General features: G+C 72.6%; 115 protein-coding genes and 1 pseudogene (2 of these 116 only partly in view). 65 read left to right on the top strand and 51 right to left on the bottom strand.

The genetic code is table 11. The features are described from left to right. Positions 1-799 carry the 5' portion of an alpha/beta fold hydrolase gene (locus QQZ14_RS11705; RefSeq protein ID WP_284534477.1) on the bottom strand. The gene continues 95 nt to the left of window position 1, outside the view, so the window shows 799 of its 894 coding nt (coding positions 1-799); it begins with the start codon at positions 797-799; its stop codon lies beyond the left edge, outside the window. 183 nt (positions 800-982) lie between these two features. Between QQZ14_RS11705 and QQZ14_RS11700 the strand changes: the two genes are divergently transcribed. Beyond that, positions 983-1819, top strand: a complete 837-nt coding sequence (locus tag QQZ14_RS11700) for an esterase/lipase family protein (RefSeq protein WP_284534476.1) — start codon at positions 983-985, stop codon at positions 1817-1819. Here QQZ14_RS11700 and glpX read toward each other — a convergent pair. The 6 genes from glpX to QQZ14_RS11670 form a co-directional block, all read right to left on the bottom strand. Then, entirely contained in the window at positions 1784-2800 is a 1017-nt protein-coding gene (gene glpX, locus QQZ14_RS11695) for a class II fructose-bisphosphatase (RefSeq protein ID WP_284534475.1), read from the bottom strand. The genes QQZ14_RS11700 and glpX overlap by 36 nt on opposite strands. A 20-nt stretch (positions 2801-2820) precedes the next feature. After that, on the bottom strand, positions 2821-3861 hold the full coding sequence (locus QQZ14_RS11690) for a sulfate/molybdate ABC transporter ATP-binding protein (protein ID WP_284534474.1): 1041 nt from the start codon (positions 3859-3861) through the stop codon (positions 2821-2823). Then, positions 3858-4637 carry an ABC transporter permease gene (locus QQZ14_RS11685; protein WP_284534473.1) on the bottom strand — a complete coding sequence of 260 codons (780 nt, stop codon included), beginning with the start codon at positions 4635-4637 and terminating at the stop codon, positions 3858-3860. The genes QQZ14_RS11690 and QQZ14_RS11685 overlap by 4 nt, the downstream gene beginning before the upstream one ends. Further along, on the bottom strand, positions 4634-5395 hold the full coding sequence (modA, locus tag QQZ14_RS11680; RefSeq protein WP_284534472.1) for a molybdate ABC transporter substrate-binding protein: 762 nt from the start codon (positions 5393-5395) through the stop codon (positions 4634-4636). The genes QQZ14_RS11685 and modA overlap by 4 nt, the downstream gene beginning before the upstream one ends. Next, positions 5392-5787 carry a TOBE domain-containing protein gene (locus QQZ14_RS11675; protein WP_284534471.1) on the bottom strand — a complete coding sequence of 132 codons (396 nt, stop codon included), beginning with the start codon at positions 5785-5787 and terminating at the stop codon, positions 5392-5394. Before QQZ14_RS11675 ends, modA begins: the two co-directional genes overlap by 4 nt. Before the next feature lie 146 nt (positions 5788-5933). Next, a complete protein-coding gene (locus QQZ14_RS11670) occupies positions 5934-7169 on the bottom strand; it encodes an SLC13 family permease (RefSeq protein WP_284534470.1) in 1236 nt (411 codons plus the stop codon). 42 nt (positions 7170-7211) lie between these two features. On the opposite strand from QQZ14_RS11670, the gene QQZ14_RS11665 reads away from it, so the two are divergent. After that, on the top strand, positions 7212-7778 hold the full coding sequence (locus QQZ14_RS11665; protein ID WP_284534469.1) for a DUF4245 family protein: 567 nt from the start codon (positions 7212-7214) through the stop codon (positions 7776-7778). Positions 7779-7784: 6 nt separating this feature from the next. On the opposite strand, the gene QQZ14_RS11660 is transcribed toward QQZ14_RS11665, so the two are convergent. Then, positions 7785-8003: an exodeoxyribonuclease VII small subunit gene (locus QQZ14_RS11660; RefSeq protein ID WP_284534468.1), complete on the bottom strand. Its 219-nt coding sequence runs from the start codon at positions 8001-8003 to the stop codon at positions 7785-7787. Further along, positions 7996-9246, bottom strand: coding sequence for an exodeoxyribonuclease VII large subunit (gene xseA, locus QQZ14_RS11655; RefSeq protein WP_284534467.1), 1251 nt, complete (start codon positions 9244-9246; stop codon positions 7996-7998). The genes QQZ14_RS11660 and xseA overlap by 8 nt, the downstream gene beginning before the upstream one ends. A 46-nt stretch (positions 9247-9292) precedes the next feature. On the opposite strand from xseA, the gene QQZ14_RS11650 reads away from it, so the two are divergent. Next, positions 9293-10294, top strand: a complete 1002-nt coding sequence (locus QQZ14_RS11650) for a 4-hydroxy-3-methylbut-2-enyl diphosphate reductase (RefSeq protein ID WP_284534466.1) — start codon at positions 9293-9295, stop codon at positions 10292-10294. Positions 10295-10304: 10 nt separating this feature from the next. Beyond that, entirely contained in the window at positions 10305-10931 is a 627-nt protein-coding gene (locus tag QQZ14_RS11645; protein WP_284534465.1) for an L-threonylcarbamoyladenylate synthase, read from the top strand. Here QQZ14_RS11645 and QQZ14_RS11640 read toward each other — a convergent pair. The 3 genes from QQZ14_RS11640 to QQZ14_RS11630 form a co-directional block, all read right to left on the bottom strand. Then, the gene (locus QQZ14_RS11640; protein WP_284534464.1) at positions 10874-11335 is read right to left on the bottom strand and encodes a DUF6542 domain-containing protein; all 462 of its coding nucleotides are present in this window, start codon (positions 11333-11335) and stop codon (positions 10874-10876) included. The genes QQZ14_RS11645 and QQZ14_RS11640 overlap by 58 nt on opposite strands. Beyond that, entirely contained in the window at positions 11332-12393 is a 1062-nt protein-coding gene (locus QQZ14_RS11635) for a DNA recombination protein RmuC (RefSeq protein WP_284534463.1), read from the bottom strand. The genes QQZ14_RS11640 and QQZ14_RS11635 overlap by 4 nt, the downstream gene beginning before the upstream one ends. Before the next feature lie 120 nt (positions 12394-12513). Beyond that, positions 12514-13290: an exodeoxyribonuclease III gene (locus tag QQZ14_RS11630; protein WP_284534462.1), complete on the bottom strand. Its 777-nt coding sequence runs from the start codon at positions 13288-13290 to the stop codon at positions 12514-12516. A 23-nt stretch (positions 13291-13313) separates the two neighbouring features. Between QQZ14_RS11630 and QQZ14_RS11625 the strand changes: the two genes are divergently transcribed. Together QQZ14_RS11625 and ychF are read left to right on the top strand one after the other, a co-directional pair. Further along, entirely contained in the window at positions 13314-14372 is a 1059-nt protein-coding gene (locus QQZ14_RS11625) for a WD40/YVTN/BNR-like repeat-containing protein (RefSeq protein ID WP_284534461.1), read from the top strand. Positions 14373-14442: 70 nt separating this feature from the next. Then, positions 14443-15519, top strand: coding sequence for a redox-regulated ATPase YchF (ychF, locus tag QQZ14_RS11620; protein WP_284534460.1), 1077 nt, complete (start codon positions 14443-14445; stop codon positions 15517-15519). Positions 15520-16035: 516 nt separating this feature from the next. Here the strand turns inward: ychF and QQZ14_RS11615 are convergent. Further along, positions 16036-17289, bottom strand: a complete 1254-nt coding sequence (locus QQZ14_RS11615; RefSeq protein ID WP_284534459.1) for an amidohydrolase — start codon at positions 17287-17289, stop codon at positions 16036-16038. 104 nt (positions 17290-17393) lie between these two features. Here QQZ14_RS11615 and QQZ14_RS11610 point away from each other — a divergent pair, with 104 nt between their 5' ends. The 4 genes from QQZ14_RS11610 (at position 17394) to QQZ14_RS11595 (ending at position 19663) form a co-directional block, all read left to right on the top strand. Beyond that, positions 17394-17726, top strand: coding sequence for a DUF3024 domain-containing protein (locus QQZ14_RS11610; RefSeq protein WP_284534458.1), 333 nt, complete (start codon positions 17394-17396; stop codon positions 17724-17726). 128 nt (positions 17727-17854) lie between these two features. Next, positions 17855-18316, top strand: coding sequence for a helix-turn-helix domain-containing protein (locus QQZ14_RS11605; RefSeq protein WP_284534457.1), 462 nt, complete (start codon positions 17855-17857; stop codon positions 18314-18316). Positions 18317-18335: 19 nt separating this feature from the next. Continuing rightward, complete coding sequence (locus QQZ14_RS11600) at positions 18336-19031, top strand: nucleotidyl transferase AbiEii/AbiGii toxin family protein (RefSeq protein ID WP_284534456.1); 696 nt, start codon at positions 18336-18338, stop codon at positions 19029-19031. Between the two features lie 212 nt (positions 19032-19243). Beyond that, complete coding sequence (locus QQZ14_RS11595) at positions 19244-19663, top strand: nuclear transport factor 2 family protein (RefSeq protein WP_284534455.1); 420 nt, start codon at positions 19244-19246, stop codon at positions 19661-19663. 74 nt (positions 19664-19737) lie between these two features. Here the strand turns inward: QQZ14_RS11595 and QQZ14_RS11590 are convergent, their stop codons facing one another. Beyond that, positions 19738-20148 (bottom strand): hypothetical protein, encoded by a 411-nt coding sequence (locus QQZ14_RS11590; RefSeq protein WP_284534453.1) that lies wholly within the window; start codon positions 20146-20148, stop codon positions 19738-19740. A gap of 90 nt (positions 20149-20238) precedes the next feature. Next, complete coding sequence (locus QQZ14_RS11585; RefSeq protein WP_284534452.1) at positions 20239-21003, bottom strand: maleylpyruvate isomerase family mycothiol-dependent enzyme; 765 nt, start codon at positions 21001-21003, stop codon at positions 20239-20241. Between the two features lie 109 nt (positions 21004-21112). Between QQZ14_RS11585 and QQZ14_RS11580 the strand changes: the two genes are divergently transcribed. The 3 genes from QQZ14_RS11580 to arr are packed head-to-tail and all read left to right on the top strand — an operon-like array spanning position 21113 to position 22989. Continuing rightward, positions 21113-21676 (top strand): TetR/AcrR family transcriptional regulator, encoded by a 564-nt coding sequence (locus tag QQZ14_RS11580; protein WP_284534451.1) that lies wholly within the window; start codon positions 21113-21115, stop codon positions 21674-21676. 55 nt (positions 21677-21731) lie between these two features. Beyond that, on the top strand, positions 21732-22553 hold the full coding sequence (locus QQZ14_RS11575; RefSeq protein WP_284534450.1) for an isocitrate lyase/PEP mutase family protein: 822 nt from the start codon (positions 21732-21734) through the stop codon (positions 22551-22553). A 19-nt stretch (positions 22554-22572) separates the two neighbouring features. Next, complete coding sequence (arr, locus tag QQZ14_RS11570; RefSeq protein WP_446740488.1) at positions 22573-22989, top strand: NAD(+)--rifampin ADP-ribosyltransferase; 417 nt, start codon at positions 22573-22575, stop codon at positions 22987-22989. Here arr and QQZ14_RS11565 read toward each other — a convergent pair. From QQZ14_RS11565 to QQZ14_RS11555, 3 genes are read right to left on the bottom strand one after another with little or no spacing between them, the layout of a single operon-like run. After that, positions 22982-23959, bottom strand: a complete 978-nt coding sequence (locus QQZ14_RS11565; protein ID WP_284534448.1) for a sterol desaturase family protein — start codon at positions 23957-23959, stop codon at positions 22982-22984. The genes arr and QQZ14_RS11565 overlap by 8 nt on opposite strands. A 29-nt stretch (positions 23960-23988) precedes the next feature. Continuing rightward, positions 23989-24741, bottom strand: coding sequence for an LLM class flavin-dependent oxidoreductase (locus QQZ14_RS11560; RefSeq protein ID WP_284534447.1), 753 nt, complete (start codon positions 24739-24741; stop codon positions 23989-23991). A 45-nt stretch (positions 24742-24786) separates the two neighbouring features. Further along, positions 24787-27324, bottom strand: a complete 2538-nt coding sequence (locus QQZ14_RS11555; protein WP_284534446.1) for a hybrid sensor histidine kinase/response regulator — start codon at positions 27322-27324, stop codon at positions 24787-24789. Positions 27325-27434: 110 nt separating this feature from the next. Between QQZ14_RS11555 and QQZ14_RS11550 the strand changes: the two genes are divergently transcribed. Continuing rightward, on the top strand, positions 27435-28418 hold the full coding sequence (locus tag QQZ14_RS11550) for an alpha/beta hydrolase (RefSeq protein ID WP_284534445.1): 984 nt from the start codon (positions 27435-27437) through the stop codon (positions 28416-28418). A gap of 164 nt (positions 28419-28582) precedes the next feature. On the opposite strand, the gene QQZ14_RS11545 is transcribed toward QQZ14_RS11550, so the two are convergent. From QQZ14_RS11545 to QQZ14_RS11530, 4 genes are all read right to left on the bottom strand, one after another. Next, positions 28583-29305 (bottom strand): FliA/WhiG family RNA polymerase sigma factor, encoded by a 723-nt coding sequence (locus tag QQZ14_RS11545; RefSeq protein ID WP_284534444.1) that lies wholly within the window; start codon positions 29303-29305, stop codon positions 28583-28585. A 25-nt stretch (positions 29306-29330) separates the two neighbouring features. Continuing rightward, on the bottom strand, positions 29331-31352 hold the full coding sequence (locus QQZ14_RS11540) for a peptidoglycan DD-metalloendopeptidase family protein (RefSeq protein WP_284534443.1): 2022 nt from the start codon (positions 31350-31352) through the stop codon (positions 29331-29333). A gap of 39 nt (positions 31353-31391) precedes the next feature. After that, positions 31392-31628, bottom strand: coding sequence for a hypothetical protein (locus QQZ14_RS11535; RefSeq protein WP_284534442.1), 237 nt, complete (start codon positions 31626-31628; stop codon positions 31392-31394). 61 nt (positions 31629-31689) lie between these two features. After that, positions 31690-32139, bottom strand: a complete 450-nt coding sequence (locus tag QQZ14_RS11530) for a prepilin-type N-terminal cleavage/methylation domain-containing protein (RefSeq protein ID WP_284534441.1) — start codon at positions 32137-32139, stop codon at positions 31690-31692. 241 nt (positions 32140-32380) lie between these two features. Between QQZ14_RS11530 and QQZ14_RS11525 the strand changes: the two genes are divergently transcribed. The 6 genes from QQZ14_RS11525 (at position 32381) to QQZ14_RS11500 (ending at position 39266) form a co-directional block, all read left to right on the top strand. After that, positions 32381-32887, top strand: coding sequence for a GspH/FimT family pseudopilin (locus QQZ14_RS11525; protein ID WP_284534440.1), 507 nt, complete (start codon positions 32381-32383; stop codon positions 32885-32887). Further along, complete coding sequence (locus QQZ14_RS11520) at positions 32880-34598, top strand: type IV pilus modification PilV family protein (RefSeq protein WP_284534439.1); 1719 nt, start codon at positions 32880-32882, stop codon at positions 34596-34598. The genes QQZ14_RS11525 and QQZ14_RS11520 overlap by 8 nt, the downstream gene beginning before the upstream one ends. Further along, positions 34595-35284: a PulJ/GspJ family protein gene (locus QQZ14_RS11515; protein ID WP_284534437.1), complete on the top strand. Its 690-nt coding sequence runs from the start codon at positions 34595-34597 to the stop codon at positions 35282-35284. Before QQZ14_RS11520 ends, QQZ14_RS11515 begins: the two co-directional genes overlap by 4 nt. Continuing rightward, positions 35274-36725: a hypothetical protein gene (locus QQZ14_RS11510; protein ID WP_284534436.1), complete on the top strand. Its 1452-nt coding sequence runs from the start codon at positions 35274-35276 to the stop codon at positions 36723-36725. Before QQZ14_RS11515 ends, QQZ14_RS11510 begins: the two co-directional genes overlap by 11 nt. Before the next feature lie 88 nt (positions 36726-36813). Next, positions 36814-38046 carry a type IV pilus twitching motility protein PilT gene (locus QQZ14_RS11505; protein ID WP_284534435.1) on the top strand — a complete coding sequence of 411 codons (1233 nt, stop codon included), beginning with the start codon at positions 36814-36816 and terminating at the stop codon, positions 38044-38046. Next, the gene (locus QQZ14_RS11500) at positions 38046-39266 is read left to right on the top strand and encodes a type II secretion system F family protein (protein ID WP_284534434.1); all 1221 of its coding nucleotides are present in this window, start codon (positions 38046-38048) and stop codon (positions 39264-39266) included. The genes QQZ14_RS11505 and QQZ14_RS11500 overlap by 1 nt, the downstream gene beginning before the upstream one ends. Before the next feature lie 21 nt (positions 39267-39287). Here QQZ14_RS11500 and QQZ14_RS11495 read toward each other — a convergent pair whose 3' ends face one another. From QQZ14_RS11495 to QQZ14_RS11485, 3 genes are read right to left on the bottom strand one after another with little or no spacing between them, the layout of a single operon-like run. Next, positions 39288-40970 carry a GspE/PulE family protein gene (locus tag QQZ14_RS11495; protein ID WP_284534433.1) on the bottom strand — a complete coding sequence of 561 codons (1683 nt, stop codon included), beginning with the start codon at positions 40968-40970 and terminating at the stop codon, positions 39288-39290. Between the two features lie 3 nt (positions 40971-40973). Further along, positions 40974-41483: an RsiG family protein gene (locus QQZ14_RS11490; RefSeq protein WP_284534432.1), complete on the bottom strand. Its 510-nt coding sequence runs from the start codon at positions 41481-41483 to the stop codon at positions 40974-40976. After that, positions 41480-42607 carry a type IV pilus twitching motility protein PilT gene (locus tag QQZ14_RS11485; RefSeq protein WP_284534429.1) on the bottom strand — a complete coding sequence of 376 codons (1128 nt, stop codon included), beginning with the start codon at positions 42605-42607 and terminating at the stop codon, positions 41480-41482. The genes QQZ14_RS11490 and QQZ14_RS11485 overlap by 4 nt, the downstream gene beginning before the upstream one ends. Positions 42608-42808: 201 nt before the next feature. Between QQZ14_RS11485 and pilM the strand changes: the two genes are divergently transcribed. The 7 genes from pilM (at position 42809) to QQZ14_RS11450 (ending at position 50027) form a co-directional block, all read left to right on the top strand. After that, positions 42809-43921, top strand: a complete 1113-nt coding sequence (gene pilM, locus QQZ14_RS11480; RefSeq protein WP_284534426.1) for a type IV pilus assembly protein PilM — start codon at positions 42809-42811, stop codon at positions 43919-43921. Beyond that, positions 43918-44709: a hypothetical protein gene (locus QQZ14_RS11475; RefSeq protein WP_284534424.1), complete on the top strand. Its 792-nt coding sequence runs from the start codon at positions 43918-43920 to the stop codon at positions 44707-44709. The genes pilM and QQZ14_RS11475 overlap by 4 nt, the downstream gene beginning before the upstream one ends. Continuing rightward, entirely contained in the window at positions 44709-45434 is a 726-nt protein-coding gene (locus QQZ14_RS11470; RefSeq protein WP_284534422.1) for a hypothetical protein, read from the top strand. The genes QQZ14_RS11475 and QQZ14_RS11470 overlap by 1 nt, the downstream gene beginning before the upstream one ends. A 3-nt stretch (positions 45435-45437) precedes the next feature. Next, entirely contained in the window at positions 45438-46142 is a 705-nt protein-coding gene (locus QQZ14_RS11465) for a hypothetical protein (protein WP_284534420.1), read from the top strand. Positions 46143-46154: 12 nt separating this feature from the next. After that, positions 46155-46877, top strand: coding sequence for a hypothetical protein (locus QQZ14_RS11460; RefSeq protein WP_284534418.1), 723 nt, complete (start codon positions 46155-46157; stop codon positions 46875-46877). Next, positions 46874-47671 (top strand): prepilin peptidase, encoded by a 798-nt coding sequence (locus QQZ14_RS11455; protein WP_284534417.1) that lies wholly within the window; start codon positions 46874-46876, stop codon positions 47669-47671. The genes QQZ14_RS11460 and QQZ14_RS11455 overlap by 4 nt, the downstream gene beginning before the upstream one ends. A gap of 265 nt (positions 47672-47936) precedes the next feature. After that, complete coding sequence (locus tag QQZ14_RS11450; RefSeq protein ID WP_284534415.1) at positions 47937-50027, top strand: sensor domain-containing protein; 2091 nt, start codon at positions 47937-47939, stop codon at positions 50025-50027. Here the strand turns inward: QQZ14_RS11450 and QQZ14_RS11445 are convergent. Beyond that, entirely contained in the window at positions 50024-52651 is a 2628-nt protein-coding gene (locus QQZ14_RS11445; protein WP_284534414.1) for a putative bifunctional diguanylate cyclase/phosphodiesterase, read from the bottom strand. The two genes, QQZ14_RS11450 and QQZ14_RS11445, sit on opposite strands and share 4 nt — an antisense overlap. A 182-nt stretch (positions 52652-52833) precedes the next feature. Between QQZ14_RS11445 and QQZ14_RS11440 the strand changes: the two genes are divergently transcribed. Continuing rightward, on the top strand, positions 52834-54504 hold the full coding sequence (locus tag QQZ14_RS11440; protein ID WP_284534412.1) for an FAD-binding dehydrogenase: 1671 nt from the start codon (positions 52834-52836) through the stop codon (positions 54502-54504). Between the two features lie 91 nt (positions 54505-54595). Here the strand turns inward: QQZ14_RS11440 and QQZ14_RS11435 are convergent, their stop codons facing one another. Continuing rightward, positions 54596-54922 (bottom strand): DMT family transporter, encoded by a 327-nt coding sequence (locus tag QQZ14_RS11435; RefSeq protein ID WP_284534411.1) that lies wholly within the window; start codon positions 54920-54922, stop codon positions 54596-54598. A 61-nt stretch (positions 54923-54983) separates the two neighbouring features. Here QQZ14_RS11435 and QQZ14_RS11430 point away from each other — a divergent pair, with 61 nt between their 5' ends. Beyond that, on the top strand, positions 54984-55532 hold the full coding sequence (locus QQZ14_RS11430; RefSeq protein ID WP_284534410.1) for a TetR family transcriptional regulator: 549 nt from the start codon (positions 54984-54986) through the stop codon (positions 55530-55532). On the opposite strand, the gene QQZ14_RS11425 is transcribed toward QQZ14_RS11430, so the two are convergent. From QQZ14_RS11425 to QQZ14_RS11415, 3 genes are all read right to left on the bottom strand, one after another. Continuing rightward, the gene (locus QQZ14_RS11425) at positions 55414-55956 is read right to left on the bottom strand and encodes a nucleoside deaminase (RefSeq protein WP_284534409.1); all 543 of its coding nucleotides are present in this window, start codon (positions 55954-55956) and stop codon (positions 55414-55416) included. The two genes, QQZ14_RS11430 and QQZ14_RS11425, sit on opposite strands and share 119 nt — an antisense overlap. Beyond that, the gene (locus QQZ14_RS11420; protein ID WP_284534408.1) at positions 55953-57458 is read right to left on the bottom strand and encodes an AtzH-like domain-containing protein; all 1506 of its coding nucleotides are present in this window, start codon (positions 57456-57458) and stop codon (positions 55953-55955) included. The genes QQZ14_RS11425 and QQZ14_RS11420 overlap by 4 nt, the downstream gene beginning before the upstream one ends. Positions 57459-57564: 106 nt before the next feature. Continuing rightward, on the bottom strand, positions 57565-57918 hold the full coding sequence (locus tag QQZ14_RS11415; protein ID WP_284534407.1) for a YidH family protein: 354 nt from the start codon (positions 57916-57918) through the stop codon (positions 57565-57567). Positions 57919-57966: 48 nt separating this feature from the next. Here QQZ14_RS11415 and QQZ14_RS11410 point away from each other — a divergent pair, with 48 nt between their 5' ends. Further along, positions 57967-58773: a thioesterase family protein gene (locus tag QQZ14_RS11410; RefSeq protein ID WP_284534406.1), complete on the top strand. Its 807-nt coding sequence runs from the start codon at positions 57967-57969 to the stop codon at positions 58771-58773. A gap of 6 nt (positions 58774-58779) precedes the next feature. On the opposite strand, the gene QQZ14_RS11405 is transcribed toward QQZ14_RS11410, so the two are convergent. Continuing rightward, a complete protein-coding gene (locus QQZ14_RS11405; protein ID WP_284534405.1) occupies positions 58780-60168 on the bottom strand; it encodes a hypothetical protein in 1389 nt (462 codons plus the stop codon). A 31-nt stretch (positions 60169-60199) separates the two neighbouring features. Beyond that, complete coding sequence (locus QQZ14_RS11400; protein ID WP_284534404.1) at positions 60200-61741, bottom strand: hypothetical protein; 1542 nt, start codon at positions 61739-61741, stop codon at positions 60200-60202. 228 nt (positions 61742-61969) lie between these two features. Between QQZ14_RS11400 and QQZ14_RS11395 the strand changes: the two genes are divergently transcribed. Next, positions 61970-64474 (top strand): beta strand repeat-containing protein, encoded by a 2505-nt coding sequence (locus QQZ14_RS11395; protein WP_284534403.1) that lies wholly within the window; start codon positions 61970-61972, stop codon positions 64472-64474. 339 nt (positions 64475-64813) lie between these two features. Here QQZ14_RS11395 and QQZ14_RS11390 read toward each other — a convergent pair whose 3' ends face one another. Beyond that, complete coding sequence (locus QQZ14_RS11390) at positions 64814-65713, bottom strand: hypothetical protein (protein ID WP_284534402.1); 900 nt, start codon at positions 65711-65713, stop codon at positions 64814-64816. 23 nt (positions 65714-65736) lie between these two features. Between QQZ14_RS11390 and QQZ14_RS11385 the strand changes: the two genes are divergently transcribed. From QQZ14_RS11385 to QQZ14_RS11365, 5 genes are all read left to right on the top strand, one after another. Further along, positions 65737-66123: a (deoxy)nucleoside triphosphate pyrophosphohydrolase gene (locus QQZ14_RS11385; RefSeq protein WP_284534401.1), complete on the top strand. Its 387-nt coding sequence runs from the start codon at positions 65737-65739 to the stop codon at positions 66121-66123. Positions 66124-66130: 7 nt separating this feature from the next. Further along, complete coding sequence (locus tag QQZ14_RS11380) at positions 66131-66400, top strand: hypothetical protein (protein ID WP_284534400.1); 270 nt, start codon at positions 66131-66133, stop codon at positions 66398-66400. A 70-nt stretch (positions 66401-66470) separates the two neighbouring features. Beyond that, complete coding sequence (gene mshB / locus QQZ14_RS11375; protein ID WP_284534399.1) at positions 66471-67379, top strand: N-acetyl-1-D-myo-inositol-2-amino-2-deoxy-alpha-D-glucopyranoside deacetylase; 909 nt, start codon at positions 66471-66473, stop codon at positions 67377-67379. Positions 67380-67390: 11 nt separating this feature from the next. Then, complete coding sequence (locus QQZ14_RS11370; RefSeq protein ID WP_284534398.1) at positions 67391-67723, top strand: hypothetical protein; 333 nt, start codon at positions 67391-67393, stop codon at positions 67721-67723. 10 nt (positions 67724-67733) lie between these two features. Then, positions 67734-69473, top strand: coding sequence for a VanW family protein (locus tag QQZ14_RS11365; protein ID WP_284534397.1), 1740 nt, complete (start codon positions 67734-67736; stop codon positions 69471-69473). A gap of 261 nt (positions 69474-69734) precedes the next feature. Here QQZ14_RS11365 and aspS read toward each other — a convergent pair whose 3' ends face one another. Continuing rightward, on the bottom strand, positions 69735-71042 hold the full coding sequence (gene aspS, locus QQZ14_RS11360; RefSeq protein ID WP_284534396.1) for an aspartate--tRNA(Asn) ligase: 1308 nt from the start codon (positions 71040-71042) through the stop codon (positions 69735-69737). 216 nt (positions 71043-71258) lie between these two features. Here aspS and QQZ14_RS11355 point away from each other — a divergent pair, with 216 nt between their 5' ends. Next, on the top strand, positions 71259-72236 hold the full coding sequence (locus tag QQZ14_RS11355; RefSeq protein WP_284534395.1) for a DUF389 domain-containing protein: 978 nt from the start codon (positions 71259-71261) through the stop codon (positions 72234-72236). On the opposite strand, the gene QQZ14_RS11350 is transcribed toward QQZ14_RS11355, so the two are convergent. Then, entirely contained in the window at positions 72206-73192 is a 987-nt protein-coding gene (locus QQZ14_RS11350; RefSeq protein WP_284534394.1) for a GNAT family N-acetyltransferase, read from the bottom strand. The two genes, QQZ14_RS11355 and QQZ14_RS11350, sit on opposite strands and share 31 nt — an antisense overlap. A 172-nt stretch (positions 73193-73364) precedes the next feature. Here QQZ14_RS11350 and fdxA point away from each other — a divergent pair, with 172 nt between their 5' ends. Together fdxA and dapC are read left to right on the top strand one after the other, a co-directional pair. Next, a complete protein-coding gene (gene fdxA, locus QQZ14_RS11345; RefSeq protein WP_284534393.1) occupies positions 73365-73691 on the top strand; it encodes a ferredoxin in 327 nt (108 codons plus the stop codon). Between the two features lie 18 nt (positions 73692-73709). Then, complete coding sequence (gene dapC / locus QQZ14_RS11340) at positions 73710-74864, top strand: succinyldiaminopimelate transaminase (RefSeq protein WP_284534392.1); 1155 nt, start codon at positions 73710-73712, stop codon at positions 74862-74864. A 33-nt stretch (positions 74865-74897) separates the two neighbouring features. Here dapC and QQZ14_RS11335 read toward each other — a convergent pair whose 3' ends face one another. Then, complete coding sequence (locus QQZ14_RS11335; protein ID WP_284534391.1) at positions 74898-75779, bottom strand: hypothetical protein; 882 nt, start codon at positions 75777-75779, stop codon at positions 74898-74900. A gap of 80 nt (positions 75780-75859) precedes the next feature. Here QQZ14_RS11335 and QQZ14_RS11330 point away from each other — a divergent pair, with 80 nt between their 5' ends. Together QQZ14_RS11330 and vapC are read left to right on the top strand one after the other, a co-directional pair. Beyond that, a complete protein-coding gene (locus QQZ14_RS11330; RefSeq protein WP_284534390.1) occupies positions 75860-76069 on the top strand; it encodes a type II toxin-antitoxin system VapB family antitoxin in 210 nt (69 codons plus the stop codon). Next, positions 76066-76482, top strand: a complete 417-nt coding sequence (gene vapC / locus QQZ14_RS11325) for a type II toxin-antitoxin system VapC family toxin (protein ID WP_284534389.1) — start codon at positions 76066-76068, stop codon at positions 76480-76482. Before QQZ14_RS11330 ends, vapC begins: the two co-directional genes overlap by 4 nt. Before the next feature lie 44 nt (positions 76483-76526). On the opposite strand, the pseudogene QQZ14_RS11320 reads toward vapC, so the two are convergent. From QQZ14_RS11320 to QQZ14_RS11295, 6 genes and pseudogenes are all read right to left on the bottom strand, one after another. Beyond that, positions 76527-76643: pseudogene (locus tag QQZ14_RS11320) on the bottom strand (hypothetical protein); the annotation flags it as partial. Positions 76644-76695: 52 nt separating this feature from the next. Beyond that, positions 76696-76860 carry a hypothetical protein gene (locus QQZ14_RS11315; protein ID WP_284534388.1) on the bottom strand — a complete coding sequence of 55 codons (165 nt, stop codon included), beginning with the start codon at positions 76858-76860 and terminating at the stop codon, positions 76696-76698. Between the two features lie 41 nt (positions 76861-76901). Continuing rightward, the gene (locus QQZ14_RS11310; RefSeq protein ID WP_284534387.1) at positions 76902-77864 is read right to left on the bottom strand and encodes a hypothetical protein; all 963 of its coding nucleotides are present in this window, start codon (positions 77862-77864) and stop codon (positions 76902-76904) included. A gap of 97 nt (positions 77865-77961) precedes the next feature. Further along, on the bottom strand, positions 77962-78930 hold the full coding sequence (gene dapD, locus QQZ14_RS11305; protein WP_284534386.1) for a 2,3,4,5-tetrahydropyridine-2,6-dicarboxylate N-succinyltransferase: 969 nt from the start codon (positions 78928-78930) through the stop codon (positions 77962-77964). Positions 78931-78954: 24 nt separating this feature from the next. Further along, positions 78955-79041 (bottom strand): mycothiol transferase, encoded by an 87-nt coding sequence (locus QQZ14_RS11300; protein ID WP_284534558.1) that lies wholly within the window; start codon positions 79039-79041, stop codon positions 78955-78957. A 25-nt stretch (positions 79042-79066) separates the two neighbouring features. Continuing rightward, a complete protein-coding gene (locus QQZ14_RS11295; protein ID WP_284534385.1) occupies positions 79067-79591 on the bottom strand; it encodes a DinB family protein in 525 nt (174 codons plus the stop codon). 306 nt (positions 79592-79897) lie between these two features. On the opposite strand from QQZ14_RS11295, the gene ileS reads away from it, so the two are divergent. Continuing rightward, positions 79898-83110, top strand: coding sequence for an isoleucine--tRNA ligase (gene ileS, locus QQZ14_RS11290; protein ID WP_284534384.1), 3213 nt, complete (start codon positions 79898-79900; stop codon positions 83108-83110). Between the two features lie 98 nt (positions 83111-83208). Here ileS and QQZ14_RS11285 read toward each other — a convergent pair whose 3' ends face one another. Then, positions 83209-84054, bottom strand: coding sequence for an LLM class F420-dependent oxidoreductase (locus tag QQZ14_RS11285; RefSeq protein ID WP_284534381.1), 846 nt, complete (start codon positions 84052-84054; stop codon positions 83209-83211). 52 nt (positions 84055-84106) lie between these two features. On the opposite strand from QQZ14_RS11285, the gene QQZ14_RS11280 reads away from it, so the two are divergent. From QQZ14_RS11280 to QQZ14_RS11255, 6 genes are read left to right on the top strand one after another with little or no spacing between them, the layout of a single operon-like run. Then, positions 84107-84577: an SRPBCC domain-containing protein gene (locus tag QQZ14_RS11280; protein WP_284534380.1), complete on the top strand. Its 471-nt coding sequence runs from the start codon at positions 84107-84109 to the stop codon at positions 84575-84577. 13 nt (positions 84578-84590) lie between these two features. Beyond that, complete coding sequence (dapE, locus tag QQZ14_RS11275) at positions 84591-85664, top strand: succinyl-diaminopimelate desuccinylase (RefSeq protein WP_284534557.1); 1074 nt, start codon at positions 84591-84593, stop codon at positions 85662-85664. Between the two features lies 1 nt (position 85665). Then, positions 85666-86400, top strand: a complete 735-nt coding sequence (locus tag QQZ14_RS11270) for an LOG family protein (RefSeq protein ID WP_284534378.1) — start codon at positions 85666-85668, stop codon at positions 86398-86400. Continuing rightward, the gene (locus QQZ14_RS11265) at positions 86400-86732 is read left to right on the top strand and encodes a DivIVA domain-containing protein (protein WP_284534376.1); all 333 of its coding nucleotides are present in this window, start codon (positions 86400-86402) and stop codon (positions 86730-86732) included. The genes QQZ14_RS11270 and QQZ14_RS11265 overlap by 1 nt, the downstream gene beginning before the upstream one ends. 15 nt (positions 86733-86747) lie before the next feature. After that, positions 86748-87176: a hypothetical protein gene (locus tag QQZ14_RS11260; protein WP_284534374.1), complete on the top strand. Its 429-nt coding sequence runs from the start codon at positions 86748-86750 to the stop codon at positions 87174-87176. Between the two features lie 31 nt (positions 87177-87207). Further along, positions 87208-87963, top strand: coding sequence for a M14 family zinc carboxypeptidase (locus QQZ14_RS11255; RefSeq protein WP_284534371.1), 756 nt, complete (start codon positions 87208-87210; stop codon positions 87961-87963). A gap of 116 nt (positions 87964-88079) precedes the next feature. On the opposite strand, the gene QQZ14_RS11250 is transcribed toward QQZ14_RS11255, so the two are convergent. Next, positions 88080-88883 carry an enoyl-CoA hydratase-related protein gene (locus QQZ14_RS11250; RefSeq protein WP_284534369.1) on the bottom strand — a complete coding sequence of 268 codons (804 nt, stop codon included), beginning with the start codon at positions 88881-88883 and terminating at the stop codon, positions 88080-88082. A 17-nt stretch (positions 88884-88900) separates the two neighbouring features. After that, a complete protein-coding gene (locus QQZ14_RS11245; protein ID WP_284534367.1) occupies positions 88901-89677 on the bottom strand; it encodes a PaaX family transcriptional regulator in 777 nt (258 codons plus the stop codon). A 143-nt stretch (positions 89678-89820) separates the two neighbouring features. Here QQZ14_RS11245 and QQZ14_RS11240 point away from each other — a divergent pair, with 143 nt between their 5' ends. Genes QQZ14_RS11240 through QQZ14_RS11230 form a run of 3 tightly spaced genes read left to right on the top strand, consistent with a single transcriptional unit; the run spans position 89821 to position 91930 of the window. Further along, entirely contained in the window at positions 89821-89988 is a 168-nt protein-coding gene (locus QQZ14_RS11240) for a DUF3117 domain-containing protein (protein ID WP_082574674.1), read from the top strand. Positions 89989-89993: 5 nt separating this feature from the next. Beyond that, complete coding sequence (locus QQZ14_RS11235; RefSeq protein ID WP_284534365.1) at positions 89994-91589, top strand: leucyl aminopeptidase; 1596 nt, start codon at positions 89994-89996, stop codon at positions 91587-91589. Beyond that, on the top strand, positions 91586-91930 hold the full coding sequence (locus tag QQZ14_RS11230) for a hypothetical protein (RefSeq protein WP_284534364.1): 345 nt from the start codon (positions 91586-91588) through the stop codon (positions 91928-91930). Before QQZ14_RS11235 ends, QQZ14_RS11230 begins: the two co-directional genes overlap by 4 nt. A 55-nt stretch (positions 91931-91985) precedes the next feature. Here the strand turns inward: QQZ14_RS11230 and QQZ14_RS11225 are convergent, their stop codons facing one another. Beyond that, positions 91986-92669 (bottom strand): O-methyltransferase, encoded by a 684-nt coding sequence (locus tag QQZ14_RS11225; RefSeq protein WP_284534363.1) that lies wholly within the window; start codon positions 92667-92669, stop codon positions 91986-91988. A 106-nt stretch (positions 92670-92775) separates the two neighbouring features. Between QQZ14_RS11225 and sigE the strand changes: the two genes are divergently transcribed. Genes sigE through QQZ14_RS11210 form a run of 3 tightly spaced genes read left to right on the top strand, consistent with a single transcriptional unit; the run spans position 92776 to position 95321 of the window. Then, positions 92776-93465, top strand: a complete 690-nt coding sequence (sigE, locus tag QQZ14_RS11220; RefSeq protein ID WP_284534362.1) for an RNA polymerase sigma factor SigE — start codon at positions 92776-92778, stop codon at positions 93463-93465. Beyond that, entirely contained in the window at positions 93462-93956 is a 495-nt protein-coding gene (locus tag QQZ14_RS11215) for a zf-HC2 domain-containing protein (protein WP_284534361.1), read from the top strand. Before sigE ends, QQZ14_RS11215 begins: the two co-directional genes overlap by 4 nt. 51 nt (positions 93957-94007) lie before the next feature. Further along, complete coding sequence (locus tag QQZ14_RS11210) at positions 94008-95321, top strand: S1C family serine protease (protein WP_284534360.1); 1314 nt, start codon at positions 94008-94010, stop codon at positions 95319-95321. A 108-nt stretch (positions 95322-95429) separates the two neighbouring features. Here QQZ14_RS11210 and QQZ14_RS11205 read toward each other — a convergent pair whose 3' ends face one another. Next, positions 95430-95678 carry a helix-turn-helix domain-containing protein gene (locus QQZ14_RS11205; RefSeq protein ID WP_284534359.1) on the bottom strand — a complete coding sequence of 83 codons (249 nt, stop codon included), beginning with the start codon at positions 95676-95678 and terminating at the stop codon, positions 95430-95432. Between the two features lie 98 nt (positions 95679-95776). On the opposite strand from QQZ14_RS11205, the gene QQZ14_RS11200 reads away from it, so the two are divergent. Genes QQZ14_RS11200 through QQZ14_RS11190 form a run of 3 tightly spaced genes read left to right on the top strand, consistent with a single transcriptional unit; the run spans position 95777 to position 97676 of the window. Then, a complete protein-coding gene (locus QQZ14_RS11200) occupies positions 95777-96448 on the top strand; it encodes a hypothetical protein (RefSeq protein ID WP_284534358.1) in 672 nt (223 codons plus the stop codon). A gap of 2 nt (positions 96449-96450) precedes the next feature. Continuing rightward, entirely contained in the window at positions 96451-96723 is a 273-nt protein-coding gene (locus tag QQZ14_RS11195) for a hypothetical protein (RefSeq protein ID WP_284534357.1), read from the top strand. Further along, positions 96717-97676, top strand: a complete 960-nt coding sequence (locus tag QQZ14_RS11190) for an AAA family ATPase (RefSeq protein ID WP_284534356.1) — start codon at positions 96717-96719, stop codon at positions 97674-97676. Before QQZ14_RS11195 ends, QQZ14_RS11190 begins: the two co-directional genes overlap by 7 nt. Here the strand turns inward: QQZ14_RS11190 and QQZ14_RS11185 are convergent. Beyond that, positions 97655-98983, bottom strand: a complete 1329-nt coding sequence (locus QQZ14_RS11185; protein WP_284534354.1) for a hypothetical protein — start codon at positions 98981-98983, stop codon at positions 97655-97657. The genes QQZ14_RS11190 and QQZ14_RS11185 overlap by 22 nt on opposite strands. Positions 98984-99013: 30 nt before the next feature. Continuing rightward, a complete protein-coding gene (locus QQZ14_RS11180; RefSeq protein ID WP_284534353.1) occupies positions 99014-99406 on the bottom strand; it encodes a hypothetical protein in 393 nt (130 codons plus the stop codon). Positions 99407-99487: 81 nt separating this feature from the next. On the opposite strand from QQZ14_RS11180, the gene QQZ14_RS11175 reads away from it, so the two are divergent. From QQZ14_RS11175 to QQZ14_RS11160, 4 genes are all read left to right on the top strand, one after another. Further along, positions 99488-100939, top strand: coding sequence for a WS/DGAT/MGAT family O-acyltransferase (locus QQZ14_RS11175; protein WP_284534352.1), 1452 nt, complete (start codon positions 99488-99490; stop codon positions 100937-100939). Beyond that, positions 100936-101289, top strand: coding sequence for a DUF6912 family protein (locus QQZ14_RS11170; protein WP_284534351.1), 354 nt, complete (start codon positions 100936-100938; stop codon positions 101287-101289). The genes QQZ14_RS11175 and QQZ14_RS11170 overlap by 4 nt, the downstream gene beginning before the upstream one ends. 129 nt (positions 101290-101418) lie before the next feature. Beyond that, on the top strand, positions 101419-103047 hold the full coding sequence (gene pruA / locus QQZ14_RS11165; RefSeq protein WP_284534350.1) for an L-glutamate gamma-semialdehyde dehydrogenase: 1629 nt from the start codon (positions 101419-101421) through the stop codon (positions 103045-103047). Beyond that, the gene (locus QQZ14_RS11160; RefSeq protein ID WP_284534349.1) at positions 103047-103232 is read left to right on the top strand and encodes a hypothetical protein; all 186 of its coding nucleotides are present in this window, start codon (positions 103047-103049) and stop codon (positions 103230-103232) included. The genes pruA and QQZ14_RS11160 overlap by 1 nt, the downstream gene beginning before the upstream one ends. Here QQZ14_RS11160 and QQZ14_RS11155 read toward each other — a convergent pair. Both QQZ14_RS11155 and QQZ14_RS11150 read right to left on the bottom strand, forming a co-directional pair. Next, complete coding sequence (locus QQZ14_RS11155) at positions 103217-103699, bottom strand: DUF2505 domain-containing protein (protein ID WP_284534348.1); 483 nt, start codon at positions 103697-103699, stop codon at positions 103217-103219. The genes QQZ14_RS11160 and QQZ14_RS11155 overlap by 16 nt on opposite strands. Further along, positions 103699-104178, bottom strand: a complete 480-nt coding sequence (locus tag QQZ14_RS11150) for a DUF2505 domain-containing protein (protein WP_284534347.1) — start codon at positions 104176-104178, stop codon at positions 103699-103701. The genes QQZ14_RS11155 and QQZ14_RS11150 overlap by 1 nt, the downstream gene beginning before the upstream one ends. A gap of 49 nt (positions 104179-104227) precedes the next feature. Between QQZ14_RS11150 and QQZ14_RS11145 the strand changes: the two genes are divergently transcribed. From QQZ14_RS11145 to QQZ14_RS11130, 4 genes are all read left to right on the top strand, one after another. Next, positions 104228-105031: a tryptophan 2,3-dioxygenase gene (locus QQZ14_RS11145; protein ID WP_284534346.1), complete on the top strand. Its 804-nt coding sequence runs from the start codon at positions 104228-104230 to the stop codon at positions 105029-105031. Positions 105032-105115: 84 nt separating this feature from the next. Beyond that, a complete protein-coding gene (locus tag QQZ14_RS11140; protein ID WP_284534345.1) occupies positions 105116-110017 on the top strand; it encodes an NAD-glutamate dehydrogenase in 4902 nt (1633 codons plus the stop codon). A gap of 101 nt (positions 110018-110118) precedes the next feature. Then, complete coding sequence (locus QQZ14_RS11135; RefSeq protein WP_284534344.1) at positions 110119-110622, top strand: SigE family RNA polymerase sigma factor; 504 nt, start codon at positions 110119-110121, stop codon at positions 110620-110622. Beyond that, positions 110622-111515, top strand: the 5' portion of a protein-coding gene (locus tag QQZ14_RS11130; protein WP_284534342.1) for a hypothetical protein. It continues 147 nt past the right edge of the window; the window shows 894 of its 1041 coding nt (coding positions 1-894); its start codon is at positions 110622-110624; its stop codon lies off the right edge, out of view. Before QQZ14_RS11135 ends, QQZ14_RS11130 begins: the two co-directional genes overlap by 1 nt.

Raw genomic sequence — 111515 nt, 5'->3', positions numbered from 1 at the left:
GCTCCGCACCCGGTACGGCGGCAGCGGTGGCGCGCCCGCCGGAGACGTGCACCATCTTGTCGGCCAGGCCGTGGATCACCAGGGTCGGCACCCGCACGCTCCGCAGCCGCTCGCTGCGGCTGGACTGGGTGATGACCGCGAGCATCTGCCGCAGCACCCCCTCGGCGCTGACGCCGCGGTCGTAGGTCTCGCCGGCACGGTTCTCGACCTCCTCGCGCGACTGCGGGAAGCCGGGGGACCCGATCAGCGTCCAGACCGCCACGCTGCTGCGGACGTAGGCCGCGCGCCCCGGTCGCCGCCCGCCGAGGAGGGCGGGGAACAGCGAGGGGTGCTGCCAGCCGACCGTCCGCTTCCCGGTCGTCGACATGATGCTGGTCATCGAGAGCACCCGCGCGGGATGGGTGATCGCCATCGTCTGCACGATCATCCCGCCCATGGACACGCCGGCCACGTGGGCCGCCGGCAGCCCGAGGTGGTCGAGCAGCCCGAAGGCGTCCTCGGCCAGGTCGCGCATGTCGTACGGCGCGCGCACCCGGGCGCCGGCGAACGCGCGGATCAGCGTCGCCCGGCTCACCCGGGCCCCCAGGAGGGTGGAGCGGCCGGTGTCGCGGTTGTCGTAGCGGATCACGTAGAAGCCGGCCCGGGCCAGCGCCTCGCACAGCTCGGGATCCCACCAGTTCATCGGACCGCCGAGGCCCATCACCAGCAGCAGCGGGTCGCCGTCGGGGTCGCCGAAGGTCTGGTAGCACAGCTCGATCCCGTTGCCGACCGGCGCGAACAGCTCCTCGGATCTCGGCACGGCCGGCGCGTCCAGGCCGGACGGAGGTGTTGACGCCTCGTCGTTGGGGGTACGGGAACCTCGGGCCACACGCCCAGTCAACCAGGCGCCCGGTGCCGGTTGAAACCGAAAGGGACGCGGCATGGCCGGATTTGTCCGGCGATTGCCCGGAAAACCGGGCAGAAAGGCCCTACCGTGGCGCATGTGACCTCCAGCACACTGGCCGACTTCCTGCTGCCGACGGGCTTCGCGTGCCCGCGGCCGGCCGCCGTGCTCCGCGAGGGCAGCGCCGTGCTCGAGGCTGGGCGCTACGCCTGGCGCGTCGCGGGCGAGCATCGGGCTCGGCGGTCCACGCCGTACGCCGCGCGGCCGGCGGACCGCCACGGCGACCCGGTGATCCTGGTCCCGGGCTTCCTGGCCGGCGACGGCACGCTCGCGCTGATGGCGCGGGCGCTGCGGGCGCAGGGCTTCCGCACCTACCGGTCGCAGATCCACGCCAACATCGGCTGCACGCTCAACGCCGCCGCCCAGCTGGAGACCCGCCTGGAGTCCATCGCGCTGCGGCGCGGCACCCGGGTGCAGATCGTCGGCCACAGCCTGGGCGGCATGCTCGCCCGCGGCATCGCCGTACGCCGTCCCGACCTGGTGTCCAACATCGTCACGATGGGCAGCCCGATGCTCGCCCCGGGAGCCCACCACCCGTCGCTGGCCGCCAGCGTCGACCTGCTGGTCCGGCTGAGCAAGGCCGGGATCCCCGGCCTGATGTCGGAGGAGTGCGTCGCGGGCTCGTGTGCACGCCAGAGCTTCGGTGAGAGCCGGCAGCCGCTGCCCGCGGGCGTCGACTTCACGGCCGTCTACTCCAAGCGCGACGGCATCGTCGACTGGCGGGCCTGCGTCGACCCGCTGGCCCGGGCGGTCGAGGTCACCGCCTCGCACCTCGGGATGGCCTTCGACCCGCGGGTGATCGACGTCGTCGGCGACGCGCTGCTGCGCACCAGCGACGTCTCAGCTGTCGAAGTCGATCGCGGCAAAAGCGCGTAGCTTCTGCAGCTGGTGCTCGGAGGTGATCGTGCGGATCGTGCCGCTGCGCGACCGCATCACCAGCGAGTGCGTGGTCACGTGGTCCGCGCGGTAGCGGACGCCGCGGAGCAGCTCGCCGTCGGTGATGCCGGTGGCGACGAAGAACGTGTCGTCGCCGGTGACCAGGTCGTCGGTGGAGAGCACGTGGTCGGGGTCGAGGTCGTGTCCCGCGTCGATCGCCTTCTGCCGCTCGTCGTCGTCCTGGGGCCAGAGCCGGCCCTGGATCACGCCGCCGAGGGACTTCATCGCGCAGGCGGCGATGATGCCCTCGGGCGTGCCGCCGATGCCGAGCAGCAGGTCGATGCCGGTCTCGGGCCGCGCGGCCATGATCGCGCCGGCGACGTCGCCGTCGGTGATGAACTTGATCATCGCGCCGGTGGCGCGGATCTCTTCGACCAGCTGGGCGTGCCGCGGTCGGTCGAGCAGCACCACGGTGACGTCCGAGGGCCGCTCGCCCTTCGCCTTCGCGACCTGGTGGATGTTCTCGGCGACGGGGTAGCGGATGTCGACGACGCCGGCGGCCTCGGGGCCGGTGACCAGCTTCTCCATGTAGAACACGGCCGACGGGTCGTACATCGAGCCCCGCGGGGCCACGGCGAGCACGGACACGGCGTTGCTCATGCCCTTCGCGGTCAAGGTGGTGCCGTCGATCGGGTCGACGGCGACGTCGCACTCCGGGCCGGTGCCGTCGCCGACCCGCTCGCCGTTGTAGAGCATCGGGGCATCGTCCTTCTCGCCCTCGCCGATCACCACGGTGCCGTCCATGCCGATCGTGGAGATCATCACCCGCATCGCGTTGACCGCGACGCCGTCCGCGCCGTTCTTGTCTCCGCGGCCCACCCAGCGGCCTGCGGCCATCGCGGCCGCCTCGGTCACGCGGACCAGCTCGAGGGCGAGGTTGCGGTCGGGCGACTCAGGTGCGGGGGCAAGAGGATCGGCCATGCGCGGGACTCTAACCCGAGTCAGGTTCGATAGACGTAGACCTCGGTCGCCTTGACGGCGAACACCACGCGTACGCCGGGTGCGAGGTCCAGCTCGGCCGCGGACTGCACGGTGAGGTCGGCCGCCAGGTGCCCGGCCCGGACCCGCACCTGGTCGCCGTGCGGCTCGAGGTCGGTGACGGTGACCGCGAGGCTGTTGCGGGGACTACCGCCGGGAGCCTCGTGGAACACCGAGACCGCACTCGGCCGGAACACCGCGACCACGCGCTCGCCCGGCGCCGGGCCGGCCTCGGCCGCGAGCCCCCGGATCGCGACGCCGTCGTCGCCGAGCACCGCGCCGTCGCGCCAGAGGCCGGCCACCATGTTGAGGCCGGCGATCCGCGCGGCGAACGGGCTGCGGGGCCGGGAGAGGACCTCGGCGCTCGGCCCGTCCTCGACGACGCGGCCGTCGTCGAGCACCACGACCCGGTCGGCGAGCAGCAGCGCGTCGAGCACGTCGTGGGTCACCAGGACGACGGTCCGGTCGGCGAGCACCCGGCGCAGTGTCTGGCGCAGCGCCGGCGCGACCGCGACGTCGAGGGCGGCCATCGGCTCGTCGAGGAGCAGCAGGCTGGGCTCGGCGGCCAGCGCGCGGGCGACGGCGACGCGTTGGGCCTGCCCCCCGGAGATCCCTCCCGGGCGCCGGTCGGCGAGGTCCGCGGCGTCGACCTCGCCGAGCCAGCGCAGCGCGCTCTCGCGCGAGGTCCGGCGGCCGTGGCCGAGGCTGCGCGGCCCGAAGGCGACGTTGTCGAGCACGCTCAGGTGCGGGAACAGCAGCGGGTCCTGGGCGAGCAGCGCCACGCGCCGGGCGTGCGGGGGCACGAAGCCGCGCTCGCCGGTGAGCTCGCGGCCGTCGAGCACCACTCGACCGCGCTCGGGTCGCAGCGTGCCGGCCGCGACGGCCAGGACGGTGGACTTGCCGGCGCCGTTCGGCCCCAGCAGCGCGACGGTCTCGCCCGCGGCCACCTCGATGGTGACGTCCACGCCCCGGTCGGGTACGCCGGCGGTCAGCTCGAGCGTCACCGAAGGCCTCCTGTGCGCCGGGGCCGCTGGGGGGCGAGCCCGATCACGACCACGGCCACCACGACCAGCACCAGCGACATCGCGACCGCCGCGTCGGGGTCGGTGACGCGGAGGTTGTAGATGTACAGCGGCAGCGTCCGGGTGGTGCCCTCGAGGCTGCCCGCGAAGGTGATCGTCGCGCCGAACTCGCCGAGCGACCGGGCGAACGCCAGCACCGCGCCGGAGACCAGGCCGGGGAGCACGAGCGGGATCGTCACGCGCCGCAGCACGGTCGTCGGGCTCGCGCCCAGCGTCGCCGCGACGACCTCGTAGCGCTGGCCGGCGCTGCGCAGTGAGCCCTCCAGGCTGACGACCAGGAACGGCAGCGACACGAACGCCTGCGCCAGCACGACCGCGGTCGTGGAGAACGCGACCTGGACGCCGAGCAGGTCGAGCTCGTCGCCGAGCAGCCCGCGCCGGCCGAACGTGTAGAGCAGCGCGATGCCGCCCACCACCGGCGGCAGCACCAACGGCAGCAGCACGAGCGAGCGCAGCACGCCCTGGCCGGGGAACTCCGTGCGCGCCAGTACGAGCGCCATCGGCACGCCGAGCAGCACGCACAGCACCGTGCTCACCAGCGAGGTGCGCAGGCTCAGCGACAGGGCGGTGAGCGCCGAGTCGGAGGTGACCAGGTCGACGAAGTCGCCCCACGCGACCCGGGAGGCCATGCCGGCGAGCGGGAGCAGCACCAGGGCCACCCCCAGCGCCGCGGGCGCGTAGACCCAGCGGGGGATCACGGCGGCCCGAAGCCGGCGTCCGCCAGGACCTCGCGTCCGGTCGCGCCGAGCACCAGCTCGGTGAACTCGCGGGCGAGGTCGGGCTCGTCCGACCCCTCCACGCTGACGATCGGGTAGGTGTTGACCACGGACGCCGCCTCGGGGAACTCGATCCCCTCGACTCCATCAGCGCCGTCGCCGGCGGCCAGCACGTCGGTGCGGTAGACCAGGCCCGCGTCGGCCTCGCCGGAGGTGACCTTGGCGAGCACGTCGGTGACGGACTGCTCCTCGCTGACCGGACTCAGCGTCACACCGGCCGCCTCGGCCACGGCCTGCGCGGCCGCGCCGCACGGCACCTCCGGCGCGCACACCACCAGGTCGAGGCCCGGCTTCGCGAGGTCCTGGAGGCCGGTGACGCCCGCGGGGTTGCCGGGCGGCACCGCGATCTCGAGCGTGTTGGTCGCGAAGTCCTCGGGGTCGCCCGATGCCAGGCCGTCGCCGGTCAGCTCGTCCATGTTCGCGGTGTCGGCCGAGGCGAACACGTCGGCGTGGGCGCCCTCCTGGATCTGGGTGACCAGGTCGGCGGAGCCGCCGAAGCTGAGCTGGACGTCGACGCCGTCGTGCTCGGCCTCGAACTCCTCGCCGAGCTGCTCGAAGGTCGCGGTGAGGGAGGCCGCGGCGTACACCGTCAGCGTCGTGGTGTCGTCGTCCGGGCCGCCGCAGGCGGCGAGGGGGACGAGCAGGCCGAGGGCCGCGAGAGCGGGGACGAGGCGGTTCACGGGCGCTCCACGACGACGTTGGTGGACTTGACCGAGGCGATGGCGCGGACGCCGGGCTCGAGGCCGAGCTCGTCGGCGGCCTCCGAGCTCATCAGCGAGACCATCCGGTAGGGCCCGCAGATCAGCTCGACCTGCGCCATCACCCGGTCCTTGGTGACCTTGGTGACGATGCCGGCCAGCCGGTTGCGCGCACTGACCGCCGCGGCCCGGGTGGCCGCGCGGTCGGGGTGGTCGGCCAGCGACTCGGCGAGCGCGGCCAGCTCGGCCCCCGACACCACCGTCCGCCCGTCCTCCTGCCGCGCCGGCAGCCGGCCCGCCTCGACCCATCGCCGGACGGTGTCGTCGCTGACGCCGAGCAACTCGGCGGCCTCCGCAACTCGGTAGGTCGTCACGCTGTCATCATGCCGCACCTGCGGCACTCTGAGCGAAGGGTATCCGTAGATGCGGCAGTTGAGGGCTTCGGCTGCTGGCAGCCCATCCCCGCACGACACGCCGGTGGCCCTCGGCGTGTCGTGCGGGTTTCGGCCAGCCGAACACCTCAGGTGACCAGCGCCAAGGCAGCCACCGCGGCCAGCAGCGTGATCGGCGTCGTGACCAGCGAGACCCGGTGGAACTCGCGCAGCGAGGGGCGCTCCCCGAGCCGCACCAGGCCCCGGCGCCACAGCAGGTTGGCGAGCGAGCCGGTGTAGGTCAGCCCCGAGCCGATGTTCAGGCCCAGCAGGGCCGCGAGCACCGCGGTGTCGCCGAGCGGCGCGACCAGCGGCACCACGAGCAGCGTCGCCGAGAGGTTGGTCAGCAGGTTGGCGAGCACGGTGGCCAGGACCGCGATGGCGAGCAGGTCGCCGAACGACGTGCCGCCCGGGACCAGGTCCGCGATCCGGTCGCCGAGCGGACCCTGGGCCAGCGCGGCGACGACCACGCCGAGGCACAGCACGAAGACCGCGAACGCCGGGTGGGCGGCGTGCCCGGCGTCGTGGACGGTCAGCAGCCGCCGGCGCGCGGCCCACCCGACCAGGACCGCCGCGGCCGCGGCCGAGACCCAGAACGGCTCGACGCCGAGGGGGGAGGCGACCGCGAAGCCCACCAGCATCAGCGTCACGACGACGACCGGCACCCACGGGACGTCCGGGGCCGGCTCGTGCCGACGGGGCGCGGGCGCCGCGGCGAGCTCCCGGCGGAACAGCAGCCGCAGCACGGCGTACTCCACGACGAGCACGACCGCGAGCACCGGTGCCATCACGAGCGCGAACCCGCCGAACGTCAGGTCGAGGTGCGGCATGGCCAGCAGGTTGGTGAGGTTGGAGACCGGCAGCAGCAGCGAGGCCGAGTTGGCCATCCGCAGGCAGGCGTAGGCACCGGGCCGCTGGGCGGTCCCGGTTGCGACGGCCGCGGTGACGACGACCGGGGTGAGCAGCACGACCGTCGCGTCCAGGCTGAGCCCGGCGGTGATGGCCGCGGCGAGCAGGAAGACCCCGGTGAACAGCCGGGCCGGCCGGCCGCCGCTGGCCGAGCGCACGCGGGCGGCGGCCGCGGCGAACAGCCCGGCGCGGGCGCACACGTCGGCGACCACCAGGATCGTCATCAGGAACGCCACCACCGGCCCGAGGTGGCGCAGGGTCGCCTCGACCTCGGTGCCGGTGAGGATCCCGGTGGCCAGCACGGCCGCGGCGGCGGCGAGCCCGGCGGCGAGCTCGACGCGGGCGGTCGGGTGGGCGTACGCCGTCGCCAGCAGGACCAGCAGTGCCGCCACGGGGACCAGGTCGAGGGGCGACACCCGGCGAGGCTAGAGCAGCCTCCCAACTGCGAGGATGGCGCGGTGAGCGACTCCACCCCGACCGGCCGGCCCGGCCGCTACCCGCGGACGACGGGCGGCCTGCTCGGCGCGATCATCGTGCTGGTCCTCGTCGTGGTCGCGATCGTCCTGGTCCGCGGCGCCTTCCGCGAGACCCCGACGTACGAGCCCGAGCCCATCGACTACCTCGCGCTCGTGACCAGCGTCCAGCAGGCCGGGCTGACCCCGGCCTACCCGGCCGAGCTGCCCGACGGCTGGTACGTCAAGGACGCGGCGTTCACCCCCGGCGACCGGCCGGTGCTGGACCTCGCGATGACCACCGCGGACGAGCACTTCGCCGGGCTGCACCAGGAGGACCGCTCGGTCGACGAGCTCGTCGACACCTATGTCGGCGGGGACGCCACCGAGGGCGACGAGGTGCGGATCGACGGCACGGTGGCGCCGGAGTGGCGGACGTTCTCCGACCCCGGCGGCGACCACGCGTTCGCCGCGGAGGTCGGCGAGGAGACCGTGCTGGTCTACGGCTCGGCACCCGAGGAGGAGCTGCGGGGGCTGGTCGAGTCGCTCACGACCGAGAAGTTGACGCCGTAGGCTCCGTCAGCTCTCGTCGTCGCCCTCGATCGCGGCATCGAGCCGGGCGCGGGCGCCGTCGAGCCAGTCCTGGCAGATGGTCGCCAGGACCTCGCCGCGCTCCCAGAGGGCGAGCGACTCCTCGAGGGTGGTGCCGCCTGCCTCGAGCCGGCGGACCACCTCGACCAGCTCCTCGCGGGCGGCCTCGTAGGACGGCTTGTCCTCGGCGGTCTTCTTCTCAGCCATCGGTGCTGTCCTCGCTCTGCCCCTCGAGGGGCTCGGTACGGGTGGTGGTGGCATGGATGCGCCCGTCGGCGACCCGGACGCTGACCTTCTGCTTCGCCGCGACGCCGGCGACCGAGGTGACGACATGGCCCTCGGCGTCCTGGAGTACGGCGTAGCCGCGCTGCAGCGTGGCGAGCGGCGACAGCGCGCGAGCTCGGGCGTGCTGGTGGCCGACGTCGTCGGCGGCCCGGTCGAGCGCGTGGCCCAGACAGCGCCGGGCCCGGTCGCGCAGCAGGTCGACCTCGTCGCGGCGCGCGTCGATCAGCGTGCGGGGGTCGGCGAGCGCGGGTCGGGACCGGAGCGCGTCGAGCCCGGCCTGCTCGCGGGCCAGCCAGCCCGCCAGCGCGCCACGGGCGCGGTCGCGGGCGCGGGCGAGCAAGCGCAGCTCCTCGCCGACGTCGGGCACCACCAGCTTGGCGGCGTCGGTGGGCGTGGAGGCGCGCACGTCGGCGACCAGGTCGAGCAGGGGGGAGTCGGGCTCGTGGCCGATCGCCGAGACCAGCGGGGTGCGGATCTTGTGCACCGCTCGGATGAGCGCCTCGTCGGAGAATGGCAGCAGGTCCTCCACCGACCCGCCGCCGCGGGCGACCACGATCACCTCGACGCCCGGGTGCCGGTCGAGGCGCTCGACCGCCTCGATCACCTCGCTGGCCGACCGCGGGCCCTGCATCGCGGCGTACGCCACCTCGAAGGCGACCGCGGGCCAACGCCGGCGGGCGTTCTCGAGCACGTCGCGCTCGGCCGCGGAGTTGGGCGCGGTGACCAGCCCGACGGTGCCGGGCAGGAACGGCAGCGGGCGCTTGAGCTCGGCGGCGAACAGGCCCTCGGCCGCGAGCAGCTGGCGGCGCCGCTCGAGCCGGGCGAGCAGCTCGCCGAGGCCCACCATCCGGATCTCGCGCGCGTAGAGGGAGAGCGTGCCGCGGTTGGCGTAGTAGGACGGCTTGGCGTGCAGCACCACGCTCGCGCCCTCGACCAGCGGCGGGTTGAGGCCGTCGAAGAGCGTGCGCGAGCAGGTGACCGGGATCGAGATGTCGGCGACCGCGTCGCGCAGGGTCAGGAACACGGTGTTCATGCCCGGCCGGCGGCTCACCTGGGCGACCTGGCCCTCGACCCACACCGCGCCCAGCCGGTCGACCCAGCCGGCGATCGCGTTGGCGACCTGCCGCACCGGTGCCGGTGACTCGAGCGAGGTCTCCATGGCCATGCCCGCGAGATTAGGGGATCACACCGACGTCCCTAGACTGGCGGGTATGAGCACCGACATCGGCATGCCGCCAGTCCTGTCGCCGGAGGAGGCCGACAAGGCTGTTCTGCTGGCGGCGCCACGGGGCTACTGCGCCGGCGTCGACCGTGCGGTGATCACCGTCGAGAAGGCGCTCGACTTGTACGGCGCCCCCGTCTACGTCCGCAAGCAGATCGTGCACAACAAGCACGTGGTCGCGGATCTCGAGTCGCGTGGCGCGATCTTCGTCGAGGAGCTCGACGAGGTGCCCGAGGGCCAGACCGTGGTGTTCTCCGCCCACGGCGTGTCGCCCGAGGTGCACCGCCAGGCCGAGGAGCGCTCGCTGAAGACCATCGACGCGACCTGCCCGCTGGTGACCAAGGTCCACCACGAGGCCAAGCGGTTCGCCGGAGAGGACTACGACATCCTGCTCATCGGCCACGCCGGCCACGAGGAGGTCGAGGGCACCGCTGGCGAGGCCCCCGAGCACATCCAGCTGGTGCAGGGTCCCGCCGACGTCGCGGGCATCGTGGTCCGTGACCCACAGCGGGTCGCCTGGCTCTCCCAGACGACGCTGTCGGTCGACGAGACCCTCGAGACCGTGGCCGCGATCCGGGAGCGGTTCCCCGACCTGCTCGACCCGCCGAGCGACGACATCTGCTACGCCACCCAGAACCGCCAGCTGGCGGTCAAGGAGATCGCCCAGGACTCCGATCTGGTGATCGTGGTCGGCTCCGGCAACTCCTCCAACTCGGTGCGGCTGGTCGAGGTCGCCCTCGAGGCCGGCGCGCGGTCGTCGTACCGCGTCGACGACGCCTCCGAGATCGACGAGGCCTGGCTCGAGGGGGTCCGCACCGTGAGCGTGACCTCGGGTGCGAGCGTGCCGGAGGAGCTGGTGCGCGGCGTGCTGGCGTTCCTCTCCGAGCGCGGCTATCCCGACGCCCGCGCCGTGCACAGCGCCGAGGAGTCGCTGATCTTCGCGCTGCCTCCGGAGCTGAGGCGCGACCTCAAGGCCGCGGGCCGGGTCTGAGCACACGACCATGGCGCGTTACGTCGACGTCCACCCGGACAACCCCCAGCCGCGGCTGCTCGCCCAGATCGCCGACGCGCTGCGGGACAACCAGCTGATCGCCTACCCGACCGACTCCGGCTATGCCCTGGGCTGCCAGCTCGGCAACCGCGACGGGCGCGACCGGATCCTGCGCATCCGCGGCCTCGACGAGAAGCACCACTTCACGCTGATGTGCAAGGACTTCTCCCAGCTCGGCCACTTCGTCCAGGTCGACAACGCCGCGTTCCGGGCGATCAAGGCCGCGACCCCGGGCCCCTACACGTTCATCCTGCCGGCCACCCAGGAGGTGCCGCGCCGGCTGATGCACCCCAAGAAGCGCACGGTCGGGGTGCGGATCCCCGACCACGTCTTCGACCAGGCCCTGCTCGACACGTTCGGCGAGGCGCTGCTGGTGAGCACGCTGATCCTTCCCGGTGAGACCGAGCCGCGCAGCCTGGGCTGGGAGATCAAGGAGGAGCTCGACCACCAGGTGGACCTCGTGGTCGAGGCCGGCGAGACCCTCGCCGAGCCGACCACGGTGATCGACTGGTCGGAGGGCTACCCCGAGGTCGTGCGCGTGGGCGCCGGCGACCCGGACCGCTTCGAGGCTGCCTGACTGAGCACTCGCTGGCGTACGGCGAGGATCGCCAGGCAGATGAGGTAGCCGGTCACCAGCGCGCCCGCGTGGTGGGAGAGGCCGGAGACCACCGCCTGCACGACCCCGTCGCCCGGGTCGGCGATCAGGGCCGGCCGGGTCGCCCCGAGCAGCGCGAACACCACCACCATCAGCATCGGGGGCAGCACGCCGACGGTGAAGAAGTCGGCGGGCCGCACGGCCAGCGCCGTCGCGATGCACAGCAGCACGAAGCAGACGTCGAACAGCACGCCGACGCTGCCGGCCAGGGACTGGTCGAGCACGACGGCGCTGAGCGCGAGCGCCAGCCCGAGTGCGACAACCTGTCGCCCGGGCTCGTGCCCCTCCTCCCAGAGGGTGCGGTGCTGGCTCACCGGTCGGTTCACAGGGCCACGGTATGGTCCGCGGCCGGGCCCTCGTCGGCGGCGCGCCGTTCCACGATCCGCAGCTCGGCCGGTGATATGGACCGGGTCTGCGACTCCACCTGGCGGGGCGCCGGCAGGTCGCCGAGTCGGCGGGCGCTCACCAGCACCCGGGACTCGAGCGAGCCGACGGCCGTGTTGTAGTGGCCGACGGCGGCGTTGAGCGAGCGGCCGAGCTGGTCGAGGTGGCCGTTCATCGAGGCCAGCCGCTCGTGCAGCTCGCGGCCCAGCCGGTGGATCTCGCGGGCCTGGTCGGCCAGCGCCTCGTGGCTCCAGCCGTGGGCGACCGTGCGCAGCAGCGCGATCAGCGTCGTCGGCGTGGCCAGCACGACCTGGCGGGCCGCGGCGTACTCGATCAGGCCCGCGTCGGTCTCGAGCGCCGCCGCGAGGAACGACTCGGCCGGCACGAACAGCACCACGAACTCCGGGCTCTCCTCGAGCGAGCGCCAGTACTGCTTGGAGCCGAGCGCGTCGATGTGGGTGCGCAGCTGGACGACGTGGCGGCGCAGGTGGTCGCGGCGCGCGTCCTCGTCGTCGGTCGAGGTCGCGTCGAGGTAGGCGTCGAGCGGCACCTTCGCGTCGACGACCACGCGGCGGTCGCCGACCAGGTGGACGACGAGGTCGGGGCGGCGGGCCCCGTCGTCGAGGCGCACCTGCTCGCTGAAGTCGCACCGGTCGACCAGCCCGGCCAGCTCGACGGCGCGCCGCAGGTGCAGCTCGCCCCAGCGGCCGCGGACCTGCGGCTTGCGCAGTGCGGTCGACAGCGACTGGGTCTCGCGGCGCAGCCCCTCGGCGGTGAGCCGCATGTCGAGGACCTGCTGGTTGAGCTGGCCCTGCCAGGACGCGCGCTGATGGTCGAGGTCGCGCAGCTGGTCGCTGAGCCGGTCGAGCCCGATCATCACCTCGGCCTGGTCGACCAGGCCCTCGGTGAACGACGAGCGGGAGCGCGACCACAGCACGCCGACCAGGCCGCCGAGGGCGAGGCCGATGAGCAGGGTGAGGAAGAGCGCGATGGTCTCCATGGGCCCAGCATGGCGGGGGGCGCCGACATTCGCGGGCGGCGGCGCGTCGAGACACCAGGAATGGCTCCCGGTCGGCCTGCGGAGCAGCCAGTTCAGGTGTCTCGACGGCGATCGGCCGGCCTAGGCGAGGTCGACGACCACCGGCGCGTGGTCGGAGGCACCGGTGCCGGCCCGCTCCTCGCGGTCGATGAACGCGCCGGTGACCCGGGCCGCGAGCGAGGGTGAGCCGAGGACGAAGTCGATGCGCATGCCGCGGTTGCGCTCGTAGCGCTGCCGGTAGTAGTCCCAGTAGGTGTAGACCTCGGGTCCCGGCGCGTGCGGGCGGACCACGTCGACGTACCCGTCGTCGAGGAACGCCTGGAACGCCGCGCGCTCGGGCGCGGTGACGTGCGTCGACTTCGCGAACTGCGCGATGTCGAACACGTCCTCGTCGGTGGGGGCGATGTTCCAGTCGCCGACCAGCGCGACGTCCCGGTCGCGCCATCCGAGGGCGGCCTCGCGCAGCCGGGCCAGCCAGTCGAGCTTGTAGACGTAGTGCGGGTCGTCGGGCTTGCGGCCGTTGGGGACGTAGAGCGACCAGACGCGTACGCCGCCGCAGGTCGCGCCGATCGCCCGCGACTCGGCCTCGGCGGACTCGCCCCAGCCGGGCTGGCCCGGGAAGCCGGTCTCGACGTCCTCGAGCCCGACCCGGCTGATCAGCGCCACACCGTTCCACTGGTTGACCCCCGCGACCGCGACCTCGTAGCCGCGCGCCTCGATGCCCATCAGCGGCAGCTGGTCGGCGCGGGCCTTGGTCTCCTGGAGCGCGAGCACGTCGATCTCGTGGCGGTCCAGGAGTGCCTCGACGCGGTCGATCCGGGAGCGGAGGGAGTTGACGTTCCACGTAGCGATCCGCACGGAGACCACCCTAAGGTGCCTCCATGCGCAGACTTCTCGGGATGCTCACCGTCGCCGCGCTTGCGGTCACCGCCCTCACCACTCCCATCGGCGCCGCCGACCCCGCCTCGGCGGCGCCGCCGAGGTCCCTGCACTGGAGGCACGTCGACGTCGGCACCGACCAGCAGCTCCGCGGCCTGGACGCGGTCAGCGCGAGCACCGCGTGGGTGGGCGGCAGCGCCGGAGGGGTGTGGCGCACGACCAACGGCGGGCGCACCTGGGTGGACGTCTCGCCCCGAGGCGCGGACGGCCTGTTGTTCCGCGACGTCGAGGCCAGGAGCGCGCGGGTCGCGCTGGCGATGACCATCGGCGAGGGACGCGACAGCCGGATCTACCGCACCACCAACGGCGGGCGCACCTGGGCGAAGGTGTTCGTCAACCGGAGCAAGAAGGCGTTCTACGACTGCATGGCGATGTACCCCGGCGGCAAGCACGGGCTGGCGATGAGCGACCCGGTGGACGGGAAGTTCCGCATCATCGCCACCCACGACGGCGGCGCCTCCTGGCGGGTGGTCGACCCCGCCGGGATGCCGAAGGCCGTGGACGGCGAGTTCGGGTTCGCCGCCAGCGGCACCTGCCTGGTGACCGCCGGTCACCGCGACGCGTACCTCGCCTCCGGGGGCGCGGCGTCGAGGATCTTCGCCAGCCACGACCGCGGGCGCCACTGGCAGGTGCGCCGCTCCACGATCCCGGCCTCGGACGCGGGCGGGGTGTTCTCCCTGTCGTTCCGCGGCGGCGAGGGGATCGCGGTGGGCGGCGACTTCCAGGACGAGGACAACGGTGCCGACGCCTCGGCGTACTCCCACTCACGAGGCCGGGCCTGGCACAACGGCGGCGACCTCGGCGGCTACCGCAGCGGGGTCGACTGGCGGGCCGCATCCGTGGCGATCGCCGTGGGCCCCTCGGGCAGCGACGTGACCCGCGACGGCGGCCGCACCTGGAGGTCGTTCAGCGGCCTGGCGCTCGACGCGGTGCAGTGCGTGTCCGGTGCGTGCTGGGCCAGCGGGCCGGAGGGCACGGTCGTCCGTCTCGTGAAGCGCTGACCCCCGTGCGGGCCGAGCTGCTCGCCGGCGATGCGGGGAGCGCCTCGCCCGCGCCGTAGACTCGCCGCCCGTGGCACTCACCATCGGCATCGTCGGACTGCCCAACGCCGGCAAGTCCACCCTCTTCAACGCACTGACCAAGAACGACGTGCTCGCGGCGAACTACCCGTTCGCGACGATCGAGCCGAACGTCGGCGTCGTGGGGGTCCCCGACGAGCGGCTGCCGAGGCTCGCCGAGGTGTTCGGGTCGGGCAAGATCCTGCCCGCGACCGTCGAGTTCGTCGACATCGCCGGGATCGTCCGGGGTGCGTCGGAGGGCGAGGGGCTCGGCAACAAGTTCCTCTCCCACATCCGGGAGTCGGCTGCGATCTGCCAGGTGACCCGGGTGTTCCGTGACGAGGACGTCACCCACGTCGACGGCGAGGTCAACCCCGCCAGCGACATCTCCACGATCCAGACCGAGCTGATCCTCGCCGACCTGCAGACGGTCGAGAAGGCGATCCCGCGGCTGGAGAAGGAGGCCCGGGGGCGCAAGGAGCTGACCGCCAACCTCGAGGCGGCCAAGGAGGCGCTCGCGCACCTCGAGGCCGGTACGCCGATCATCGCGACCTCGATCGACCGCTCGCTGATCCGCGAGCTGTCGCTGCTGACCGCCAAGCCGTTCATCTACGTCTTCAACTGCGACGCCGACGAGCTCGGCGACGAGGCGCTCAAGGCACGGATGCGCGAGATCGTCGCGCCGTCCGAGGCGATCTTCCTCGATGCGAAGTTCGAGGCCGAGCTGGTCGAGCTCGGCGACGACGACGAGGCCCGCGAGATGCTGCACGAGATGGGCGTCGAGGAGCCCGGCCTGGAGGTGCTGGCCCGGGTCGGCTTCGACACCCTCGGCCTGCAGACCTACCTCACCGCCGGTCCCAAGGAGACGCGCGCCTGGACGATCCCCAAGGGCGCCACCGCACCCGAGGCCGCCGGCGTCATCCACACCGACTTCCAGCGCGGCTTCATCAAGGCGGAGATCGTCTCCTTCGACGACCTGATGGAGGCCGGCTCCATGCTCAAGGCCAAGGAGGCCGGCAAGGTCCGCATGGAGGGCAAGGACTACGTCATGCAGGACGGCGACGTCGTGGAGTTCCGCTTCAACGTGTGAATCGGTGCGTTTGCCCAGGTCAGATGGGGTATGGCCACTCCCAGTCCGCACAGAGTCCGCAAGAATTTCAGCAGGATGGGCTCGATTGGGCCCTTTCGGTGGGCCACTCGCCGGACTCGGTGCTACCAGCTGGCACGCTCTGCGACGTGACCCTTTGCCGGCATGACGCACGGAGAGAATGACGGGTCCGAACGGGAGCCCCTGCTTCTGACGATTGCCGGAGCCGGACTCGGCCACCGCAATCCGGCAGATCCGACCGGCCGGTCAGGTGCCGGGCCGTGGGACGCTGTGCGCATGTCGTCGGAGTCGGAACACATCCTCCTCGACCTGTCGGGCACGGATGATCGGGCGCAGGCGATAGCTCGTGCGGCGCACGGGTGCCCAGAGGGCTATACCGCCGTGGCCAAGAAGCACATGGTCGGCCAGACCGCGCTCACGACCGGATTCATGCTGTTCGGATCGTTCGTCTCGCGGATGCGTGGGCTACACGAGGCTGTCGTCCGCGAGATCCGGCTGCTACTGCGCGCCAGCGAACCAAGTTCTGGCGGCGATCGTCAGCGCACTCACCCCCATCGGCAAGGTCGCCTCGAGGTCGGGGGCGAAGTGGGGGGAGTGGTTGGACGGGACTGATCGTAGGGCGGGGTCGGTCATGTCTCCGGTGGTGAACAGGGCGGGGTTTGCGCAGCCGAGGAGCCAGTAGGACAGTGGTGCGCCTGCGCTCGTCGCGAGGACTCCTACGTCCTCGCTGCCGGCTCCCGCGCCGGGGTCGAAGACGTTGTCGTCGCCCAGCCATTCCCGGAACGCCTCGAACGTCTTGTCGAGCGCCGCCTGGTCGTTCACCACGACCGGGAACCTTTCGATCTCCGTGATCGAGGGTGGCTCCGGCGCCCCGGCGGTGGTGGCTGCACCGCGCACGATCCGCTCGATGCTGCGCAGGATGTGGTCACGGACCGAGGGGTCGTAGGTGCGGAGGTTCAGCTGGAGCTCCGCGTCACGAGGGATGACGTTGGCTGCGTCGCCCGCGTGGATGGAGCCGACGGTGAGGACGGCGACGTCGGTGCCGCTGATCTCCCGCGACACGATGGTCTGGAGACGCATCACGGTGTCGGCCGCCATGACGACCGGGTCGATGGCGTTCTGGGGCATGGAACCGTGCGCACCTCGGCCGACGAGACGTACGCGCAGGGAGTCGGAGGCGGCGTACGCCGGACCCGCATGGCCTGCGATCTTGCCCGCCGGCAACGGCGCCACGTGCTGCCCCAGCACGACGTCCGGCACAGGGAATCGGTCGAAGAGGCCGTCGTCCACCATGGCCTGAGCCCCCGCACCGAGTTCCTCCGCCGGCTGGAAGACGACCACCAAGGTCCCTGACCACGAGTCCCGAGACCGCGCCAGGACGCCGGCGGCCCCGATCAAGCAGGTGGTGTGCATGTCATGACCGCAGGCATGACTGACCGGGACCGTGCGGCCCTCCTCGTCAGTTGCCGTCTCGGTGCTCGCGTAGTCCAAGCCAGTGTCCTCCCTGACCGGGAGTCCATCCATGTCGGCCCGCAGCAGGACCGTGGGTCCGGGGCCGTTGCTCAGGACGCCGACCACGCCCGTGCGGCCAACCCCGGTGGTGACGTCGAAGTCGAGCTCCGTGAGCCGCTCCGCCACCAGGGCCGCGGTGCGCTGCTCCTGGAAGCCGAGCTCAGGATGCGCGTGCAGCTCTCTGTACAGACCGAACAGTGCAGGGTCAGTCTCGGGGTTCTCCGGCATTCCTGAAGCCATGTGACCTCCTCCGTCTTCACAGCACACTTTCAGCGAATCGGGACCTTGACCAGACCTGCTCTTTGGACATGCGCCGATCCGTCACTCGGTGGCACGCTGTTGTGATGGCGCTTCCCGAGACCGATCTGCACCGCATCCGCCTCTGGGCGCGGGAGCGCGTGCCCGAGCGCCTGTGGGACCAGGTCAAGGTCGAGGCCGACGTCTCCGACCGACACGTCGACATCGTCGAGGTGCGGCCGCCGTGGGACGGTGTCGGTGAGCACACCCGGTTCCCGATTGCGCGGCTGCGCTACACCAAGGCGAGGGGCCTGTGGGCGATCTACTGGCGGGACCGCAACCTCAGGTTTCACGAGTACAAGCGCAAACGCCCGACGAAGAGCGTCCAGGCGCTCCTGGACCACATCGACATCAGCAGTGACCCGATCTTCTGGGGTTAGCGAGCTCGAGCCCAGAGAGTGTCTCTTGGACGAACTGGACGCACGGCTGGCTTCACGCGGTCCAGCCGTTTGCGAGAGAAATGTTTCTCATCATTGACCCAAGGGCCTGAATGACTAAAATGAGAAACATGCCAGCCCCCAGCCCGCACACGAGCCCCGAGCAACAGGCGGACCTCGAACGCCTGGGCGCCCGGCTGCGCGAACGCCGAAAGGCCCTCGGTGTCACGGCAGTCGCCTGTGCCGAAGCTGCTGGAGTTTCGCGTGTCACCCTGCACAGGATCGAGGCAGGCAACCCCTCGGTCACGATCGGCGCCTACATCAACGTTGCCGCCGCAGTCGGACTCCACCTCGTCGTCCCCATCCTCGACGCTCCAGCAGCAGAACCGGCGACGATCACGGTCGGCGACTACCCCGGCCTGCGCACGCTGGCCTGGCAGACCGACGCCGGCACCACCATCACCGAGACGGAGGCGCTCAACCTCTACGAACGCGGCTGGCGACACCTCAACCAGGAAGCCCTCACCGATCGCGAGAAGGCGTTCATCCAGCACCTGGCGGACACCTACAGCAACGGGAGGCTCCTTGTTTAGGCGGCTGCACCACCAACAGGTGGCCGAGGTGCTGTCGAGCCTCGACGCACCGCTTCTGGCCGAGCACAACTGCTGGTTCGGAGGCGGTACCGCGATCGTCCTCGCCAACGGTGAGTTCCGCGAATCGGTCGACATCGACTTCCTGGTCTCCGACCCGCAGTCCTTCCGTGCGCTGCGTCAGATGGTCAGGGACCACGGGCTCGACGCCCTGGCTACACGAGCACTGGACATGGGTCGAACACCCTCTGTTGACGGTTACGGCATCAGGACCTCGGTGCTCGTTGCGGGGATGGCGATCAAGTTCGAGATCATCCAAGAAGGCCGCATCGACCTCGACACTCCCGCCCCGGGCGATGAGATCTGCGGCGTACGGATCCTGACGCGAACCGACCAGGTCGCGACCAAGCTGCTCGCCAATGACGACCGCTGGGCAGACACGTCGACGTTCAGCCGCGATCTCATCGACCTGGCCATGATGAAACCCGACACCGCCGCACTGAAGGCCGGCGCGCGCAAGGCGGTCGATGCGTACGGCAAGACGGTTGGCGAGAGCCTCAACCAAGCAGTCACCTACCTCCGAGATCGCCCGCAACGTCTCGACGAATACATCCGCGCACTCAAGATCGACGCGCCCCGAGCAGCTGTCTGGCAGAGCATCCGCGACCTGTCCGCAAGATGCGCGAAGCTCGAAGGTCTAGGTCAGGGCTCTGACTAGCCTTCCCGTCCAGTGGTCCGCAAATAGTCCGCAAGAAGTCCGGCGGAGGCCGATTCTCGCCGACGACGTCCAACGGTATCGCGCACGCGTTTCCGCAGGTCAGACCGTGTTTTCCGGCATCAGTCGGTGATGACCAACAACCCCCGAAAACCCCGGCTTTCGTTCCGCTTCAACGTGTGAACCGAGGGGCGATCGGGGGTAGCGTCCGATCCATGGTGACCTCCTCAGTCGGACCCGAGCAGGTGAACAAGCCCGTCGTCTCACGGTTCTGCGATCACCTGACTTGCGGGGACATCGACGCCGTCCTGGAGCTCATGGACGAGGCCTTGGTCTACTGGATCCTGGGTGAGCCGGGGATCGTTCCCGCTGCCGGGGTCCACGACAAGGCTTCCATCGAGCGGGTCTTCCGGGCGATGTATCGCCGGCTGCCGGACGGCATGACGTTCGAGGCGAGGAGCATGATCGCCGAAGGTCGCTCGGTCGCCCTCGAGGCCGAGTCCTCCGGCACGCTCGACAACGGCCGGGCGTACCACAACCGCTACCACATCCGGTTCGAGCTGGAGGCGGCGAAGATCGTCGGTGTTCGCGAGTACCACGACACCCAGCACGTGTGTGCGGTGTGGGGGCCCTGACGCCGATGCTGCGTCGTGTCGTCTGATCGTGTCCACCCGCGTGACGGGGGCCGTCCTCGGAGGGAGGCGAGGTCCTAGGCCACCAGGCCGACGAAGATGATCGCCACCGCCAGCAGGTCCGTGAGGCCGACGCCGATGAGCATCGTGGACACGATCCTCTCGTGGACCAGCGTGCCGGTGCGACCCCCGGAGCTGATCGGGGTGACCTTGCCCGTGCCCCAGATCGCTGCCATGAGGGTGGCGCCCCAGTTCGCCCACGTGCCGTACAGCAGCGACCAGAACGCGATGTGCAGCCACGTCTCGCCGAGCTCGAGGCGACCCCAGATGAGCCCAGCGAGGATGAGGAACATGCCGTTCTGGGTGCCCTCCAGGTGACTGGTCAGTCCCAGCCTCGGCATCGTCAGCCGCGGGATCGCCAGGCCGGTGACGAGGCCGGCGAAGAAGAGCGCCACGCCGAGGGCGAGGAGTGCGTCGGCCAGACTCATCGAGGTCGTCCTCCCGTGTTCGATCGGCGTCGACCCCCGGGCGGGGTCTCGTGGCAGGTCCGAGTCGACGTGCGTAGGGACGTCGACGACTCAGAACAGGACTCGCACCCCGAGGAGGCCCTCGCCGTCTGCGCGACCCGAGAGCGCGCGGCAGAACTCCACCGCGTCCAGCTCGAGCCGCTGGCCACCGTCGCCCTGGGCGAAGGAACCACCGGCCGGGCCGGTGAGGGTGAGCTCGAAAGGCTGCCCGTGCCGACTGCCCCATTCGGCGACCACGTCGGCGACGATCACCCCGTCCGTCGCAGGGTCGAGAGGCAGGTCGCGGCCGGTGGCGCGGGCGATGTCGACGCGGTGCGCCCACACGTCTCGGGTGATGACCACGTCCACCAGGTGCCCCACCGTCTCCCGAGCGGGCATCCCGGGTGCGGTCGACCCGCCTGGCGAGACCGTCCCGCTGACCCGGCGCAACGCCGCGGGGACCCGCATCCGGCCACGGACCGACGGGCCCGCGACCTCGCGCAGGGCGGCGATCCTCTCGCCCGGCGCCAGCGCCCGGTGATCCATGACCTGCAGGTCGTTGTAGGCGTCCATCGGGTTCCCGCCGTAGTCCTTTCGGTGCCGAAAGCCCCAGACCTGCTGGCGCACCTGCTCCCGCACCGACGCGTAGGCCTTCGCGGCGCCGATCAGGTGACCGACCATGTCCGCGACCGTCCATCCCGGGCACTCGGTCGGGGCCTCCCACTCGTCGGGGCTCAGGTCGTCCAGCAGGACGAGGAGGCGGTCGTACGCCGCGGTCGCCAGTCGTTCCGCGTCACCGTCACGGCTGATCCGGCGGATGGTGTCGATGGTCGTCACGGGGCCCTCCCGGCGTGCACGTGGAACCTAACAAAGTTAGGATGGGCTCATGTGGGGCGCCGCGTCAAGGCTGATCCGAACAAAGTTAGGGTCGCGGTGAGGAGGAACGATGCCGACCACTGCAACGACTCGTCGCCGGGTCACCCGAGAGCAGATCCTGGAGGCCGGATGGGAGCTCGCGCGGGGGCGTGGCCTGACCGGTTGGACCATGCGCGACCTTGCGGCAGCGGTGGGGATCCGGGCTCCGTCCCTCTACGTCCACTTCGCCAGCAAGCACGAGATCTACGACGCGATGTTCGCGGACGGCTACCGGGCTCTCCTCGCTCGCGCCGACGCCGTGCCGCTGCCGAGCGATCCGCGCGACGCGGCCCGGGTCGCCGCGCGCACCTTCGTCGAGTTCGCGGTGGCCGATCCGGCGCGGCTCAGCCTGCTCTTCCTCCGGGTGGTGCCCGGCTTCGTGCCCACGGCCGCGTCGTACGCCCTGGCGGAGGAGGTCTACGAGCGGGGCGTCGAGATCCTTGCCCGGGCCGGCCTGACCGAGCCCGAACAGGTCGACCTGTGGACTGCGACCCTCTCCGGCCTGGCGACCCAGCAGGTCAGCAACGACCCCGGTGGCGACCGATGGGTCCGGCTCATCGACCGCGCCGTCGACCTCCTGCTCGGTCCTGGCTGAGGGGTCGGAGGCGCCGACGGTGGTGGGACGCGCCTCGGAAGCGGATGATGACCCGGTGACCACCGGTACCGCGAACGACAAGGCCACGACGTTGCTGGAGCTGCATGCCGGCCCCGGCTTCGTGCTCCCGAACGCCTGGGACGCCGGGTCCGCCCGCATCCTGGAGCAGGTCGGCTTCCCGGCGATCGCCACGACCAGCGCGGGGATCGCCTGGGCGCAGGGCGTCCCGGACGGCGGCGCGATGGATCGCGACACCATGCTCGACCACATCGGCCGGATCGTGGCCGCCGTCGGCGTACCCGTCAGTGCCGACCTGGAGGCGGGGTACGGCGAGACCGCCGCCGAGGTCGGGGAGACCGTGGCCCTCGCCGCGGCGGTCGGGGCGGTGGGCGCGAACATCGAGGACGCTCGGCCGGGCGGGCTGTACGACCTCGACGAGGCGGTCGACCGGATCGCGGCCGCGCGGGCCGCGGCGCCGCGCGGTGCGTTCGTGCTCAACGCGCGCACCGACACCTACTTCGCCGCCGCCTCCACCTCCGCGGACGTCTTCGACGAGACGGTGGAGCGGGCGGTCCGCTACGTCGAGGCGGGCGCCGACTGCGTCTTCGTGCCGGGGGTCGTCGAGGAGGACACGATCCGCCGGCTCGCCGCCGCCGTCCCCGCGCCGCTCAACGTCGTCGCCGGGCTGGCGAGCACCACCGACGCCCCGACGCTGTTCTCGCTCGGCGTCAAGCGGGTCAGCCTGGGTGGCAGCCTGGCCCGCGCCTCGCTCAGCATGCTGGAGCGCGCCGGTCGCGAGCTGCTCGACTCCGGCACGCTGGGCTTCCTCGACGGCGCGATCGGCTACGCCGACCTGCAGAAACGCTTCGATCGCTGACGCCGCGTCGCCCTACCCTGTGGCCGTGACCAACGCGCTGGACGACGGGCCGTTCTTCCACGGCACCAAGGCCGACCTGCGGGTGGGCGACCTCCTCACGGCGGGCTTCAACTCGAACTACCGGCCCGAGGTGGTGATGAACCACATCTACTTCACCGCGAAGGTCGACGGCGCCGGGCTGGCCGCCGAGCTGGCGGCCGGAGACGGCGAGCCGCGGGTCTACGTCGTCGAGCCGACCGGGGAGTTCGAGAACGACCCGAACGTGACCGACCGGAAGTTCCCCGGCAACCCCACCCGGTCCTTCCGCAGCGCCGCGCCCCTGAGGGTCGTCGGGGAGGTGACGGACTGGCCCCGGCTGACCCCGGAGCCGCTCCAGGCCTGGCGAGACCGGCTCGCGGCGCTCCTCTCAGACGAACGCGGCGAGATCATCAACTGACGACGCGCTCCGGCGCGTTCTCGAGCACACGACCCACCAGCGGAGCGCTGGCCGCCGGCGCGGGCCGCCAGCCCGGCGGCCCGAACACGTAGCCGAGCTTGTCGCGCAGCGTCGGGGCACGGCGTACGTCGCGGGCGATCGCGGCGTACTCGTGGGTCTGCAGCCGGACGATGTGGTGGGTGCCGACCGGGGTGGTGAGGCCGTACGTCGGGCGGTGCAGCTCGGGCTGGAAGGAGCCGAACAGCCGGTCCCAGACGATGAGGATGCCGCCGTAGTTGCGGTCGAGGTACTCGGGGTCGCTGCCGTGGTGGACCCGGTGGTGCGAGGGGGTGTTGAGCACCAGCTCGACCGGCCGCCACAGCCGGTCGACCCGCTCGGTGTGCACGAAGAACTGGTAGACCAGGCTGACCGAGAAGCCGAGGAACACCAGCGCCGGCGGCACCCCGAGCAGCGGCAGCGGCAGCCAGAACACGATCTCGGCGGAGTTGTTCCACTTCTGCCGCAGCGCGGTGGCGAAGTTGAAGTACTCGCTCGAGTGGTGCGCCTGGTGGGTGGCCCACACGAGCCGCACCCGGTGTGCGACGCGGTGCGCCCAGTAGAACAAGAAGTCGACCCCGAGGATCGCGATCGCCCACGTCCACCAGGCGTCCACCGGCAGGTGCCAGGGCGCGACCCAGGCGAACAGCGCGGCGTAGAGCACCAGCGCCCCGGCCTTCCACAGCGACATCGTCACGACCGACACCACGCCCATCGACAGGCTGGCGACCGCGTCGCGCCGGTCGTAGCCGCCGGGCAGCGGCAGCGCCCGGCCGTCAGCGGCCCGGCGCTCGTCGGCCGGTCGCTCGTCCTCGAGGAGGTACGCCGCCAGCCCCTCGAGCCCGACGAACAGCAGGAAGAACGGCGCCGCGAGCGCCACCGGGTCGTGCAGGGCGTCCGGGATCGCCTGCCAGAGGTCGGTCAGAGCCTGCATGCCGGCTGACGATAGTGGAGCGGCGCGGTCTAGGGCAGGGAGACGAGCGCGTCGATGAGCGGGCGCGGGTCGGGGGCGGCGCCCGGGGCCTGGAGCACCACGGTGTCGGCACCGGCGTCACCGAGCGTCTCGACCCGGGCCCGCATCCCGGCCGGGTCTCGGGGGTCGACCTCGGTGTAGACGGCGACGTGCGCGTCCCCGACCAGCCCGCGGGCGCGGCGTACGGCGTCGGCGTCGGCGACCGAGTCGAGCAGCACCCCGTCGGCGACCTCGCCGCCGAACGTGAGCGTGCGGGGCCCGCGGCCGCCCACGAGCAGGCGCGGCGGGGCCGGCGGCGGCCAGTCGAGCGCGACGCGGTCGAGCCGGACGTAGCGCCCGGAGACGTCGACGGTCTCGCCGGCCAGCAGCGACCGGACCGCGGTGGCGTGCTCGCGCAGCAGGGTCATGGGGGAGTCGACGGCCGCGCCGACCTGGCCCATCCAGTCCTGGACGCCGTGGCCGAGCGCGACCGTGATGCGCCCGGGGAACATCCGGGCCAGCGTGGCGATCTCCATCGCGGCGATCGCGGGGTTGCGCAGCGGCACCGGCAGGAGCCCGACGCCCACGACCAGCCGCTCGGACCAGGCGAGCGCGGCGGCGGCGGTGGTCAGCCCACCCTCGAGGAAGCAGTCCTCCCACAGCCAGAGCTCGGCGATCCCGGCTGCCTCGGCGTGCGCGACCACGGCGCGCAGCTCCTCAGGAGGCGACTGGGGACGAAACACGACGCCGGTCGTGGGGGTCATGCCGCCCACCCTGCCACGCGCCGGCGACACCGGTGTCCGTGGTCGTCAGACGCTCGGCACCCAGCGGCCCAGGACGGTCTCGAGCGCGCCCGGGTTGACCGGCTTGGACAGGTAGTCGTCCATCCCGGCGGCGAGGCACCGGTCGCGGTCCTCGGAGGTCGCGCTGGCCGTCATCGCGATGATCGGGGTGTGGTGCACGTCGCCCTCGAGGCGGCGTACCTCCGCGGTCGCCTCGTAGCCGTCCATGCCCGGCATCTGCACGTCCATCAGCACCGCGTCGAACCGCACGCGGCCCATGGCCGCCAGCGCCGCGAACCCGTCGTCGGCGACGTCGGCGGTGAAGCCGAGGTGCTCGAGGATGCCGACCGCGACCAGCTGGTTGATCTCGCCGTCCTCGACGACCAGGATCCGGCCACGCCCGACCGGGGTCTCGGGCACACGCACCTCCACCGGCTCGCCCCGGGTGCCGACGATCTCGCGCAGCGTGGTGTGGAGGCGGGAGAGCTGGACCGGCTTGGTCATGCTGGCGGCGATGCCGACCGAGCTGGCCTCGGTCTGGCTGACGTCGCCACCGGAGGTGAGCAGCGCCATCCCGAGCCCGGTCAGCTCGGGGTCGCTCGTGATGCGGTGGGCCAGCTCGAGGCCGTCCATCTCGGGCATGCACAGGTCCAGCACCGCCAGGTCGAACGGCCGTCCGCCCCGTACGGCGCCGGCGAGCGTCGCCAGTGCCTGGGTGCCGCTCTCGGCGAGCTCGACCTGGAGGCCCCAGGCGTGCAGCTGGTCGTGGAGGATCGTGCGGTTGGTCTGGTTGTCGTCGACCACGAGCACCCGCAGCCCCGCCAGGTCGTCGCTGCCGCGCGGCGCGCTGACCGACACCGCCTCGGCGAGCCCCAGGGGGAGCGTGAACCAGAACGTGCTGCCGAGGCCGGGTCGGCTGTCGACGCCGATCTCGCCGCCCATCGCGGTGACCAGGTGCTCGCTGATCGCCAGCCCGAGGCCGGTGCCGCCGAACCGCCGGGTGGTCGAGGAGTCGCCCTGTGAGAACGGCTCGAAGAGGCGGGCGAGGTCGGCCTCGTCGATGCCCATGCCGGTGTCGCTGACCTCGAACCGCACGACCAGGCCGGCGTCGGTGCTCTCCTCCAGGCCGGCCCGCACCAGCACCTCGCCGCGGCTGGTGAACTTCACCGCGTTGCCGGCGAGGTTGAGCAGCACCTGCCGGATCCGGGACGGGTCGCCGCGCAGCGCCGTGGGGAGCTCGGGGGAGCAGTAGGCGAGCAGCTCGAGGCCCTTCTCCTGGGCGGGCTCGGCGATCAGCTCGGCGACCTCCTCGACGACCCGGACCAGGTCGAAGTCGATGGTCTCGAGCTCGAGCCGACCGGCCTCGACCTTCGAGAAGTCGAGGATGTCGTTGATGATCGACATCAGCGCGTTTCCGGCGCTGTGCACGCCCTCGGCGTACTGCCGCTGCCGCTCGTCGAGGTCGGTCCCCAGCAGCAGGCCGGTGAGGCCGATGACGCCGTTCATGGGCGTGCGGATCTCGTGGCTCATCGTGGCGAGGAACGTCGACTTCGCACGCGATGCCTCGAGAGCGGCGTCACGGGCGAGCGCGAGGTCGCGGCGCAGCTCGATCTCCTCCTGCAGCATCCGGGCGGTGCGCACGAACGCGATCGCGACGAGCACGGACATGCCGACGACCGCCTCGATGGGGTGCACCGGACGGTCGGACAGCTCGTCGAACAGCAGCAGGCCCGGCGGCACCAGCAGCGGCACGATCGCGATGCCGAGCCGGCCGAGCGGCGCCCGGACCGACGCGGACCGCTCGGGCGCGAGCTGGACCGGCGGTCGGAGGGTGGTGGCGCCCATCACGATGGCGCCGAGCATCCAACCCGAGTCGAGCAGGGCCGACGTGGTGCCGCTGACGTCCAGCATCAGGTAGCCGAGGTCGGAGGCGAGCCAACACGCCACTCCGACGGGCAGACCCACGCCGATGATCCGCCGGGTGCGGTAGTTGGACAGGGCCCGCAGCACGAGCGCGAGGAGGACGGCATCAAGGACCGGGTAGCTCGCCCAGATGAGCCGGGCGGTGGACGATGCCGACTGGTCCGCGACGATCGACTGGATCGAGAGCGTCCAGAAGATGAGGACGCTCACCGCAACGACCGTCAGCGAGTCGAGCGCCGTCTCGAGGTTGGTGCGAAGGCTCCGACCCAGGCGCATCAGCAGGATCATGATCACCGCCGCGCCGAGTCCGAGGTAGCTGACGAGGTAGAAGATGTCGGGGATCGCGACGTCGGGGTCGCGGCCGGTCCGGACGTAGAGCGTCCACAGTGAGTCGCCGATCGCCGATGCGGTCAGCCCGGCCGCGATCAGGGTGCGAATCGCGACCCCGACGCGCCGACCCGGGCGCGGTGTCGTCGCGGCGCCGTACCAGGCGGCTGCCGGCCCCAGCCAGACGGCGACGAGATAGGTCGTGTCGCCGAAGACGCCGGTGGGATGGAGGAAGTGCAGGGTCACGAGTACGGCCGCCGCCCCCCACAGGGCAGCGACCGGCAGGATCAGCCAGTTGCCTCGTACGTTCCCCACGATCCCCACATTCCCCCCACTTCCAGCGAAGGCTATCGGCTGGACGGGTCGTAAGTCCTGGATTCCATGGCCCCTCCCCGTCAGGACCATCGACCTACAATCCCGCCACCATGAGGAAAACGACGAGTGTTCGTCCCGGCATCCGGGCACTGGACCGGCTGATGAAGGCCAATCCGGGGTTCTCCGTGGCCCGGATGACCGCCGAGCAGCTCGAGCGGGCGCAGACGACGACGATCCCCGACGGCGGCCCGGCGAGCCTGGTGCTCGGCCGACTGCAGCCCGGGGTCGACGTGCGCACCACGACGTTCCCGGCCCGGCACGGTGAGCTGTCGCTCCGGGTCTACACGCCGCAGGCCTGGTCCCGGCGGCCGCGGCCGGTGGTGCTGAACTTCCACGGCGGCGGGTTCGTGCTCGGCAGCGCGCGGCAGTGCGACTGGACCTGCAGCATCGTCGCCCGGGAGCTCGACGCCGTCGTGGTGTCCGTCGACTACCGGCTGGCGCCGGCCCACCGGTTCCCCGCGGGTGTGGAGGACTGCCACGACGCGCTGCGCTGGACCGCCGCGCACGCCGCCGACCTCGGCGGCGACCCGGACCGGCTCGGGGTGATGGGCGACAGTGCCGGCGGCAACCTCGCCGCGGTGGTCTCGATCCTGGCCCGGGACGAGGGCGGTCCGCGGATCGGGCACCAGGCACTGATCTACCCGGTGACCGACCTGACCGGCGCGGTCGAGCACGATGCGTCGTACGCCGCCAACGTCCGCGGGATCGTGCTCTCCAACGAGGACATGGCGGTCTTCCACGGCCACTACGTCACCGACGACGTCGACCTCACCGACCCGCGGCTCTCACCGCTGCTCGCGCCCGACCTGGGCGGGCTCCCGCCCGCCGTGGTCGTCGTCGCCGGCCTCGACCCGCTGCACGACAGCGGCGTGCGCTACGCCCAGGCGCTCGCCGACGCCGGGGTGCGGGTGCAGGTGGAGGACTTCCACCAGATGCCGCACGGGTTCCTCAGCTTCCCCTACCTCTGCCGGAGCGCGCGGCCGGCGATGACGGCGGTCGTCGCCTCCCAGCGGGCCGCCCTGACGGGTGGTTGAGGTGTGAGCGGAGCCGACCTGACGGTGGTCGAGGTGCGAGCGGAGCCGACCTGACGGTGGTCGAGGTGCGAGCGCAGCCGACCTGACGGTGGTTGAGGTGCGAGCGCAGCCGACCTGACGGTGGTTGAGGTGCGAGCGCAGCGAGCCTCGAAACCACCGCGCCGTCAGAGCACCGACTGCACCAGCTTGCGCCGCAGCGCGAGCGTGGCGCGGCTGTGCAGCTGGCTGACGCGCGACTCGGTGACTCCGAGCACCTGGCCGATCTCGGCCAGCGTCAGCCGCTCCCAGTAGTACAGCGCCACGACGACCTGGTCGCGCTCGGGCAGCTCGCGCACCGCGGCCAGGAAGCCGGGCGGGATGTCGTCGTCGGCGCCGGGCAGGTCGGTCGTCGAGCGTGGCCCGTCCTCGTCGTCGAGCACGGTCTCGAAGCTGACCACACTGGTGTGCGCGGTCTGGGTGTAGACCTTGCGCAGGTCGGCCACCGACATCTCCAGCCGATCGGCCACCTCGGAGTCGGTGGGGGTACGGCCCAGCGACCGCTCGAGTGCCGTCTGGGCGGCGTCGATGTCGCGGATCTTCTCGCGCACCGAGCGGGGCACCCAGTCGGTGGCGCGCAGCCCGTCGACCATCGCCCCGCGGATCCGGGAGACGGCGTAGGTCTGGAACTGCAGGCCGCGCTCGGGGTCGAACTTGTCGAGCGCGTCCATCAGCCCGATGACGCCGTCGGAGACGAGGTCGGCCTGCTCGACCGCCGGCGGCAGACCCGACCGGACGCGGCCGGCGACGAACTTCACGAGCGGGGAGTAGTGCACGACGAGCCGGTCGCGGGCCTCGCGGTCCCCATGACGCTTGAAGCGCTCCCAGAGGCCGTCGACGTCCGAGTCCACGTCGTCACCGTACCCGGCGCCGGGCTCAGGCGGGGTACTCCCAGTGCCACGGCTCGGGCTTGCTGCCACCCGGGGCGGCCCAGGCGGGGTGCGTCCATCCGTACGTCGGGGCGTGCGCGAGCAGCCAGTCGCTCTGGGGGCTGCCGAACCGCTCGACGCCGCCGCACAGGTCGACCGCGAGGCCGAGGCCGTGCTGGGAGGTGCCCGGGCTCGCGGTGAGGCCCGGCTTGACCAGGTGCGCCCGCTCCTGGGCGCCGAGGGAACGGTAGGAGTCGGTGATGCACAGTCCGGTGCCGAGCGCGTCGGCGTACTCCGCGGCCAGCAGCCGGTACGCCACGGCGGCGTCGCAGCGCAGCCGGTGCTGACCGTCCGCGGTGGCGGGGCAGAGCGCCTCGTCGGGGAGGACGCCGTTGGGGTACTCCGCGGGCGGGGCCTCGGGGACGTCGAGGACGAGGGCCGGGTCGTACGCCGTCCCGTCGAGGCGGACCTCGAAGTGCAGGTGCGGGCCGTCGGTGTTGCCGAGGCTGCCGACGGCGCCGACCGGGTCTCCGGCCGCCAGGACCTGGCCGTCGGTGACGTCGACCCGGGAGAGGTGGGCGTAGAGCGTCTGGACGCCGCCACCGAGGTCGACGCGCACGAGGTTGCCGGCCCACGCGGGGTGCTCGATGGTGACCGTCCCGGCGCCTGCGGCGTAGACCGGCGTGCCGCGCGGAGCCGCGAAGTCGAGACCGGTGTGCTGACCAGATGCCCAGAGCGTCCCGGAGTCGCCGAACCCGGACGACAGGTGGTAGCTCCCCGCGGCCATCGGCAGCTGGAGGGGACCGTCGCCGGCGACGGAGGCGGCCGGCGTCGCGCCGCAGGGTCCGCCGACGGGGGCGGGCCGGTGCCGGCCCTCGCCGGTCGCGGCGCGTCGGAGACCGAGCACCTCGGCGGGCACCGGTCGCACGTTCGCGGTCCCGGTCGCGGGATCGGCGACGACGGCCTGCCCGCGGCCGACGTAGAGCGCGGTCTGGCCGAGTCCGTCACGGCGGCTGCCGAGGACCACGATGTCGCCGGGCTGCAGCACGCCGGCGTCCACCCCGCGGAGTCGTCGGTACTGCTCGGCGGCATCCGCCGGCAGCGCCACCGTCGGACTCGTCCAGGAGTTGGCGACCAGCCCGCCGCACGCGTACGCGGTCGGCGTGACCGACCCTGGCACGGTGCCGAGGCCGATGCGGTGGAAGGCCTCGCCGACCGCGCGCACCGCCTCCGCGGACACGACCGGGACGGCGCGATGTCCGACCGGGTCGGCGACGGCGACGCCGGGGGAGGGCTCGCCTCGTTGGTCGCGCAGCGGCCTGAGACCCGAGGGCAGGCGGGTGGGGTCGAGGAGCTCGCTCGCCGCGGGCGGTACGACGGCGGCGTCGGCCAGCTCGCGGAGGTACTCCTGCCAGTGGCGCAGCGCCCGCCGGTTGCGGCGGTCCTGGGCGGAGTCGCTGACCGCGTAGTCGGTCGGCAGCGCGGCGCGCCGGATCGCGGCGTCGGCGTACTCATTCGCCGTCCAGCGGGCCTCGATCCGCGCCTGCCGGCGCTCGGCTCGCTCCCAGTCGGCGCGCGCCTGCTCGGCGGCGGTGATCGACTCCGCGAGCGCCGCCCGGATCTGGTCGGCGAGGGCCTGGGCGTCCTGGGCGTTGCGGGCGGCGGCGGTCGCCCGGTCGAGGTCGGACTCGCCGGGCACGATCGCCTGCGCGAGCGCGCTGAGGAACCCGCCGTGCTCGTCGGCGACGAGGTCGTGGAGCCGCTGTGCCTCGGCGTTGGCGTCGGCGGCGGTCTGGTCGAGGCGCTCGACCTGGAGGCTGATCGACTCGACACGCACCCGGGCGAGGTCGTACGCCGCACGCGCGGTGTCGACCGCGTCCTGGGCGGCGGAGCTGCGCTCGACCGGGGTGCCCGTGGCGACTGGTGTCGGGAGCGCGGTGGCCGGGACGACGCCGAGGCCGGTGAGGGCGACGGCGGTCAGCAGGCACGCGGCTGTGGTGACCCGGCGGAGCGGGCGACGGACAGCCATGGGTGCCACCTCCGGTCGGTGCTGGGTCGTGCGGGTCTGCTAGTCGAGGAACGCGAGCTCGTCGAGCTCGGGGAGCGGGATCGCCGCCAGCGGCGCCGGCGAGGGAGCCGGCGCCGTGGCGACGAGGGAGGGAGCGGTGGCGGAGGGATCCGCCGCGGTTTGTGCCGGTGCGTGCACCGCGAAGATCGTCCGCACCACGGCGGCCATCTCACCCATCAGGGCGGCCGCCTGCGCGGGCGGCACCATCGGTGCCGGCTCGCCGGTCACGATCTCCATTGGCACCTCCGAGTCGAAGACGGTGAGCTGGGCGACTCGGGAGAGCCGCCCAGCCCAGAACTCACACGGTGTCGCAGGTCTGATCCGCTGCGATCGCCTTCTGGAGACCACCGGCCATCGAGTCGTACATCATCAACGCGCCCGTGCCAGTTGCCTTACTCGCCTTCGTGTTGTACGCGAAGATGCAGTAGGCACCTGTGGTGGCCGTGTTCTTGACGAGAGTGACTGTGTTGCCGTCACTCGTCGTGAGGGCCGCGAGGACCCCGGTGCCCTTCGTGCCGCCTGCGACGCTCACGCCCGTGATGTCCGTGGACGGGTTGTCCACCACCCACGTCTCCACCGTGGTCGCAGCGCTCTTGAGGTCCGACTTGAGGCTGGAGTCGATCCCCTTCTTCTGCTGGTTCAGGAAGATCGGGATGGCGATGGCGGCGAGGATGCCGATGATGACGATGACGACGAGGAGCTCGATCAGGGTGAAGCCCTGGTCCTTCTCCTTCAGGGACTTCTGCATCCGAGCAAGCATGTGATTCTCCTCTAAGGGGGGGATGAGGTCGAGCGCCCTCGCCGACCCATCGGGGCGGCAGGGCTGTGCACCAGTGATGTCGGTAGCGGCCGAGGCGACCTTGAGGGTTCGTTGAGAATTTCTCGGCGCCGGCCCGACGGCTCAAGTCCGGGCCCACCTGTGCCGATCACGTACTGACAGGGGTGCGGCCGCACCCCGACGAAGGCTGATGCTTGCTCGGAGGAACGTCGTGCGCGAATCCCGCACCGATGCCGGCTTCACGCTGATCGAGGTCATGGTCACGATCGTCCTGATGGGCGTGGTCATGGCGATCGCGGTCAGCGGCTTCTCGTCCTACTCCCACGCCCACGAGCACCAGGGCACCGCCCGGTCCCTGCAGTCCGCGCTCCGGCAGGCCCAGCAGCGCGCGGTCACCGAGGGGCGATCGATGTGTGTGGAGCTCACGCCCTCGGCCTACACGGTGTGGCGCACGTCCTGCGACCCCGCGAGCGGCACCAAGGTCGAGGGCCCCTACGGTCTGGAGTCCGCGGCGGTGCACCTCGAGCCCGTCACCACCGCGCCGCTGCTGTTCACCCCTCGTGGGACCGCCAGCTGGCCGGGGAGCACCGATCCGTCGACCGACGTGGCCTGCGGCAGCGTCAAGGCCTTCGACGTCCTGGTCACCCGCGACGGGTCCGACAAGACCTACCGCATCTGCGTCGCCGCGCTCACCGGACGGGTGGACCTCCATGGCTGAGCTCAGGCGATCCGGCCGACGCCGAGCCGACGACGGCTTCACGCTGATCGAGGTCGTCGTGGCCCTCGGGATCTTCCTCGTCGCCGCGACCGCGTTGCTGCCCCAGTTCGTGTCCGGCATCCGCTCGGTCGCCAAGGCCGACCGCGAGGGCGTGACGCAGGGGATCCTGCAGCAGCAGGTCGAGCGGCTGCGCGGGCTGCCGTACCGGGTGTCCCTCGGCAGCGACGTCGGCGGCACCGACCAGGACGTCGACCTGCTCGACATCTACTTCCCGGACCTGACGGCACCGGTCCCGGACCTCGCCTGCGAGTCCGCGCCGGGCGAGCTGCTCATCCCCACCACCACGGAGGGCACGGGGTACATCACCGGCACGCGATGTGCCTACGACCCGCCCAGCGGTCCGTTCTACCGCACCGTCCGGCCCACGACCGATCCCGAGCTGGGCACGATCGCGCTGGTCTACGACCTGCAGTTCGTCACCGGCGGGTCCGCCGCGAGCCCCACGCCCGAGGCGGCGACGCCGCGGGCGGGATACGACAGCAACCACGCGATCACGAACTACCCACCCTCATCGCAGGTGGGGGTGACCGTCACGGTCCTCTACACCGATCGCGGAGCCGTGGTGGCACGTTCGCTCTCCACCCAGATCGCCAAGCACGACTCGGGGGCCACGCTGGTCCGCACTCGCGCACAGGCGACCGCGGTCCAGGTGACCTCCATGGCGCCGAGCGGGGCCATGGAGACGCTGACGGCCGGCGTCGTCAGCCTCGCGGCATCGGTGAGCGACATCAGCACGGCGGAGGTGAGCCTCTCCGGGGTCGTGGCGCGGGTGGCGACGGGCGACCCGAGCACGAGCCAGCTGGCGTACGGCGCGACCACGACCGTGTCCGCGCCGCCCTCGGTCTCGACCCTCGCGCCGGTGGACGTCATCCCCGACTGGGGGACCGGCTGCACCGCGCTGCTGTGCTTCGGGCGCAGCCGCGTCGGATCCGACCTCGGCGGCGGGATCTCGACCGACGGCGGACTCCCGAGCATCGGCGCACCCGCGACCCCGGTGCGCTCGTCCGTTGTCGACGCCGGCGCCGGCGCCCTCACCTTCGACAACGTCGGCGCCAGCACCTCCACCCAGACCTGGGCCGGCCCCGTCGTCCAGCTCTCGGGGGCTGCCGCCGGGGCGGTGACCGACTGTCCGGGCCTGCCCGGGTCGGTGGACCGGGTGAGCGCGGCGTCGTATCTCACGACCGCGATGCACTCGGGCTCCCAGACCGTGCGCGACACCGCGGCGTGTGCCGGAGGACACGCGACGTCGTTCGCCGTGCTGCCGACCGATGCTGCGCCTGAAGGCATCGTGCGGGTCACGCTCAACCAGTCCTACGCCTCCTGCTCCGTGGTCGACGGCGTCGGCAGCGGCTCGAAGGCGCTCACGGTCAGCGTGGAGGCGTGGGACGGGACGGCGTACCAGACCGTCGATCCGGTCGCGCACCAGCCGGGCTTCTACTCCGTCGGTGAGGAGAGCCTTCAGTCCTACATCGAGGGTTGGACCCTCGCAGCGGGGACGGTGACGCCGGACGGGTCGAGCGTGCGGGTCGAGGTGCCCGGACTCACGATCACCACGGCACCGACCCGCCGTCTCTCCGGGGCCCCTGATCTCGACTCCTCGGTCGTGATCACGCTCGGCGCAGCCTCGTGCAGCTCGGAGTCGGACTCATGACCCCCCGTCGCGAGCGCGACCGCGACGACGCCGGCGTGACGCTGATCGAGATCCTCGTGGCCTTGGGGCTCTTCGGTGTCCTCGGCACCCTGTTCCTCACCTTCGGCATCGCCACGGCGCGAGTCACCCACGACACGTCGTCCTCGGTCGACCTCAACGAGGAGTCGCGCATCGCGTTCACCCGGCTCGCGCGCGACCTCCGGGATGCGGCGGCGGTCACCAAGGTGATCCCCGCGTACGCCGGCAGCGGGTGCGCGACCGGTGAGTTCACCGGCATCGCGTTCCGAGAGTCGACGTACACGTCGAGCGTCCCGTCCAACGTCGCCTACCACTGGGACCGTTCGGCGGAGAAGCTGATCCTCAGCGAGGACATCCCCGTGCCGCAGGAGCAGCCGATCCTCGCCGCCAAGGTGTCGCAACTCTGCCTCCAGCTGTGGAGCAGCCGTTGGAGCCCGCTGCCCGCGGCACCCGACATGGGGAGCTCCTGGGCGGAGCTCGGTCCGGCAGCCGCGCCGACCGCCGCACCGAGTGGCACCGACGGCTGGTGGTGCCCGGCACAGCTGGGCCAGGTCGACCGGGTGCGCCTGACCATGACCGCCTCGCTCGGGGGCCACGAGCGGACCTACGCCACCGATGTGTTCCTGCGCAACGTCGACATCACCGCTGGAGGACCCAGTGCCTGCTGAGTACCGACCTCACGACGCCGCTCCCCGCGACGAGGGCTCCGCGATCATCATGGTCCTGATGGTGCTGCTGATGCTCACCGCGCTGGGTGCCACCCTGACCGCGGTGACGGTGAGCAACCTGCAGGGCTCCCGGCGCTCGAACGAGGCCACGCGGGTGCTGGCGGCTGCCGAGGCAGGGGTGGCGCAGGCGGTGACGTTCATGCGCCAGAACGGCGTGTCGACCCTCCGCTGCCGCGATGTCGGGACTCCGGCGTCCCCGTCGTGGACCGATTGCGACTCGGCGTACGGCGCCAACCAGGCGGTCGGCCCGGCGGTGCCCGCCCCGGGAGGTGCGCGGTTCTCCGCCTGGGTCGAGGAGCGGGCCCGGTTCCTCGCCACCCGCCCGGCCGAGGGCGTGTACGTCGTGCACTCCACCGGCACGGTCGACGGAGCGACCCACGCGAGCTGCCAGGGCGTGGACGGCCCGTGTCGGAGCGTGACGGCGAAGGTGGTGGTCACGAACTTCGGGTTCGGGACCGGCATCTATGCCAAGACCATCCAGGGCAACAGCAGCGGCAACGCGACCATCACCGGGCAGAGCGTGTTCACCACGGGATGCTTCCCGATGCGGGGCCGCTCCTCCCTGAAGGTGACCGGGTTCGACGCCGCCCACGGCATCCCCGCCGGCGTGCACACCTCGGGCCTCATCGTCGACGGGCCGGCCAGCTGGTGCGACACCCCATCCCGGTCCATCCACGCCGGAGACGCGTGGTGCGAGCCCGCCTTCCCGTTCGACCAGGACGCCCTGGGCGGCTCGCTGGCGGGGACGCCGTGCTGGACGGACATCGTGGCCAAGACCCCGGGCGGCGTCCCGAACGACGCGGTGTTCGGCCCGCCCGACCCGGACGACCCGGCGAACGACCGGGTCTGGGGATCGCGGATCGTGAGCCAGCAGGGCATGCAGGACACGTTCGGCCTGGCCTATCCGCCGCTGACCGACGACCAGGTCGAGCGGCTCAAGGAGATCGCCGAGGAGGACGAGACCTACACGACGTCGGTCGCCTGGCCCACGGCGACCGCGACGCGGGGCGTGTACTTCTTCGACCTCGGCGGCCCCACCCACAACGGCCGCGCGCCGGAGGTCGACCTCTCGCAGATCCCCGCACCGTTCAACACCGAGTCCGGTGCGTGCACGGGAGCCGTGGTGATCATCCGCAACGGCAACGCGGTCATCTCTCCCAGCGACGCGAGTGCCCAGGTCGGCGCGTCGGTCTTCCTGCTCTCACCGGGCGGGGGCACCGGCGTGGCCACGCTGAACGGCGGCCAGCTCTGGGGTGGCCTGTTCGCCGAGGCGATCGACTTCAGCGGCAACACCTCCCTCGAGCCCGCCACCTGCACCGGCGACGGCTCCAACCCCGCCCTGCTGACGATGACCGTCTCGGACTACTCCGAGGAGGACTGATCGGCCCGGCCACCCCCTCAAGGCGCCGGTGACGGCAGCCGATGTTCCAGGTGACCACCCACCCGCCCGGCCTGCCCGAGAGGACCCCGTGACCGACAGTCCGCCGCTCAGCTTCGGCCTCCCGCTGGCCGCGCGCCCGGCCGCCCCGGCACCGGCGGTCGCCCCGCCACCGACGCTCGCACCGGTGGCCGTCAGCCCGGCGCCGGCTCCCACCCCGCCGGCTCCCGTCGGCGCGCGGGTCAACCTCGACGACCTGCTCCTGCACGTCCTCGAGGTCGGCGCCTCCGACCTCCACTTGACCCACAACGCCCCGCCCACCGTGCGGCGGCGCGGCGAGATGGAGCCGATCGAGGGGTACGCCGCGTTCGACGCGGACCAGCTGCGGATCCTGCTCTACGGCATCATGACCGAGCGGCAGCGCAAGGTGTTCGAGGAGCAGCTCGAGCTGGACTTCTCCTACGCCGTGCCCGGCAGTGCGCGGTTCCGCGTCAACGTCTTCCAGCAGCGCGAGCACATCGGCGCGGTGATGCGCGCCATCCCGTGGGAGATCAAGCCGCTCGAGGAGCTCGGCATGCCCGAGGTCGTCAGCCGGTTCGGCACCCTCAAGCGCGGCCTGGTGCTCGTCACCGGCCCGACCGGCTCGGGCAAGTCCACGACGCTGGCGGCGATCATCGACCAGATCAACCGGAGCCGTCGCGGCCACATCGTCACGATCGAGGACCCGATCGAGTTCCTCCACGAGCACCGCGGATGCATCGTCAACCAGCGCGAGGTCGGGGAGGACACCCACGGCTTCCGTGACGCCCTCAAGCACGTGCTGCGCCAGGACCCCGACGTGATCCTGGTCGGCGAGCTCCGCGACCTCGACACGATCTCGGTGGCGCTCACCGCGGCCGAGACCGGCCACCTGGTCTTCGCGACCCTGCACACCCAGTCGGCCCAGGACACGATCACCCGCGTCGTGGACGTGTTCCCGGCCGAGCAGCAGCAGCAGATCCGCACCCAGCTCGCCGCCACGTTGCAGGGCGTGGTGTGCCAGACGCTGGTGAAGACCCGCGACGGCAAGGGCCGCGCCGCCGCGGTGGAGGTGATGGTCTGCAACTCCGGGATCCGCGCGATGATCCGCGACGACAAGCTCCAGCAGATCCAGGGCGCCCTCCAGGCCGGCGGCCGTGAGGGCATGCAGACCCTCAACGCCCACCTGGCCACGCTCGTCAAGGCCGGCCGGATCGACTACGACGCGGGCCTCGAGCACTGCACCAACCGGGCCGACTACGACACGCTCGTCGCCGCTGAGCCGCAGCAGGGTGGGTGGCGGTGATGGTCGCCGCCATCCAGTACGCCTACAAGGTCCGCGACGCCCAGGGCCGGTTCTCCGAGGGCAAGGTCGAGGCGGCCTCGGAGTCGGCCGTCGTCGACAAGCTGCGGTCGATGGGCTACACGCCGCTCCAGGTGCGCCCGGCCAACGTCGGCATGCAGAAGGAGATCCACCTCGGGTTCAAGAAGCGGGTCAAGCAGAAGGACCTGGCGGTGTTCGCGCGGCAGTTCGCGACGATGATCGACGCGGGCCTCACGATGCTGCGCGCGCTGACGATCATGTCCGAGCAGGTCGAGAACACCGAGCTGCGCAAGGTGCTCCGTGCGGTGAAGCAGGACATCGAGGGCGGCTACAGCCTCTCCTCGGCGTTCGCGAAGTGGCCCCAGGTCTTCCCTCCGCTGATGACCAGCATGGCCAAGGCGGGCGAGGCCGGAGGGTTCCTGGACACCGCCATGCGACAGATCGCCGACAACTTCGAGGCCGAGGTCAAGCTGCGCAGCAAGATCAAGGCCGCCCTGACCTACCCCACCGTCGTGTTCTGCATGGCGATCCTGATGTGCGTCGCGATGCTGATGTTCGTCGTGCCGGTGTTCAAGGAGATGTTCGAGAACCTCGGCGGGGAGCTGCCGCTGCCGACCCGCATCCTGGTGATGCTGTCGGCGGCGATGAAGTACCTCGTCCCGACGTTCGCGATCGGCACCGCGGCGTTCGTGTGGGCCTGGCGCCGCTACGGCAAGACCGAGCGGGTGCGCAACGTCGTGGACCCGTTCAAGCTGCGGATGCCGGTGTTCGGCAAGCTGTTCTCCAAGCTCGCGCTCGCCAGGTTCGCGCGCAACTTCGGGACCCTGCTCGCCGCGGGGGTGCCCATCCTCCAGGGCCTCGACATCGTGTCGGACACGACGGGGTCGGTGGTGATCGGCCGGGCCCTGAACGACGTCAAGGAGTCGGTGCGCCAGGGCGAGTCGATCGCCATGCCGCTGTCCCACCACGACGTGTTCCCGCCGATGGTGGTGCAGATGATCGCCTCGGGCGAGGAGGCCGGCGCCGTCGACGAGATGCTCAAGAAGATCGCGGAGTTCTACGACGCCGAGGTCGAGGCGATGACCGAGGCGCTGACCTCGCTGATCGAGCCGCTCATGATCGCGTTCCTCGGCGGCCTGGTCGGGTCGATGATCGTGGCGCTGTACATGCCGATGTTCAAGATCTACGACATGATCGGCTGACCCGCCGGCACCGCGAGGACGTCAGGCGACGACCCGGAGGATCTCCTCGATCGAGGTGCGACCCTGCCGGACCTTGTCCCAGCCGTCGGCCTTCAGCGTCACCATGCCCTGGTCGCGCGCGACCCGGGCGATCTCGTCGGTCGAGGCGCGGGCGACGGCCAGCCGGGACACCTCCTCGGACACCGTCATCACCTCGTGCAACGCCATCCGGCCGTGGTAGCCGGTGTAGGAGCAGGATCCGCACCCGGCGGCGCGGTAGACCGTGGGCAGACCCGCGTCGTGGTCCCAGTCGAACCCGATCCGCTCCAGCTCCGCCTGGTCGGGCACGTACGCCTCCTTGCAGCGCTCGCACAGCGACCGGCACAGCCGCTGGGCGAGTACGGCGTCCAGCGCGGACCCGACCAGGAACGGCTCGATCCCCATCTCGATCAGGCGGCTCACCGCCGACGGGGCGTCGTTGGTGTGCAGGGTCGAGAGCACCAGGTGGCCGGTCAACGCCGCCTCGACCGCGATCTGGGCGGTCTCGTGGTCGCGGATCTCGCCGATCAGCACGATGTCGGGGTCCGCGCGCAGGATCGAGCGGAGCGCCGAGGCGAACGTGAGGCCGGCCTTGGCGTTGGTCTGCACCTGGTTGATCCCGGCGAGGCGGTACTCCACCGGGTCCTCGACCGTGATCACGTTGACGTCGGGCCGGTTGAGGATGTTCAGCGTCGCGTAGAGGGTCGTGGACTTGCCCGACCCGGTGGGACCGGTGGCGAGGATCATCCCGTAGGGCTTGCTGTAGGACGCCTCGAAGCGGTCGAAGTTCTCGTTGCTGAACCCCAGGTCGCCCAGACCCAGCTGGGTGTGGGAGGTGTCGAGGATCCGGGCGACGACCTTCTCGCCCCAGACTGTCGGCAGGGTGGCGATGCGCAGGTCGACCCGGCGGTTCTGGTGGGTGACCGACATCCGGCCGTCCTGCGGCACCCGCCGCTCGGCGATGTTCATGTCGGCCATGATCTTGAGCCGGGAGATCACGCCGTTCTGGATGTTCTTCGGCGAGCGGTGCGCGTCGTGCAGGACCCCGTCGATGCGGTAGCGCACGCGCAGGTCGCGCTCGGTCGGCTCGATGTGGATGTCGGAGGCGCGGTCGGTGATCGCCTGCGAGATCAGCAGGTTCACGAACCGCACGACCGGTGCCTCGTCGGTCACCTCGGTCAGGTTGCCGAGGTCGTCGGCGTCGTCGTCGGCCTCCAGGTCGGAGGTGATGTCGTGCAGCTCGCCCTCGGCGCGGTAGACCTGGTTGATCCTGGTCTCGATGTCCGCGCGGTTCGCGACGGCGAACCGGACCCGCGCGCCCGTGAGCCGGCTCAGGTCGTCCTTGAGCTCGATGTCGCCGGCCTGCCGGAGCGCGACCGCGACCAGGATCTCGTCGTCCTCGCGGGCCAGCGGCAGGATGCCGGCCCGGCGGGCGAACTCGGCCGGCACGGCGCTGACGGCGGCCATGTCGACGATGAAATCCGTGAGCTCGACGTACTCCAGGCCGGCTGCCTCCGCCGCGGTCCGCATCACCGTGGCGCGGTCGACCCAGCCGAGGTCGACGAGCACCTCGAGGACGGTCTGGGAGCGCTCGGTCGCGAGCCGGCCCGCCTCCTCCACCTGTGCGGCGGTGACCAGGCCGGCGGCCGCCAGTGCGGACACGGTGTCCGTGCCACGACGCGCCACCGCTCAGCCCTCCGGGATCAGCGCGAGCGCGGCCGACGGGTTCGCGCGGTAGCGGATGATGAGCTCGGCGGTCGCCTCGTCGATGCGCTCGTGGAGCGCCCGGCGGTACGTCGTCAGCTGCTGCTCCGCGGCCGTGAGCCGCTCCACGACGTCCGCGACCTGCTCCGGGTCACGCGGGTCGACCTCGTCGCCCCACATCGCGGCGAGCTCGGGCAGCTCGGGGAGCGGCTCGGCGGCGCGGATGCTGACCAGGGCCCGCCGAGTGCCGCCGGTGCCGGTGTCGCCCAGGACCCGCACGAGGTCGTCGACCGAGAGCGGGTGGTCGGAGGCCGACTCGGCGGCCAGCAGGTCGAGCCGCGCGTGCACGAGCCGCCGCCAGTAGGACACCCGGTCCTCCTCCGCCTCGAGCCGTTGCCGGTAACTGCGCAGCTCGTCGAGGTGCAGGCCGGCGAGCAGCTCCGAGGACATCGCGTCGACGACCGGGCGACGACGCGGACCCGCAGCGGGGCTCATCGGACCGGCTCCGCGTCGACCACGGCCGGGTCGACCCCGGCCCGCTTGAGCATGACGGTGAAGTCGTGGGTGTTCGAGCTCACCAGCTTGGCGTCGGCCACCGAGACCGAGCCGTCGAGGACGAGGCGCACGAGGTGCTGGTCGAAGGTCTGCATGCCGGAGTAGCCGCCGTCGGCCACGATGTCGGGGATCGTGTCGGTGCGGTCGGGATCGGCGACGGCCTCGGCGAGGCGGGGGGTGTTGACCGCCACCTCCATCGCCACCACGCGACCGTCGCCGTCGGCGCGGGGGACGAGCCGCTGGCAGACGATCCCGCGCAGGGAGGCCGCGAGGCCGAGGCGCACCTGCTTCTGCTCGTGGGGAGGGAAGAAGTCGATCACCCGGTTGATGGTCTCCTTCGCGTCGGTGGTGTGCAGCGTCGACATCACGAAGTGGCCGGTCTCGGCCGCGGCCAGGGCGGCGCGGACCGTGTCGGGGTCGCGCATCTCGCCGATGAGGATGACGTCCGGGTCCTGACGCATGGCGGCCCGCAGCGCCACCGACCAGTCGGCGGTGTCGGTGCCGAGCTCGCGCTGGTTGACGCTGGCGACCTTGTCGCGGTGGATCACCTCGATCGGGTCCTCGATCGTCAGGATGTGCACGGCCCTGGCCTCGTTGATCGCGTCGACCATCGCGGCGAGTGTGGTGGTCTTGCCCGACCCGGTCGGGCCGGTGACCAGGACCAGCCCCCGGGGCTCCAGGGCCAGCGACCGGATCACGTCGGGGAGGGCGAGGTCGGCCAGTGACCTCGGCTCGTCGCCCACGAGCCGCAGCACGCACCCCACGGTGCCGCGCGAGCGGAAGGCGTTGACCCGGAAGCGGCCGATGCCGCCGACCGCGAGCGCGTAGTCGGCCTCGTTGGTCTCGTCGAAGTGGCGTGCGACGTCGGGAGGCATCGTCTCGCGCACCAGCGACTCGACCGCCTCCGCCGTCATCGGGTCGACCTGGAGCGGCACCAACGATCCGGAGATCCGGATCCGGGGTGCGCTGCCGACCTTGATGTGGAGGTCCGAGCCGCGGTTGACCACCACGGCCTGGAGGTACGGCGCGATCTGGAGCGTCGTCGCCTCCGGGGAGCTCGTCATGTCCCCTATGTACCACGCCCGGGGCGACGTACGCGCGCGCGGCGGAGCCGCGGCGGACCTGGAGTCGACCTGGCGTGGACCTGGTGTGGACCTTCGGAGCAATCTGCGGCCCGGCCCTCAAGTGCACCCGGACTCCGGCCGATGACCTCGGTGACGCACTGCGCCTCCTGGTCAGTGCGAGGCGCCTACTCGGAGTGACCCTTGTCCCGGAACCTGGTCGGACTCGACATCGGGAGCTCGGGCGCGCGCGCAGCCGAGGTGGTCCCGGGCGGACGACGCGCGAGGCTACGGCGGTTCGCCAGCGTCCCGCTGGCGCCCGGAGTGGTCCGGGCCGGCGCGGTCGCCGACGCGGCGGCGTTGACCGACGCGCTCAAGAGCCTCTGGGCCGAGGGCCGGTTCCACAGCAAGGACGTCGCGCTCGGCATCGGCAGCTCCGGTGTGCTCGTGCGCCAGCTCGACCTGGACTGGATGCCCGCGGCCGACTTCCGCAAGGCCCTGCGCTTCCAGGTCCAGGACGTGCTGCCGTTCTCGGTGGACCAGGCCAACCTGGACTACCACCTGCTCGAGGAGCTGGAGGTGCAGAACGAGGACGGCACCACGCGCCGGGTCTCCCGGATCATGCTGGTCGCCGCCGCCCGCGAGGTGGTCGACGCGTTCGTCGACGCCGCGAAGCGCGCGGGCCTCCGGGTGGTCGCCGTCGACCTGCTGCCGTTCGCCCTGCTGCGGGCCCGCACCGGCGAGCCCACCCTGGACGCTGCGGCCACCGAGGCGATCGTCGACGTGGGCGCCGACGTCACCTCCGTCGTGGTGCACACCGGCGGTGTGCCGCGATACGTCCGGATGATCCCCGGCGCCGGAGGTGACAGCGTCACCGAGGCGATCCAGGAGCGCTACGGCTGGACCTGGGAGGAGTCCGAGCGCACCAAGGTGTACGTCGGGCTGCCCGGCCACGCCCACCTCGACCCGCTCCAGCGCAGCGTCGTCGGCGAGCCCCACGACGGGCTCGACCACGCCGCTCAGCGGGTGGTCGCCGAGGCCGTGGTCGAGCTGGCCGACGAGATCGGGACCACGCTGGACTTCTACCGCGACGCCGCCGAGGAGCGCCGCGTGGAGCGGGTGCTGCTGTCCGGGGCCGGGTCCCTGCTCGGTGGCTTCGCCGAGCAGCTGTCCGCGCGGCTCGCGCTGCCCGTGGAGCGCCTCGACATCCGCAATCAGGTCAAGGCGTCCGGCCGACTGCGCCTCGACCGGCTCGAGGACGCCGCCGTCGCGAGCCTGGCGGTGCCGACCGGCCTGTGCGTGGGGGCGTCGCTGTGAGGCTCACCCACCAGCGCGCCCGCATCCGGCCCGTCGCGGACGTCGACGCCACGATGCCGGCCGTCAACCTGCTCTCCCAGTCCCAGTTCGACCGGCTCGCGGCGCGGCGCCTGCGCCAGCGCTTCCTGGCCGCCGCGTTCGTGCTGGTCCTGCTCGTCGGCCTGGGCTGGGGTGCCCAGCACGTCCGGGTGTCGCAGCAGGAGAAGCTCGTCGAGGTCGAGCAGGCCCAGAGCCAGCGGCTGACCGCGCAGACCGAGCTGCTCGCACCCGTGCGGACCTTCGTCAACGGCGTCGCGCTCCAGGAGCGCACCGTCGCGGCGACCATGGCCGGCGAGGTGTGGGTCAGCGACGTGCTCGCCGGCGTGCGCGACGCGCTCCCGGTCGGCGCCCGGCTGACCACGCTCGCGGTCGCGGTCACCGGAGCCGCCGTACCCGGTGCGGCCCCGGCGACCGACGGCGCCGCCTGCCCCGGCCCCGACCCGTTCAACACCCGTGTCGTCGTGGGCTGCGTGCAGCTCTCCGGCACCGCCACCAGCCGCGCCGAGGTCGGCGAGCTGGTGATCGCCCTCGGCCACTCCGGACTGTTCGTGGAGCCGTTCATCTCCACGACGACCACCGCCGACAGCGAGGCGGTGACCTTCAGCGGGTCCGTCGGGCTCTCGGAGAAGGCCTACAGCGGCCGGTACGGCGACCCCACGGTCCCGACCGCGCCGGGCGGACCCGCGGCGGCGCCCGCTGCCGGGGAGACCGACGCCGCGACCCAGGCCGACGGAGGAGGGCAGCCCTGATGGACCTGACCTCACCGACCGCGACCAAGGTCCTGGGTGGCCTCGGGCTGCTCGTCGTGGCCGCCCTCGGCTGGACCGTCGCCGTGGGACCGGAGACCTCCACCTTGGCCGAGACGCGCCAGTCGGTGGCCGACATCCGCGACCAGAACGCCGTCCTCACCACCCAGCTCGCCTCGCTGGTCAAGCAGCAGCAGCAGCTGCCCGAGACCCGGCGCACGGCCCGGCGGATGGCCCAGAAGTTCCCGGCCACGGCCGATCAGCCGGGGTTGTTCGAGGCCGTCACGACGGCTGCCGTCGACGCCGGCATCGGCGCCCAGGGCGTCACCACGCTCACGCCCACGCCTCCGGTGATCGGCGCCGCCGGTGTCGCAGCCGACGGCGCGGCAGCGGACGGCGCGGCAGCGGGCGGCGCGGCAGCCGACGGTGCGCCAGCGGCCGGCGCGGCCGGGGCTCCGGCCGCCGGTGCACAGTTGGCGCGCCAGACCGTGACCGTCGCCGTGACCGGCAGCTACGACCAGACGCAGGTGCTGCTGGAGAACCTCGAGCACATGCCGCGCGCCTACCTCGTCACGTCGGTCTCCGTGAGCGGCGACCCGGCTGCCGGGGTGTTCACGACGTCGATCACCGGCGACATGTTCGTGATGTCCCCGGTTGAGGACCCCGACGACGCACCCGCCGCCGGCACGACCACCGGCACCGCCGCCACGACCGACCCGGAGGGATGACCCGTGGATCTGCTCGCGAACGCCGACCTGCCGGCCCTCGCCGGGGGCCTCGGCCTGATGCTCCTGTCGCTCCTCGGGCTGCTCGTGCTCCGCACGACGCGCCGGCGCGCCCGGCCGGCCGCGACGGTGGAGACCGACGAGCCCCGGGGCGCCGAGGACGGGGACGACCACGTGGGCGAGCCCGACACGCTCGCGCCCGCCGGGCGGAGCGTCGAGGTCCGCACGTTGCGCGCCCAGGTGCAGTGCCTGGAGGCGGCCCTGGCGCAGCTGCCCGAGCCGGCACACGACCCGGCCGGCAACACGACGGACGCGGCGACCGTCCTGGCGTCGTCCCGTGCCCAGGTCCGGGCCACCGTGCGCGCGGTCTCCAGCGACTGCGCACCCGGTGTCGACGCCCGCTACGTCCTGGACCGGCTCACCGCGGCCCTCGACCGGCTCGAGCAGCCGGGCGGACTGACCCGACCGGTGCTGCCCGGGTCGCGGGTCGCGGCACTGGCTCCCGTCGCGCGCCCGGTGATCGACACGCCGGCCGACCCGCCCCTCGCGCTGCACCCGGACCCGCCCGTCGACCCGCCCACGGATCCGCCCGTCCAGCAGGTCGGCGAGCCTCCGCTGCCCGACGAGGACGAGCACGTGGTCCCCGTCCCACCGCCGGCCGTGGTCGAGCCGCGCCGGCAGCGCCGGCGGCTGCGCCGCTCGGCCGCGTGAGGGAGGACCGTGATGGACGACGTGCGCAGTGGCGCCGACTTCACCGACCTGTCGCGCCGGTACGCCGAGCGCGGTGACCTGCGCCGCGCCGCGCTCGCGGCCTGGGCGGCGGACGTGCATGTCCTCGAGGAGCTGCTCTGGGAGAACGGGCTCGACCAGGCTCCCGAGCCGCTCCTGCAGCTCGCCGCGATCGGCGACTCGATCGCTGAGGCGATCGGGGCCGTGGCCACCCAGCCCCGTGGCGCCGTCACCGTGCGGTCGATCGTCGAGGCGGCTCGGGGTGCGATGGTGACGACGTTCGACGAGTCGGTGCACGGACTGCTCACCGGGCGGCTGGCCGACCTCGCCCATCTCGACGATGCGCTCCCGGCTCTCCCCGGTGACGCGGCGTCGCCCGCCGGCGACCGCCTGGGAGCACACTCGGCCGACGAGCTCGTGCACGAGCTGCGGGTGGCGGCCGCCGACTGCTCGGCGATCGCGGACCAGCTGGCGGCCGAGGGCGAGCGGGACGCCGCCGCGCGGCTGGGTGACCAGGCCGACTCCGCGTCCTTCGAGGCCTACCTCGTGCAGGCGGCAGTGGACGCCGGTGACCACGAGCTGGTGACCGTCGACCTCCGCTGGGACCTGGCCGCCGCGCGGTCCGCACGCTCCGGCCTGGTCCGCGACGACCTCGTCGCCGTGCTGGGCACCGCCGAGCAGCAGCAGCTGCGCGCCGCGATGGAGCCGGTGCGGTGACGCCCGCCCTGCCCGCCGTCGCGCTCGTCACCCTCGGCGTGCTGGGGCTGCTGATCGGCTCGTTCCTCAACGTCGTGATCCACCGGGTTCCCGCCGGCCTGTCCCTGGTCTCGCCCGGTTCGGCCTGCCCCGCGTGCGCCCACCCGGTGCGCCCCCGCGACAACGTCCCGGTGCTCTCCTGGCTGGTGCTCCGCGGCCGCTGCCGCGACTGTGCCGCCCCGATCGCGGCTCGCTACCCGCTCGTCGAGCTCACCTCCGGCCTGCTGTTCGCCGGTGTCGGCTGGCGCTTCGGCTCCACGCCGTACGCCGCCGCCGCGCTCGTGGTCGCGGCCGCGGGCGTCGCGCTGTTCGTGATCGACCTCGACCACCGACGGCTGCCGTTCGCGATCACCGGCGCGATGGCCGTCGGCACGGTGATCGCCCTGGCCATCGACACCGCTCGTCACGGCGCCGAACCGGTCGTGCCGGCGCTCCTGGCGGCCGGCCTCTGGCTGGCGGTGTACGGCGGCATCTGGCTGCTCACCGCCGGACGCGGCATGGGGCTCGGCGACGTGGCGCTCGCCCCGGTCCTCGGGCTGGCGCTCGGTTGGCTCGGCTGGGGTCCCGCCGTCGTCGGCCTCGGCAGCGGCTTCGTGGTCGGTGCCGTGGTCGGCATCGCCCTGCTGCTCTCCGGCCGCGCCCGCGCCGGGTCCCAGGTGCCGCACGGGCCGTTCCTGCTCAGCGGCGCCGCGATCGGCATGCTCGCGGGCGAGCCGCTCGCGGCGGCGTACCTTCGCCTCGTCGGCCTCGGCTGACTCCGAACCCAGCGGCTCGCGCGCTCAAGCGGACTCGCGTCGGAGCCGATGAAGAAGGCAACAACAGGGGGAACCGACGCACGGCGCCGCAGGGCACTCTCCTGCCGACCGGGGGGCGACAGCGACATGATTCTGGAATTAGTTCTCAGGACCGGAAGGATCGGCCATTAGCATGACGGGGAACGGCGCGGTGCTGGGCGAACCGCTCGTGTCACTCGCTTCGGGAGCAGACGATCTCGTGGCCTGTTCGCCGTCCGGGGGAAAGATGCGCGAGATCGACCAGGGGCAGCTCTTGGCGAGCATCGCCGCGACCTCGCACGACTGCATCCTCTCGCTGGACACCGACGCCGTGATCGCGTGGGCGAGCCCCGCGATCGAGCAGGTCCTGGGCTGGCGGGCCGGTGACCTCGCCGGCCGCGGGTTCGCGGTGCTGTTCCCGGGGGACGGCGGCGACCGGCGCGACGCCGCGGTCGCCGGGCTGCTCGCGGGCGACCGGGTCGAGCCGTACATCGACCAGGGCCTGCGCCGCGACGGATCGACGTTCACGGCCCAGGTCACCCTCGGGCCCGTGCGCGGGCCCGACGACGTGATCACCGGCGTGGTCGTGATCCTGCGGGACGTGACGGCCCAGCTGCACGAGCAGCGCGAGCTCGCGCTCGCGCTGGAGATGTCGCGCGCACACTTCGACCAGGCCACCACCCCTCAGGCGATCCTCGACCTGCACGGCCACCTCGAGTCGGTCAACCCGGCCTGGTGCGAGCTGTTCGGGCACGGCGAGGGCTGGTTCGCCGACTGTGAGGTCGTGGACCTCGTCGACCCGGTGGACGCGGAGGACGTGCTCGCCCGGTTCGAGCGCCTCGGAGCCGGGGAGATCGACTCGATCAGCTACCGCGGCCTGTTCCGCGACTCCGAGGACCGCGAGCTCAGCCTGGTCCTCGACGCGGCGCTGCTGCGCGAGCCCGGGGGCCGCCCGTACGCGATCGCCGCGTCCGTCGGCGACCTCGACGACGGCGACGACCTCGACGGCTGGCTGGGCCGGGTCGACCGCGTCGGTCCGGAGGTCGACCACGGGGACCGGGCGGTCGGGGACGACGACACCGCCGATCCCGACGTGGCCCGGGTCCGCATCACCGAGGCGTTGGCCCGGCGGGCGTGGGAGACCGCCGTCGTGATGGACCGCCGGCTGCGGATCGTCTACGTCTCCGGTGCGCTGGCGCGCCTGCTGCGCCTGCCTCCCGAGGACGTGCTGCTCGCCCGCGGCCCCGACTTCCTGCACCCCTCCGACGCCCGGGCCGTCGGCGGCCTGCGCGGCCGGCTGCTCGCCGAGCCGCGCAGCGCCGAGCACGTCGTGATGCGGGTGCGCGACGGCGAGCAGCGCTGGCGGTGGATGGAGATCACCGCGACCAACTGCCTCGACGACCCCGAGATCGGCGGCATCGTCGCCAACCTGCGCGACGTCACCGAGCGGGTGCGCACCGAGGAGGCGCTGCGGCTCTCCGAGGCGCTGCACCGGGCGATGGTCGAGACCGCCCAGGAGGGCATCATGGCGACCTCCCCGGAGGGGAAGGTGATGTTCACCAACGAGACCGCCGCCGACATCGTCGGGCGGACCGTCGAGGAGTTGTACGGCGCGGACCCGCGCGAGCTGTTCGGTTTCCCCGAGCTGCGCTCCGCCGAGGAGGTCGCCTCGCACGAGGTCGTGCACCTGCGTCCCGACGGCAGCGAGCGGATCCTCGAGGTGTCGCGCCGCCCGCTCAACAGCCGCAACGGCCACCTGGGCTCCCTGGTGTCGGTCTACGACGTCACCGACGCCCGGCTCGCCGAGCGGGCGCTGCGCCGCCGCGCCCTGCACGACCCGGTCACCTCGCTGCCCAACCGCTACCTGTTCTTCGACCGCCTCGAGACCGCCGCCGCCCGGCAGCGCCGCTTCGAGGGTCGCGGCACCGCGGTGCTGTTCGTGGACCTCGACGAGTTCAAGCAGGTCAACGACGGGTTCGGGCACGAGGCCGGCGACACCGTGCTGCGCGAGGTCGCCGAGCGGATGCTGGCCTCGGTGCGGGGGACCGACACCGTCGGCCGCCTGGGCGGCGACGAGTTCGCGGTGATCTGTGAGGACACCGGCATCGAGGAGGCGCTCGTCGTCGCGCAGCGCATCCTCGACGCCTGCCGGGAGCCGGTGCGGGTCGGCGGCCGCGACCACGTGACCAGCCTCAGCATCGGGATCGCCGTGGCACCGCCGTACGGCTTCGACGAGCTGGTCCGCCGGGCCGACGAGGCGATGTACCGGGCCAAGCAGCGCGGCGGCGGCCGGGTCGGGGTCGCCGACCAGGACCCGGGCCCCGGCAGCGAAGGCTAGACGGCGCTCGAGCCGTCGGCGGCGAGGCGCGCGGCGACGAGGACGCCGCCGTGCGCGGAGCAGTCCGCCGGGTGGTCGCCGTACGCCAGCGTCAGCCGGGCCGCGCCCTGCAGCCGCGCCCGCAGGTCGGACGAGACCTGCTGGCTGAGCAGCGGCCGGGTGACGTGGCCGAACTCGGCGTGCACGCCCACCTGGTCGCTGGCGGCGCCGAGACGGCGCAGCGCCGCCCCGACGACCTGGTCGTAGCGCACCGGGTCGAGACCACCGTCGGCAGCGGTCACCTTGCGCAGCGTGTCGTAGGCGTCGAGCTCGACGAGCTGGCCGCGGGCCAGCATGCTCGCGTGCAGCGGACCGAGCGCGCGGGCGAAGCCCTCGCGGCGGGTGTCGGTCGCGACGACCAGCCAGGCCTGTCCGGCCTCGAGGCCGCCGCGCAGGCAGCAGGCGGTGGTCCGGGCCGCGGCGACGACGGGCTCCACCCGCCGGGAGCGCCGGAGCGGGCGCGCCGGCGCGACCGCCTCGGCCGGGACGAGCCGGGCCATCCGGGCCGCGGCCCGGCTGCCCGGGAGCTCCGACATGGGCACGGCGGGGCTCCACCAGAAGCCCTGCGCGCGGGCGCAGCCGAGGTCGCGCAGCAGGTCGCGCTGCGCCTCGGTCTCGACGCCCTCGGCGATGGTCTCCAGACCCAGCCCGGTCGCGAGCCGGATGATCGACTCGACGATCGCGCGGTCGCTGGGCTGCTCGACGGAGTCGCGCACGAACGAGCGGTCGACCTTCACGCCGGTCACCGGCAGCTCCCGCAGGAAGCTGAGCGAGGAGTAGCCGGTGCCGAAGTCGTCGAGCGAAACCCCGGCGCCGAGGGCTCGCAGCCCGGCGAGCGAGGTGCGCGCCGCGTCGCGGTTCTGCAGGATGGCCGTCTCGGTGATCTCCAGGACCAGCGCGGAGGCGGGCAGCCCGGAGCGGTCCAGCGCCGCGGCCACCATGTCCACGAGCCCGGTGTCGTCCAGCGACCGGGCCGAGAGGTTCACCGCGACCCGCACCCCGGGCGCGAGCTCGCCGGTGCTGAGGGCGGCGGCGGTCTGGTGGCAGGCCCGGTCGAGGACCCACCGGTCCAGGTCGGAGACGAAGCCGTGCGCCTCGGCGAGCGGCACGAACGTGCCGGGCGGTACGGCGCCCCGCACCGCGTGGTGCCACCGGGCGAGGGCCTCGACGCCGACGATCCGGTCGGTCCGGATGTCGACCACGGGCTGGTAGTGCAGCTCGAGCCCGTCGGCGTCGAGGGCCGCGCGCAGGTCGGCGGCCAGCAGGCGCTGGTCGGCGGCGAGCCGGGCGAGCGCGGGGTCGAAGACCTGGCTGCGCGAGCGGCCCCGGGCCTTCGCCTCGTACATCGCGGCGTCCGCGCGCTTGAGCAGGGTCTCCGCGTCGCAGTCCAGCGGCGGCGAGACGGCGATGCCGACGCTGGCGCCGATGCGCACGGCACGGTGGTCGACCGCGATCGGCGCGCTGATCGCCGCGATGACCTGCTCGGCCACCCGGCCGGCCGCCTCGACGTCGGTGCCCGGGCAGACCAGCACGAACTCGTCGCCGCCGATGCGCGCGACGGCGTCGATCGGCCGGGCCAGCGTCCGCAGCCGGAGTGCGACCTCGGTGAGCACCCGGTCGCCGGTCAGGTGGCCGTGCACGTCGTTCGCGGCCCGGAACTGGTCGAGGTCGAGGAGCAGTACGGCGACCGGGTCGCCGCGGCGGCGCCCCTCGGCGAGCGCCTGGGTGAGCCGGTAGGTCAGGAAGGATCGGTTGGGCAGCCCGGTGAGCGCGTCGTGCATGGTCTGGCGCACCAGCTCGGCCTCGAGCTCGAGCCGGTCGCTGATGTCTCGGGCGACGACGACGAGCCCGCCGACGTCGCCGTGCTCGTCTGGGATGGCGCTGACGCTGATCGACACCTGCGCCATCCGGCCGTCGCTGGTGCGCCGCAGGGTGTCGAGCCCCTGGATCGGCTGCCCGGAGCGCACCATCGCGAGGATCCGCCGCGGCTCGTCGGAGCCCGGCGGGTGGAGCGCCGCCATGTGCTGGCCGACCATCTCGGAGGCAGGGTAGCCGTAGAGCCGCTCGGCGCCGTCGTTCCAGGTCGCGACCCGGCCGTCCACGGTGGTGGTGAACACCGCGTCGGCGACCGAGTCCATGATCCCGGCGAGCCGCGCGACCGAGGCCTCCGCCTCGCGCAGCGACGTCCGGACCCGGGCGTGCTCGATCGCGCGCCGCAGCAGCCGCAGCCAGTCGCCCTCGAGGTCGCCCTCGCGCAGCACCAGGTCGGCGAGGTCCTCGAGGGAGTCGGGCACCACGCAGTGGTCGTCGACGACGAGCACGGTGGCGGCGCCACCGGCGCGGGTCCGCAGGGTGTGGGCGACGTCGGCGGCGATGACGTCGGGCGTCCCGACGTGGGCCAGGACGCAGTCGAAGGTCCCCGCGGCGAGGGTCTCGAGGGCGGCGGGGAGAGTGGGAGCGTGGGTCGCGAGCACCTGGTCGGTGAGAGCGTTCAGGCTCGCCGACAGCAGCTCGCCGGCCCCCGCCCCGTTCACCACGAGTACGGCGGGCGGGCAGAGCGCCGGTGGCACCACTCCGCTCAACACCAGGTCTCCCTCCCGAGATCCCTTTCGGCGCCTCGGGAGTCCTCCCAAGCATTTCCCCCAAGGCGGAGTCCAGTGTGGCCGGTGTGACAGGTGTTCCGCACGAATACGGACAAATCTGTCCAGACCGGCCTCACCGTGGACACCGGCGCCGGGGTCCACGGTGCGTGCGAGGATCACCGCTCGTGGACACCGATGTGACCGAGGGTGCCGATGTCATCGTGGTCGGCGCGGGACTGGCGGGGCTCACCGCCGCCGCCGAGATCGCCGACGCCGGCAGGCGGGTGGTGCTGCTCGACCAGGAGCCCGAGCAGTCGCTGGGCGGGCAGGCGTTCTGGAGCCTCGGCGGCCTGTTCCTCGTCGACAGCCCCGAGCAGCGCCGGATGGGCATCAAGGACTCGCGTGAGCTCGCGATGCAGGACTGGCTCGGCAGCGCGCAGTTCGACCGCGCGGAGGACCGCTGGCCGCGAGTCTGGGCCGAGGCGTACGTCGACTTCGCCGCCGGCGAGAAGCGCGCCTGGCTGCGGGCGATGGGACACCGGCTGTTCCCGGTCGTCGGCTGGGCCGAGCGCGGCGACGGCCGCGCCGACGGGCACGGCAACTCCGTGCCCCGCTTCCACCTGACCTGGGGCACCGGCCCGGGGGTCGTCGAGCCGTTCGAGCGCCGGGTCCGCGAGCACGCGGCCTCGGGGCGACTCCGGCTGGCGTTCCGGCACCGCGTGGACGACCTGCTCGTCGAGGGCGGCGCCGTCGTGGGCGTGCGCGGCAAGGTGCTCGAGCCGAGCTCGGTCGCGCGTGGCAAGCCCAGCAGCCGGGTCGAGACCGGCGACTTCGAGCTGCGGTCCCAGGCCGTGGTGGTGACCAGCGGCGGCATCGGCGGCAACCACGACCTGGTGCGCAAGACCTGGCCCGCGCGGCTCGGGACGCCGCCGAGGACGATGGTGGCCGGCGTACCGGCCCACGTCGACGGCCGGATGCTCGGCATCACCGAGGCGGCCGGTGCCAGCGTGATCAACCCGGATCGGATGTGGCACTACGTCGAGGGCCTGCGCAACTGGGACCCGATCTGGGATAACCACGGCATCCGGATCCTGCCCGGGCCCTCGTCGCTCTGGCTCGACGCGACCGGCCGGCGGCTGCCCGCGCCGTACTTCCCGGGGTTCGACACCCTCGGTACGCTCGCGCACCTGCGCACCACCGGCTACGACTACTCGTGGTTCGTGCTGACCCAGAAGATCATCGAGAAGGAGTTCGCGCTCTCCGGCTCCGAGCAGAACCCCGACCTCACCGGCAAGGACGTCAGGCTGCTGCTCTCGCGGGTGCGGCCCGGTGCCCCCGCGCCGATCGAGGCGTTCAAGCGGCACGGTGAGGACTTCGTGGTCGCGGACTCGCTCGGTGAGCTGGTGGCCGGGATGAACCGGCTCGCCGACCCCGAGGCGCCCGCTCTCGAGGAGGCGGCGCTGCGCCGGCTGATCGAGGCGCGCGACCGCGAGATCGACAACGACTACGGCAAGGACGCCCAGGTGACCGCGATCCGCGGGGCCCGGCGCTACCGCGGCGACAAGCTGATCCGGGTCGCCACCCCGCACAAGCTGCTCGACCCCAAGGCCGGCCCGCTGATCGCCGTACGCCTCAACATCCTGACCCGCAAGACGCTCGGCGGCCTCGAGACCGACCTCGACGGCCGCTGCCTGCGCGCCGACGGCGAGCCGTTCCCCGGCCTCTACGCCGCCGGCGAGGTCAACGGCTTCGGCGGCGGCGGGATGATGGGCTACAACGCCCTCGAGGGCACGTTCCTCGGCGGCTGCCTGTTCTCGGGCCGTGCGGCGGGCCGCGCCGTCGCCCGCGCCCTCTAACCCCGTCGATTCGTGACTTCTGCACGTTGAGTCGGGACTTCTGACGGTCGAGTCGGGAGTTCCGACGTTTGAGTCGGGAGTTCTGGCCGGGTCAATGCGAGCCGGCGAGATTCAGCCCGAGAACGCCGACGACGATCATCGCCAGCGACAGCACCTTGAGCCAGCCGAGCGACTCGCCGAGGAACGCATAGCCGGCGACGGCGACCAGGGCCGTGCCGACGCCGGACCAGATCGCGTAGGCGACCGAGACGGGCATGTCCCGTACGACGATCGTCAGCAGCCAGATCGACACGCCGTAGCCGACGAGCACGACCGCGCTCCAGAGCGGGTCGGTGAAGCCGTCGGCCTTGGGCAGCAGGGCCGTGGAGACGACCTCGATCCCGATCGCGGTCATCAGCAGCACCATGGCGGCGAACACGTTCCACACTTCCTTCAGACGTAGCGAGTGCTACAAGCGTAGCACTCGCTACACTCGGGCCATGGGGCGTCGCGAGGAGCTGCTCGACCAGGTCACCGACCACGTGCTCGTGCACGGCCTGATCGGCCTGACGCTGCGGCCGGTGGCGGCCGCGATCGGGACCAGCGACCGGATGCTGATCTACCACTTCGGCAACCGGGACGCGCTGGTGTCGGCGGTGGTGGTCAGGTCGGGCGAGCGCTCGATCGTGGAGGTCGACGCCCTGCCGGCCGCCCCGAGCGTGCGGGCGGCGGTCAACCGGCTGTGGGCGGCGTACGGCACCGAGCCCCTCAACTCCTGCCTGGACGTCTACGTACAGGCGGCGGCGACGGGGCTCTTCGGCAGCGAGCCCTACCTCACCGAGGCGCGCGCGAGCAACGAGCGCTGGGCGGCCGCGCTGCGCGACTACCTGGTCCGCAGCGGTGCCCCCGCTCGGCGGGTCGCCCGGATCGTCACCCTCGTCGACTCCGCGCTGTACGGCTTCCACCTGGACCTCGCGACCGACCGGCCCGACGAGCTCGCTCGCGGGGTGGACGACCTGGCCCGGGCGGCGCAGGCCATCGCCGGCTGAGGTCCCGACTCGATCGTGAGCCAGCAGACCGTCTGGGGCCGGTCGTCTCACGTCGAGACACCAGGAATGGCTGCAGACCGAGTCCGGGGACAGCCACTTGTGGTGCCTCGACGGTCCCGGGGCGCCGGGCCACGACCCGGTCGAGCCGCGCCCACAGGGAGGCGGTCAGGCACAGCGGGCACGGCTCGCAGGACGTGTAGAGCACGCATCCGACGAGCGAGAAGACCCGCAGCGACGCGCACGCGCGCCGGATCGCGCTGACCTCGGCGTGCGCGGTCGGGTCGAGGTCGCGGGTGACCCGGTTCTGCCCCTCGGCGACCAGCGTGCCGTCGTGCACGATCACCGCGCCGAACGGCCCGCCGCCGGCGGCGACGTTCTCGACGGCGAGCTCGACGGCCCGCGAGAGCCAGTGATCGTCGGTCATCGGATCTCCTCGAGTGACACGGCCAGCTCCAGCAGGTCGCGGTCCCGGCCGGGAGCTGCGACCAGGGAGACCCCCACCGGCAGCCCGTCGCGGGTGGTGCGGGGGAGCGAGACCGCGGGCAGGCCGGCCAGCCCGGCCAGGCAGGTCAGGGACATGGTCGCGTCGCGCACCGCCTGCAGACCGGTGCCGACCAGCGGCGCGACGGAGGAGGACGACGGCAGCACGAGCACCCGGTCCCCGACCAGCTCGCGGATCCGGCGCCGGGCCTGCTCCACGACCCGCAGCGCCGCGTTGGCGCGGTCCTCGCCGATCAGCGACGCGGCCTCGAACCGGCCGCGCACGTCGGCGCCGAGCGTGTCGAGCCGGGTGGTCAGCCAGCCGCCGCGCTCGCGCCACGCCTCCCAGGCCTGCAGCGCCTGGAACGCCGCGAGCCAATCCGGCAGGTCCGTGAGGTCCCAGTGCTCGCGGACCGCCCCGACCGAGGCGGCGAACGAGTCGACCACGAACACGACGTCCTCCTCCGCCAGCGCCGTCAGGCCGCCGACGGTGACCAGGTCGCGGCGCACGTCTCGTGGGCGCTCCGGCAACAGCACGTCGCCCACCGCGGCGAGCAGCGACGCCGACCGGGTCAGCCAGCCGACGGCGTCGAACGACGGCGCCAGCGCGAGCAGGCCCGTACGCCGGACCGCGCCGTGCGTGGTGCGGATGCCGTGGAGCCCCTGGTACGACGCCGGCACCCGGATCGACCCGCCGGTGTCCGTCCCGAGGCCGATCGTGGCGTGCCCGAGCGACACCGCGCTGGCCGAGCCCGAGCTCGAGCCGCCGGGGATGCGCAGCGGGGCGCGGGGGTTGGGCGGCGTACCGCTGTGCACGTTGGTGCCGGCCAGCGAGTAGGCGAACTCGTCGGTCCGGGCGATGCCGCGCACCGACGCACCGGCCTCGAGCAGGGCGCCGACCGCCCAGGCGTGCGAGCCCTCCACCCAGGCATCGGCGAGCCAGGCCGGGTTGCCGGCGCCGATCCGCTGCCCGGCCACGGCGTACAGGTCCTTGACCGCGACGCTCTCGCCGTCGAGCGGCCCGGCGCCTGTCGGCGGCACGAGCGGGTCGCCGACGACCCGCCAGATGTGGGTGTCGAGCGCCGGCGCCGGCGCCGACACGTGTGCGGCGGTGACGACCCACCCGTCGGCGGTGCGCGCCCACAGCTGGGTCTGCAGGCCGCGGCCGCCGCGCTCGAGCTCGGTCACCGCGACCACGAGCGCGTGGTCGTCGTCGACGACCTGCACGTGGGTCTGCACGATCCGCCGTGCGGGGGTGCCGCCGCGGGTGCTGCGGAACGCGCTGATCGTGTCGTGGCCGACCAGGACGCCGTTCGCGTCGCCGCGCAGCGTGGTCGGTCCCGGCGCGAACAGCCCGACGAGCGTCGGCACGTCGTCGGCCATCAGGGCCCGCTCGTACTCCCAGAACGCCTCGACCAGGCCGTCGGGCACGCGCGGTGCGCTCACGCCGGCACCTGCGCGGTCACGACCGCGATGGCATCGAGGCGCGCGGTCGGGATCGACGCCTCCCTCGGGGTGTGTGACACCTCTTCGTCTCCTTACGGCCCGGGCCTCATACGAAGGCGACGGCCAGCAGTGCTGCGCCGATGACCACCGCGATCGTGAGCACGAAGCCGAGGCCGAAGCCCGGCAACGGAGTCCGCATGCGCATCGCGCGCTCGACGCGAGCCCAGCGCACCAGTGCGAAGACCGTGACCAGCGCACCGAAGAGCACGAGCACGACCGCGAGCGTGGTCCGCACCCACTCGGTGCCGGGGAGCCCGAGCGCGTGCAGGGCGACGCCCCCGGCGAGCATCGCGAGCGCGGTGCGCACCCAGGCGAGGAAGGTCCGCTCGTTCGCGAGGGTGAAGCGGGGGTCGGGCTCCTCGCCCGGGCCGTAGACCCAGTGCGGCCGCCGATCGCTCATGAGGGACATGGTGCCGCATCGCCGGATACCGCCTTCTAGGCTCCACGCGTGACCTACGAGTTCGACGAGCAGATCGCCGTGACCCGGCAGGACGAGGCGACATACGGCGCGGACCTGGCCGCTGGCTGGTCGGTCGGCGGCGGCATCAACGGCGGCTACCTGCTCGCGGTGGTGGGCAACGCGCTGCGGCACACGCTGCCCGACAAGCCCGACCCGATCGTGATCTCCGCCTACTACCTCTCCGCCGCGGTGGCGGGCCCGGCGACGGTGAGTGTCGACGTGCGCCGCGACGGCGGCAGCGTCGCGACCGCCGCGGCCGACCTGCGTCAGGGCGACGACGTGCGGATCACCGCGCTGGCGACGTACGGCGACCTCTCGCGCCTCGGCGACGACGTGCGCACCACGGCCGACGAGCCGGACATGCCGCCGCCGGGCCGGTGCGTCCCCAACACGATGGCGCCGCCGGAGGTGCGTGCGATCGCGCCGTTGATGGACCGGTTCGACATGCGCTTCCACCCCGACCACATCGGGTGGGCGGTGGGGGAGCCGAGCGGCAACGGCGTGCTGAGCGCGTGGTTCCGCCTCGTCGACGGGCGCGAGCCCGACCCGCTGTCGCTGCTGATGGTCGTCGACGCGCTCCCGCCGGTCACCTTCGACCTCGGCATGCCGGGCTGGGCTCCGACGCTCGAGCTGACCGCGCACGTGCGGGCCCGGCCGGCGCCGGGCTGGCTGCGGGTGCGGCACGCGACCCGCAACATGGCGGGCGGCATGTTCGAGGAGGACTGCGAGGTGTGGGACTCCGCCGGGCGGCTGGTCGCACAGAGCCGTCAGCTGGCCCGGCAGCCGCGTCCCTGACCCCCGTCAGGCGGTTTCGTCGAGCCTGGTGACGAAGGTGTCGAGGGCGCGTTGGATGGCGGCCGTGCGTTCGAGGTCGCGTGCGGTCGCGGCGTCGATGACGTGGGTGCCGGTGTGGTCGACGTGGCGGTGGAGTCCGTGGGGGGTGCGCCAGAGGTAGCTGTCGGGGCCGAGTTGTCGGATCCGGTAGCCGAGGTGGGTTTTCGCGCGGTGGCTGGTGCGGCCCAGGGGGGCGGCGTTGTGGTCGCCGGTCTGGCCGGGTGGTCCGTGTTCGTCGTACTCGACGGGGTGGTCGATGTCGACGTGGCGGCTGATGCGGGTGGCGTGGGGGAAGACCTCGCCGACGGTGCGCAGGTGGACGCGTTCCTTGACGGTCTCGGGGTGTTCGTAGGCGTTGACCCGGGTCCGGTCGTGGAGGTCGATGACGGGCTTGAGGTCGACGTGGGCGTGGCCCAGGAGCCGGGTGACCTGGTCGAGGAGCAGGGGGCCGAGGTCCTCGACCCGGGCGACGCCGTGGCGTTGGAGGGCGGCTTCGTGGAGGTGGACGTAGACCACGGCCCGGGACCGCCGACGCCGGGCAGGTTGCTGCGGCGTCTCGTCGGGAGTGGGTGGGTCGAGGAGGTCCAGGACGCGGTCGGGGTGGGCGAGCCAGCCGAAGGCTTCGGCGCGGAGCTCGTCGCGGGTGGCGTCGGCGGGGAGGTGGGGGACCAGATCGCGGCGCGCGTCGAGGGCGTCGGCGATGCGGTTGACGAGGTGGTCGACCCAGACCGCGGGTCCGGCCTCGAGGTGAGCGATGACGTGGCGTAGCCCGTGTTGGTCGGTGCGGGAGAGGCCGACGTAGCGGCGGCGCAGGTGTTCGTCGAGGTGGGCGGCGTAGCGGGCGGGGTCGGCCTCGATGATCTTGGCGCGGGCCAGGTCGAGGACCCGGGCGGGGGACTCGCCGGCGATGGCGTCGGCGACGGCCGCGTCGACCAGGGGGATCTGGAACTGGTCGAGGTCACGGGAGAGGGTGGCGACCTTGCGGGCCACCCAGGGCTCGCACTCCAGCGCGGTGACCACGGCCCAGGTGCGCGGGAGGCGGTGGCGTAGGTCGAGGACGTCGGCCATCGCGGCGCGCAGCGCCAGGGTGTGGGTCTGGCGGGCGACCGCGAGCTCGGGCAGGCAGAGGTCCTGGACGAGCGGGGTGCCGTCGCCGCCGATCTCGACCAGCCGGTCCACCCCGCACCAGACCCGTTGCCCGCCGGGGCCCCTCCGGGGGTCGGTGGCGTGCAGGTCGGCCCACTGGGCGATCAGCAGCAGGTCTTCGACCTCGGCCGCGCGGCGCTGCCGCAGCGTGTGCTCGGCGGCGGCGAGGACGCCGGCGGCGTCCAGCTCGTCGATCGGGACCGTGACCATGCTGCAGTATATGCGAACAAACATTCGAAGATCAAGAGCTGCGGAGATCCCGGTGAACTGATCCTGGTGGACCCCGCTCAGATCGAGACGAGATCCCGGTCGTGGATGGCCGGGCCCCGGTCCAGCCACCACTGGGCGCTGAGCTGGGTCTCGGGGTCGTCCGCCTTGTCAGCGGGCCCCCGAGTCCCGCGTTGACCAGGGCTCGGGCACGCACGGTGGGGCGCTCCTCGACGATCGCGCGGTGGACCACCTGGTCGCGCCGGCCGCCGTCGCCGAGCCGCATCAGCACGGTCCAGGCGCGGGCGGCGAGCAGCTCGTTGTCGTCGGCCGCGAGCCGGAGGCAGTGGCGCGCGGCGGCCGGGGCGTACGGCGAGGCCGCGATCAGCAGCGCCGCGTGGTGCCGCCGCGGCTTGTGCGAGTGCAGCAGCGCCTCGCGCAGCAGCCGGCGCAGCATCTGGTCGGGCTCCTGCGCCTGGTGGGACGGGGTGTCGGCCTGGATGGCCGGGGCGATGTCGGCGATCAGCGACGCCGCCCGGGCAGCGGGCACGAGCTCGTCGCCGGCCCGGGCGTTGGTGACCAGTCCGAAGGCGCGGCGGGTCCGCAGTCCGCCGGCGACCCGCTCCCAGGAGTGGTCGGGCAGCCGGACGGCAAGGTCGAAGGCGTCGAGCCGCCCGTCGAGCGACTCGCCGCGTCGCAGCGCGCCGAGCACGTGTGACTCCAGGAGGGGGAGCGCGCTCTCGTCGAAGTGGCCGCGGGCGAGCTTGATCGCGGCGACCGAGGAGGCCGCGCGACGGAGGTAGACGTTGTCGGTGTCGGCCGACAGCAGCCGCAGGGTCAGGTCGGCGGCCGCGCGGTCGGGCACCTCCGCGAGCAGGTTCAACACGGGCGCGACGACCTGGGCGTCGGGGGCGGTGACGAACCGGCCGATCGCCATCAGCAGGTGCTGCCGGGCGATCGGGTGGCCGATCAGCGTGGCCGCGGCCTCGTAGCGGCGTACGTAGCCCGGCCCCACGGCCCGCCCCAGCTCGCCGACCAGCTGCTGGGTGACGTGGGCCCACTCGCGGTCGCGCAGGAACACCTTGTCGTAGCGGTTGAGCTCGTCGGTCAGCCGCAGCCAGTGAGCGCCCGTGGCCATCCCCTGCTCGCCCCGGTCGAGGAGGCTCTCGACCTCGGCGTTGTTGAGCGGTACGTCGTGGGCGGTGTTGCGCCGCACCGACGGTCCGCCTGCGAAGGACCGCCGCAGCCCGTTGGCGACCGCGACCAGCCACCCGACGGGCAGGCCGAGCACGGACTCGTACGTCGCCGTCACCGCCGCCGGCAGCGGCTGCAGGCCCGACTCCCAACGAGACACGCGCGAGGCGTCGACCGCGATGCCCCGCTCCTTGAGCGCCGCGATGAACCCGTCACGCCGCGCCAACTCGGGATCGGGCCCCAGCAGCCGGGCCACGGTGAGCAGCCATGCGACGCGCTGCTCGCACCCGACCCGCCCGGAGCTGAGCGTGTGCGGGTCCTCGGGAAGCCGCTGCGGGCGCCCGCGCCGACGCCCTGGCGACGGCGTGGCCTCCTCTGACATGATCCCCCGATCGTCGGGTGTCCGTGCGGCACACTCTCCGCCACCCGCGACCCTTTATTGCAGGTTTCGCCGAACGCTGCAACAACCGCCCCGTGATGTGGCCAACATCCCTAATGTCACTTTCGGCACTCGGGATCCGTATGCGAGTGCTGAACACGGGACTCTCGGGTCCCATGTAAAGGGCACGGGGGAACTTCCCGGTCCATTCACTCCGGAAGGAACACACGCATGAACAGCAGCGGCATCAAGCGGGGTCTGGCGGTTTCCGCCGTCTCCGCTCTCGCGGTGGCCGGTATCCCGGCCCTCGCTTCCTCGGCCAGTGCGGCCGCCGGCGACACGATCACCGTCGTCTCCACCGGCCCCGCCCGCAACGGCGGCGACCTCGGTGCGGACGTGGTCCTCCGCGTCAAGGACGGCACGGTTGCGGCTGGCGACCTCGCCCTCACCGCGACCAACAGCGACGCGGTCGGCAGCCAGAACAACGGCAGCCAGAACGCCACCATCGACGGCGTCAGCGGCCCTGTCAACGACCCGGCCGACAACGCCTACGAATTCCTCACCGTGAGCATCGAGGTCACGACCGCGGCCGACGGCGACACCGCCGCGTTCCGCATCATCGACAACGACGGCGCCGTTGCCGGCTCGCTCGAGGCCAGCGAGGCCCGCGCGAACGTCTCGGTCACCACGGCCGGTGCCGCGTCGAAGCTCGTCGTCGCCCCCGCCACCCAGTCGGCGCCCCAGGGCCTCGAGAGCGGCGCCTACACCGCGACCGTTCAGGACTCGGCTGGCCGCACCACCCAGCTCCTGGTCGGCGAGTCGATCGCGGTCACCTCCGACGCTGACGTCACCGTCAACGAGTCCGGCAACGCGATCACCGCTGACGAGATCTCCGGTGGCACCGACACCTTCACCGTGACCCCGGCCGCCGCTGCGGCGCTCGGCAACCACACGATCACCCTCGCCGGCCCCGGCACCGTCGACACCACGGCGACGGTCAACGTCACCAAGTCGGCCACGCTGGACGCCAACATGGTCGACATCGTCACCGGCGCCGACTCGTGGGACGGCTTCGGCGGCGGCAACTTCGGCGCGCCGAACACCCTGGTCCGCGTGGACCAGGGCACCGTCAAGATCGACATCAAGGGCGGCGCGGCCAACGCGAACAGCACCGTCTCGCTGACCGCGACCGGCGGCGGCCTCACCTTCGGCGGCAAGGGCTCCACGACCGTGGCGACCGTGCTCGACGCCTCGGGCAACGGCTCGCTGACGATCACGCCCGACGCCGGCACCATCCAGGACGGCGACACGATCGCCATCGGTGGCTCGTTCCCCGAGACCCTGGAGTTCGACCGCGCCACGGTCAGCGACGTCGTGCCGACCGCCGACCTGTACTTCTCCAAGGTGGGCGGCTCCACCGACGTGACCGTCAAGGTCGTCGACCAGTTCGGCCTGCCGGTCACCTCGGGCTTCGTGACCGCTGCTCGTACCGGCGTCAACGCCGCCGCGGACGCCACCCCGCAGAAGAAGGCGGTCGGCGCCGACGGCTCCACCACCTTCACGTTCACGGACACCAAGGCGACCGACGGCACGACCGAGGACGTCAACGTCAACTACTACGCCGACCAGTTCTCGGCGACGCCGGACTTCTCCGAGGTTGGCGTGGCGACCATCAAGTACACGACCGACGGCATGGGTGCGAACTTCGTGACCAGCCTCGACGGCAACAACACCGAGGCCGCGGACTACAACGCGGGCAAGACGGTCGTCGTCCCGCTGGCCGACACCAAGGCCGACGACGAGGCCGGCATCAACGAGTCGGCCGACCTGGTCCTCACCACCGGTGGCGAGCCGGGCGCGGCCATGACGATCTCGGTCGACAACGGCGCGCTGATCCTCGAGCCGGGCAAGACCCTGCTCTCCGAGGGCAAGCCGTCGGTCACCGTCACCCTCGACGGTGGTGGCCTGCTCCCGGCGGGCTACCGCATCGCGGGCACCAAGTCCGGCGTCGTCACGGCGACTCTGAGCGCGGCCAACCGCACGGAGACCGCGGCGCTCACCGTGGCCCCCGAGACCGACGTCAGCACGGCGCGCAACGTGACCGTCAGCGGCCCGGCCGAGGTCGAGTCCGGCACCACGCAGATCCCGTTCGTCGCGGTCATCACCGATGGCTTCGGCAACCCGGTCCAGGGTGTCCCGGTGTGGGACCTGAACATCCAGGTCACCGGCCCGGCGCAGTTCCAGGACAGCGACGCGCGCACCGACGCCAACGGTCAGATCCACCTCAACGTCCGCGTCGACGCGGGCGCCGTGGGCGACGTGACCATCAAGGTCGACGGAATGTACGAGCAGTTCGGCGCGGCTGCCGACCAGCTCTACGCGGGCTCCGCCGCCAACAGCGCCAAGGGCCTGCCGGCCTCGGCCGCCGAGGCGACCGCGACCACCACGGTCAAGGCTGCTCCTCCCGTCGTCACGCAGCTTCCGATCAACCTGAAGCTGTCGGGTCGCGGTGCCAAGATCGACAAGATCCACGCCAACGCCAACAACCGCGCCGCCGGCCTCAAGGCCGTTCTGTTCAAGAACGGCAAGCGGGTCAAGTCGCACGTGCTCAGTGCGTCCGGTGACTGGACCTTCAAGGTCAAGGACACCAACGGCATGCGCAAGACGAAGTACACCGTGAAGGTCCGCCCGACCGCCGCGACCCTGGGTGCCACGAAGTCCATCCGGATCAAGTGACCCAGTAGTTCGTCAACGAGCGGGCTCCGGGACGGAAGAGTGACCGTCCCGGAGCCGGCTCCCCCCGGGGGCCCTGCTCCCGCAACCCCCGAAGCACCACATCTGAACCAAGTCGGGACACACAGACGCGGTCCGGGCCATTCTCTGTTTGCCGCTGCGCGAGAATGGTCCGGACCGCCTGTCTCACCCTAGGGCATACGGGCTCTTACGCCCGGCAACCAAGCGCCACCGTCACGGTGGCGCTTGTCGCATGTCTGGACCGTTGCGAGCGGTGGTTTCGAGGCTCCTCGCTGGCGCTCGTCGCACCTCAACCACCGGGGTGCTGGCGCTCGTCGCACCTCAACCACCGTGCGGCGAAGGCCTCCGCAGCGAGACGATCCAGCGCCGCCGCGGGTGCTCGGTGACCGTCCACAGCCGCCCGCCGTCGGGTGAGCAGGCAAGGTCCTCCGGGCCCATCGGCAGCGCCCAGCGGCGCTCCCGCAACCGTCCCGGGCGGCCCACCCACAGCGATCCAGGCGTCCATGGGCCGTGCGAGGCGGTCATCAGGTAGGTGTCGCCGACACGGACGATGCCCTGGGCGCGGACCACCTGGCCGTCGCCGAGCACGATCGGCCCGCCGTCCGCCGCGACGTGCGCGATGCGTCGGGTCTGGCGGCGGTTGCCGTACTCGCCGAGCACGAGCTCGCCGGGACGGTCCGGGACGGCGGAGACGAACGAGAACCGCAGCGGCTCGCCGTCGGCCTCGGTCGCGGACAGCCGGTGCCGCACCGGCAGCACGTAGCCGCCCTCGGTGCGCAGCACGTCGTCGGTGTCGCCGACCCAGAGGCCCGCCTTGGTTGCGGCGACGTGGAGCCGGGTGCCGGTCCAGGCGAGGCCGCCGGCGTGGATGCGCAGCGGCTCGAAGCCGTCCGCGGTCGGCCGCACCAGCATCACGTGGCGGTAGCGCCGGGCGCGCAGGTCCAGCACGCTGAGCCGCGAGCCACCGGACTTCGCATACCAGGTGACGCCCAGGACGTCCGGGTCCGGACCGGGGGAGACCCCCTGCGGCCACCACTCCGGGTCGCGGCGGTCGGCCGCGTCCCAGGTCCACGCTCGGTGCCGCGACAGGCAGGGCGCGACCGTACGCCGCAGCCGCCGGTCGAGGTCGCCCAGCACGGCACTGAGGCCGACGCGGCCGCCGTGCCGGCGCGCGAGCGCGTCGACCTCGGCCGTCAGGTCGTCGGTCCGGGCCAGGTGCATCTCGTCACGGTAGCGTCGGGCAGGTGGCGGAGGTCGTGGGCGCAGCGATCCTCCGCGACGGCCGGGTGCTCGCGGCCCGGCGTACGTTCCCGGCCGAGGCGGCCGGGCGGTGGGAGTTCCCCGGCGGCAAGGTCGAGGCAGGCGAGACGCCCGACGCCGCTCTGGTCCGCGAGATCGCCGAGGAGCTGGGCTGCACCATCGAGGTGGCGTCCTGGCTGCCCGAGCGGGTCGCGATCGGGCAGCGGCACGTGCTGAGCGTCGCCCTCGCCCGGCTCGTCGACGGCGAGCCGGAGCCGCAGCCGCACGAGCACGACGCCGTCCGCTGGCTCGGCGCAGACGAGCTCGACGAGGTCGACTGGCTCGACCCGGACCGCCCGTTCCTGGTGGGGCTGCGGGACGCCCTGGGATGATGGCGCCGTGCGCGGCATCTTCTTCGACGAGGACGACGCCCGGGCCGTGGTCGCGCGGCTCGTGGCCGACGGCTACGACGCCCAGGTCGAGCGGGAGCGCCTCGCCGGCGAGGACGACGACGAGGACCACCCCTGGGCGGTGCTGACCGACGCGCCGCCGTTCGTGCTGGAGGTGCTCGTGGACCGGTACGACGGGTGGCTCGACGCCGACGAGCCCGCGCCCGCCCCCGCGCCGCTCGACCTGCCGACCGAACCGCGGAAGATCAAGCGGCCCTGAGGGGTTGTGGTCTCGACAGGCTCGACCACCGAGAGCCTGCACTGTCCGCCGACCTCCCTAGGATCGCCACATGTCCGCTGACCAGCGCCTCCTGCTCGTGCACGCCCACCCCGACGACGAGTCGATCGGCCAGGGCGCGACGATGGCCAAGTACGCCGCCGAGGGCCGCGGCGTCACGCTGGTGACCTGCACCGGGGGCGAGATGGGCGAGATCCTCGTGCCCGAGCTCGAGCACCTCGCCGCCGACCAGGAGGACCGCCTCGGCGAGCACCGCCGCGGCGAGCTCGCGGAGGCGATGAAGGCGCTCGGCGTCACCGACCACCGCTACCTCGGCGGCTTCGGCACCTACCGCGACAGCGGCATGAAGTGGCACGACGACGGCCACGCGATCCCCGCCGACGACATCCACGAGAACGCCTTCTGGCACGCCGACCTCACCGAGGCGGCCGACCACCTCGTCGAGGTGATCCGCGAGGTGCGGCCCCAGGTGCTGGTCACCTACGACCAGTTCGGCGGCTACGGCCACCCCGACCACATCCAGGCCCACCGGGTCGCGACGTACGCCGCCGCGCTGGCCGCGGTCCCGACGTACCGCAAGGACCTCGGCGAGGGCTGGGACATCCCGAAGATCTACTGGGGCGCGATGTCCGAGAGCCGGATGCGCGCCGGCCTGCGCGCGCTGCGCGACGCGGGCGACACCACGAGCTTCGAGGGCATGGACCCCGACGGTCCGCTGCCCCACTTCGTCACCCCCGACGAGGACCTCGCCGCGGTCGTCGACGCGCAGGACTACGTCGACCAGAAGATGGCCGCGCTCAAGGCACACGCCACCCAGATCACCGCCGACGGGCCGTTCTTCGCGCTGTCCAACAACCTGGGCAGCGTCGCGTGGGGCGTGGAGTTCTTCCGGATCGCCAAGGGCACTCGCGGCGAGCTCAACGAGGACGGGCTCGAGACCGACCTGTTCGCCGGGCTCTGAGCCGGTCCGGGGTGCGGGTCCTGGCGGCCGTCGGCCTGCTCGCCGCCGGCGCGGCGACCGCGGTGGCCACGGTCGCGCTCCACGAGATCTCGTGGGGGATCGTCCTCGCCCTGGGTGCCACGGCCGTCGCGGTCGTCGCCCTCCCGCCCGGCTGGTGGTCGCGGCTGGCGTTCGTCGCCGGCTGGGACGCGATGGTCGCCTGGCTGACGTTCCCGCGGCCCGAGGGCGACTACCTGATCAGCCAGGACCTTCCGGGGTACACCGTCCTGGGGGCGGCCCTGGTGCTGTTGATCGTGGGCATCGCCACGCTGCCGCGTCCCGCCCGCCGTGAGACCGACTCCTAGGATGACGCCCGTGAAGAAGCCGAAGCCCGAGCCCGCCCGTGAGAAGGAGGGCGGCAAGGTCGTCCTCCTCGTGCTGGCCGGGCTGGTGGTGCTCTTCGCCGGTGCGTACGTCGCGGTCTACCTCGCCGCCGGCGACAAGGTGCCGCGGGGCACGACGGTCGCGGGCGTCGAGGTCGGCGGGCGCACACCGGACGCCGCCGAGAAGGCGCTGCGGGCCGGGCTGGCCGACCGGGTGGACCGACCGATCGCCGTCACCGTCGACGGAGAGCGCAGCACGGTCGACCCCGGCGAGGCCGGGCTGAGCGTCGACTACGCGGCGTCGGTGGCCGACGCCGGCGGCGAGCGGAGCTGGAGCCCCGGGCGGCTGTGGGACTACTGGACCGGCGGCGACGACCTCGACGCGGTCGTGGACGTCGACGACACGGCGTTCGCCACCGCCCTCGACTCCCTCTCCGAGGAGGTCGGCACCACGCCGGTGGACGGCGACGTGCGGTTCCGCGACGGCAAGATCGTCACCACCGATCCGGCCCCGGGCGAGGAGCTCGACCGCGACGTGGCCGAGCAGGCGATCACGGCGGCGTACACCGCCGACAAGGCCGCCGACGTCGAGCTGAGCCTGCGCAAGGCCGAGCCGGACATCGATGACGCCGACCTGCAGGCGGCGCTCGACGACTTCGCCAACCCGGCGATGTCCGGCCCGGTGACGCTGGTCTTCGGCGACTCGCCGGTGCGGCTCGACCCGGCGGAGTTCGGGGCGGTGCTCGGCATGCGTCCGGAGAACGGCGAGCTGGTGCCGAGCCTCCACGAGAAGGCTCTGATCAAGCTCGTCGACGCCGGCATCAGCGACGACGGCGCCCCGGTCGACGCGACCGTCGAGCTGGTCGGCGGCAAGCCGAAGGTGATCCCGGCCAAGCCCGGCGTCACCTACGAGCCCGCGGACGTCAGCGACGCGTTCCTCGAGCTGGTCACCCGCCAGGGCGGCGACCGGGAGATGAAGGTCGAGTCGACCGTCGCCGAGCCCGACTTCACCACCGCGGACGCCAAGGCACTGAAGATCCGCGAGCGGGTCTCGACGTTCACGACGTACTACCCCTACGCGGAGTACCGCAACATCAACATCGGCCGCGCCGCCGAGCTCGTCGACGGCACCGTGCTCAAGCCGGGCGACGTGTTCTCGCTCAACGACACCGTCGGCGAGCGCACCCGCGAGAACGGCTTCACCGAGGGCTTCATCATCAGCGACGGCATCTTCAAGGAGGACCTCGGCGGCGGCGTCTCCCAGATGGCGACCACCACGTTCAACGCGATGTTCTTCGCCGGGCTCAAGGACATCGAGCACAAGCCGCACTCGTTCTACATCGACCGCTATCCCGTGGGCCGGGAGGCGACCGTGGCCTGGGGCGCGGTCGACCTGCGGTTCCAGAACGACACGCCGTACGGCGTCCTGATCCACGCCACCGTCCAGCCCGCCACGCCCTCGTCGCAGGGCGTGGTCACGGTGTCGATGTGGTCCACGAAGTACTGGGACATCACCACCTCCACCTCCGACCGCTACAACTACCGGCCGCCGAAGACCCGCACGCTGTCGGCCCCCGACTGCTATCCCAACACCGGGTACGCCGGGTTCGACGTCGACGTGACCCGCACCTTCAAGCGCCACGGCGAGGACGCGGTCGACCACGTCGAAAAGTTCCACACGGCCTACACGCCCTCGGACACGGTGGTCTGCAAGGAGCCGAAGAAGAACTGAGGCCACGCCGTCCGCTGCGGTGGTTTCGAGGCTCGTCGCGAGCGCTCCTCGCACCTCAACCACCGGACGCGCGCCCGGAGCCGGCGTTCCTCGCGGCCGGGCCGCGCACCACCAACGTCACCATCCAGGACTCCTGCCCGGCCGACCTGGCCGAGCACGTCCTCATCCCGATGAGCCGGACCGCGATCGCCTGGACGCTCAACGCGCTCACGCGACCGGGCCCGGCCGACCCGGCGTTCCGCCCGACCTGTCAGCCCGCCGTCACGGGGTGAGCCGGGTCAGGTCGCGCGGGAACAGCGTGACCTCGCGGATGTTCGCGACCCCGGCCAGCCGCGCCGTCCACCGCTCCAGGCCGATCGCGAACCCGCCGTGCGGCGGCATGCCGTGCTCGAAGGCCTGGAGGTACGGCGCGTACGCCGCCGGGTCCTCGCCGCGGGCGCGGATCGCGGCGTCGTACTCCGACGGCCGGTGCAGGCGCTGCCCGCCGGTGACGAGCTCGAGCCCGCGGAACAGCAGGTCGAAGCTGTTGGACCACGTCGACCGACCCGTCGGTCGAGGAGGCGCGCCGGCGCCGTCTCGCGACCAGGGGTGGGTGTAGAACGGCCGCTTCGCCATCGGGTAGCCCTCGACGGCGACGAAGTCGCTGCCGTGCTCGGCCAGCGCCCACGCGCCGATCGCCCGCTCGTGCTCGGGCGCCAGGTCGGGCTCGTCCTCGGGAGCGCCGACCAGCGCGAGCGCGTCGCGGAAGTGGATCACCGGGATCTCCTCGGGCACCACCGGCACGTCCGCGCCCGAGCGCTCCACGGCGGCGCCCGCGTGCTCGTGCACCGCCTCGACCATCCCGGCCAGCACGTCCCGCAGCACTGCGAGCACGTCGCGGTGGTCGCGGACGAAGCCGAGCTCGACGTCGAGCGAGACGTACTCCGCCAGGTGCCGCACGGTGTCGTGCGGCTCGGCCCGGAACACCGGCCCGACCTCGTAGACCCGCTCGAACACCCCGACCAACTGCTGCTTGTAGAACTGCGGGCTCTGGGCGAGGTACGCCGGCCGCCCGAAGTAGTCGACCTCGAACACGTTCGCGCCCGACTCGGTCGCCGACGCCACGAACTTCGGCGTCTGGATCTCGGTGAAGCCGGCCGCGTCGAGCGTCGCGCGGAAGCCCCGCACCGACGCCGCGGCGAGCTCCCACCGGGCCCGCTGCCGCGGGTGCCGCCAGGTGACCGGCGCGTGGTCGAGCAGCGTCGGCAGCGAGACGTCGAGTCCGGGGCGCCACAGCTCGACCGGCGGGGTGGCGGCCGGCTCGGTGAGCGCGGTGATCACCGGCTCGGTCACCTCGACGCCGCCCGGCGCCTGCGCGTTGGCGGTCGCGACGCCGACCACCTCGACGGTGGTCTCCTCGGGCGGCACGGCGGACCCGTCGCGGACCACGACCTGGGCCAGGCCGCTGCGGTCGCGGACGACCAGGAACGTCAGCGCCGCCATCTCGCGGCGGCGGTGGACCCAGCCCTGCAGCCGGACGGTCTCACCCGGGGTGGCGCTGGACAGGTCGGAACAGAGTGTGCGTTGCACGATTGCCTCCAGTAGCGGTGAAGCCCTGGAGGTGTGGGCGGGGGCAAGGTCGCGGTGCCACCACACCTTCGCCGAACAGTTCGTCCGGCCTCTCGTCGGTACGCCGATCCGCGCGGGACCGGCTGTCACGAGGGTTGTCAGGCCTCACCGATCCACCCCGATCGTAGGTCGGCACGCCGCCGGATCGCCAACCCGTTCCCGCCGTACGCTCGGGCCGTGCTGGTCCACCTCCGCCTGACCGTGCCGACCGAGCTCTCCGACCCGGTCCGCGCGCTGCTCCTCGAGCACGCGTGCACCACCAACATCACGCTGGCCGAGGGCGCCTGCCTGCAGCCCGCGGGCGACCTCGTCGAGTGCGACGTGGCCCGCGAGCAGGCCGGCGCGCTGCTGCGGCGGCTCGAGGACCTCGGCCTCGCCGCGGCCGGCGGCATCGTGGTCACCACCCCGACCGGCACGCCGTTCGACGAGGCCCGCCGGCTCGAGGCCGCCGCACCGGGGCACCCCGACGACGCGGTGATCTGGGAGTCGGTCCAGGCGCAGGCGGAGGCGGGCGCGGTGCCGACGGTGTCCTACCTGGTCTTCCTGGTGATCGCGGTCTCGCTGGCCTCGATCGCGGTGATCACCGACTCCGCCGTGCTCGTCGTCGGGGCGATGGTCGTGGGGCCGGAGTTCAGCGCGATCGCCGCAGCGTGCGCGGGCATTGTGCTCGGCCACTGGAGCCTGGTCGGCCGCAGCCTGCGGCTGCTGGTGCTGTCGTTCGTGTTCGCGATCGCCGCGGTCACCGCCCTCGCCCTGCTCGCGCGCTGGGGTGGGGCGATCACCGTCGAGGACGTCACCCGTGCGCGCCCCAACACCGGGTTCATCTGGCACCCCGACCTGTGGTCGTTCGTGGTCGCGCTGCTGGCCGGCGCCGCCGGCGCGCTCGCCCTGGCGATCGAGAAGACCGCCACGATGGTCGGCGTCTTCATCAGCGTCACCACCGTGCCCGCGGCCGGCAACCTCGCGCTCGGGCTGGCGTTCGGCGAGCGCGGCGAGATCGCCGGGTCGCTCGAGCAGCTCGGCGCGAACATCGGCTGCATGATCCTCTCCGGCACCCTGCTCCTGGCGTTCGTGCGCGTCGCGTGGCCGTGGGTGACCGCGCGCAGCGAGCGGCTGCTCGGGGCTCAGCCGGCGGGGAAGGCCGGCGCGAGGTAGCGGTAGGCGTGGTGGGTGGTGAACCCCAGCCGCTCGTAGAGCCCCAGCGCCGGCGCGTTGTCGCCGAGCACCTGGAGGTACGCCGTGGTCGCACCCCGCTCGGCGCCCCACTCCAGCAGCGCCGCCATCACCGCGACGGCCAGGCCCTGACGCCGGTGCTCCGGCGCGACCTCGATGCTCCGGAAGCCCACCCAGTCGCGGTCGTACGCCGCCACCCCGCTCGCGACGTCGCCGATCCGGACGGTCACCAGGTCGCCGGCCTCGTCGTACTCAGCCGGTGGTCGAGGAGCGAGCCTCGAAACCACCGCGCGCCGCGCTTGCGCCACCCCGCACACCTGGAAGAGCGTGTCGGCGTCGGTGCTCTCCGGCTCCCACCCGTGCCCGCGGAACAGCTCGTCCTCGGCCGAGCCCGGCAGCACCGCGGCGATCGGGCGGCCGGTGCGGCCGGCGTAGAACTCGAGGACCTGCTCGTAGGCGCCTTCGACGCCCGCCGGCCCCATCGCCAGCACGGAGTTGGCGCGCCGGGCCGTGGAGGTGGGGGAGTGGCGCAGCACCCAGTCGCCCAGCGGCCGGGTCTCGAGGTCCGGCCAGAGCGCCAGCGCCCGCACCTGCGCCTCCTGGGGCGTGGCCCGCAGCCGGGGCGAGGGCCGGGGCGGGATCGGCTTGCCGGAGACGATGTCGGCGACCGCGATCACCATCGGCTCGCCGGTCTCGGGCTGCACGACGCAGGTGCCGTCGGCCCAGGACGTGCAGATGCCCAGCACGTCGGAGAACGCCGGACCGCCCGTCGGACCGGTCTGGCCGCGCAGGACCCGGCGTACGACCACCCGCTTGCCCACGACATGCGGGCCCAGGGTGTGTGACCCCATCGGGTGCTGAGGTGTCGTCGGTGCGCCCCCGGCCTGCTGCGCGTCGCCCTGCGGGCGCCTCGCTGCGTTGTCGTCAGTCGTCGACACTCCGTGTCGCCTCCCTCCTCCGCCTTGCGAGGCGCTCCGCCGGGCGACGCTCGCGACGGCCCTGGACGCACCGACGACACCTGCCCACATACTGAGGGTCTGCCTCGTCGACCACGGTCCGGATACTAGGCTGTGGCCGAGCTCTCTCCCCGCTATGCCCCAGGAGGAACCGGTGACCTACGTCATCTCCCAGCCGTGTGTCGACGTGAAGGACCGGGCGTGTGTCGACGAGTGCCCTGTCGACTGCATCTACGAGGGCAAGCGGATGCTCTACATCCACCCCGACGAGTGCGTGGACTGCGGCGCCTGCGAGCCGGTGTGCCCGGTCGAGGCGATCTTCTACGAGGACGACACCCCGGAGCAGTGGAAGGGCTACTACGACGCCAACGTCCACTTCTTCGACGACCTCGGCTCGCCCGGCGGCGCGGCGAAGATGGGTGAGATCGACCACGACCACCCGATGATCGCCGAGCTCCCGCCGCAGAACCAGGAGAGCTGAGCCAGCACGTTGGTTGAGGTGCGAGCGAGCGCTAGTCCTGAGGCGCGAGCGGAGCGAGCCTCGAAGGGAGCCTCGAAACCATCGGTCTCGGCCCGTCTCCCCGACTTCCCCTGGGACCACCTGGTCCCGTACGCCGACCGCGCCCGCGCGCACCCGGACGGCATCGTCGACCTCTCGGTCGGCACCCCGGTCGACCCGACCCCGGAGGTCGTGCAGGAGGCGCTGCGCGGCGCCGCGGACTCGCCGGGCTACCCGCTGACGGTCGGCCGGGCCGACCTGCGGGAGGCCTGCCTGGACTGGCTGGCGCGCCGGCACGGCGTGACCGTGCTGGACAGTCTCGACACGGTGCTGCCGGTGATCGGCACCAAGGAGCTGATCGCCTCGATGGCCCTGCACCTGGGCATCGGCCCGGGTGACCTCATCGTCTACCCCGAGCTCGCCTACCCGACGTACGAGGTCGGGGCGGCGCTCGCCGGCGCCCGCGCGGTCGCGACCGACTCGCTGACCTCGCTCGGCCCGGAGACGCCGGCCCTGCTGTGGCTCAACTCGCCGTCGAACCCGACCGGCCGGGTGCTGCCGCCCGAGCACCTGAAGAAGGTCGTCGACTGGTGCCGCGAGCGCGGCACGATCCTGGTCTCCGACGAGTGCTACCTGGAGTGCGCCTGGCAGGACCGCCCGGTCTCGGTGCTGCACCCGAAGGTCTCCGGCGGGTCCGCCGGGGGCATCCTCGCGGTGCACTCGCTGTCCAAGCGCTCCAACCTCGCGGGCTACCGGTGCGGCTTCGTGGCCGGCGACACTGCCTTGATCCGTGAGCTGCTCGCGGTGCGCAAGAACCTCGGGCTGATGATGCCGGGGCCCCAGCAGGTCGCGATGAGGGTCGCGCTCGACGACGACGCCCACGCGCTCGACCAGCACGCCCGCTACGCCGCCCGCCGGGCCAGGCTGCGCGACGCGCTGCTCGGCGCGGGCTTCACCATCGACCACTCCGAGGCCTCGCTCTACCTGTGGTGTACGCGCGACGAGGACTGCTGGGACACCGGCGCGTGGCTGGCCGACCGCGGCATCCTGGTCGCCCCCGGCGCGTTCTACGGACGCGCCGGCTCGCGCCACGTGCGGGTGGCGTTCACCGCCACCGACGAACGGGTGGATGCCGCCGTCGCCCGGCTGGCGTAGCCAAACCGGCAAAGGCCGTCCCGCTCCAGCGACTCACGCTGCCGACGGATGGTGCGCCGCGGCTTTCGCCAGTTCGGCTACGCGGGTGAGCACCGATCGCACGTAGCCGGCGTCGAACATCACGTCCTCCCACGCGAACCGCAGCACCCACCACCCGTCGGCGACCAGCAGGTTGTAGCGCCGGGCGTCCCGAGCCAGCGCCTGCCGGTCGCTGTGCCAGGTGAACGAGTCTGCCTCGAGCGCGACGTGGAGATCCGTGTCGACGAGGTCGGGGCGGCACCAGGGCGTGACGCTGGTGATGAGCACCTGCGGTTGCACGTTGAGACCAGGCACCTGGTTGGCGATCGCGCGGAGGCAGGACTCGAACGGGTTGGCGGCCTCGGCCCGAGCGTCCCGCGCCACCCGACGCACGCGCGCCGCGCCGCGTCCGCGCGCCAGCGCGACCGCCTGGCGCAGTGCTTGCCGGTCGCCGGCGCGGAGGGCGGAGTCGGCGACGGCGAGCGCCTCGTCGTAGGGCAGGGATCGCAGACACTGCAGCAGGGTGATGACCTTCCCGGTCGCGATGTCTCCGACCACGTCGGCCGGATCGAGGTCGACGTAGTGGATCTGCACCGGTCCCCAGCCGTTGCGGGGCGGTTTGCGCGCGCGAGGGACGGCGATGTGCGGCTCGTTCGGGACGGTCTTGACCGCCCATCCGTGGTGGAGTGCCGCACTCGTGAGGCTCAGCACTCCCGACCGTGTGTGCGCTGCCGTGACCGCCTCGTCGGCCGTCGGCAAGGCGTAGCGGCCACGGGCCGGGACCAGGATCGAGCCGGCCTCCACGGCGCGGTCCACCTCGAGGCGGGAGGTGGCCTTGACCAGGACCGCGCGGGTGGCCACGCCACCCAGTTCGCGCAGCACCTCGGTCACGTCCACGGTGGCAGTCTGCCTGGATCGGCGCCCGCCGCCCGCCGCTCATCCACAGCCCGCCGGCCGCCGAGGTGTATCGTTGGTGTATGGCGCGCACCAACATCGACATCGACGAGGCCCTCGTCACCGAGGTGATGCGCCGCTTCCGTCTCAAGACCAAGCGCGAGGCCGTCGACTTCGCACTGCGCCGCGCAGCCGGGTCGACCGCGACCAGCGAGGGCCTGCTCAGCCTGGAGGGGCTCGGCTGGGACGGCGATCTCGACGAGTTGCGCTCGGACGGGTCGGCCAGCTGGTGATCCTGGTCGACACGTCGGTGTGGATCGAGCACCTGCGGCGCACGCACAGCAGCGCCCACGTGCAGTTCCGTGAGCTGGTGACGACCCGCCCGGCGGAGGTCGCCACGTGTGAGCCGATCGTGATGGAGCTGCTCGCAGGTCCGACCGATCCGTTCGTGGTGCGGCGGATCGAGGACCAGCTCGGCACCCTCGACGACCTGCCTGTCGACATCACGCGGGACTTCCGGAGTGCAGCGGCACTGGCCCGCGCCGTACGACGCAGCGGTCACACCGTGCGTTCGCTGACCGACTGTTTGATCGCGGCGGTCGCGCTGCGCCATGACACCGCCGTCTGGCACTGCGACGAGGACTACGTGCGGATCGCGGCCGTCACGGACCTGCGACAGCGTGACCTGCGCACAGCGGCGCCCTGATCCCAGACGTCGAAGCGCGACGATCCGCCGCTCATCCACAGCGGTCAGCGGTGGCGGATCCTTTCGACGGACACGTACCGGTCGTGGCCGCCCCAGCCGGTGCCGGTGTCCCAGCCGGGTCCGCCGTTGAGGATGTCGTCCTGGTCGCCACCCATGATGCGGTCGTCGCCGCCCGGCCGGGTCCGCCGTCCAGCACCTGGCCGTCGGCGGGGGTCACCTCGTCGCTGATCTGGTCGCCCTGGGGTCCCCGGTCAGGGTGTCGTCCCCGCTCGTGCCCTGGATGGTCGGCGCGGTGCACGGTCCGGCGGCGGCGACCGGTGAGCCGAGGACCGCGACCGAGCCGGCGAGGAGTACGACCGCCACGTAGCGCGAGAGCACGAGCCCACGGTAGCCGCGTCGGGCGCCGGCGGCGGCAGGGATCAGTCGAAGACGTCGACGTGCACGTGGTCGCGGTGCTCGAGGATCGCCCGGTCGCCGGAGCGCTCGGGCGGGTCGTAGTCGCGCCAGCCCTCGTCCGAGGAGGAGCCGGAGGTCCAGATCCGGTCGTCGAAGATCACGTGCTGGATGCCGAGCCGGTCGGCCATCGCGACGAGGTACTGCGCGATCGCCCAGCCGCGGACCTTGTTGTCCGCGTTCACCGGGCGCACGAAGATGTCGACCGCGCGGCCCTCGTAGTGGGCGGAGCCCTCCATGTGCCCGGTCGTGACGCCGCCCGGCTCGAAGCCGCCGAGGGGCGGGTCGCCGAACATCTCGCCGACCTCGCGGCGTACGACGTCGGCCCGGTGGGTCAGCCCGGAGGCCTTCAGCCGGTCGCTCTCCGGCTCCGGCGCGTCCCCGATCCGGCAGCTGAACGCGTGCTTGGAGTTGCCGGTCAGCGCCGAGGCGAGCACCCGGGCGTCGGCCTCGTGGTCGGCGTACGCCTCGGGGAAGCCCGAGCGCTGCACCTCCTGGGCCGCGACCGTGACGCGCATCGACTCGTAGTCGCCGATCTTCTCCAGCGCGTCGTAGAAGGCGTTGGTGGCGTAGAACGGGTCGAGCACCTGCTCCTCGCTGCCCCAGCCCATCGACGGCCGCTGCTGGAACAGCCCGAGGGAGTCGCGGTCGCCGGACTCGACGTTGTAGAGCTTGGACTCCTGGTACGCCGTGGCCAGCGCGATCGTCGCGGCCCGGGCGGGCAGCCCGCGGCCCACCGACACCGCGGTGATCAGTGCGGCGTTCTCGGCCTGCTCCGGGGTCAGGCTGACCGTGCGGCCGTTGACCGTGGCGGTGCACTCGTCGGCCTGCAGCAGCGGCGCGACGTGGTCGAGCACGCCGTACCCCACCGCGGCGGCCACGCCGACGGCGGCGACCCCCAGCAGCGCGACGCCCGTGCGCGTCCTCATGCCGTGCCCCTCTCAGCCCCCATGTGCCCAGTGTCGGGGGTCGGGTGAAACCGCTGGTGAGCCAGCCGGTGAGTCAGCCGGTGAGCCAGCCGGTGAGTCAGTTGGCGTGCAGCGCGGCGTTGAGCTCGATGCGGCCGCTCTTCCACGGCACCGCCTCGATCGCCCCGGTCACCGAGTTGCGGCGGAACAGCACGTTGCTGGCGCCGGAGAGCTCGCGCGCCTTGACGACCTTCGGCCCGATGCCGTCGACGGCGTCGACGAGCGTCACCTTGGTGCCGGCGGTGACGTAGCAGCCGGCCTCGACGACGCAGTCGTCGCCGAGCGAGATGCCGAGGCCGGCGTTGGCGCCCAGCAGGCAGCGCCGGCCGATGGAGACGACCTCCTTGCCGCCGCCGGACAGGGTGCCCATGATCGAGGCGCCGCCGCCGACGTCGGAGCCGTCGCCGACGACGACCCCCGCGGAGACGCGGCCCTCGACCATGCTCGCGCCGAGGGTGCCGGCGTTGTAGTTGACGAAGCCCTCGTGCATGACCGTGGTGCCCTCGGCCAGGTGGGCGCCGAGCCGCACCCGGTCGCCGTCGGCGATGCGCACGCCGGTCGGCAGCACGTAGTCGACCATCCGGGGGAACTTGTCGACGCCGAAGACCGTGACGTGCCGGCCGTTGGCGCGCAGCCGCGCCCGGGTCGCCTCGAAGCCCTCGACCGGGCACGGGCCGGAGTTGGTCCACACGACGTTGGTGAGCAGCCCGAAGATGCCGTCCAGGTTCACCGAGTGGGGTACGACGAGCCGCCACGACAGCAGGTGCAGCCGCAGCCACACGTCCTCGGTCGTCGCCGGCGGGGCCTGCAGGTCCGGGATCTCCACCAGCAGCACGTCGCGGGTGACCGCCCGGTCCTTGTCGCTGCCCTGCAGCGCGCTCAGCTCCGAGGGGGTCACGGCGTCCCCCGGCACCGCGCCCAGCGCCGGGGAGGGGAACCACACGTCGAGGACGGTGCCCTGGGCGTCGATGGTGGCGAGGCCGAAGCCCCAGGCCTGTCGGGGGGCGGAGGTGGGAGTCGCGGTCACGGCGTACACCCTAGGCCGCCGGCCTCACTCGCCCGTGCGACCGTCCACGGCCTCGCGCAGCAGGTCCATGTGGCCGAGGTGGCGGGCGTACTCCTTGAGGACGTGCAGCATCACGTCGCAAGCTCGCCGGCGTCGGTCACTGTCCGGTGCGCCCGTCGATGCACTCGCGCAGCAGGTCGGCATGGCCGCAGTGCCGGGCGTACTCCTCGACCAGGTGGACGGCGATGTCGCGGAGCTCGGTGGGCTCCCCGTGAGCGGGGATCTCGCGGCCCCAGTCCTCCTGGGCGGCCAGCCACGCGTCGGCGTCGGCGACCTCGCGCCGCCACGACTCCCAGGCGTCGGCGACGACGGCGTCGTCGGCGACGGCCCCGTCGAAGTCGAGGTCGGGCTGCTCCTCGGTCCAGTAGAGCCTCGGCAGCTCCGTGTGCTCCTGCATGATCCGCCGGTTCCAGCTGTGCTCCACCCGGGCCAGGTGCCGGACCAGCCCCAGCAGCGACATCGTCGACGGCGGTACGGCGCGTCGGGCCAGCTGCTCGGCGTCCAGGCCCTCGCACTTCATCTCGAAGGTGATCCGATAGTTGCGCAGGTAGGTCAGCACCGTGTCGCGTTCGCCGTGGGTGGGCCGGTAGTCGCGGCGGTCGGTCTGCTCGGTCTCGCTCATGGGACCACTCGACCAGCATGGTCCGGGCCCCGCAAGCGGAATCAGGCGAGAGCGGTGCACTGAATCCGATTCGCGGGGCACCCGCGCGGCGCCGTACGCTGTGCCCACAGGCGTTCGAGCCGTCATCAGCGGCGAGCCTCCGGAAGAACGGCGCTGTCCCACGGTCGGGGAGCGCTCAGTAGAACCGGACGGGTAGGCCCGTCACAGCCGTGAACGAGTGGCTCCTTGGTCAGCAGGGGGCAAGTGAGGTGGTACCGCGGCACACGTCGTCCTCACGTGACGACGACGCAGCGGAGGAAATCGCCCATGACGTACCCCAAGGTCTCGACGGCCGGCACCGACGCCGTCCCGTCCTCCCCGCGGTTCCCCGCGATCGAGGAGCGGGTGCTGGCGTACTGGAAGGCCGACGACACCTTCCAGGCGAGCATCGACCAGCGCGACCCGGGTGAGAACGGCGCGAACGAGTTCGTCTTCTACGACGGCCCGCCGTTCGCCAACGGCCTGCCGCACTACGGCCACCTGCTCACCGGCTACGTCAAGGACCTGATCCCGCGCTACCAGACCATGCGCGGCAAGCGCGTCGAGCGGCGCTTCGGCTGGGACACCCACGGCCTGCCCGCCGAGCTCGAGGCGATGCGGCTCAAGGGCATCAAGACCACCGACGAGATCCACGAGCTCGGCATCGAGGTGTTCAACGAGGCCTGTCGCTCCTCGGTGCTGATGTACACCGACGAGTGGCGCGAGTACGTCACCCGCCAGGCGCGCTGGGTCGACTTCGAGCACGACTACAAGACGATGAACCCCGACTACATGGAGTCGGTCATCTGGGCCTTCAAGCAGCTCTACGACAAGGGCTGGATCTACGAGGGCTTCCGGGTGCTGCCCTACTGCTGGAACGACGAGACCCCGCTGTCCAACCACGAGCTGCGGATGGACGACGACGTCTACCAGGTGCGGCAGGACCCCGCGGTCACGGTCGGCTACGAGGTGAGCACTCCCGGCGAGTTCCAGGGCGTCAAGCTGCTCGTCTGGACGACGACCCCGTGGACGCTGCCGAGCAACCTCGCCGTGATGGTCGGCGAGGACATCGAGTACGTCGTGGTCGCCGTCGACGGCGTGCGCTACCTGCTGGCCGACGCGCGGCTGTCGGCGTACGCCCGCGAGCTCGGTGAGGCGCCGGAGGTCGTGTGGCGCGGGCCGGGCTCGGAGCTGGTCGGGCTGACCTACACCCCGCCGTTCTCCTACTACCTGGGCCACGAGAACGCCTTCCGCGTCGTGCCGGCCGAGTTCGTCACCACCACCGACGGCACCGGGCTGGTGCACACCGCCGGCGCCTTCGGTGAGGACGACAAGATCGTCACCGACCGCGAGAACATCGAGGCGGTGATGCCGGTCGGCAAGGACGGCCGCTTCACGTTCCCGGTCGTCGAGTACGAAGGCATGCTGGTCTTCGACGCCAACCTGCAGGTGATCGACCACCTCAAGGCGGCGACCACCGGCGCGGGTGAGACGGGGTCGGTGACCCCCGGCACGGTGCTGCTGCGCCGCGAGACCTACGACCACAGCTACCCGCACTGCTGGCGCTGCCGCGAGCCCCTGATCTACAAGGGCGTCTCGTCGTGGTTCGTCGAGGTGACCGCGTTCAAGCAGCGGATGCTCGAGCTCAACCAGCAGATCAACTGGGTGCCCGACCACATCCAGGACGGCCAGTTCGGCAAGTGGCTGGAGAACGCCCGCGACTGGTCGATCACCCGCAACCGCTTCTGGGGCTCCCCGGTGCCGGTGTGGAAGAGCGACGACCCGACGTACCCCCGCATCGACGTCTACGGCTCCTTCGAGGAGATCGAGCGCGACTTCGGCACGCTCCCGCGCAACCGCGACGGCGAGCCCGACCTGCACCGGCCCTACGTCGACGACCTGGTCCGACCCAACCCCGACGACCCGACCGGCACGTCGATGATGCGCCGCGTCTCCGACGTCCTCGACGTGTGGTTCGACTCGGGCTCGATGAGCTTCGCCCAGGTCCACGTGCCCTTCGAGAACAGCGAGTGGTTCGAGCACCACTTCCCGGCGGACTTCATCGTCGAGTACATCGGCCAGACGCGCGGCTGGTTCTACACGCTGCACATCCTCGCCTCGGCGATCTTCGACAAGCCGGCGTTCGAGAACTGCATCAGCCACGGCATCGTGCTCGGCTCCGACGGCAACAAGATGTCGAAGTCGCTGCGCAACTACCCCGACGTGCGCGAGGTCTTCGACCGCGACGGCGCGGACGCGATGCGCTGGTTCCTGATGTCGAGCCCGATCCTGCGCGGCGGCAACCTGGTCGTCACCGAGCAGGGCATCCGCGACTCGGTGCGCCAGGTGCTGATCCCGCTGTGGAACAGCTGGTACTTCTTCCAGCTCTACGCCAACGCCGCCCAGGATCCAGCGGGCGGCGGTCAGGGGTACGACGCGCAGCGGCGCACCGACTCCGCGCATCCGATGGACCGCTACATCCTCGCCAAGCTGCGCGACTTCGTCGCCGAGATGACCGGGTCGCTCGACGCGTACGCCGTGGCCGACGCGTGCGACGCGACGCGGTCGTTCCTCGACGTGCTGACGAACTGGTACATCCGCCGGTCCCGGGACCGCTTCTGGGAGGGCGACGCGCACGGCTTCGACACGCTGTACACGGTGCTCGAGGTCGTCTGCCGGGCGACCGCGCCGCTGATGCCGCTCGCCACCGAGGAGGTCTGGCGCGGGCTGACCGGCGGCCGCTCGGTGCACCTGGCCGACTGGCCGCTGGCCGAGGAGCTGCCGGCTGACGAGGCGCTCGTCGCCGCGATGGACCAGGTCCGCGAGGTCTGCTCGGCCACCTCGGCGCTGCGCAAGGCCGCCAACCTGCGCAACCGGCTGCCGCTGTCGCGGCTGACCGTGGTCGTCGACGACCCGGCCGCGCTGGGCGGGTTCGAGGCGATCGTCCGCGACGAGGTCAACGTCAAGGAGGTCCGGCTGCTCGCGGCGGAGTCGCCCGAGGCCTCGGCGTACGGCGTGGAGCAGCGGCTGACCGTCAACGCCCGTGCCGCCGGCCCACGCCTGGGCAAGGACGTCCAGGCGGCGATCAAGGGCTCGAAGTCCGGCGACTGGTCGGTGGCCGAGGACGGCACCGTGACCTCCGGCGGCCTGGTGCTGGCCGACGGGGAGTACACCCTCGAGACCGTCGCCGGCTCGTCCGACGACGCCAGCGCCACCGGCGTGCTGCGCAGCGGCGGGTTCGTCGTCCTCGACACCGAGGTGACGCCCGAGCTGGCGGCCGAGGGCCTGGCCCGCGACCTGGTGCGCGCGGTCCAGCAGGCCCGCCGCGACGCCGGCCTCGACGTCTCCGACCGGATCGCGCTCACCATCGGCGGCTCCGAGGAGGTGCAGGCCGCGGCCCGCACCCACGAGCAGCTGATCGCGGGCGAGACCCTCGCGACGTCGTACGAGGTCGTGTCGGCCGACGGCCCCGAGCCGGTCGTCACGGTCACCAGGGCGTAGGTGGTTTCGAGGCTCGCTTCGCTCGCACCTCAACCACCGACGCGGTGGTTGAGGTGCGAGGAGCGCTAGCGACGAGCCTCGAAACCACCCGACCCACGTCAGCCGAGGCCGAGGCGCCCGGCGAGGCGGTCGAGGGAGGCGAGCACCTCGTCGGGGGCCTTGTCGGGGACGCCCCAGATCAGCTCGGTGGCGCCCGCCTCGGCCCAGGCCATCAGGTCCTCGGGGTCGGGCTTGAACGCGATCAGGATCCGGACCTCGGGGGCGCCGTCGCGGCCGGCATCGGCCCAGGCCTTCGTGAGCGCCTCGATGTTCGCGGAGATGTCGGCCTGGGTGGGGGTGGTCATCCAGCCGTCGGCGTTCTCGGCGATCCAGCGGAACGTCTTGGGGCCGCCGCCGGCGCCGATCACCAGCGGGATGTGCCGGGCCGGCTTGGGGTAGGCCCAGGACGGCCCGAACGAGACGAACTCCCCGTCGTACGACGCCTCCTCCTGGGTCCACAGCGCGCGCATGGCCTCGACGTACTCCTTGAGGACCGTACGGCGGCGGGCGGCGGGGACGTGGTGGTCCGCGAGCTCGTCGGTGTTCCAGCCGAACCCGGCGCCGATGTCGACCCGGCCGCCGGAGAGGTGGTCGAGCGTGGCGATCTGCTTGGCCAGCGTGATCGGGTCGGACTCGACCGGCAGCGCGACCGCGGTGGAGAGCCGGATCCGCGAGGTGACCGCGGCGACCGTCGCCAGCGAGACCCAGGGGTCGAGCGTGCGCAGGTAGCGGTCGTCGGGCAGCGACTCGTCGCCGGTGCCGGGGTGCGCGGCCTCGCGCCTGACCGGGATGTGGGTGTGCTCGGGCACGTAGAACGTGTCGAAGCCCCGCTCCTCCGCGGCCGCGCCGAGCGCGGCCGGGGTGATCCCGCGGTCGGAGGTGAACAGGACGAGTCCGTTGCGCATGCGCCCACACTAGAACGTGTTCTAGTGTGGGCGGAAGTCTAGGGTCGGAGCCATGTACTCGACGACCGCGAGCATCGTCGTCCACGCCGACCGCGAGACGGTCTTCCGGGCGCTGCTCGACCCGGCCGCGGTGGCGGCCTGGCGGGTGCCGGACGGGATGCGCGGCACCGTGCACGAGCTCGACCCGCGGGTCGGCGGGCGGATCCGGGTCTCGCTGACGTACGACGACCCCGCGGCCGCCGGCAAGACCGAGGGCGCGACCGACACCTACGCCGGGGTGTTCACCGAGCTGGTGCCCGGGGAGCGCGTGGTCGAGGTGGTGGAGTTCGAGGACGCCGCCCCCGAGCTCGCGGGCCCGATCACCACGACCACCACACTCCGCGACGTCGGGGACGCCGGGGACGGCAGCGGCGGCACCGAGGTGTCGATGCGCCTGGACGGCGTCCCGGACGCGGTGCCGCCCGCGGACAACGAGACCGGCACCCGGATGGCGCTGACCAAGCTCGCCCGGCTGGTTGGATAGACCCGTGACAGGGATCCAGCTCGACCTCACGACCGACGCCGTCACGCTCACCCAGCAGCTGGTCGACATCGAGTCGGTCAGCCGCGACGAGCAGGCGATCGCCGACGCGGTCGAGACCGCGCTCACGGCGTACGACCACCTCACGGTGAGCCGGCACGGCAACACCGTCGTCGCGCGCACCGACCTCGGCCGCGGCGAGCGGGTCGTGATCGCCGGCCACCTCGACACGGTGCCGGTCAACGACAACCTGCCCGCCCGCTACGAGCGCCGGCCCGACGGCGACCTGCTCCACGGCCTCGGCACCTGCGACATGAAGGGCGGCGACGCGGTGATCCTCCGGCTCGCCGCGACCCTGCCCGAGCCGGACCGCGACGTCACCTACCTGCTCTACGACGCCGAGGAGATCGAGGCCGAGCACAACGGCCTCAACCGGCTCTCGCGCACCCACCCCGAGCTGATGACCGGCGACTTCGCGATCCTCATGGAGCCCTCCAACGGCGGCGTCGAGGCCGGCTGCCAGGGCACGCTCCGCGTCGACGTGCGGACCACCGGCGAGCGCGCCCACTCCGCACGCAGCTGGCGCGGCGTCAACGCGATCCACCGAGCGACCGAGGTGCTCCGCAGGCTCAACGAGTACGACGCCAGGCGGCCGGTCATCGACGGCCTGGAGTACCACGAGGGGCTCAACGCGGTGGCGATCAGCGGCGGCGTCGCCGGCAACGTGGTGCCCGACGAGTGCGTCGTCGCGGTCAACTACCGGTTCGCCCCGGACCGCTCCGAGGCGGAGGCCGAGGCGTTCGTGCGGGAGTTCTTCACCGGCTTCGACGTCACGCTCACCGACTCCGCCCCGGGCGCGCTCCCGGGGCTGGACCGGCCGGCGGCCAAGGCGTTCGTCGAGGCGGTCGGCGGCGAGGTCAACCCCAAGTTCGGCTGGACCGACGTCGCCCGGTTCACCGCCCTCGGCGTCCCGGCCGTGAACTACGGGCCGGGTGACCCGCTGTTCGCCCACAAGCAGGACGAGCACGTGCCCGTCGAGCAGATCCGGCGCTGCGAGGACCGGCTCCGCAACTGGCTGGGAGGCCGCTGACATGGTGCGCTCCAAGTCCAAGGGCCCGATCCTCCAGCGCCGCGACCAGGTCGAGGCCGGCACCACCGACCAGCGGCTGCTCGACACCCGCGGGCCGAGCGACTGGGTGCACACCGACCCGTGGCGGGTGCTGCGCATCCAGGCCGAGTTCGTCGAGGGCTTCGGCGCGCTGGCCGAGCTCGGGCCGGCGGTGTCCGTGTTCGGCTCCGCGCGCACGCCCGCCGACCACCCGGCGTACGCGCTCGGGGAGCAGGTCGGCCGCAAGCTCGCGGACGCGGGCTTCGCGGTGATCACCGGCGGCGGCCCCGGCGTGATGGAGGCCGTCAACAAGGGCGCGAGCGAGGCCGGCGGGATCAGCGTCGGTCTCGGGATCGAGCTGCCGTGGGAGGCCGAGCTCAACTCCTGGGTCGACGTCGGCATCAACTTCCGCTACTTCTTCGCGCGCAAGACGATGTTCGTGAAGTACTCCCAGGGCTACCTCGCCCTGCCCGGCGGCCTCGGCACCCTCGACGAGCTGTTCGAGGCGATGACGCTGGTGCAGACGCAGAAGATCACGTCGTTCCCGATCGTGCTGCTCGGCGTCGCGGAGTGGAGCGGCCTGCTGGAGTGGATGGGCGGCACCATGGTCGCCGACGGCCGCATCAAGCAGGCCGACCTCGACTCGCTGCTGGTCACCGACGACGTCGACGAGGCCGTCGCCAGGATGGTGGCCGCACGGGAGGGCGAGCAGCCGTGATGTGGTTCTTCGCGGTGCTGATCGTGCTGGCGCTGGGCGGGATCGCCGTGGTGGCGGCCGGCCGGGGCGCGCCGCTCGCCGACGTGTACGACGACCGCCCGGACGCCGGCGTGCCCGCGGAGGGCCCGCTGCGGGCCGACGACCTGCGCCGGGTGCGGTTCCCGCTCGCGCTCCGGGGCTACCGGATGTCGGAGGTCGACGCGCTCCTCGACCGGCTCGCGACCCAGCTGCAGGACCGCGACGACGTCGCCGACGGCCGGTCCGGGACCGCTGCTCCGATGGATGAACCGCCGGCGTCTGCCGCGGGTCGTGGCGACGAACCCACCGCGTAGGGCACACTTCGCACCGTGTCGACCGAGGAGATCGTCGTCTACATCCTCACCGCGCTGGCGGCGGTCGTGATCGTGCTGACCCGCCTCCGGCTCGGCAGCGAGGATGGTGGTGCCGGGCGTCTGCAGACGTCCCGCGCCGTCCTGCACGTGCACACCGTGGCCGGGATCCTGGCCCTCGCGACCTGGGTGGTGTTCCTCATCGCCGGCGAGGACACCGCGCTCGGCGGGGACCTGGTCGGGATCGTGGCGCTCGCGCTGTGGTGGGTCGTCGTCGGCGCCGGCCTGCTGATCCTGGTGCGCTGGTTGCCGAGCCACGGCAAGCACGCCTCGGACGGCAGCGAGGACAGCTGGTCCGAGGGGCCCGGCCTCTCGATCCTCGCGCACGTCGGCATGCTCGTCGGCGTCTGCGTGTTCACGTGGGCCTACCTGTACGCGAAGGTCTGAGCCGGCCGGTGGCTCGGTAGGGTCGAGGACCATGCGCCTCGGCTCCCTCCTCGTCACCGCCGTCACCACAGGCCTGCTCGCCGGCCTGCTCGCCGGCGTCCCCGCGCCGTCGTACGCCGTGCGTGCGCCCGTCGACCGGCCCGCCGTGGTCGAGACTCGGGTGATCGGGCACTCCGTGCAGGGCCGGCCGATCAAGGCCTTCCGGCTGGGGGAGCGCGGCGGGCCGAAGGTGCTGCTGATCTCGACCATGCACGGCAACGAGGGGCACACCCGGCGGATCCTCGAGTCGCTGCGCGACGGGCGGCAGATCCACGGGCTGAACCTGTGGGTGCTGCCGGTCTACAACCCCGACGGCCTGGCCCGACACACCCGCAAGAACGCGCGCGGCGTCGACCTCAACCGCAACTTCCCCTACCGCTGGGCCGACCTCGACGGCACCTACGAGTCCGGCCCGCGGCCCGGGTCCGAGCCCGAGACCCGCGCGGCGATGCGGTTCCTGAAGGCGATCCGGCCGCACTGGATCATCAGCTTCCACCAGCCGCTGCACGGCGTCGACACCGACACCAAGAGCCAGCGGTTCTCGCGGCGGGTCGCGGACAAGCTCAACCTGCCGCGCAAGTCCTTCACCTGCGGCGGCGTGTGCCACGGCACCATGACGAGCTGGTTCAACCACCGGTTCCGGGGCTCGGCGCTCACCGCGGAGTACGGCGCGCACCCGCCGCGGCGGCTGATGCGGTCGATCGCGCCTCGTCAGGTGCTGTCGATCTGGGGCGCGCGGCGCCAGTAGCTGCGGCCGCCGAGCGACTGGGTCTCGACGCGGCCGTCACGACCTCCTTCGTCGGTCGCGGGCCTGCTCGACCTCCCTGAGCCCACGGAGCGAGCTCGTCCCTCGCTCGCTCCTGCTCAGTGACCTCGGAACACCGGCTTCTCCTTCGCCACGAACGCCGCGACCGCGGCCCGGTGGTCGGCGGTGGCGCCGGTCCGCTGCATCATCGCGCTCTCGAGCTCGAGCGACTCCTCGAACGAGTGCCCGGCGGCGTACGCCACCGACTGCCGGATCGCCCCCAGCGCGACCGTGGGGCCGGCGGCGAGCCGCGCGGCCAGGTCGCCGACCTCGGCCATCAGGTCGGCGGCGGGCACCACGCGGGTGGCGAGGCCGAGCTCGAGGGCGTCGGCGGCCGGCACCGTGCTCGGGAAGTAGAGCAGCTCGAGCGCCTTCGCCCGGCCCACCAGGCGCTGGAGGTGATAGCTGGCGCCGGTGTCGCAGGAGAGCGCGACGTTCGCGAACGCCAGGTTGAAGCCGGCGGTGTCGGCCACGATCCGCAGGTCGCAGGCGAACGCCAGGCTCGCGCCGGCGCCCGCGGCGACGCCGTTGACCGCGGCGATCACCGGCTTGGCCATGCCCGCCAGGGCCGTGACGATCGGGTTGTAGTGCTTGTCGACGGTCGTGAACAGCAGGTCGCTCCCGCCGTTCTCGAGCAGCTCGATGTGCTCCTTGAGGTCCTGGCCCGTGCAGAACGCCCGGCCGCTGCCGGTGAGGACCACGCAGCGGACCGCGGGGTCGTCGGCGACGGCGCGGACCGTGTCGAGCAGCAGCTCCTTGGTCGCGATGTCGAGGCTGTTGTAGGCGTCGGGCCGGTTCAGCGTGATGGTGCCGACGCCGTCGGCGACGTCGAGGAGGACGGACGGCTGGAGGGGCTCGGTCATGGCGGCATCCTGTCAGGTCAGTTGCCGAGGCAGCGCGCGACGAAGCGGTCCGCGCCCGGCTTGAGCCGGTCGGCCTCCGCGGCGAACAGCTGCGCGGCCGCCCGGCCCGGCCAGTCGGCGGGCAGCAGCGCCGCGGGGAGGTCGGGGTCGGCGAACAGGAACTTGCGCCACTCGTGCACGAGGTGGAACCGCGCCGCGAACGCCGCCTCGTCGGGGTCGTCGTGGGCCGCCAGGTGCTGGGCGACCAGGTCGCCGGACGCCTCGAGCCAGCCGTCGTAGGCGCTCCGCAGCGCGTCGAGGTCCCAGGCGCCGGTCGGTGGCGGGTCGAAGTGGTCCGCCCGGGCGGTGCTGGCCGTCGCGCTCTCGCGCTCGAGCACCGAGGCCAGCTCGGTGCGGCCGTACGGGCTGACCCACACGTTGTCGGCGAGCTCGGCGTACCCGATGAACGTCAGCCCCGCGCGCAGCCGCGACCGCGCGGCCCGGCTGGCGGGCGGCGCGACGAACGCCAGGTGCCAGCGGCCGTCCCAGTCGTGGACGTCACGGCGGTAGACCCGGTTGCCGGTCTCGTCGAGGCGGCGGTTGGCGCGCGGGGTCGTGCGGTAGCCGCGCCCGCCGCCGATCTGGACTGGCTCGAGCCAGCCCTGCATGACCATCCGGGAGATCGCGGTGCGCACCGCCGGGCCGGCGATGCCGACCGGGTCGAGCAGCCGCACCAGGGCCGCCACGGGCGCCTCGCTGCCGCGGGCGCGCAGGTGATCGCCGTACACGTCGAAGAGCGCCGAGCGGGCCTGCATGGCTGGAGTCTGCCAGCCCCGTTCGGGCGCTGCCGGTGGGCTGTGCTCCGCGTCACCGTCCGATAGGGGATAATGGTCCACGCGTACGGCGCAGCCGGGCCCCTCGGAGGCCTGCTGCCACATCACAACAGGAAGGTGCGCGGATGGCGGCGATGAAGCCGCGGACGGGCGACGGTCCGCTGGAGGTCACCAAGGAAGGACGCGGCATCGTGATGCGCGTCCCGCTCGAAGGCGGTGGTCGCCTGGTTGTCGAGCTGAACGCCGAGGAGGCCGGCGCTCTCGGAGATGCCCTCAAGGACGTCGTCGGCTGACCCCGGTGCCCCCGACTCCCTCCTCGGCCCGCTCGTCGGCTCCCTCATCGGCGGGGACCCCGACCCTTCCCAGCCAGGTCTCGCCACCAGAGTTCGCCGTCAGCGCGGCGCTGCCGCACGCCGTCCTCGGGGTCGAGGTGGCGGCGCTGCCGGTGCTCCCCGGTGACGCCGACGGCGACGCGCTGGTGCTCGGTCCGGGGGCGGCCGAGGCGGGCGAGCTGCTCGGCATCGACCTGCTCGCCGTCCTCGAGGACGACGGCGCCACCGGCGAGGCGGGCGAGGTCACCTCGGTGCCCGTCCCGCTCGGCGCGCCCGACAACGCCGAGCTGCGCCGGGTGCTGCTGGTCGGCGTCGGGCAGCAGACGCCGGAGGACCTGCGCCGGGCCGGCGCCGCCGTGGCGAGGGCCACGCGCGACCGCGCCTCGGTCGCGACCACCGTGCCCGCGATCAGCTCCGACGAGGGGCTCGAGGCGTTCGTCGTGGGCGCCATGCTCGGCTCGTTCGCGTTCCACTGGCGCTCCGGCCCGCCCCCGCACCGGCCCGTCGCCCGGGTGGTGCTCGCCGGCCTGAGCGACCCCCAGCGGGTCGCGCCCGTGCTGGACCGGGCCGTCGCCGTGGGCGGCGCGGGGTGGCGCTCCCGGATGCTCGCCACGGTCCCGTCGAACCTGAAGAACCCGCCCTGGCTCGCCGCCCAGGCCGAGGCGATCGCCCGTAAGAGCGGGCTCGAGGTCACGGTCTGGGACGAGCAGCGGCTCGCCGACGAGGGCTTCGGCGGCCTGCTGGCCGTCGGGCGGGCCTCGGCCACGCCGCCCCGCCTGATCCGCCTCGACTACACGCCGCGCACGGCGGGACGCCGTACCCCCACCGTCGCGCTGGTCGGCAAGGGCATCACGTTCGACACCGGCGGGCTGTCGATCAAGCCCGGCGAGGCGATGGTCAACATGAAGCGCGACATGACCGGTGGCGCGGTCGTGATGGCCACGATGGCGGCGCTGCGCGACGTCGGCTGCCCGGTGCGTGTGGTCGGGCTCGTCGTCGCGGCCGAGAACGCCGTCGGCGGCGACGCGATGCGTCCCGGTGACGTGATCCGCCACTACGGCGGGCGGACCACCGAGGTCACCAACACCGACGCCGAGGGCCGGCTCGTGCTCGCCGACGGCCTCGCGTACGCCGTCGCCGAGGTCAAGCCGGACGTCGTGGTCGACGTCGCGACGCTGACCGGCGCGATGAAGGTCGCGCTCGGCCAGCAGGTCGGCGGGTTCTTCGCCAACGACGACGCGCTCGCCGCCAGCCTGCAGGCCGCGGCCGAGCGGGCCGGCGAGCCCCTGTGGCGGATGCCGCTCACGGCCGCCTACGAGGCCAAGCTGTCCTCGACGGTCGCCGACGCCGACAACGCCCCCAGTGGCCCCGGCGCGATCATCGCGGCGCTGTTCCTCCAGCACTTCGCCGGCGACGTCCCGTGGGCGCACCTCGACGTCGCGTCGGTCGGCGACGCGCCGGACGAGAGCCATGAGTGGACCACCGGGCCGACCGGCTTCGGCGCCCGGGCCCTGCTGCAGTGGCTGGGCTCCGACCACCCCCTCGAAGGAGTCGGGTCATGAACGGCCTCACCGTCCGCTGGTCCCTCGCGTCCGCTCCCGCCGGCGTCGAGGAGCAGCTCGCGTCGTACGTCGCGGACACCTCCCACGCCCGGTTCACCGGCATGGAGGGGCTGCGGTTCAAGACGTGGCGCTGCCGGCCGGCGGAGTGGTTCGAGGGCTGCTACGTCTTCGAGACCGACGCCGCGCGGGCGGAGTTCCAGCGCGCGTTCACGCAGACCGCCGCCGAGTCTCCCGGGTCGCAGATCGTCGGCAGCCCGCCGATCCTGATCGAGGCCTGCGAGATCGTCGCCGTCGCCGAGGGTGGCGGCGGGTTCCTGGCCGCGTCTCGGGATCGCTCCTAGGCCGGACGTCAGACGTCGTGGTAGCGGTTGGCGCGCGGGCTGCAGGCCTGCGACGTCAGGCCTCGGGGTTCCACTCCTTCTTGGCGACCAGCAGGCCGTCGCCGACGGGCAGCAGCACCGAGACCAGGTCGTCGTGCTCGGCGACCTGGCGGCCGAGCTCGCGGATCGCCACGGTCTCCTCGTCGCGCTGGGCCGGGTCGGCGACCCGGTCGTGCCACAGGGCGTTGTCGAACGCGACGACCCCGCCGGGGCGCAGCAGCCGCAGCGCCTCCTTGAGGTAGGCGGAGTACTCCGTCTTGTCGCCGTCGCAGAACACCAGGTCGTAGTGGCCGTCGGTGAGGCGGGGGAGTACGTCGAGGGCCGCGCCGGAGATCGTGCGGGCCCGCTGGCTCGGGATGCCGGCCTCGGTGAACGACTGGCGGGCCAGGCGCTGGTGCTCGGCCTCGATGTCGACGGTGGTGAGGACGCCGTCGGAGCGCATGCCGCGCAGCAACCAGAGGCCGGAGACGCCGGTGCCGGTGCCGATCTCGACGACCGCCCGGGCGTCGAGGACCGAGGCGAGGAAGCGCAGTGCCGCGCCGCCACCCGAGCCGATCGGGGCGACCCCGACCTCCTCGGCGCGCGACCGGGCCGCGGCCAGGACGTCATCCTCGGCGACGTAGGCCTCGGCGTAGGACCAACTCGCGGACTTGAGCGGCGTGGTGATGGTGTCCTCCTGGGGCTGGTCGAACGAGGCCACCGTATCGCGATCGGCGGGAACGCAGCGGGACCCGCGCGCGTTGTCAAGGATGAGGTTGCCGACGAGACAGCAGCCTCACAGGTTTCTCTCAGCAGGTGTCTCTACCGTGTGGAAGGACAAGACGCTGTTCCCCCAGGCACGCAAGCGCCAGCACCCCGCCGAGGAGGCATCCATGGACACTCCGGTGCCCCCGGCTTCCGACGGGTCCAGTGACGGGACCGTCGAGGTCCTCCCGTCGTGGGAGGAGATCGTCGAGCAGCACTCCGACCGCGTCTTCCGCCTCGCCTACCGGCTGACCGGCAACCGGCACGACGCCGAGGACCTCACCCAGGAGGTCTTCGTCCGGGTGTTCCGGTCGCTGTCGACGTACACGCCGGGCACCTTCGAGGGCTGGCTGCACCGCATCACCACCAACCTCTTCCTCGACGGCGCCCGCCGCAAGCAGCGGATCCGCTTCGACGCGCTCTCCGACGAGCGCGCCGACCGGCTCACCAGCAGCTCGCCGTCGCCCGACGTGGCGTACGCCGACCGCACCTTCGACGACGACATCGAGCGTGCGCTCGCGACGCTGCCGCCCGACTTCCGCGCCGCGGTCGTGCTCTGCGACGTCGAGGGGCTGACCTACGAGGAGATCGCCGAGATCCTTGGCGCCAAGCTCGGCACCGTCCGCTCCCGCATCCACCGCGGCCGCTCGATGCTGCGCACCGCGCTCGCGCACCGCGCCCCGACCTCCGGCCGGGTGCGGTATGCCGGCCCCGCGGGCGGCCAGCTGATCCCCGGCTGGGGCAAGTCGTGATCGGCCACCTGGGCTCCCGGGCCAGCGCCCTGCTCGACGGCCAGCTCTCCCCCGAGGAGACCGAGCGCGCGTGGGACCACGTGCACACCTGCCACACGTGCCGCGACCTCGTGGAGCGCGAGGGGTGGGTCAAGACCCGGCTCGCCGGGCTCTCCTTCGAGGTCGCCACGCCCTCGACCCCGTCGTGGCTCAAGGGCTCGATCATCGACGCGTCCGGGTCCTGCCCGGTCGGCGGCTACCTGAGGATGCCCGGGCCGATCTCGGCCCCGGGCGACCACCGCCGCCGCAACCTCGGTCTCGCCGCCCTGGGCGGGAGTGCCGTCGGCGCCGCCGTGATGGGGGTCCTGGTCTTCGGGGTCGCCCCCGCGGACGCGCCCTCGATCGACCGTCGTCCGCCGGTCAGCTCGATCACCAACACCGACGCCCCGCGCACCCCGAGCCCGACCACCCCGGTCGCCCAGATCACCCGCGGCACCCGGCAGACCCGCTAGCGCCGGTGGCCCGGCGGGCGTGGATTTCGCCCGACCGGACAAGATAGGGCTGTGACGCAGGACGAGCCCCGCGACGACGAGCCGACGCAGCCCCTCACGGCCGCGCGTCCCGCGACGCCACCACCCACGTGGGTGCCGCCGATGACCCAGTCGCCGCCGCACCGGTGGGCCGGGCTGCCGCCGACGCCGTACGCCGGGCAGCAGCCGTTCGGTCCGCCGTTCGGTCCGCCCGCCGGTCCGCCGCCGCGGCACGCCGTCCCGCGCGGCCGGGTGCCCGGCTGGCTGTGGCCGGTCGTCTGCGTGCTCGCGCTCACCCTCGGGGTGGCCGGGGGAGCGCTCGGCGGCCTGGTCTACGAGCGGGCCACCGACGACGGGCCGGGCACGGTGAGCAGCGGGCTCTCCGGGGTCGACACGGTGTCCGAGGCCCCGTTGACCGCCGACAACGGGTCGATCGAGGCGGTCGCGGCCCGGCTGCTGCCGAGCACCGTGCAGATCTCCGCGGAGTACGAAGGCCAGAAGGGCGGGGCGACCGGCTCGGGGTTCGTGCTCGACCGGCAGGGCCACGTGATCACCAACAACCACGTCGTCGCCGACGCCGACGAGTCCAACGGTCCGATCGAGATCGTCGACCAGGACGGCAACCGCTACTCCGCGACCGTCGTGGGCCGCAGCTCGGTCTACGACCTGGCGGTCCTCTACTCCGACGAGGCGCGCGGCCTGACTCCCGCCTCGCTCGGCGCCTCGCAGGAGCTCCGGGTCGGTGAGGGCGTCGTGGCGATCGGCTCGCCGTTGGGGCTGAGCTCGACGGTCACCGCCGGCATCGTCAGCGCGCTGCACCGGCCGGTCACCACGGGTGACGCCGGCAACGACTCCTCCTACATCAACGCCGTGCAGACCGACGCGGCGATCAACCCGGGCAACTCCGGCGGCCCGCTGGTCAACCTGCGCGGCCAGGTCGTGGGGGTCAACTCCGCGATCGCCACCACCGGAGGCGGCATCGGCGGCGAGGCCGGCAACATCGGCGTCGGCTTCGCGATCCCGATCGAGCAGGTCCGGATCACCGCCGACCAGATCCTGCGCACCGGCGAGGCCCGCTACCCCGTGATCGGCGCCCAGGTGCAGACCGGCCAGAACGACGGCAAGGGCGCCGAGATCGACGAGGTCATGCCCGACACGCCCGCCGACGAGGGCGGGCTGCGCAAGGGCGACGTGATCGTCGAGGTCGAGGGCGAGCGGGTCACCGACGGCATCGCGCTGATCGTCGCGATCCGGTCGCACCAGCCCGGCGAGACCGTCGAGTTCACGATCGTGCGCGACGGCAACGAGAGGACGATCACCCTGAAGCTCGGTGCCGAGACTGGTTGAGCCCTGGCCGGTCCCTGTGCGGTACTCCCTGACGATCGGGCCCTTTGGGAGCGCTCCCATGGGGCCCGATCGTCAGGGAGTACCCCACCGCGCCGGTGGGAAGACCCGTCAGGCGTCGGCGTCGGAGCGCGCGTCCGACTCGACGTAGGGGTGCTCGTCGACGAACGTCTTGGTCTCGGCGTACATCCGCTGGATGAACTCCTCGAGCTGGGCCGACTCGACCCGCCACTGGCCCCGGCCGCCGATCTTGATCGCCGGGAGGTCGCCGCGCCGGACCAGCGCGTAGACCTGCGCGCTGGAGGTGTTCAGCACCTCGGCGACGTCGGCGAGCGTGAGGAAGCGGGGAGTGCCGGCCATGTGCTCATGGTCGCACCTCGGGTCCCCGGGTCGACCGCGACCCGGGCCGCCTGTGGATGACGGGTTTCGGATCGCGGACGGCGGGCCATGATGTGCGCGTGACCCGGAGGCCGGCACAGCGAGCCGCGACCGGGACCGTCGCCCCGGTCCCGCCGGCGACGCGCGCCTCCCGCCCCGGCTGGCGCGACCCGCGGCTGTGGCTGGGCGTGCTGATCGTCGCCGTCTCGGTGGTGGCCGGCGCCCGGCTGCTGGCCGCCGCCGACGACACGGTCGCCGTGTGGGCGGTCGCCGCCGACGCCGGCCCGGGTGCGCAGCTGAGCGCCGGCGACCTGGTCGCCCACCGGGTCCGGTTCGCCGACGGCGACGACCTGGGCCGCTACTTCTCCGTCGAGGACGAGCTGCCCGGCGACCTGCGGCTGGTGCGCGGGGTGAGCGCCGGCGAGCTGCTCCCGCGGGCCGCGATCGGCGACGCCGAGGCGGACGCCGACACCGTCGAGCTCCCCGTCGCGATCGACGCCGAGCAGGTGCCGGGCTCGGTGCAGGCCGGGTCCGTGGTCAGCGTCTACCTCCTCGGGGGCCGCCGCGACGCCGGCGTCCCGCCGCTCGAGGACGTCACCGTGGTCGACGCTCCGGCCCTCGAGACCACATTCGGGGCCACCACCGGCCGCCGCCAGCTGGTCCTGGCGGTCCCCGAGGCCGCCGCGGCGGCGTTCCTCGACGCGCTCGGCCGCGTCGACGACCCCCTGCTGACCGTGACCCGCCGGGACTGACCGTGGCCGACCGTGCGCTCGTGCTGATCGTCGCGTCCGGCGCCGCCTGGGAGCCGGACGCGCTGCGCCTGCTCGGCGACCATCCCGGCATCGTGGTGCTCAAGCGCTGCGTCGACGTCGACGACCTGCTCGCCGCCGCGACGGCCGGGCAGGCCGACGTGGCGGTCCTCGGGCTCGACGCGCCCGGGCTCGACCGCGGCGCGGTCGACCTGCTCCGCAAGCACGGCGTCCGGCCCGTGGCCATCGCGCCCGGATCGGCGTCCACCGGGTGGTGACCGACGACGACCTCGGCACGCTGCCCGCCGCGGTGCTCGCCGAGGAGTCCCCGGGCACCGCCGTCCGGCCGCCCACCCCGCCCGGGCTCGGGCCGCCGCCGAGCGGGCCGCCGATCGGGCCCCCGGCCGAGGCACCGGTCGAGGTGCCGGTCCCGGGGCGGGTGGTCGTCGTCTGGGGGCCGGCCGGCGCGCCCGGGCGCACCACGGTCGCGACCGCGCTCGCGGCCGAGTCCGCCCGCCGGCGCCGGCGTACGGTCCTGGTCGACGCCGACCCGTACGGCGGCGCCGTGGCCCAGCAGCTCGGCATCCTCGACGAGGTCTCGGGGCTGCTCGCCGCCGCGCGCCTGGCGTCGTCGGGGCAGCTCGAGGAGCGGTTCGCGTCCGTGCAGCGCGGCATCGACGCGCACCTGAGCGTGGTCACCGGCCTGCCCCGCGGCGACCGCTGGGTGGAGGTGCGCGCGGGGGCGCTCGAGCACCTGCTGGAGGTGGGTCGCGACCGGGCCGAGGTCGTGGTCGACACCGGGTTCAGCCTCGAGGACGAGGGCGTCCCCGAGCTGGGCACCCGGCCCGGTCGCAACCAGATGACGCTCGGTGCGCTCGAGGTCGCCGACGAGGTGGTCGTCGTGGGCAGTGCCGACCCGGTCGGGCTCTCGCGGCTCGCCCGCGGCCTGGTCGAGCTGCGTGACGCCACCGGCGGCCGGCCGGTGCACGTGGTGGTCAACCGGATGCGGGCCACGCTCGGCTGGTCCGAGCGCGACGTCGCCGGCATGGTGAGCGGCTTCGCCCGGCTCGCCGGCCTGCACTTCCTCCCCGACGACCAAGCCACGGTCGACCGGGCGCTGGTCACCGGCCGCACGCTCGTGGAGGTCGGCGACTCGCCGCTCAGCCGGGCGGTCGGCCGGCTCGCCGACGCCCTCGCGCCGGCCGGCGCTCAGGCCGCGAACAGCAGGTAGAGCCCGCCCACGGTGAAGGCCACCATCGCGAACAGCAGCGGCAGCTGACCGGTCAGCTGGTGCCGCGGCGGCAGGATCCGGATCGCCCGGTCGTGCGCCGCGATCACCCCGAGCACGTGGCCGGCCACCACGGCGACCACCTTGAGGTTCGCCAGGAACGTCGGGTGGTAGGCCAGCCAGTACCACGGGTCCAGGTTCGCGGTGCCGAGGTAGTTGCTGCCGTCGCTGAACGGGTCGCTCGCCTGGATCAGCGTGAGCTGGCCGACCTCGACGAGGTAGCGCAGGTAGTGGGCGACGATGTAGCCCACGATGATCGGCACCACCGAGTGGGCGAGCAGGTTCGGCAGCTCGCCGCGGCGCAGCTCGTCCCCGAGGCCGGTCAGCACGCACCCCAGCGTGAACACCAGCCCGACGCCCACGCAGAACGCCACCAGCGCGACGTTGTCGAGCAGGTACGTCGAGATGTCGGTGTCCTGCACGAACGAGAGCCAGCGGGTGGAGTCCTTGAAGGAGTCGAACGCCGTGCTGCCGAACAGCACGGCCACCACCGCCACCATCCCGGGGCGCACCGGGGTGGCGTCGAGGTTCGCGAGCGGGCTGCGCACGACGAGCAGGTCGCCCCGCCGGCCCCACACCGAGAGCCGTGAGACGAGCGTGGAGTAGACCTCGAACGGGTCGGTGCGCTCGTAGAACGTGTTGCCGAACAGCGCGCCGCCCACGAGCATCACCGCGACGTACGCCGCGCACCACAGCCGGACCGGTCCGAGCTCGGTGGAGAACGGGTAGACGAGCTCCATCCACACGAACGCGAACAGCCCGAGGGCGGCCGGCCAGTAGCCGAGCCGTTCGGGGTAGACGAACAGGCCACGATCCGGGTCGCTGCCGGAGACCTTCGCGAAGGCCAGGTTGATCGTGCGGACCGGGCTGATCGCCTTCCACACCGGGCCCAGCAGCAGCGAGAGCGGCACCAGGCCGACCCACCACCACACGTAGAAGATGCCGAAGATCGGGTTGATCACCACGTCCTTGCCGAGCACGGCGACCATCGCGGCGTAGAGGAACACCACGAAGCCGAGCGCGCGGCACGTGACCCGCCACCCGGCGGAGTCGACGATCCTGCTCAGCAGCGCCGGCGCCGGCCGGCCGCTCGTGGCGGCGTCGTACCGCGGCGTGCGCCAGGCGACCGCGAGCACCGTGAACGAGACCACGAGCGCCGCGCTGGCGCCGGCGATCGCCAGCTCGGGCGAGATCGGGAGGTCCTTGGCGCCGCCGATCCCGTGGGCCAGGGTGATGCCGTCGGGGGACACCTCAGCGCCCCGCAGGCGCGGACCAGGTCCTCATCGGACCTCGAGCTGCACGATGACCTTCTCCAGCTCGTGCGACTCGACGTCGACCGTGCCCGGCTTGTCGATGCCCTCGATGGTCAGGGTGCTCGTGCCGGCCTCGTAGTCGAGCTCCTGCTCCGGGGTGGAGTGCACGTGGATCGTGCCCGGCGCGTCCGAGGTCACGTCGAGCTCGACCTGCTGCCCGACGGCGACCTCGACCCGCTCGCCGTTGGGGGTGACGCTCTCGCCCTCGATCGTGACCTCGATGACCTTGGGACCGGTGTCCGCCTCCTTCGGAGAGTCACTGCCGCCGCATGCGGTGAGCGCGGGGAGGGAACACAGGAGTACGGCCAGGCAGGCCACGGTACGGCGCATCGTCCAGTCCTTCTGCTCGGGCTGCGTCAACGTCTGTAACGTCTGTCAGAATCGCACGGCCGGCGAACGGCCGGGACGCCACCCCCCTGCGGGTGCGACGAAAGGGACCCCATGACCGAGAGGCTCCGTCCGCGCGACGTGGCCATCCTGGCCGAGGAGTCACCGTCGACGCCGATGCACAACGCGACCGTCGAGATCTTCGACCCGGGCCAGTCCGGATTCGACTACGCCCACCTGGTGCAGCTGGTGCAGGACCGCATCTCGTTCGTGCCGCGCTACCGTCAGCGGATCCTTCCGGTGCCCGGGCGGATGGCCAACCCCGTGTGGATCGACGACGACCACTTCGACATCGGCTACCACGTACGCCGCTCCGCGCTGCCCCGGCCGGGCAGCCTCGACCAGCTCCGCGACCTGGTGTCCCGGATCGTGTCGCGGCCGCTGGACCGCAGCCGGCCGCTGTGGGAGATGTACTTCATCGAGGGCCTCGCCGACGGCCAGGTCGCGATCCTCTCCAAGTCCCACCAGGTGCTGGTCGATGGCATCGAGACCGTCGACCTGGGCCAGGTGCTGCTCGACAAGTCGCCCGAGCCCAAGGAGCTCGGTGCCGACGGCTGGCGCGCCCGCAGCCGGCCCTCACCGCTCTCGCTGATGGCCGGGGCGGTGCGCGAGTCCCTGACCGAGCCCGAGACCGCGATCGACACGGTCCGCACCACGACCGGCACGGCGCTGCGCGGCCTCGCCGCCACCGCCCGCTCCACGGGCCGCGTGATCGACGCGCTGGCGAACCGCACGCCCAGTGGCGACTCCCCGATCATCGGCCCGCTGTCGCAGCAGCGCCGGGTGGTCGTCGTCCGCACCGACCTCGCGGACTACCGCAAGGTCCGCGACGCGCACGGCGGCACCGTCAACGACGTCGTCCTCGCGACGGTCACCGGCGCGCTCCGGGCCTGGTTGATGACCCGCGGGGAGTCGATGCGTGGCATCCGCCAGGTGCGGGCGATGGTGCCGATCTCGGTGATCGACGACGAGCTCGAGGCGACCTCGCTCGGCAGCCAGATCGCGGCCCACTTCGTCGACCTGCCGGTGTGGGAGGCCAGCCCGGTGGTGCGCCTGCACCAGGTGTCCTACTCCTTCCAGGCGCACAAGGAGACCGGCCGCGCGGTCGCGGCGAGCCGGATCGCCAGCATCTCCGGCTTCGCGCCGGCCACCTTCCACGCGGTGGGCTCGCGGGTGGCCGCGGTCGAGCGCCGCCGGGGCTACCAGCTCAGCGTCACCAACGTGCCGGGGCCGCAGGCGCCGCTGTACGCCGCCGGTGCGCGGATGGTCGCGACCTACCCCGTGCCGCCGCTGCTCGAGGGGCATCCGCTGGCGATCGGCGTGACGTCGTACGACGGCCACGTCTACTACGGCCTCACCGCGGACCGCGACATGCTGCCCGACGCGGACCTGCTCGGCCCCTGCGTGCGGGACGCCCTCGACGAGCTCGTCGACTCCGCGTCCGGTGGCCGCGCGCGGGTGCCGCGGGGCCGCCGCGGGCGCAAGACTCCCGAGGAGAAGCCGTGAGCGTCCGCGTCTACCTGCCGACCACGATCGACCGGCTCCGCGCGGAGCACGCCGAGGGCGCCTTCGCGGTCACCGACGACCTCGTGGTGGTCGACGCGACCGAGGACGACGAGGAGGCGGAGTACGCCGCGCTGATGACAGCCGCCGACGCGTCGGCGACCATGCTGGACGGCCCGGGCCGGCGGGTCGTGGTCGTCGCCGAGCTCGAGGCGGAGCCGCAGGCCGGCTGGACGGTCCCGCTCAAGCGCGTGGTCGCCGTCCACGCCGACACCGAGGACCGGCCGGCCGACGCCGACCCCGACGACGACCTCGGCTGGTTCGCCACCCAGGAGATCCCGCACCTGATCTGAGTTGACCCGCCCGAAAGTTCTGGGCGGGTCAACGCGAATTGTCGACACATCACGTTGACCCGCCCGAAAGTTTCGGGCGGGTCAACACCGACTCGGCGCCCGATCGGGTCGCTCGATACGCTCGCAGGCATGGACGCCATCACGACCCCGCCGGCTCCCACCAACGAGCCGAACCTGACCTACGCGCCGGGCACCCCCGAACGGGAGGCCCTGACGACGGAGATCGCCAAACTCGAGAAGAAGCAGAAGAACCTGCGCGCCTACATCGGCGGACGCTGGAAGGCCGGTGGCGGCGTGGAGATCGACGTCGTCCAGCCCCACGACCACCAGCACGTGCTCGGCACGTTGAAGGCCTCCACCCAGGCCGACGCACGCGCGGCGATCAAGGCGGCGAACGAGGCGGCCCCCGCGTGGCGGGACATGGACTTCGACGACCGGGCCGCGATCATGCTCAAGGCCGCCGACCTGCTGGCCGGCCCGTGGCGGCAGCGGCTGAACGCCGCCACCGTGCTCGGCCAGTCCAAGACGCCGCACCAGGCCGAGATCGACGCCGCCTGCGAGCTCATCGACTTCTGGCGCTTCAACGTCCACTACGCCCGGCAGATCCTCGGCGAGCAGCCGATCCGCAACAGCCCCGGCGTGTGGAACCGCACCGACCACCGCCCCCTGGAGGGCTTCGTCTACGCGATCACGCCGTTCAACTTCACCGCGATCGCCGGCAACCTGCCCACGGCGCCCGCGCTGATGGGCAACACCGTCGTCTGGAAGCCCTCGTCGACCCAGCAGCTGGCCGCCACCCTGACGATGGAGCTGCTCGAGGAGGCCGGCATGCCGCCGGGCGTGATCAACATGCTCCCGGGTCACGGCGCCGACGTCTCCGAGGTCGCGCTCGCCAGCCCGGACCTGGCCGGCATCCACTTCACCGGCTCCACACGCGTCTTCCAGCAGCTGTGGGGCGAGGTCGGCGCCAACATCGCGGGCTACCGCGCCTACCCGCGCATCGTCGGGGAGACCGGCGGCAAGGACTTCATCGTCGCGCACCCCTCGGCCGACCCCGACGTGGTGCGGACCGCGATGGTCCGCGGCGCGTTCGAGTACCAGGGCCAGAAGTGCTCGGCGGCCTCGCGGGCGTACGTCGCGCGCTCGGTCTGGACGAAGATGAAGGACTCCCTGCTCTCCGAGATCGAGAGCATCACGATGGGCGACCCGACGGACTTCTCCAACTTCATGGGCGCGGTCATCGACGAGCGGGCGTTCGTCAAGCACAAGGCGGCGATCGAGCGGGCCAAGCGGTCGCGCAAGCTCGACGTCCTGGCCGGCGGCACGGTCGACGACTCGGTCGGCTGGTTCGTGAGCCCGACGCTGGTCGAGGGCGGCGACCCGACCGACGAGATGTTCTCGACCGAGTACTTCGGGCCGATCCTCGCGGTGCACGTCTACGAGGACGGCGACTTCGAGCGGGTGGTGCGGGGGATGGAGTCGAGCTCGCCGTACGCCCTGACCGGCTCGATCATCGCCCAGGACCGCCGGGCGATCGCCTGGGCCCAGGCGGAGCTGCGGTTCGCGGCCGGCAACTTCTACATCAACGACAAGCCGACCGGTGCGGTCGTCGGCCAGCAGCCCTTCGGCGGCGGCCGGGCCAGCGGCACCAACGACAAGGCCGGTGCGGCGAGCAACCTGCTGCGCTGGACGTCGCCGCGCTCGATCAAGGAGACGTTCGTGCCGCCGACCGACTACCGCTACCCCTACCTCGGCTGATGCTTCCCCCGCAGCTGGTCGCCCAGCACATGGGTGCCCTGCACCCGGTCGAGCAGGCGCTCGTCCTCCTGCTCGCGTTCGGCCCGTTCGTCCTGCTCGCCCTGGTGGTGTGGCTGCGGCGGCGGGCCGAGCGGCGCGAGGACAGCCTGGCCCAGAGCCAGACGGGGGATCAGGCCGAGAGGTAGTCGTGCCCGACCCGCTCCTCGGCGACCAGCGCCTTGCGGAGCAGGTCGGAGACCAGGCCCTCGATCTTGCCGCCGACCAGCGGCAGGTTGACCTTGATCTCCACGTCGACGGTCTCGACCGTGGTGCCATCGGTCTCGACGAGCGTGATCGTGCCGTCCATGTGGCCGGGCTTGCCGGGGATCGTCACGTGCAGCTCGGCGGTGTCGGGGGACGACCACTCCTCGCGCTGCACGATCTCGATCTCGTCGCCGACGAACTTCTTGGCGAACGACGGGATCCGCTCGGTGTGCTGCACCTGCTCGATGATCACGGTCATCGCGTCGCCGGACCGGTCGATCTCGACGTCGGACCGGAGCACCCGCTGGTACTCGCACACGGCCTCGCGGAACCGGGGGTCGGCGAGCATCTCGACGACCGCGGCCAGCGGCGCGTCGTACGTCATCTGGTGGTGGAGCCGCCGCGACATCAGCGCCCCTGCAGGTAGGGGACCCCGACGCCGTGCTCGGCGTCCATCCCGGCGGCGACCTTGTCGGCGAGCAGCCTCTCGAGCCTGCCGCCGATCAGCGGGACCTTCACCTTGATCTCGAGCTCGACGATCTCCACGGTGCCGGAGCCCTCGGGGCGCAGGGCGATCGTGCCCTTGAGGGTCGACGGCTTGCCGGGGGTGTCGATCTGGAGCGTCCCGCCCGTGGTGTCGGACCACTCCTCGCGCTGGATCGCGCGCGTCGAGGAGCCCGCGAAGGTGCGCGCGAACGACGGCAGGTCGTCGGTGCGCTGCTCCTGGTCGACCACGAGCGAGAACCCGCTGCCGTCGCGCTCGAGGGTCACCTCGGCCGAGATCACGTCCTGGGCCTCGCAGGCGGCCTCCCGGAACGCGGGGTCGGCCAGCATCTCGAAGACCGCGGCCGGAGGGGCGTCGTAGTGGAGCTCGTGTCGGAACTTCATGGGGGACATGATGCACGCCCCCTCCCGCGATGACCCTAGGGTGCGGGACATGAGCGAGAACTTCGTCTCCTTCGGAGAGCAGGGCGCCCAGCTGACCTACGGGAGCTACCTGCGGCTGCCGCAGCTGCTGGACTCCCAGCACCTGGAGTCGGACCCGCCGGCGCACGACGAGCTGCTGTTCATCACGATCCACCAGGTCTACGAGCTGTGGTTCAAGCAGCTGCTCCACGAGGTGTCGGCCGCGCGCGACGCGATGCTCGGCGGCGAGGCCGGCGGGCGGCTGTGGTGGGCGCAGCACCTGCTGACCCGGGTCCACGTGATCGAGCGGGTGCTGGTCCAGCAGGTCGACGTGCTGGAGACGATGACGCCGCAGGACTTCCTGGAGTTCCGCCAGCGGCTGGCGCCGGCGAGCGGGTTCCAGTCGGTGCAGTTCCGCGAGCTGGAGTTCCTCTCCGGGGCCAAGGACCCGGCGTACCTCAAGCGCTTCCGTGGGATCACGCCGGGGGAGAAGGAGCGGCTGGACGCCCGCCTGGCCGAGCCGACGCTCTGGGACGCGTTCCTCGCGATGCTGCGCTCCTTCGGCCTCCCGGCCGACACCGACGAGGAGGTCTCGGCGTCGCTGCGCACCGCCGCACACGACCGGTCCCGCTACGCGGTGGTCTGGGCGCTGTCCGAGGCGCTGCTGCAGCACGACGAGCTCGCCGCCCACTGGCGGGCGCGCCACGTCGTGATGGTCGAGCGGATGATCGGCGCCAAGTCCGGCACCGGGGGGTCCAGCGGCTCGACGTACCTCCGCTCCCGGCTGCCGGTGCAGTACTACCCGCTGCTGTGGGGGCTGCGGAGCGAACTCTAGGTCGGCGCCGAGCAACTGCCAGAAGTCCCGAATCAACGGGGGCCGGAGTTGGTGGAAGGACGGTGGCGTCCTAGTGTCGGTCCCGTGTCAACGACGACGCGTGAGCAGGACCTGTCCGAGCTGCTGGCCGGGGCGATCGCCCTGGCCCAGAAACAGTCGGGGGACACCGACGATCCGGGCGACCCGCCGCGCGCGAGCGTCGCCGAGCTGATCCGGACCTACTACCGCCACGTCGCGCCCGAGGACGTGGGGGACCGCTCCGACGCCGACCTGTACGGCGCCTTCCTGTCGCACTACCGGCTCGCGGGCCAGCGGCCCCAGGGCACCGCCCGGGTGCGGGTGTCCACCCCCGGTCCGGTGGACGACGGATGGTCGGCGTCGCGGCGCTCGGTCGTCGAGGTCGTGGTCGACGACATGCCGTTCCTCGTGGACTCCCTGACCATGGAGCTCTCGCGCCAGCTCCGCGACGTGCACGTCGTCGTGCACCCGCTCTTCGACGTCGTCCGCGACATCACCGGCGCGCTGCGCGAGGTGCGTCCGGTCGACGACGACGCGGAGGAGCTGGGCTGGTCCGGCCGCGAGTTCGCCCGCGAGTCGTGGATGCACGTCGAGATCGACCGGGTCCCCGAGGGCGATGACGTCGGGCAGATCGAGGACGCGATCCAGCGGGTGCTGCGCGACGTGCGCGAGTCGGTCGAGGACTGGTCGAAGATGCACGCCCAGGTCGCCGACATCGTCCACGAGCTGACCGTCGAGCCGCCCGAGGCGGTCGACCCCGAGGAGGCCCGCGAGGCGCGCGACCTGCTCCAGTGGCTCGCCGAGGACCACTTCACGTTCCTCGGCTACCGCGAGTACCGGCTCCAGCTCCAGGACGATGGCGAGCACCTCCGCGGCGTGCCGGGCACCGGCCTCGGGATCCTGCGCCCCGACCAGGACATGTCGACCTCCTCGGGCAAGCTGCCGCCCCAGGCGGCCGCGAAGGCGCGGGAGAAGACCCTCCTCGTGCTCACCAAGGCCAACTCGCGCTCGACGGTGCACCGCCCGGCGTACCTCGACTACGTCGGCGTGAAGAAGTTCGAGAACGGCGAGGTGGTCGGCGAACGCCGGTTCCTCGGGCTGTTCTCCAGCGCCGCCTACACCGAGTCGCTGACCCGGATCCCGATGCTGCGCGACCGCGCCGCCGCCGTCCTCAAGCGCATCGGCTTCTCGCCGCAGAGCCACGACGGCAAGGCCCTGATGGACACGCTCGAGACCTACCCGCGCGACGAGCTGTTCCACACCTCCGTCGACGAGCTCGCGCCGATGGCCGAGGCCGCGATGCACGCGCGCGAGCGTCGCCAGCTGAAGATGTTCATCCGGCGCGACACCTACGGGCGCTACGTCTCGGTGCTCGTCTACCTGCCCCGCGACCGCTACAACACCGCGGTCCGCGAGCGGTTCTCCGAGATCCTGCGCGAGAGCCTCGGCGGCGACTCGGTGGAGTTCACCGTGCGGCTGACCGAGTCGACGACCGCCCGCGTGCACTTCGTGGTGCACCCGCCCAAGGGGGCGTCGATCCACGACGTCGAGACCGCCGACCTGGAGCGGCGGCTCACCGACGCGTCCCGCTCGTGGCGCGACGACTTCGTGACCGCCGTGGTCGAGGAGTACGGCGAGGAGCTGGGCGCCTGGATGATCCGGCGCTACGAGGACTCGTTCCCCGAGGCCTACAAGGAGGACTTCGGGCCCCGGATCGGGGCCATGGACCTGGGCCGCCTCGAGGCGATGCCGGTCGGGGAGGGCGGGGCCGCGATCGACCTCTCGCTCTACCAGGACCTGGACGCCGGGCAGGGCCAGGCGCGGCTCAAGGTGTTCCGGATCGGGCCGCCGCTGTCGCTCTCGGAGGTGCTGCCGATGCTCTCCTCGATGGGCGTCGAGGTGGTCGACGAGCGGCCCTACGAGCTCGACGGGCTGGAGCGGCCGACGTACATCTACGAGTTCGGGCTGCGCTACGACAAGGCCCTGCCCGACAACTCGCGCGAGCTCTTCCAGGACGCGATCCGGGCGGTCTGGGACGGCCACAACGAGATCGACGGGTTCAACTCGCTGGTCCTGGGCGCCGGTCTCACGTGGCGCCAGGCGACCGTGCTGCGGGCCTACGCGAAGTACATGCGGCAGGGCAATGCGCCGTTCGCGCTCGACTACATCCACGAGGCGCTGCGCAACAACGTCGACATCACCCGACTGCTGGTGCTGCTCTTCGAGATCCGCTTCGACCCGTCCGCCGACCGCGACCGGGCCGCGGACGTGGAGGAGAAGATCGTCCGTGCCCTCGACGACGTCGCCAGCCTCGACCACGACCGGATCCTGCGCTCCTACCTCGCGCACATCCGGGCCACGCTGCGCACCAACTACTTCCAGACGCCCCACGAGGGCGGGGTGCGCTCCTACATCTCGTTCAAGCTGGACCCGTCCGGCGTCCCCGACCTCCCCGAGCCGCGGCCGCGGTTCGAGATCTTCGTGTACTCGCCGCGGGTCGAGGGCGTGCACCTGCGCTTCGGCGCCGTGGCCCGCGGCGGGCTGCGCTGGTCGGACCGGCGCGACGACTTCCGCACCGAGGTGCTGGGCCTGGTCAAGGCGCAGATGGTGAAGAACACCGTGATCGTGCCGGTGGGTGCGAAGGGCGGGTTCTTCTGCAAGCAGCTCCCGGACCCGTCGGATCGCGACGCCTGGCTGGCCGAGGGCGTCGCCTGCTACAAGACGTTCATCTCCGGGCTGCTCGACATCACCGACAACCTCGTCGACGGCCGGACGGTGCCCCCGGAGCAGGTCGTGCGCCACGACGGCGACGACTCCTACCTGGTGGTGGCCGCCGACAAGGGCACCGCGACGTTCTCCGACATCGCCAACGGCGTGGCCAAGGACTACGGCTTCTGGCTCGGTGACGCGTTCGCGAGCGGTGGCTCGGTGGGCTACGACCACAAGGCGATGGGCATCACGGCCCGCGGCGCGTGGGTCGCGGTCCAGCGCCACTTCCGCGAGCGCGGCATCGACTGCCAGACCGAGGACTTCACCTGCGTCGGCATCGGCGACATGTCCGGCGACGTGTTCGGCAACGGCATGCTCTGCTCCGAGCACACCCGGCTGGTGGCGGCCTTCGACCACCGCGACATCTTCCTCGACCCGACTCCCGACGCGGCGACGTCGTACGCCGAGCGCAAGCGGCTGTTCGAGCTGCCGCGCTCGAGCTGGCAGGACTACGACCGCTCGCTGATCTCCGAGGGCGGCGGGGTCTTCCCACGCACGCTGAAGAAGATCCCGCTCAACGACGCGGTGCGCCACGCCCTCGGCATCGCCGCCGGCGTGGAGTCGATGACCCCCGCCGAGCTGATGCGGGCGATCCTGCTCGCGCCGGTCGACCTGCTCTGGAACGGCGGCATCGGCACCTACGTGAAGGCGTCCACCGAGACCAACGCCGACGCCGGCGACAAGGCCAACGACGGCATCCGTGTCGACGGCCGCGAGCTGCGGGCCCGCTGCGTCGGCGAGGGCGGCAACCTCGGCTTCACCCAGCTCGGCCGCATCGAGTACGCCCAGGAGGGCGGGCCGAGCGGCGCCGACAGCGGGATCGGCGGCCGGATCAACACCGACTTCATCGACAACTCCGCCGGTGTCGACACCTCCGACCACGAGGTGAACCTCAAGATCCTGCTCGACCGGGTCGTCAAGGCCGGAGACCTCACCGAGGAGCAGCGCAACACGCTGCTCGCGCAGATGACCGACGAGGTCGCCCACCTGGTCCTGCGCGACAACTACGAGCAGAACCTCGCGCTCGCCAACGCGGCCGCCAACAGCGGGCCGATGCTGCACGTCCACGAGGACTGGATGCGCAAGCTCGAGCACGACGGCCTGATCAGCCGCAAGCTCGAGGGCCTGCCGGACAGCCGGGAGGTGCGCCGCCGGCTCGACCGGGGTGCCGGGCTGACCACGCCGGAGCACTCCGTGCTGCTCGCCTGGACCAAGATCGCGCTGGCCGAGGAGCTGCTCGCCTCCGACCTGCCCGACGACCCCTACTGCGACCAGGACCTGCGGCTCTACTTCCCGCGGCAGGTCCAGAAGGGCTTCGGGCCGCAGATCCACCAGCACCCGCTGCGCCGCGAGATCATCGTCACCCAGGTCGTCAACGACCTGGTCAACGGCGCCGGCATCACGTTCTGGCCGCGGCTGTCGGGCGAGACCGGGGCGACCGGGGCGGAGCTGACCCGGGCCAACTTCGTGGCCCGCGAGATCTTCGGCTCGCTGCCGCTGCGTGAGGAGCTGGCCTCCCTGGACAACCAGCTCGACGCCGCCGTGCAGACCCGGATGCGCCTGGAGATGCGCACGCTCGTGGAGCGGGCCTCGCGCTGGCTGGTCAACAACCGGCGCCCGCCGCTGGACAGCCAGCGGACCGTCGACCAGTTCTCCGGCCCGGTCCAGAAGACCATGGCGCAGCTGCCCGACCTGATGACCGGCCGCGAGCTCGCGGCGTACCAGGATCGGCGCGCGCGCCTCGAGGCCGAGGGTGTCTCCGCGGACCTCGCGAGCCGCGTGGCGGTGCTCCCGCCGGCGTACACGCTGCTCGGTGTCGTCGAGGTCGCGGCTCGGGCGTCGCTGGAGCCGACGGACGTGGCCCGGGTGCACTTCGCGCTGGGGGAGCGGCTCGGGCTCTCGGCGCTCGTGCACCGGATCCTCGGCCTGCCGCGCGACGACCGCTGGCAGACCATGGCCCGGGCGTCGCTGCGCGACGACCTCCACGACGTGCACACCCAGCTGACCGCCCAGGTGCTGGCGAGCACGTCCCCGGACGACCCCGCACCGGTGCGGATCGCCGCCTGGGAGGAGGACGACGAGGTGATGGTGTCGCGGGCGGCCGCGACGCTCGAGGAGATCTGCGCCGACGACGCCGCCGACCTCGCGCGGCTCTCGGTCGGGCTGCGGGTGGTGCGGGGGCTGCTGGCGACCGGCTGAGACAGATCGGCGCCTGGGACAACCGGCGACCGCCCCCGGTGCATCTGGAGGGTATGGACGCACTTGCGGCTCGGGCCGACGCGGGGACCTCGGAGGCATCGGTGACGGACGGGCCGGAAGGGTTCGACGAGTTCTTCCGGGCCACGTGGCCGCGGCTGTTCCGCACGGCGTACGCCGTCGCCGGCGACGCGGGCTCGGCCGAGGACGCGCTGCAGGCGGCGTATGCCCGCGCGTTCGCGCGCTGGGGGCACGTGAGCTCCACCGACCACCCCGAGGCGTACGTGCGCCGGATGGTGGTCAACGAGATCCTCGGCACCCGCCGCGGGGGCTGGTGGAAGCGTGAGCGGCCCCAGGCGGACACCGAGCCGCCCGGCAGCCACGACGGCCCCGAGCTGGGCCTGGTCGAGCGCGACGCGGTCTGGTCCGCGGTGCTCGGCCTGCCGGTGCGGCAGCGCGCCGTCGTGGTGCTGCGCTACTACGAGGACCTCTCCGAGGAGCAGATCGCCGACGTGCTCGGCTGCAGCCGCGGGACCGTGAAGTCGCAGGCGTCCGCCGCCCTCACCAACCTCCGCCGCTCGGCGGACGCCCTCCAGGGAGACCAGTGATGAGCACCGACCTGCGCGACGTCCTGCACGAGCGCCTCGACCACCTCACGCCGCCGGTCGGAGACCTCGACGCGGTGCGCGGTCGCGGCCGGCGGCTGCGGCGCGGCCGGCAGGGAGCCGTCGCCGGGTTGGCCGCGGTGACGGTGGCGGCCGTCGTCGTGGGCGTGCTCGCGCTCGGCGGTGGCGGGAGCGATGGTGGTGAGCGGGGGATCGACCCGGTCGGCCCGCTCGACTTCAGCCAGGGGCTGCGCGCGTACGCCGACCCCGGGTACGTCATCCACCTCGGTGGCCGGGAGTTCCCCGCCGACCGGCTGGAGTACCTCGACACGGACGCCATGGCGACCCCGGCGGGGGTGCTGTTCTACGCCCACGGCGTGCCGCGGCTCCTCGCGGAGTCGGGCGACGTCACCGACCTCGAGCCCGACGCCGCCCGCACCGGCCAGCACCCGACGGCCAAGGTCGACTCGACCGGCGCGGTCACGGCGTACGGCGCTGTCCTCGACGGCGACCTCGTGGTGCGGGTCCGCGACCTCGACAGCGGTGAGCTCCTGGCCAGCCGCAGCGTGCCCAGCGGGACCGTCGTCGACGCGATCGACGACCGCATGGTGTTCCTGCGCACCGACGCCGGCACCACGGTGTGGGACACGGTTGCCGACCGGGTCGAGGAGGTCGCCGGCCCGCAGACCCGGGTCGCCGACGTCCGCAACGGCGTCCTGCTGTACGACGGGCCGCGACCGACCGGCCCGGGCGCCTCGGCGTACCGCCTGGTGAAGGGCGCGATCGACGCCCAGCTCACCTACGACGGCGGTCACGTCCTGGGCTGGTCGAGCCGCCTGGAGTCGACCGACGGCGGCGCCCCGATCGTGCTGGACCAGAAGGCGACGTTCTTCGCG

The organism is Nocardioides sp. T2.26MG-1, from assembly GCF_950101795.1.
GTDB lineage: Bacteria > Actinomycetota > Actinomycetes > Propionibacteriales > Nocardioidaceae > Nocardioides.
This window is presented reverse-complemented; position numbering and strand designations above follow the sequence as displayed.

Excerpts from the sequence above, each read along its gene's own strand:
- glpX (WP_284534475.1), bottom strand. The coding sequence starts at position 2,800 with ATGGCCGATCCTCTTGCCCCCGCACCTGAGTCGCCCGACCGCAACCTC.
- QQZ14_RS11660 (WP_284534468.1), bottom strand. The coding sequence starts at position 8,003 with ATGGCTGAGAAGAAGACCGCCGAGGACAAGCCGTCCTACGAGGCCGCC.
- xseA (WP_284534467.1), bottom strand. The coding sequence starts at position 9,246 with ATGGCCATGGAGACCTCGCTCGAGTCACCGGCACCGGTGCGGCAGGTC.
- QQZ14_RS11650 (WP_284534466.1), top strand. The coding sequence starts at position 9,293 with ATGAGCACCGACATCGGCATGCCGCCAGTCCTGTCGCCGGAGGAGGCC.
- QQZ14_RS11645 (WP_284534465.1), top strand. The coding sequence starts at position 10,305 with ATGGCGCGTTACGTCGACGTCCACCCGGACAACCCCCAGCCGCGGCTG.
- QQZ14_RS11635 (WP_284534463.1), bottom strand. The coding sequence starts at position 12,393 with ATGGAGACCATCGCGCTCTTCCTCACCCTGCTCATCGGCCTCGCCCTC.
- QQZ14_RS11625 (WP_284534461.1), top strand. The coding sequence starts at position 13,314 with ATGCGCAGACTTCTCGGGATGCTCACCGTCGCCGCGCTTGCGGTCACC.
- QQZ14_RS11615 (WP_284534459.1), bottom strand. The coding sequence starts at position 17,289 with ATGGCTTCAGGAATGCCGGAGAACCCCGAGACTGACCCTGCACTGTTC.
- QQZ14_RS11610 (WP_284534458.1), top strand. The coding sequence starts at position 17,394 with ATGGCGCTTCCCGAGACCGATCTGCACCGCATCCGCCTCTGGGCGCGG.
- QQZ14_RS11605 (WP_284534457.1), top strand. The coding sequence starts at position 17,855 with ATGCCAGCCCCCAGCCCGCACACGAGCCCCGAGCAACAGGCGGACCTC.
- QQZ14_RS11595 (WP_284534455.1), top strand. The coding sequence starts at position 19,244 with ATGGTGACCTCCTCAGTCGGACCCGAGCAGGTGAACAAGCCCGTCGTC.
- QQZ14_RS11590 (WP_284534453.1), bottom strand. The coding sequence starts at position 20,148 with ATGAGTCTGGCCGACGCACTCCTCGCCCTCGGCGTGGCGCTCTTCTTC.
- QQZ14_RS11580 (WP_284534451.1), top strand. The coding sequence starts at position 21,113 with ATGCCGACCACTGCAACGACTCGTCGCCGGGTCACCCGAGAGCAGATC.
- QQZ14_RS11565 (WP_284534448.1), bottom strand. The coding sequence starts at position 23,959 with ATGCAGGCTCTGACCGACCTCTGGCAGGCGATCCCGGACGCCCTGCAC.
- QQZ14_RS11560 (WP_284534447.1), bottom strand. The coding sequence starts at position 24,741 with ATGACCCCCACGACCGGCGTCGTGTTTCGTCCCCAGTCGCCTCCTGAG.
- QQZ14_RS11550 (WP_284534445.1), top strand. The coding sequence starts at position 27,435 with ATGAGGAAAACGACGAGTGTTCGTCCCGGCATCCGGGCACTGGACCGG.
- QQZ14_RS11540 (WP_284534443.1), bottom strand. The coding sequence starts at position 31,352 with ATGGCTGTCCGTCGCCCGCTCCGCCGGGTCACCACAGCCGCGTGCCTG.
- QQZ14_RS11535 (WP_284534442.1), bottom strand. The coding sequence starts at position 31,628 with ATGGAGATCGTGACCGGCGAGCCGGCACCGATGGTGCCGCCCGCGCAG.
- QQZ14_RS11530 (WP_284534441.1), bottom strand. The coding sequence starts at position 32,139 with ATGCAGAAGTCCCTGAAGGAGAAGGACCAGGGCTTCACCCTGATCGAG.
- QQZ14_RS11520 (WP_284534439.1), top strand. The coding sequence starts at position 32,880 with ATGGCTGAGCTCAGGCGATCCGGCCGACGCCGAGCCGACGACGGCTTC.
- QQZ14_RS11515 (WP_284534437.1), top strand. The coding sequence starts at position 34,595 with ATGACCCCCCGTCGCGAGCGCGACCGCGACGACGCCGGCGTGACGCTG.
- QQZ14_RS11500 (WP_284534434.1), top strand. The coding sequence starts at position 38,046 with ATGGTCGCCGCCATCCAGTACGCCTACAAGGTCCGCGACGCCCAGGGC.
- QQZ14_RS11490 (WP_284534432.1), bottom strand. The coding sequence starts at position 41,483 with ATGAGCCCCGCTGCGGGTCCGCGTCGTCGCCCGGTCGTCGACGCGATG.
- QQZ14_RS11485 (WP_284534429.1), bottom strand. The coding sequence starts at position 42,607 with ATGACGAGCTCCCCGGAGGCGACGACGCTCCAGATCGCGCCGTACCTC.
- QQZ14_RS11470 (WP_284534422.1), top strand. The coding sequence starts at position 44,709 with ATGGACCTGACCTCACCGACCGCGACCAAGGTCCTGGGTGGCCTCGGG.
- QQZ14_RS11460 (WP_284534418.1), top strand. The coding sequence starts at position 46,155 with ATGGACGACGTGCGCAGTGGCGCCGACTTCACCGACCTGTCGCGCCGG.
- QQZ14_RS11450 (WP_284534415.1), top strand. The coding sequence starts at position 47,937 with ATGCGCGAGATCGACCAGGGGCAGCTCTTGGCGAGCATCGCCGCGACC.
- QQZ14_RS11430 (WP_284534410.1), top strand. The coding sequence starts at position 54,984 with ATGGGGCGTCGCGAGGAGCTGCTCGACCAGGTCACCGACCACGTGCTC.
- QQZ14_RS11425 (WP_284534409.1), bottom strand. The coding sequence starts at position 55,956 with ATGACCGACGATCACTGGCTCTCGCGGGCCGTCGAGCTCGCCGTCGAG.
- QQZ14_RS11415 (WP_284534407.1), bottom strand. The coding sequence starts at position 57,918 with ATGAGCGATCGGCGGCCGCACTGGGTCTACGGCCCGGGCGAGGAGCCC.
- QQZ14_RS11405 (WP_284534405.1), bottom strand. The coding sequence starts at position 60,168 with ATGGTCACGGTCCCGATCGACGAGCTGGACGCCGCCGGCGTCCTCGCC.
- QQZ14_RS11400 (WP_284534404.1), bottom strand. The coding sequence starts at position 61,741 with ATGTCAGAGGAGGCCACGCCGTCGCCAGGGCGTCGGCGCGGGCGCCCG.
- QQZ14_RS11395 (WP_284534403.1), top strand. The coding sequence starts at position 61,970 with ATGAACAGCAGCGGCATCAAGCGGGGTCTGGCGGTTTCCGCCGTCTCC.
- QQZ14_RS11390 (WP_284534402.1), bottom strand. The coding sequence starts at position 65,713 with ATGCACCTGGCCCGGACCGACGACCTGACGGCCGAGGTCGACGCGCTC.
- mshB (WP_284534399.1), top strand. The coding sequence starts at position 66,471 with ATGTCCGCTGACCAGCGCCTCCTGCTCGTGCACGCCCACCCCGACGAC.
- QQZ14_RS11330 (WP_284534390.1), top strand. The coding sequence starts at position 75,860 with ATGGCGCGCACCAACATCGACATCGACGAGGCCCTCGTCACCGAGGTG.
- QQZ14_RS11310 (WP_284534387.1), bottom strand. The coding sequence starts at position 77,864 with ATGAGGACGCGCACGGGCGTCGCGCTGCTGGGGGTCGCCGCCGTCGGC.
- QQZ14_RS11300 (WP_284534558.1), bottom strand. The coding sequence starts at position 79,041 with ATGCTGCACGTCCTCAAGGAGTACGCCCGCCACCTCGGCCACATGGAC.
- QQZ14_RS11295 (WP_284534385.1), bottom strand. The coding sequence starts at position 79,591 with ATGAGCGAGACCGAGCAGACCGACCGCCGCGACTACCGGCCCACCCAC.
- ileS (WP_284534384.1), top strand. The coding sequence starts at position 79,898 with ATGACGTACCCCAAGGTCTCGACGGCCGGCACCGACGCCGTCCCGTCC.
- QQZ14_RS11285 (WP_284534381.1), bottom strand. The coding sequence starts at position 84,054 with ATGCGCAACGGACTCGTCCTGTTCACCTCCGACCGCGGGATCACCCCG.
- QQZ14_RS11280 (WP_284534380.1), top strand. The coding sequence starts at position 84,107 with ATGTACTCGACGACCGCGAGCATCGTCGTCCACGCCGACCGCGAGACG.
- QQZ14_RS11270 (WP_284534378.1), top strand. The coding sequence starts at position 85,666 with ATGGTGCGCTCCAAGTCCAAGGGCCCGATCCTCCAGCGCCGCGACCAG.
- QQZ14_RS11265 (WP_284534376.1), top strand. The coding sequence starts at position 86,400 with ATGTGGTTCTTCGCGGTGCTGATCGTGCTGGCGCTGGGCGGGATCGCC.
- QQZ14_RS11255 (WP_284534371.1), top strand. The coding sequence starts at position 87,208 with ATGCGCCTCGGCTCCCTCCTCGTCACCGCCGTCACCACAGGCCTGCTC.
- QQZ14_RS11250 (WP_284534369.1), bottom strand. The coding sequence starts at position 88,883 with ATGACCGAGCCCCTCCAGCCGTCCGTCCTCCTCGACGTCGCCGACGGC.
- QQZ14_RS11245 (WP_284534367.1), bottom strand. The coding sequence starts at position 89,677 with ATGCAGGCCCGCTCGGCGCTCTTCGACGTGTACGGCGATCACCTGCGC.
- QQZ14_RS11240 (WP_082574674.1), top strand. The coding sequence starts at position 89,821 with ATGGCGGCGATGAAGCCGCGGACGGGCGACGGTCCGCTGGAGGTCACC.
- QQZ14_RS11230 (WP_284534364.1), top strand. The coding sequence starts at position 91,586 with ATGAACGGCCTCACCGTCCGCTGGTCCCTCGCGTCCGCTCCCGCCGGC.
- QQZ14_RS11205 (WP_284534359.1), bottom strand. The coding sequence starts at position 95,678 with ATGGCCGGCACTCCCCGCTTCCTCACGCTCGCCGACGTCGCCGAGGTG.
- QQZ14_RS11175 (WP_284534352.1), top strand. The coding sequence starts at position 99,488 with ATGACCGAGAGGCTCCGTCCGCGCGACGTGGCCATCCTGGCCGAGGAG.
- pruA (WP_284534350.1), top strand. The coding sequence starts at position 101,419 with ATGGACGCCATCACGACCCCGCCGGCTCCCACCAACGAGCCGAACCTG.
- QQZ14_RS11160 (WP_284534349.1), top strand. The coding sequence starts at position 103,047 with ATGCTTCCCCCGCAGCTGGTCGCCCAGCACATGGGTGCCCTGCACCCG.
- QQZ14_RS11155 (WP_284534348.1), bottom strand. The coding sequence starts at position 103,699 with ATGTCGCGGCGGCTCCACCACCAGATGACGTACGACGCGCCGCTGGCC.
- QQZ14_RS11150 (WP_284534347.1), bottom strand. The coding sequence starts at position 104,178 with ATGAAGTTCCGACACGAGCTCCACTACGACGCCCCTCCGGCCGCGGTC.
- QQZ14_RS11145 (WP_284534346.1), top strand. The coding sequence starts at position 104,228 with ATGAGCGAGAACTTCGTCTCCTTCGGAGAGCAGGGCGCCCAGCTGACC.